Genomic DNA, 113617 nt, shown 5'->3' on the forward strand with positions numbered 1-113617 from the left:
CCGGCTCACCCGCTGCACCGCCCCGCCCACCAGCACCTGCCGTTGCATCGGGAACCACGGGAAGACCAGGCTCGCGTACGGGTTGCCGCCCAGCTCGCCGCCCTTGCGTGACGCATAGTTGGTGTAAAACACGAAACCACGCTCGTCGTACTCCTTGAGCAGGACCGTGCGCGCCGAGGGCCGCCCGTCCGGGGTCGCCGACGCCACGATCATCGCGTTCGGCTCGGGCAGCCCGAACGCGGCCGCGTCGGCGAACCAGGCCCCGAACTGGGTGTGCCAGTCCGCCGCGAGATCCGTCTCGAGCAGCGCGCCGCGCGCGGTGTAGTCGCGCCGCATGCTCGCGGGCGACGGTGGTTCGACTGTCACCAGGGCTCCTGCTTCCTTCGTCCGGCCGATCTTCGGCCGCAACGACCGTAAGTCGCTTCGGGCCACACGTCAGGTCGGTGAGGATGGGTGTCGCGGAGAGCACATCGCGGTGGGTCGACCGACGGTTACCCGGCGAGCAAGATGAAACACCTACAGCACGGGGTGGGAACACTCAGGGAGGATCGTGGCGGAATTGGATGACGTGGTCGCGTTCGAGACCGAGATCTCCGAGCCTGACGAGGCCGGTGGCGCGCTGCGATACCGCGGCGTCGACATCGAGGACCTGATCGGGCAGGTCTCGTTCGGCAACGTCTGGGGACTGCTCGTCGACGGCCTGTTCGGGCCGGGGCTACCGCCCGCCGAGCCGTTCCCGGTGCCGGTGCACTCCGGCGACATCCGGGTCGACGTGCAGTCGGCGGTCGCGATGCTGGCGCCCTACTGGGGACTCAACCAGCTCCTCGACATCGACGACGAGCAGGCCCGGCGCGACCTGGCCCGGGTTTCGGTCACCGCGCTCTCCTTCGTCGCCCAGGCCGCCCGTGGGCTGGGCCTGCCGGCCGTGCCCCAGAAAGACATCGACAAGGCCGAGACGGTCGTCGAGCGGTTCATGCGGCGCTGGCGGGGCGAGCCCGACCCGCGCCACGTCCGGGCCGTCGACGCCTACTTCATCTCCGCCGCCGAGCACGGCATGAGCGCCTCCACACTCACCACCCGCGTGGTCGCCTCGACCGGCGCCGACGTGGCCGCCTGCATCTCCTCGGGCATCGGCGCGCTCTCCGGCCCGCTCGACGGCGGCGCCCCCTCCCGCGTGCTGACCATGCTCGAAGACGTCGAGCGCAGCGGCGACGCCGAGGCGTACGTGAAGGGCGTCCTCGACCGCGGCGAGCGGCTCATGGGCTTCGGCCACCGGCTCTACCGCACCAGCGAAGACCCGCGCGCCCGGGTGCTGCGGCGCACGGCCCGCGAGCTGTCCGCCCCGCGCTACGAGGTGGCGGTGGCACTCGAGCGGGCCGCCCTGGCCGAGCTGGCCGCGCGCAAGCCCGACCGGCCACTGCCCACCAACGTGGAGTTCTGGTCGGCCGTGGTGCTCGACTTCGCCGAGGTGCCGGGCCACATGTTCAGCTCGATGTTCACCTGCGCGCGGGTGGCCGGCTGGAGCGCCCACGTGCTCGAACAGAAGCGTCTCGGCCGGGTCGTGCATCCGAGCGTCCGCTATGTGGGAGCCGCGCCCCGCAAGCCGCAGCAGGTCGAGGGCTGGGACGTGCTTCCGCATAATGTGTAGCCGTGACTGACATCCGCATCCCAGACGCACTCAAGCCCGTCGACGGACGCTTCGGGTCCGGCCCGAGCAAGGTTCGTCCCGAGGGTGTCGAGTCGCTGGCCGCGGTGTCCCGCACGTTCCTCGGCACGTCCCACCGGCAGAAGACGGTGAAAGACCAGGTCGCCCGTCTGCGGCGCGGCCTGGCCGAGTTCTTCGCCATGCCCGAGGGCTACGAGGTCGTCCTGGCCAACGGCGGCACCAGCGCGTTCTGGGAGGTCGCGACGTTCGGTCTCGTCCGCGAGAGGGCGCAGTTCGCCGAGTTCGGCGAGTTCGGGGCCAAGTTCGTCAAGGCCGTCACCGATGCGCCGTTCCTCGCCGGCCCGACCGTGCACCGCGCCCCCGGCGGTTCGGCGGCCTACCTCGCGGCCGAGGCCGGCGTCGACGTCTACGCCACCGTGCAGAACGAGACCTCGACCGGCGTCGCCGTCCCCGTCCGCCGGGTGGCGGGCGCCGACGAGGGTGCCCTGCTGCTCACCGACGCGACCTCCGGCGGCGGCAGCCTCGACGTCGACCTGCGCGAGACCGACGTCTACTACCTGGCCCCGCAGAAGGCGCTCGGCTCCGACGGCGGCATCTGGCTGGCCCTGATGTCCCCGGCCGCGATCGAGCGGGCCTTCGAGATCAAGCGGAGCGGCCGCTACATCCCGCAGTTCCTCGACCTGGTCACCGCGATCGAACAGTCCCGCCTGGAGCAGACCTACAACACTCCCGCGCTGGCCACGGTGTTCCTGGCCGCCGAGCAACTCGACTGGATGAATTCGCAGGGCGGCCTCCCCTGGGCCGTGAAGCGCAGCGCCGAGGGCGCCGCCGCGATCTACGGCTGGGCCGAGCGTTCCGAGTACGCGACCCCGTTCGTCACCGACCCCGCGCTGCGCTCGTCCGCGGTCGCCACCGTCGACTTCGTGGGGATCGACGCCACCGTCCTGGCCAAGGTGCTGCGGGCCAACGACATCGTGGACACCGAGCCCTATCGCAAGCTCGGCCGCAACCAGTTGCGCATCGCGCTCTATCCCACGATCGAGCCCTCCGACGTGACCGCGCTCACGGCGTGCATCGACTACGTCGCCGAGCGTCTCTGATCCAGCGCGCCCACCCACCACGGCCGCAGCTCGCCGGACGGCCTGAAGTTGCAGGTGGTCGCGGTGTAGGCCCGGTTGTGCCCTAATGCTTCTGGGTACTCGACGACCCGTACGTGTGCTGTTGATGGCTTTGAATTTTCAAGATCATCGCAGCTCAGCGAACTTCGACGGCGTGGCTTACCTCCATTAGGTGACCAAGGCGCGTACCGTGTTCCGAAACGCGCCCGGGTGGCTGACTCTCGGGAGCACGAGGCCAACGCGACGGGACGGAGGCAACGCATGCGGCCGGTACGCTTCGTCGCCCTCTCCGAGGACGGTCAGGCCATGGTGCTCGCCGACGAGGTCGGCCGGCTCCTGGCTCTCCCCATCGACGACCGGGTCACCGGCGCGGTCACCCACGACGGACAACCGGCATCGGGGGGTTCGGCGGTCGCCGTCATGTCACCCGACGCCCAGCCGTCGCTGTCCCCGCGCGACATCCAGGCCCGCATCCGCTCCGGCGAGTCCGCTGAAGACGTCGCCCGCATCGCCGGCGTGCCGGTCGACCGGGTGCTGCGCTACGCGGGCCCGGTGCTGCAGGAACGCGCCATGCTGGCCCAGCACGCGCGCCGCACCCGCCTCAAGACCTCCGACTCGGGCCAGCCGCTGGCCGAGGTCGTCGACAGCCGCCTGTCCCAGCACGGCATCGACAGCGAAAAAATCTCGTGGGACGCGTTCCGCCGCGAGGACGGCACCTGGCGCATCGTCGCCACCTGGCCGTCCGGCAAGGCGACCGCCCAGGCCATCTGGGACCTCGACAAGGGACGCCAGGTCGTCTCGCCGCACGACGACATGGCCCAATACCTGTGCGCCGAGCGTCCCACCCAGATCCTCGGGCAGGAACCGGCGCCGGAACGCGCCTCCTTCACCGAGCGGGGCGGCCACGGCCTGCCCGGCTCGTCCCGCGGGGGCTCCTCCGACCGCGGCCATGGCCTGCCGGCCGCCGAGACGCCGTCACGGTCCAACCGCGACCCGATCCGCGCCGGTCGTGACGCGCTGCTCGCCTCGCTCGACCGTCCGCTGAGCCCGTCCGGTGGCCGCAGCCTCGACGCGGGCCCGTCCGAGACGCCGCGCCGCCCGGTCGCCGGCGGTGCCGCCGCGCTGATGGGTGGCGGTTCCGGCTCGGCCTTCGACGAAGACGCCGACCTGCCCAAAGAGGTGCCGGCCGTGCCGTCGCTCGCGGTCCTGCGCCCCCGTCGCACGGTGGGCCAGGGCGGCCAGCAGCAGAACACCGAAACCGACGAGTCGAAGCCGCGCAAGCGCCTGCCGAGCTGGGATGACGTTCTGTTCGGCGGCGGTCCCGCGGCGCGCGAGTCGTCCTGAGCCGGCTGTTCGTCGCGGTCCTTCCGCCGCCTTCTTCGCTTGTCGCCCTGCGGGCTTCCCTGCCTTCGGGTTCCCGCCTCACCACCGCCGAGAAGTGGCACCTCACGCTTGTCTTCCTCGGTGAGGCGCCGCCCCAGCCTGTGGCCGCACTGCTCGCCGAGGTGCCTACGCCGGGGCCCTTCTCGCTGAGTCTGAGCGGTGGAGGACGGTTTGGAGCGGTGGCCTGGGCCGGAGTGGACGGAGACCTCGCGCGGCTCGGTGAGCTGCGCGACGGAGTGCGGGACGCGCTGACGCTGGGCGGCTTCCCCACCGACGACCGGCCGTTCCACCCGCATCTCACGGTCTCGTATCACCAGGACGCGGCTCTGCGTCAGGCGCTGGCGGGCTATGCCGGTGAAACTTTCGAGGTGACGTCCTTCGCGCTGATGGAGAGCGTGGACGGCCGATACGAGCAGATCGAGACGTGGCCGCTCTGACCCGGCCCGGCCTGGCACTGCGGCTCTGAGGCGCGGTTCGGCCCGGCTCTGCGGCCCGGCTTGGCTCTGCGGCCCGGCTTGGCACTGCGTCCCGGCTTGGCACTGCGTCCCGGCTTGGCACTGCGGGCCCGGCTTGGCATTGCGGCTCTGATCGCGCGCAGAGGCCGGCGAGTCGACCGCGCCGGTCAGCGCAGCTGCAGACCCGCGGCCTCCAGCGCCCCCTCGACCCGCACCCGCTCGATCTCGCGGTCGAAGCCGTCGAGGGGCCGCAGGTTCTCCGACACCCCCAGGCACTCGCAGGCCAGGCAGAGCCGTTCGTCGTAGGCGCGTAGCACCGAGGCCTGCCACTGCTCGGACTCGAGCGTCACCCCGCCCCGCCGCTGCCGGTGGAGGCGCCTCAGGTCGCGGGCGAGCCACTCGATCGGCGGCGGGGCCAGGCGGGCCAGGGCGACCGCCGGGTCGGTGTCGCAGATCGTCTGTTCGAGGCGCATCAGCGCACGAGCCTGAGCAGGGCACGCGCGTCTGCGGCGGAGCTCGTCTCTCCGCAGAACCACCGAAACCGCGTAGGGCACGGTCAGGGGAAGGACGAGCACCGCCGTAAGCACAGCCATGTGCGCGAGGGCCACGCTCTGAAGCTAATTCGAAACATGCCCGATCCGGAATACCTTTATCTGCCAAATACCCGTCAGGCGGCGGCATTCTCCCGTTCCGGGATCTTGGCGACAGATGCGACAGGCGGGACGAGAGTGAGGCGGGGCCGGGGCCGGAACGTCATGCTCAAGCGCTCTCCGCTGGTACGAAGTTGCCAGATGAGCGCGACCATCGAGGCGACGAAACAGACCACCCCGGCGCCCGAGATGCTGGACGCGATGCCGTAGTGCTGGCCCCACCAGCCGGCCAGCGAGGCGCCGATCGGCGTGGTACCGAGGAACACCAGCACGTAGAGCGCCATCACCCGGCCCCGGAAGGCGGGGTCGACGCCCATCTGCACGCGGTGGTTGGCCGCCTGGGCCAGGAAGATCGAGAAGAACCCGGTCGGCACCAGCACCAGCATCGCCACGATGAAGTTCGGGGCGAAGCCGACCGCGAACTCGAGCACGCTGAACGCGAGGGCGGCGCCGATCACCACGTAGACGCCGGGCCGGGCCCGCCGGGCGCTGCCGGCCAGGGCACCGCCGAGCGCGCCGACGGCCAGGGCCGTGGTGAGCAGGCCGAACGAGGACGGACCGGCACCGAAGTTGATCTTTGCCAGGGCGGCCAGCGTCACCGGGAAGTTGAAGCCGATCATGCCGACCACGAACATCAGGGCGATCGGCAGCGCCAGGTCGGACCGCTGGCCGACGTAGCGCAGGCCGTCGGCGATGCGGGCGTCCTTCTTGGCCTGCCGCTCGGCGGGCCGCAGGTCGGTGGCGCGCATCCGGCTGTAGCTGAAGATCGGGGCGATCGCCAGCACGGTCGCGATCAGGAAGACCGGGCCGGTGTCGAACAGGGCCAGGGCCACGCCGGCCAGGGCCGGGCCGCCGATGCGGGCCGTGTTGAAGGTGGCCGCCGACAGGGCCAGGGCGTTCGGCAGAAGTGGCAGTTCGACCAGTTCGGACACGAACGCCTGCCGGACCGGGGTCTCGACCGCGTTCGCGATGCCGAGCAGGCCGGCGAAGAGGAAGACGTGCCAGAGCTGCGCGTGGCCCGAGGCGACCAGGACGGCGAAGGCGATCGCGGTGATGGCGAAGGCCGCGTTGGAGAGCACCAGCAGGCGCCGCTTGTCGAAGCGGTCGGCGAGCTTGCCGGCATAGAGGGTGAGCAGCAGCACGGGGACGAACTGCAGCGACGCCACCGCGCCGAGAGCGGCCGGCGAATCGCCGGAGAGGTCGAGCACCAACCAGTCCTGCGCGGTGAACATCATCCACACGCCCACCAGCTTCACCAGCTGCCCGGTCGCGAAGAGCCGGTAGTTGCGAACCTGTAGGGACCGGAAAGTCGTGTTCAGCACTGACCGCACGCGGCTGCGCCTCCTGTTCGGTCGTACGCGTCATCGTCACGTGACGAAGCGCCGCGTAGCCGAACCCCTCAGGCGCGCGAGATCTTCTGCAAGATCTCCGAAGCTTGGGCCAGCGTCTCGCGTTCGCCCGGCGCCAGAGCGGCCAGCTGGGTGGCCAGCCACTCGTTGCGCGCCAGCTCGAACTGGGCGTAGACAGCCTGCCCCTGCTCGGTGGCCGACAGGATTACCTGCCGGCCGTCCGTCGGGTGCGGGGTCCGCGCGATCAGCCCGCGCTCCTCCAGCTTGCCGATGATCTTGGTCATCGTCGGCGGCTGGACGCGTTCCATGTCGGCGAGCTCGCGCGGGGTCAACGCCCCGGCCAACTGCAAGCTCGTGAGCACCGACAACTGGCTGAAGGTCAGATCACCGACCGGTCGGGCCTGGCGGACCCGCCGGTTAAGCCGCTGAATCGACTCGCGCAGGGTCTTGGCCAGCTCGTCCGCTGTGCCTCGATCCGCCATCACGGGCCACTCCATCACGATACTTAGCCTAACTAATGAGCCTGGCTAACGACATTGAATATGCGCATGACCTCAGTCACCGGTCACAGAATCCAAGCCTCCAGCGGACCGCGCAAGAAGTACACGATGAAGAGCGCCGCCACGCCGTACAGGATGGGATGAACTTCTTGCGCGCGGCCGGTGGCGAGCTTGAGAACGACGTACGAGATGACGCCCGCGCCGATGCCGTTGGAGATCGAATAGGTGAACGGCATCAGGGTGATCGCCAGGAAGGCGGGCACCGCGAGCGTGTAGTCGGACCAGTCGATCTGCCGCACCGCGGTCATCATCAGGAAGCCGACCACGACCAGAGCCGTCGACGCCGCCTCGAACGGCACCACCGAGACCAGCGGCGCGAGGAACGTCGCGAGCAGGAAGAGACCGCCGGTGACGAGGTTCGCGGCGCCCGTGCGAGCGCCCTCACCGACGCCGGCCGCGCTCTCGATGTAGGCCGTGTTGCTCGAGACGCTCGCCGCGCCACCCGCGGCCGCCGCCACCGAGTCGACCAGCAGAATCTCCCGCGTACGCGGCGGCATGCCCTTCTCGTCGAGCAGGCCACCCTCCTGCCCGACCGCGACCATCGTGCCCATCGTGTCGAAGAAGTCGGTGATCAGCAGCGTGAAGATGAACATCACCACGACCAGCCAACCGGCCCGCGACCACGAGTCGAGCACGTTGAAGTGGCCGAGCAGCGACAGGTCGGGCGTACTGACGATCTTCTCGGGCAGTTTCGGGACGTTGAGCGACCAGCCCTTGGGGTGCGCGATCGCCTCGACGATGATCGCCAGCACCGTGGTGCCGACGATGCCGATCAGGATCGCGCCGCGCACCTTGCGCACGAAAAGGATCAGCGTGAAGAGCAGCCCGATCGCGAAGACCGCGGTCGGCCAGGTCGCCAGCCTGCCGCCGATACCGAGCTCGAGCGGCACGGTGGTGCCCGCGGCGTCCGGGATCCGGCGCACGAATCCGGCGTCGACCAGCCCGATGATCATCAGGAACAGGCCGATGCCGACGCCGATCGCCGTCTTGAGCTGGGTCGGCACCGCGCGGAAGACCAGCTCCCGCAGGCCGGTGAGCACGAGGATCGCGATCAGAACGCCCTCGATCACGACCAGGCCCATCGCGTCGGCCCAGGTCATCTCAGGGGCGATCTCGTACGCGACCAGCGCGTTCACGCCCAGGCCGGCGGCGAGCGCCAGCGGGAAACGGGCCACGACGCCCATCAGGATCGTCATCACGCCGGCGACCAGGGCGGTGCCCGCAGCCAGCGCGGCCAGCGGGAGCTGAGCGCCGTCGCCGTCGACCCCGTTGCCGAGGATGAGCGGATTGAGCACCACGATGTAGGCCATCGTGAAGAAGGTGGCCAGGCCACCGCGAACCTCGCGGCCCACGGTCGAGCCCCGGGCCGAGATCTCGAAGAACCGATCAAAACCGTTCTTCGGCGTACGAGTATCGACAGCGGTGGACATGCGGGCCCTCCGGATCACGGGTTCGGCGTCGCCGAGATATTCTCAGTCATCGATGACCTGCGCAAAACCGTGATGTGTCGGGCCCGTCACAGGAGCCCACGCGTGATCTCTGCGGACCTATCCTGTGCAGGTGAGTGAGAAGCCCCGGGTCGAGCCGCTGGACCCGCCCATGGTCCCGTTCGCCGTGGGCGGCTTGGCCCTGTTCGCCGTCGCCGCTCTGATCGTGTGGCTGGCCGACGGGCCCGACCGCTGGCTCGAGATCTGCGTCGCGGGTTTCCTCGTCGGCATCCCCGGCCTGATCACGATGATCGTGCACGACCGGGGCCGCAAACGCCGCCGGCAGCTGACGCACCCGTCGTTCAAGGTGACGTCTCAGCTCTAGCGACTCCAGCCGCTCAGCTGTGGCCGAACTCCTCGGCCGGTTCGCTCTCTTCCACCGAGCCGTGGCCCCGGCTCACGGCGACCGATTCGACCTCGCTGTCGTCGAAGACGGTCGGCAGTTCCTCGACCGGCTGCTCGGAGCTGCCCAGCAGGGCCTCGGAGTGGGCGCCGCACCCGTGGTCGGCGCTGACCGCGCGGCCGTCGTCGGGGGCGTAGAGGTTGCCGCAGACGCCGAACATCGTGCGCAGGGAGCCGGCCAGGGCCAGATAGAAGCCGCAGGTGCCGCAGCGGGCGTTGCGCGGGGCGGCGACCGAGATGGGGGCCTCGGGGCCGGACTCGCCGTCATACCACCGCTGGGCGGTGTCGAGGCGGCCCTCGCGCGACATGACGCGGGAGCGGCCGAGGCCCAGCTCCCAGCTCACCTCTTCGACGGCCGGGTCGTCGCTGAGCACGTAGCCCTGGGCGAGACGATCGTCGTCGGGGGCGGTCGGCATGAGGTCGCCGACGCCGAGGTCGCCGGGCTGAACGCGCTCGTTCCACGGCACCCAGCCGGGGGCGAGCAGCGCGTCGGGGCCGGGCAGCAACACGGTCTCGCAGACCGTGACGTGCCGGCTACGCGGGACGCGGGTCACGGTGACGGCCCAGCGCCAGCCACGGTAGCCCGCGAGGTGGCTCTCGAAGAGATGGGTCACGAGACGATCGCCCTCGGCGATGGCCTCGAGATGGTCGCCGATGTCGGCCGGGTCCACATCGGTGATCGCGCCACGTGCGACCCCGACCGCATCGGCACAAACCTGGTCGAGGCGGGCTGCACGCGTGGTGGTCCGAGTCGTCACGTGGTCATTGTCCCCCACCGGGGCGAAGGTATTGCAACGACTCCCCCAGATCCGGCGGCGGCGGGACGGGACATCGCTCGCCCCGATCAGTCAGGATGGGATCCATGCCGCTGCTTCCCTCTCTCGGACGCACCGTCGGCACCGGCGTCAAGGCGGGCCGGGCGCTGGTGCGCGGTTCCGTGCGCGGCGGTGCCTGGGCGACTCGCCGGGTCGGTTCCGCGCGGGCCAGGGGGGCCGCCAACGAGCAGGGCATGATCCGGCTCTTCGACCTGCACGCCCTCTCCTGCGCCGGTGACGTCCTGATCGCGATCGGGCTCGCCGGAACGATCTTCTTCAACGTCCCGCTGGGCGAGGCGCGCAGCAAGGTCGCGCTCTACCTGCTCATCACGATGGTGCCGTTCGCCCTGCTGGCGCCCGTGGTGGGCCCGCTGCTCGACCACTTCCGGCACGGCCGTCGCTACGCGCTCGCGGTCACGATGCTCGGCCGGGCCTTCCTGGCCTATGTGATCTCCGAAGAGCTGTTCAACTGGGGCCTCTATCCAGCCGCGTTCGGCGTCCTGGCATTTTCCCGGGCGTACGGGGTGGCGCGCTCGGCCGCCGTGCCCAGGCTGCTGCCCGAGGGGGTTGGCCTGTCCCAGGTCGGCGCCCGGGCCAGCGTCTACGGCACGTTCGCCGGTGCCGTGGTCGCGCCGGTGGGCCTTCTCGCCTTCAAGTTCGGCCCGCAGTGGCCGCTGCGCGTCGCGGTGATCATCTTCATCGTCGGCATGGTCGTGGCGCTACGCCTGCCGCCACGGGCCGACTCCGACCCGCCCGAGGCCGTGCCGCGCCCCTGGCGCACGATGCTGCGCCTGCCCCGCGGCGACGACCGGCCGCTCGCCGGCAAGCTCGTGGTCTCGACCCTGGTCGGCGCGGCCGGCCTGCGGCTGCTGTACGGCTTCATGCTGCTCTTCCTGGCCTTCGTGATCATGGCCGACGGGCTCGGCACGACGATCCTGGGCAACGACATCGGCCGCAAGGGCGCGGTCGGACTGGTCGGCGGCGCGCTGGTCGTCGGCACGTTCCTGTCCACCGCCGTGGGCACCCGCCTGCGCATCCGCCGCCCGCTGGCCCTGCAGACGGCCGGGCTGACCGTCACGGCCGGCGTGGGGGTGCTCGCCACGCTCTTCTACAGCCTCGCGATGGTCACGATCATGGCGCTGCTGGTGGCCGTCTTCAGCGGCATCGCGAAGCTGGCGGTCGACGCCAGCATTCAGGAGAGGGTGCCCGAGCGTCTGCGCGCGAGCGCCTTCGCCCACTCCGAGACCGTCCTCATGATCGCCTGGGTGGTCGGCGGCGGCATCGGCATCATCCCGCTCCCCGGCCGTCTCGGTGTGGCCCTGGCCACCCTGCTGGCCGTGCTCGCCGCGGTGCGCGCGGGCTACGTCGCCACCCGCCTCCACAATGAACGCCTCAGCGGCCGGGCCGGCGACTCCGACGTCCCCGACCGCGAGCCCGCGGGAGCCACCGTCGGCGGCCCTGCACGAGGCGCCACCGGGAACGCAGCCGCCGCAGCCGACGGTCCGCACGCGGCAGCCGAGGCAGCCGGGCGTGGACGTCCTCGTCCGCCGGGCCCGCACGGCGCGCCGCCCGAGCACTGGGCAGCGGCCGGAAACACGCCGAGCGACCTCTGGGGCGCCGGCCGCGACGCACCGGGCAACGGCCGGCCCGGCCGCGGCGCACCGGCCAACGACTGGGGCCCCAGCTCCCACGAGCCGACCGACCCGTGGCCGGAGGCACCGACCGTGCCGACTCAAGCGCGGCCCAACAACGTCCCGCCACCGGCCCAGACCCGGGGCACCGGCGGGGGTGCCGATCCGGCCCGATCCGACCGGGCGCACGGCGCTGGAACCGACCCGACCCGGGTCGACCGAGCCGGCACAGACTCCACGCGGTCCGACCGGGCCAACGGCGAGCGCGCCGGGACTCCTCCCACCCGCGGTGATCATCTACGCAGCGATCCGCCCACCAAGATCGACCCGGGCGAGAAGCGGGGATGGCTCGGCCGCCGCAAGAACAAGCGGACCCCGGCCGAGTCCGGGCCGCGCGCCACAGAGCCACCGCGCGCCGCAGAGCCACCCCGCGCCACAGAGCCACCCCGCGCCGCAGAGCCGCCGCCCCCGCCCGCTCAGGCCGAGGCAGCGCCCTCCGAGCCCATGCCCGCCCCGCCCGGCTTCCACGTCTATCGGCCCTCCTCCGCTGGCCGCCCCGGCAACGGCAGCACCTCTGACGACGACGACCGCTGACCCCCCGGCCGGCCCGTCTCACCCGCGATTCAGGAAGATCTCCACCATGACGCTCCCTCTCCTGGTGGTCACGGCGGTAGCCGCTGAGGCGGAGGCTGTTCGGGCCGGGGCCGACCCTGACCACGTGGTGGTCGAGCCGGTCGGTGTCGGGCCCGCCGCGGCCGCCGCCGGCACCGCCCGCCTGTTGGCCACGGGCCGATACCGCGCCGTCATCTCAGCCGGCATCGCCGGAGGCTTCCCCGGCCGCGCCCCGGTCGGCGCCGTAGTGCTGGGCATCCGCAGCATCGCCGCCGACCTGGGCGCCGAGACCGCCGACGGCTTCCTCCCCGTCGAGGAGCTCGGTTTCGGCAGCAGCGTGCTCGACGCCGACCCCGGGCTTCTCGAATCGCTGCGCGCCGCGCTGCCCGGGGCGATCGCCGGCGACGTGCTCACCCTCACCACCGTGACCGGCACCGCCGCCACCGCCGAGCGCCTGTCCACCCGTTATCCACAGGCAGTCGCCGAGGCCATGGAGGGCTACGGCGTTGCCGTGGCGGCCGCCGGTCTTCCCTTCGCTGAGCTGCGCACAGTCTCGAATCCGATCGGTCCGAGAGACCGGGCGGCCTGGCGGCTGAAGGAGGCCTTCGCTGCGTTGTCCACAGCTTCGGCCGCATTGTGGAAAGCTTGTGGATAACTTCACCGTGTGGGACGAAAGACACCTGTCGTGACACCACCGGCCCGGCTGATCCGTCTAGCGTGGACGCCGTGGCGCTTTCTCTCGCGGTCTCCCCCTGCCCGAACGACACGTTCGTCTTCCACGCCCTCGTGCACGGGCTGATCCCCGGTGCTCCCGAGGTCAACCTGACCTTCGCCGACGTCGACGTGACCAACACGGCGGCCGAGCGGGGCGAGTTCGACCTGGTCAAGGTGAGCTACGCGGCGCTGCCCTGGCTGCTTGACGACTACGAGCTGCTGCCCACCGGGGGCGCGCTCGGGCGGGGCTGCGGCCCGCTGGTGCTGGCCCGCGAGCCCGGCCTCGACGTCACCGGCAAAACGGTCGCCGTCCCCGGCGACCGCACCACGGCGTACCTGCTGTTCCGCCTCTGGTCCGAGGGTCGCGCCCCGGGCCGCGTCGAGGTCGTGCCGTTCCACGAGATCATGCCCGGCGTCGCCGAGGGCAAGTTCGACGCGGGGCTGGTCATCCACGAGGCGCGCTTCACCTATCAGCGCTACGGGCTGACCGCCCTGGCCGATCTGGGCGAGTGGTGGGAGGCCGACACGGGCCTGCCGATCCCGCTCGGGGCGATCCTGGCCAGGAAGGGCGTCGTCGACCCGGCCGAGGCGACCGAGTGGATCCGTAACTCGGTGAGCATGGCCTGGGCCAACCCCGACGCGAGCCGCGAGTTCATCCTGGCCAACGCCCAGGAGATGGAGCCCGACGTGGTGAAGCAGCACATCGATCTCTACGTCAACGAGTTCACCCTGGATCTGGGCAAAGACGGACTCGCCGCCGCCGACGCCCTGTTGCAGCGTGCGGCGGCGGCGGGTATCACGCCGGCCGTCAAGCCATTGGCCTAGACCTCGAACTCTTTCGCGACGGCGTGCACGAGCTGCGCGATCTTCTGGGCGACGCGCTTGTCGGGGTAGCGGCCGTGGCTCAGCCCCGGCTGCACCTGCGACTCCAACACCTTGATCATGTCTTCGACCATGCTGTGCAGCTCTTCGGCCGGACGGCGCCGCAACTCCGCGAGCGAGGGCGGCGCGTCGATCAGCTTCACGCCCATCGCCTGGGCGCCCTTACGGCTGTCCACCACGCCGAACTCGACCCGCTGACCCGTCTTCAACTCGGCCACCCCGGCCGGCAGCGCGCCCTTGGGCAGGAACACGTCGCCGCCCTCATCGCTGGTGACGAACCCGAATCCCTTCGCCGCGTCGTACCACTTCACTCGACCCGTGGGCACCGCTGACCTCAGCTTCACTCAAAGAAAACAACCGCTTACCCCAAGGCTACTTAAGCGGCGGGCCCGGACCCAACTGCAATCTCACCCAGCAGCGCCGGCAGACCCAGAAGATCCCCCAAGACGTACGCCGCCCCGGCCGCCCGCAGTTCGTCGGCCGAGCACGGTCCGGTGGTCACACCGATGCCCGGGACGCCGGCCGTACGCGCCGCGATCATGTCGGCCACGTGATCTCCCACGTACCAGCGGACGCCGTGCTCGACCAGCGCGGTCGCCTTGCCCTCGGCGAAGAGGTCGCCGGCCACCTCGTCCGCGACGAGGCCGAGGTGGTCGAGATGCATCTCGGCCAACCGGCCCAGTTTCGATGTGACAACTACAACACGCAGGCCCATCTCGCGGACGGCCGCGAGCGCCTCGACGGCCCCGAGCAGGGGCACCGCCGGCGTGATCGCGTACTGCTCGTAGAGGGCGCGGTAGGTGGTCACGACCTCCTCGATCCGCTCGGCCGGGAACCAGTGCGCCAGTTCGGTGCGCAGCGGCGGTCCCAGCCGGCTGACCGCGAGGTCGGCGTCGACGTGGACACCCGTCTTCTCGGTCAATGCCCGATAGGCGGCGCGGATGCCCGGCCGGGAGTCGATCAAGGTCATATCCAGGTCGAACCCGACCGCATCGCTCACGCGGGGGTCGACGGGATGTAAACCAGTTGCTCCACCGGCAGCGGGAAGGTCTGGTCATCGCCGAACGGCGACGGGGCCGCCGCGCGGTCGGAGACGATCTCGGACACGTGCACGTGTCCCCTCATGTCGACCGGCTGCGTGTGGCGCTGGACGCCGCCCTCGACGTCGGTACCCGGCAACTTGTTCTCAGCGGCCACGGATGTTCCCTTCAGCGTCCCTACGGAAGATCTCCGCCCGGCCGAGCCGGGCTCTCCAATATCGTCCCACGGTCGCTAGCGTTGAACACGATGGCCACCACATTCGCCGATCAACTGCGGTCGCTCACCGACGAGGCGCTCAGCGCGCTCGTCCAGTTGCGTCCTGACCTCGTCGTGCCCGTTCCCGCCGACATCTCCGCCCTCGCCGTGCGAGCGCAGTCCCGCGGCTCGGTCGCGCGCTGCCTCGACGGCCTGGACGAGTTCACCCTCGCCATCCTCGACGCCGCCCGCCTGAGCCGCGCCCCCGAGACCGCCCAGACCTCGGTCACCGCGATCCTCGAGCTGGCCAGTGATGTCGAGCCCGAAGACGTCCGGATCGCAATCGACCGCCTCCGGGTGCGTTTCCTGCTGCACGGCAACGAGGACGCGCTCCACCTGGTCGGCGCGATCGACGAGGTCACCTCGCCCTACCCGGCCGGCCTGGGCCGGCCCGCCGACTTCCTCGACCCCCGGGCCGCGGCCCTCTGCGCCGACAAGGCCAAGCTCCGGCGTACGGTCCTGGCCGCCCCGCCCGGGGCCCGCGCGGTGCTCGACCGCCTGGCCGCGGGGCCGCCGATCGGCGCGCTGAGCCGCGAGTCGGTGGCCGAGCCGGTGCGCTGGCTCGTCGACAACCACGTGCTGGTACCGATCAGCGAGGCCGGCCGCGCTCCCCGGGCCGACGGCGAGCTGGTCGAGCTGCCGCGCGAGGTGGGCCTGCTGCTGCGCCGCGACACCGGCCCGCTCGGGGCGCTGCGCCCGTTCCCGCCCATCCCCGCCGGCGCCGCCCGCGACCCGAAATCCGTCGACTCGGCCGGCGCCGGCCAGGTGATGGAGGCCGTCCGCAGCACCGAGACGCTGCTGGAGGCGCTCGCGGCCGAGCCCGCGCCGATACTGAAGGCCGGCGGTCTCGGCGTACGAGATCTCAAACGCCTCGCCAAAGCGGCCGCCCTCGACGAAGCGGGTGCCGCCCTGCTGCTCGAGGTGGCCCACGCGGCCGGTCTGCTCGGCGAGTCCGACGTCGCCGGTTCCGGGCGGTCGGTGACCGTGAGCCGGGCCGGCGGCGCCCCCGACGAGATCTTCCTGCCCACCGGGGCGTACGACCTCTGGCGCGCCCTCAGCAGCGCCCACCGCTGGACGGCGCTGGCCCGCGCCTGGCTCGCCATGACCCGGCAGCCGGGCCTGGTCGGTCAGCGCGACGACCGCGACCGCCCGATCAACGCGCTCGCCCCCGACGCCGAACGCGCCGGTGCCCCGCAGGCCCGGCGCGAGGCGCTGCTCGTGCTGGCCGACCTCAAGCCGGGCACGGCACCGCAGCCCGACGAGGTGCTGGGCCTGCTCGCGTGGCAGACCCCGCGGCGTTCCCGCGGGCGGGAAGCCGCCCACCGCGACGCTCTCTCGGGCGGCGCCTTGCTCGGCGTGACCGCGCTCGGCGCCGTGACGTCGTACGGTCGCCTGTTGCTCGAAGATGTCGACGACGGTGACCTCGACCCGCTGGGCGTGCGGCCGGGCGCGACCGAGCCGCCGAGCGACGCCGTCCGCACGTTGGACGCCCTGCTGCCCGCCCCGGTCGACCATGTGCTCGTGCAGGCCGACCTGTCGGTGGTGGTGCCCGGTCCGCCCGAGCCCGAGCTGGCGGCCGAGCTCGACGTGGTCGCGGAGCCCGAGTCGGCCGGCGGGGCGAGCGTGTTCCGGGTGACCGCGGCCAGCGTGCGGCGTGCTCTCGACGTCGGCTACACCGCGTCCGACCTGCACGCGCTCTTCCGCCACCGCTCGCGCACCCCGGTACCCCAGACGCTGACCTACATGATCGACGACGCCGCCCGCAAGCACGGCGGTCTGCGCGCCGGCTCGGCCGGGTCCTACCTGCGCAGCGACGACGAGGCCCTGATCGCCGAGGTCATGGCCGACCGCCGGCTGGGGCCCCTGGGCCTGCGCCAGATCGCACCGACCGTTCTGGTCAGCCCGTTGCAGGTGGCCCGGCTGCTCGGCGGCCTGCGTGACGCGGGCTTCGCCCCGGTCGCCGAGGACGCCGGCGGCGCCGCCGTGCTCACCCGGCCCAGGGTGCGCCGCGCCCCGTCCCGCACGTCGGTGGCCTCTCGCCTCACCGAACAGGCCGGACCTCCCCTGCTGACCGGTCCTCGCCTCGCCGGGGTGGTCGAACAAATCCGCCGCGGCGACATCGCCACCCGCGCGGCCCGCCGCGCCCCGGTCAGCGTCCGCGCCGCGAACGGGCAGGGTGTCCAGGGCTTGACCTCGGTGCAGCAGCACGGGCAGGCGATGGCGGTGCTCCAGCAGGCCGTCCGCGAGAAGGCCCGCGTGTGGGTCGGCTACGTCGACTCCCACGGCGCGACCCTGTCCCGCCTGGTCCGTCCGGTGTCCCTGAGCGCCGGCTACCTGCGCGCCGAGGACGAACGCACCGAAACCCTGCACACGTTCGCCCTGCACCGCATCACCGCCGCCGTCCCCGACGAGGAGGCGTAGCTCTAGCCGCGTCATAGGTCGCGCGATCAACCCCATGAGAGGCACCAAGTGAAATAAGTCCAATCGACTTGCACATACTTCAGATAGGGCCGAAGCTTGGCAGGTACTGTCCGGACTGTCCGGACAGCTTCGCCGCATCGGGAGTCATCATGGGCAGCGCAACGACACTCGCGGCGACAGCGCTCCAACTCTCCGAGACAGCCCACCGCAAGGGCAGTCCGGAACATGACTCGCTGAAACTTGTGCACTCGCTCCTTTCGCAGGCTGACCGCGGCGAGGTGAGGCTTGTCGTGGGCAATGCCGGATCCGTCACCCTTCCCGATCTCATGATCGATCTTTTGAGCGAAGTGTGCGAGGTCCTGGAACGCGGCGATGGCGTGGTCGTCAGCGAACTTGCACGAGAACTCACCACCAGCGAGGCGGCACGGCTATTGGGCGTATCCCGGCCGACACTGACCAGCCTGCTCGATAAAGGCGAAATCAATTCGCATAAGGTTGGCACCCACCGACGAGTCGCCCTGACAGACGTCCTCATATACCGTCGGCGACGCATCTCGCAACAGCGTGCGGCCTACGAAGCCATGATGGCCGAGCAAGACGACCTTGGCATCTTTGAATAGATCCCCCACCAAGGCGTTGCTCAGACGGCCTCTGTAGCCTCACCCGGTGCCATCGGTGCCGATCGTTTTCACAGACGCCAACATTCTGTACTCAAGATGCCTTCGGGACTGGCTGGTACTGATGGCCCTCGACAGCCACTACACCGCCTACAAATTGCGATGGAGTGAGGCAGTTCTGGCCGAGACGTTTTACCACCTACGCCGCGATCACCCGAACGCCCCCGAGCGACAGATCGAACGTTGGCGCGATCTCATCGACGACAAATTTCCCGAAGCCAAGGTGACGGACTGGGATCCCGGCGCCGTCCCTTGCCCCCGAGATCCCAACGATCACCACGTTCTTGCCGCCGCCATCGCCGGTGACGTGGACATACTTGTCACGAACGACGGCGATGTCGACAATTTTCAGCACTGCTTGGATCAAGTCGGCGCCGAAATCGACGTGCAGAGTAGCGATGACTTTCTCTGCATGACGGCCACTCGTCATCCCAAGATTGTCCGTCGGCGCTACCTGTCGCAGATCACCTTTTGGCAACACCGCAAACGGTGCAGCGAAGAAGCAGCGGCGGACTCATGTATCGACAGCCTCGACAAAGCGGGTGCCAGGCGGTTCGCGTTTCTTCTCAGAACGGACGAACGGTTTCGAATCTGGTGACCGTGGTGCCGGGCACCTTCGACGAGCGGCCCATCGCCCGGGACGGCGTGTCACACTGGAGGGTCGGTTTGTAGTTACGAAGGGTGTTCAGGTGAGCGGCGGACCATTGATCGTCCAGTCCGACAAGACTCTTCTGCTGGAGGTGGACCACCCCGACGCGAAGGCGTGCCGGATGGCCATCGCGCCGTTCGCTGAGCTGGAACGGTCGCCGGAGCACGTGCATACGTACCGGTTGACCCCGCTCGGCCTGTGGAACGCCCGCGCGGCCGGGCACGACGCCGAGAGCGTCGTCGATTCGCTGATCAAGTACTCGCGCTATCCGGTGCCGCACGCTCTGCTGGTCGACGTGGCCGAGACGATGGATCGCTACGGCCGCCTCCAGTTGGTCAACGACCCCACGCACGGGCTCGTCCTGCGCGGCCTCGACAAGATCGTTCTCATCGAGGTGGCGAAGTCGAAGAAGCTGGCCGGCATGCTCGGCGCCAAGATCGATGACGAGATGATCGCCGTGCACCCGTCCGAGCGGGGCCGCCTGAAGCAGGCGCTGCTCAAGCTCGGCTGGCCGGCCGAAGACCTCGCCGGTTACGTCGACGGCGAGGCGCACGAGATCGACCTGGCCGAGGACGGCTGGCATCTTCGTTCCTACCAGCAGGAGGCGGTCGACGGCTTCTGGGCGGGCGGCTCGGGCGTCGTGGTGCTGCCCTGCGGCGCCGGCAAGACTCTTGTCGGCGCGGCCGCGATGGCCACGGCCAAGGCCACCACGCTGATCCTGGTCACCAACACGGTCGCCGGCCGGCAGTGGAAGCGCGAGCTGATCGCCCGCACGTCGCTCACCGAGGACGAGATCGGCGAATACAGCGGCGAGCGCAAAGAGATCCGCCCGGTCACCATCGCGACCTACCAGGTGCTCACCTCGCGCCGCGGCGGCGTCTACCCCCACCTCGACCTGTTCGGCGCCCGCGACTGGGGCCTGGTGATCTATGACGAGGTCCACCTGCTGCCCGCGCCGATCTTCCGGTTCACGGCCGACCTGCAGGCTCGTCGCCGGCTCGGCCTGACCGCCACCCTGGTCCGCGAGGACGGCCGCGAGGGCGACGTGTTCTCGCTGATCGGCCCGAAGCGCTACGACGCCCCGTGGAAGGACATCGAGGCGCAGGGCTGGATCGCGCCGGCCGAGTGCGTCGAGGTGCGGGTAACCCTCACCGACGCCGAGCGCATGGCCTACGCGGTGACCGAGGCCGAGGAGCGTTACCGGGTCGCCGCCACCGCGCGCACCAAGCTGCCGGTTGTCCGCGCCCTGGTCGAGAAGCACCGCGACGACCAGGTGCTCGTGATCGGCGCCTACATCGATCAGCTGCACCAGCTCGGCGAATATCTCGACGCCCCGATCGTGCAGGGCTCGACGACAAACAAGGAGCGCGAGCGCCTCTTCGACGCGTTCCGCTCGGGCGAGCTGCGTACGCTGGTTCTCTCGAAGGTCGGCAACTTCTCGATCGACCTGCCTGAGGCGGCGGTGGCCATCCAGGTCTCGGGCACGTTCGGCTCGCGTCAGGAAGAGGCTCAGCGGCTGGGACGGGTGCTGCGTCCGAAGGGCGACGGCCGCCAGGCGCACTTCTACACGGTCGTCTCCCGCGACACGATCGACACCGAATATGCGGCCCACCGTCAGCGGTTCCTGGCCGAGCAGGGGTACGCCTACACGATCGTCGACGCCGACGACATCCTCGGCCCGGCCCTGCCGCAGATCGACTGAATCCCGATCGCAACTACACTTGTAGTCGATCTCACTACAGGCGTAGTTTGTCGTCATGGCTACTCACCGTGACGAGCTTCTCGACGCAGCGATCACCGTGCTGGGTGAGCGTGGCACGCACGCGCTCACCCACCGCGCGGTCGACGCCGCCGCCGGGTTGCCCGCAGGGTCGGCCTCCAACCACTTCCGTACGCGGGATGCCCTGTTCGACGGCGTAGTGGTCCGATTCGCCGAGCGCGAGCGGGTCAACTTCGACCGCATCGTGGCCCGGCGCTCGCCCACCACCCCCGGCGAGCTCGCCGAGGTCATGGCCGCGCTCGCCCGCGAGGCGACCGGCCCGCAGCGCGCCCTGACCCTGGCCCGTTACACGATCCTCGTCGAGGCCGCGTTCCGTCCCGAGTTGCGAGCCCGCGTGCTGGCCACCGGCGCGGCGGTTGACGCGTGGTTCATGGCCTGGCTGCCGGTGGCCGGTTCGACCGATCCCGCGCGCGACGCCCCGCTGCTGATGAACCACTGGACCGGCCTCGTCCTGCACCAGCTGGCCGTGCCTGATCCCGCGTTCGATCCGTCCGTTCAGCTGGCCGCGATGGCGCAGGCCGTCCTCGGTCATCCCAGAGAGGCGCCGTGATGAACCGCGACCAGATATGGGACGTCATCGTGACCGAGCGGCGCGCGGTGGTGGCGCTGCTCGAATCGCTCTCGGCCGACGAGTGGCAGCAGCAATCGCTGTGCAGCCGCTGGACGATTCACGACGTCGGCGCGCATCTCACCATGCAACAGATGGGCCTCAGCGACGCGTTTCCCATGATGAGGCAGTGGCAGGGCAGCCTGGCCCGCACAATCGCCCACACCGCCCGGGTGCGCGCCGCCGCCCTGACACCCGAGCAAATCGTGACCGAGCTGCGTGACACGGCCGGGCGACGCCGTCGCAACATCGGCGTGACCCGGCTCGAGACCCTGACCGACGTGCTGGTGCACACCCAGGACATCGCGATCCCCCTCGGCCGGCAGCACACGATGCCGGCCGAAGCCGCCGCCGAGTGCGCCACCCGCACCCTGAGCATGCGCTGGCCGCCGCCGCTGCCGTCGGTGCGCGCGGTCGCCGGCCTGCGCCTGACCGCGACCGACGTCGACTGGTCAGCCGGTCAGGGCCCCGAGGTCCGCGGCCCGATGGAGGCTCTGCTGCTGACCATCACCGGCCGGCACGTGTGGCGCGACCGCCTCAGCGGGGAGGGCGTCGCCCGCCTATGACGGCACGACCGCGGGGGCGACCGCCGGCTCGGCCGGGTTCTGCACCGCGGGCGCGGACGTGCTGCCCTGCGCCAGGGCGAGAGCACCGACGCAGAAAGCGAGAACGAGCACCACGCCGGCGACGATCCCCGCGATCAGCCAGAACCGTTTCCGCGAGGGGGCGGCCGGCGGGGTGAACCGGGTGCCGGCCTCCTCGTGCGCGGCTGCGGCGACCACCTCGGGGCTGCCCAGCCGCTCGAGCACCTCGATCACCTCGCCCTCGCTGGTGAGGTTGCGTTCGGCCTGTTCGGCGGCGATGTGCGCGGCCAGGTCGGCCAGCAGTTCACGGCGCTGCAGCACCGGGATGCCGGCGAGCCGCTGGTCGACCTCGTGCAGGTATTCGGCGACGACGTCGGTCTGTTTGGTCTTCATGCGGCCTCACCGGTTCCCACAAGACGGTCGACGGTCAGTCGAAACGAAACCCACTCGGTGCGGAAGTGTTCGAGCGCGGAGCGCCCGGCGGGGGTCAGCCCGTAATAGCGCCGCGGCGGACCGCTCGGCGACTCGGCCCACTTGCTCTGCAGCCAGCCGGACCGGCGCAGGCGCGAGAGCAGTGGATAGATCGTGCCCTCGCCGGCGGCCAGGCCGGGCTCGTCGCCCAGCCGTCGCACGATCTCGTTGCCATACCTGTCCTCGGTCTCGACCATGGCCAGGACGCAGAACTCAAGCGTGCCGCGGCGCAGACTCGTCGACAACTGCGAGACATCTGCCATGCGCGACACAGTACCTTGCGCCGCAAGGTAGGTCTAGACAGGCAGGGCGGCGCCGGGTCGCAGCAGTTCGCCCATCAGGTCGCCGTGCTGCTCGACGCGATCCAACACCTCGCCGGCGCGATAGTGGCGGGGCTCCTCGGCGCCGGTCGCCACAGCCTCGACCTCGTCCCAGGTGAGCGGCGTCGACACGGTCGGCATTTCCAGGGCCCGCAGCGAATAGGGCGTGACGGTCGTCTTCGCCGCGTTGTTCTGACTCCAGTCGATGAAGACCTTGCCCGGCCGGATCGCCTTGGCCATCTTGGCCGTGATCGATCCCGGCACCATCGCGGCCAGCTCCTCGGCAACCCTTTTCGCGTACGCCGACACGAGCTCGGAGTCCTGCGAACCGGAGATCGGACAGCACAACTGCATGCCCTTCTTCCCCGACGTCTTCGGACAGGACGCGATTCCGTCCTCGGCCAGCCGATCGCGCATCAGCACGGCGACCGCGCTGCATTCCTTGAGCCCGGCCGGCGCCCCCGGATCGAGGTCGACGACGAGCAGGTCGGGGTCCGCGCCGATCCGCCACTGCGGGGTGTGCAGTTCGAGCGCGGCCAGGTTCGCGAGCCACACCAGGGTGGCCAGATCGTCGACGACCACGAAATCGATCGTCTCGCGGCTCTTGGTCGAACCGGGCACGGGCAGCGTCGCGAGTCGCACCCAATCGGGCGTACCCCCGGGCTTGTTCTTCTCGAAGAAATGCGTGCCGTCGACGCCGTTCGGGAAGCGGATGCGGGTCACCGCACGGTCGGCCAGATGCGGAAGCATGACCGGGGCGATACGCGTGTAGTAGTCGATGACCTCGCCCTTGGTGAATCCGGCGGCCGGATACATGAGTTTGTCGAGGTTGGACAGCTCTAGATCGCGCCCGTCGATCGAGACCGGGAACCGTTCACCGGCCATCGTCGTCCTCCTCCACGCATTCGTCGGGCGTCTTGTCGTCGCGCAGGCGCAGATAGCGGGGAAAGCGCAGCCGCCCGTCCGGTGTCCGATTGCCATAACGCACCTCGACGACCAGCTCAGGTCGTACCCAATGGGCCCCTCGGGAATCCTCGCGAGGCACCGCACCGGGCGCGAACGGCGAGTTTCGCTGGGCCAGCGGTTCAAGCTCGGCCAGCAGCTCCTTCTCGGCGACCGCGCCGATCCCGCCGCCGACCCGCCCGCGGAAGGCCAGCCCGTCCGGCGTCGGCACCCCGACCAGCAGACCGCCGAGCTTGCGCACCCCCGACCGCCAGCCGCCGACCACGTAGTCGCCGGTCCGGTCGAACTTGACCTTGACCCAGTCCGTCGAGCGCCGCCCGGGCAGATAGACCGAGTTGTTGCGCTTGGCGACCACGCCCTCCAGGCTGTTCTCGCGGGCCGCCTCCGCCGTCGCCGTACCGTCGGTGAAAACGGGCGGAACCATCCAGTGCGGTCCCGCCAGCCCGAGCTGCTCGAGCCGTTCCCGCCGCAGTTGATAGGGCAGGCCGGTGCAGTCGTGCCCGTCGAGAAAGAGCAGATCAAAGATCATGTACGTCACCGGCAGTGTCACCGCCAAGCGGGCAGCCCGGCCATGCTCGCGCACGTGCATGCGCTCGGCCAGCGCCGTGAACGACGGCCGGCCCGCCGCGTCGAGCACCACCATCTCGCCGTCGAGCAGCGTGCCCTCAGGCAGACGTAGGTCGGCGATCTCGGGGTATGCCGAGGTCACGACCGCCCCGGACCGCGCGAACAGGTCGGGAGCACCTCCGGCGAAGAGCGCGAGAACCCGGACCCCGTCCCACTTGAACTCGTAGCTCCACGCCGGCCCGGCCGGCAGCGCGCCGGCGGTCGCGAGCATGGGAGACAACGGCGCACCGGGCACCCGATCACCATAGGCAGGACCGAACACCTTACGCAGTCGTCTCAGTGATGCCATTCTGATCAGGACAGGTCACGCTGGGTACGCGTCGGCTACGGGAGAGTGGCATGCGAGCGATCTGGAAGGGCGCGGTCTCGTTCGGCCTGGTGTCGATCGCCGTCAAGCTCTACTCGGCCACCGAGGAAAAGGACATCCGCTTCCACCAGGTGCACCGCACCGACGGCGGACGCATCAAGTACCAGCGCACCTGCTCGATCGACGGCGAGGTGGTCAGCTACGACGACATCGCCAAGGGCTACGACATCGGCGGCGGCGAGATGGTCATCCTCACCGACGAAGACTTCGCCGACCTGCCCCTGACGACGTCGCGCGCGATCGACGTGCTCGAGTTCGTGCCCGCCGAGCAGATCGACCCCATCCTGTTCGCCAAGGCCTACTACCTCGAACCCGAGGGACAGGCAGCCAAGCCGTACGTGCTGCTCCGCGACGCGCTCCAGGACGCCGACCGGGTCGCCATCGTCAAGATCGCGATCCGCCAGCGGGAACAACTCGCCACGCTGCGGGTGCATGAGGGCGTGCTCGTGCTCAACACGATGCTCTGGCCCGACGAGGTACGCGCCCCCGAGTTCGGCTTCCTCGACGACGACATCGAGACCCGCCCGGCCGAGCTCGCGATGGCCAGCTCGCTGATCGATTCGATGGCCGGCAGCTTCAAGGCCGACGAGTTCACCGACAACTACCGGGCCGCCCTGCAAGAGGTCATCGACGCGAAGGTCGAGGGACGCGAAATCGTACAGCCGGAAGAGGCCGAGGAGGCGCCGGCGGCCGCCGTTGACCTGATGGCCGCGCTGAAGGCTTCGGTCGAGCGGGCCAAGAAGGCGCGCGGCGAGCAGCCCGAGAAGCGGGCGGCCGAGATCGAAGCGAAACCGGTCAAGAAGAGCGCGCCCGCCAAGAAGGCCACTGGTTCGGCGGCTAAGAAGACCGCTTCGGCGAAGAAGGCCACACCCGCTAAGAAGGCGGCGAAGAAGTCGGCGTGACTAGAGTTGTCGCGTGGGATTGACGTGGGCTGAGTCTTATCTGGGCAAGGTACGGGCGAGCGTCGGGGACACCGACACCATCCTCTTCGTCGGGGCACGCGGCGTGATCCTCGACGATCAGAACCGGTTGCTGCTGATCCAGCGGTCCGACAACCGCCGCTGGGCCATCCCGGCCGGGGCGATGGAGCTCGGCGAGAGCATGGAAGACTGCGCGATCCGCGAGGTGTGGGAAGAAACGGGTCTGCGGGCCACGTCGCTGACGCCGTTCGCGTTCTACAGCGCCTACACCTACACCAACGACTACGGCCACACCTACCAGCAGATCCTCATGTCGTTCCGCATTCACGCGTGGGAAGGCGAACTGCTGCGCGAAACCGAGGAATCAGTCGACGCGGGCTTCTTCCCGCTGGACGCGCTCCCCGGCCCCAAGTCGTTCATCATCGACGAGACCCTCGACGACCTAGCCCAGTTCGAAGCCACCGGCCGCCTGGTCGTGAAATAGCTGGACCTGGCATCAGTGACCTTCTCCCCGTACGCATCCACGCCGCGAGTTACTCCTCGACCCGGACCTGCCGCGTGAAGTCATGCCCGCACGGCAGGACGACAAAGACGACGGACCGGACCACCAACGTGCCGTCCTCCCGCTCGTCATAGTCGAGCGGCTCCGCATTGACGTCGACGACGACTTTTCCGCACGTCGGACAGCGCCCCTCGGCGGTGACCACGCCGAAAACCCGTGCCGGCATCGTCTCGGCCGTTTCCTGGACCTGCTCCCCCGCCTCTTTCTGCGCGGTCGTTCTAGGCGGCTGCATCTGAGGCTTGGGCACGGCAACTCCCGATCTGCGGACACCGGCACCCGTCGTCGAACGGCACGCCGGACACATGCCGCCGCGAGCGCGTACCCCTCACGCTACTTCGCCACTCGCCCCGGCCCGAACCCGCCGACCCCCGTTTCACCTGCCCGAGCACCGCCATTGCCCGCCGCTCGAGAACCCACACCCGGCCGAACCGCACCCGGCGCTCGCCAAACTCGGCGCTGCCTGATCGCGGGGCTTTCCAAGCCCGGCACCCCCAAAGCTCGGCACCCCCAAAGCCCGGCACCCCCAGCCCGGCACCCCTCCAGCCCGGCACCCCCAAAGCCCGCCCAAGTCGTGCATCCGCTCGGTACTGCGGGGGCACGGCGGCGCTCTGTTGGGCGGGATTCGGCGATGCGGGCGCCAGCCCGCGAGCCTGAAGCGCCACCGGGACCGGCCCGGCAGCCGGGTGATCGGCCGGTGTCGCAGGAAGCGGCCCGCAGAACCGAGAACAATTCCTACGCCGTACTAAATGGTTTTTTGTCCTGGAAGTGGCTTGACCGAACCGGCCAGGGCGATGGAAACGATCAAGAGGACCGCCACAGCGACCAGGGCGTTTTTGACCATGATGTGGTCACCTAGGAAGCCGATCAGCGGGGGGCCGCCCAGGAAGGCGCAGTAGCCGATCGAGGCGACCACGCTGACCCGGGAGGCGGCGTGGGCCGGGTCGTCGGCGGCGGCGCTCATGCCGACGGGGAAGCCCAGGGACGCGCCCAAGCCCCACAGCAGGGCGCCGGCGAAGGCGAACGGGGTCGACGGGCCGAGGATGTAGAGCGCGAGTCCGGCCAGGCTGACCACGGCCAGGGCTCGGACCACCGGCACGCGGCCGAAGCGGTCGAGCAGGGTGGGGCCGAACCAGCGGCCGGCGGTCATGGCGGCCAGGAATACGGCGAAGGCGAGGGCGCCGACCGTGGCGGAGGCGCCGTAACTGTCGATGACCGAGACGCTGATCCAGTCGATGCCGGCGCCCTCGGTGAAGGCGAAGGCCAGCACGAAGATGCCGACCAGGATCGTGCGGGGTTCCCGCCACGAGGAGAGGGCGTTGCCGATGCGGTCACGCTTGGTGACGGGCGAGGTCGAGCCGATCAGGGTGGGGTCGGAGGGGGTCACGATCGGTTCGGGCTCCGCGTCGTCGGGGATGAACGTTCGGACCGAGACGATGACGATGACCGCGACCAGGACGGCCGTCACGGCGAGGTGGATGGTGACCGAGATGCCGAGGGCGACCGCGGCTGCGCCGAACAGCGCGCCCGCGACCGTGCCGATGCTGAATCCGGCGTGGAAGCGGGGCATGATCGCCTTGCCCAGGCGGCGTTCGACGACCGCGCCCTGCACGTTCATGGCGACGTCCCAGGCGCCGTTCGCGAAGCCGAAGCCGAACAGCGCGATCACGACCGGCAGCACGCCGAACTCGTAGCCGATCGAGACCGCCAGCAGGGCGACGCCGAGCAGGCCGCCCATCGCGGCGACGGTGCGGCTGGAGCCGAAGCGGGCGACGATCTGGCCCGCCATCAGCAGCGACACGATCGAGCCGGCGGCCAGTGAAAGCAGCACGAGGCCGAGTCGCGACGGGGTCAGGCCGAGCTCGTCGCGGATCTGCGGGATGCGCGACGCCCAGCTCGCGGTGGCGACGCCGGCGAGGATGAAGGCCGCGTAGACGGCACGGGTCGCTGCCCGCACCTCGGGCGCGGTCTGGACGACGGAAGTCACTGAGGCACTCCGAGAAAACGGCCCACGATCGTACGGGTGTCCGCGCGGTCGAACGAGGCGGTGGACAGGGTGAGGTGGATGACGAGGCCCTCTATGAGTGCGTCGACCCCGCGCGCGGTCACCGGATCGAGGAACCGCTCGAGTACCACGCGTGACCGGCGCATCCATGCCTCGGTCACTCCGCGCAGCGCCGGGTTGCGCAGGGCCGCGAGATACAGCTCGTACGACACCGCCCAGTCTCGCGCGTCGCCACCGGCGCCCCCGTTGATCAGGTCGGTCAGGGCGTCGGCGAAGCCCGCCAGGTCGGTCACCCCGTCGAAGTGGGCCTCGTAGCGCGGCGACATCTGTTCGGCATGCCGCCGGAAGGCCTGTTCGAGCAGGTCGTCGATGCTGTCGAAGTGGTAGGTGATCGAGCCCAGCGGCACGTCGGCGGCGGCAGCGATGCGCCGGCTGGTCGTGCCCGCGACGCCGTGGTCGGCGATGACCTCAAGGGCCGCGTCGACGATCCGGCTTTTGCGGTCAGGGTCGTAGCGGCGCGCCGACCGGGCGGCGGGCAGGGCGGTCACGGTTCGACCTTGCGGATCACGCGGGCGGGATTGCCGACCGCGACCACGTTGGGTGGCAGGTCTCGCGTCACTACGGCACCCGCGCCGACCACCGTGTTGTCACCGATGGTCACGCCGGGCAGGACGATGGCCCCGCCGCCGAGCCAGACGTTGTCACCGATGACGATCGGCGAGGCCGCCTCCCACTTGTCGCGCCGCGGCCCCGCCTCGACCGGGTGCCACGCGGTCAGCAGCTGCACGTTCGGCCCGATCTGCACGTCGTCGCCGATGGTGACAGTCGCCACGTCAAGGCTGATCAACCCGAAATTCGCGAACGTGCGAGCCCCGACGAAGGTCTGGTAGCCGTAGTCGCAGCGGAACGGCGGGCGGATCTCGCTGTCCTCGCCGAACCGCCCGAGCAGCTCGGTCAGCAGCTCACGCCGCAGCCCGTGGTCGGTCGGGTCGGCCGCGTTGAGCCGGTGGGACAGAGCCGCGGCCCGCTCCAGATCGCGGGAAAGGGCAGGATCATCGGCCTGATACAACTCACCGGCCAGCATCCGCTCGCGCATCGTGGTCATAAGCCCCAAGCCTAGCCCCGATGTGTACGCCCGTACATAGAAGGCTGGATAGACTCCGCTCGTGATCGCGGAGCCGGCTTGGGACGTGGCAGTTGTCGGCGGGGGCCCGGCGGGGCTGTCCGCGGCGCGAGCGGCCGCCGCGTCCGGCGCGCGCACGATCGTCCTGGAACGAGCCGAGCACCCGCGTTACAAAACCTGCGGCGGCGGCCTCATCGGTACCTCCATGCGATACGCCTCGGAATACATCGACGTGCCCGCTCAAGACTCGATCTCGTCGCTCACGTTCACACTGAACGGACGGCGTACGCTCACCCGCCGCGGCGGCGATCGTCCGCTGTTGACGCTGGTCAGGCGCGACGACTTCGACCACGCGTGGTATTCGGCGGCCCTCGCGGCCGGCGCCGTCGTGCGGCAGAACGCCCAGGTCCGCGCGGTCGATGAGGGCGTCGTCCGGCTGGCCGACGGTGAGGAGATCACGGCCCGGGTCGTCATCGGCGCCGACGGGTCGGCCGGCATCACGTCGCGCCACGTCGGCGTGGTCTTCGAGCAGCAAGATCTCGGGCTCGAGGTGGAGCTGGCGGCCACGCCTGCCGACCGCCGCGACTGGCAGGGGCGGGTGCTGCTGGACTGGGGCCCGTTCCCGGGGTCGTACGGCTGGGTCTTTCCCAAGAACGACCAGCTCACGGTCGGCGTCATCATGTCCAAGGGCCACGGTGCCGAGACGAAGAGATACCTGACCGACTTCGTCTCCCGGATGGGTCTGTCCGAGCGCGAGGTGCTGCGCGACTCCGGACATCTGACGCGCTGCCGCCGCCCCGATTCGCCGCTGCGCCGCGGGTCGGTCGTAGTGGTCGGCGACGCGGCCGGCCTGCTCGAACCGTGGACGCGCGAGGGCATCAGCTACGCCCTGCGTTCCGGCACGTGGGCCGGCTCTTCCTGGAAAGACCTTGCCGAGTACGAACGTCGCGTCAACGCCGAACTCGGGCCCGAGATGTCCGCCGGCCGGCGGCTGCTGAACGCGTTCTGCCGCTATCCGGGCGTGATCCACTCGCTGATGAGCACGCCGCTGGGGTGGCGGGCCTTCGCGGCCTTCTGCCGGGGCAACGTGTCGATGGCCGAGGTGATCCAGCGCCGCAGCATCCGGGCGGCGCTCGCGATCTTCCGCGCTTAGCCCGTCCCGCCGCCTTTCTCGGTGCCTTTCTCAGCCGGGCGCGGCGGCCACGGCGCCCACTGGACGGCCGCGGCGAACCCGCTGCGCCTGGCCTCACGGGCGTCTGCCCTGGCCAGCGGGCCTTCACGGCGGGCGTTGATGCCGACGCCGATCAGCCGGCTCTCGAACCACGACCCGCCCACCCCACGCCGGACGCGCTCCCACAACCCGCCCTCAACCAGGGCGGAGGCTTGCGTACGCAGCACGTCGACGAGCTGAAGCGGATCTTCGCCGCAGACCTCGCAGCCGCAGCCGGGCAGGGTCTCGACCCACCATCGCCCGAGACGCACGGCAAGGCCCGGCGTCTCGGTGAATGCGATAGCGAGCGGGGCGGCCGCCGGAGTTCGCGGCATCAGCCGTTCCATGCGCACGAGCGCGTCATCGGGCCCGAGCGGTTCCTTGCTCTCCCGGCGGTCGACCATGTAGCGACCCGCCAGCTCGTCCAGCAGCGCCTCGGCCGCGTCATGCAGGACGGCGAAGCGGGCGGAGTGCGAGTCAGCCCTCACCAGCGCAGTATGCCGCCCTCGGCCGACGACTTACCAGCGCTTCAGCCCGAGTTCCCCTCATTCGAAGGAGAAGTCGCCCGTCTTGACGCCGTCGGTGAAGGCCAGCCACTCGGCCTCGGTGAAGGAGAGGACAACCCCTGCGGGGGCTTTCGAATCACGAACCAGATAGCGGCCGCCGACCTTGGCGACCTCGACGCAGTTTCCGCCGGTGCAGCGCTTGGCTCTACGCCATCGCGTTTCTGCCCAGTCGATCATTGTGCACCTCCGTGCCGGTTCCCGAAGTCCACGTTAAGCGACGACTTCAGAGTCCGGCAGGAATGAATGACGACAGTCCCAGCCTGGGCACACCTTATGCCGGTTAGATCCGGATTTATTGACCATCCTGGTCAAGAATGTCCGTTTTACAGACGTGCCGGAGATTCTCAAACCGCCCTGCGCAGCAAAAAACCCGCGCAGGGCGGGTAAAGCACGTTCGGGTCAGAAAACGAACTCGTCGGCCTTCACTCCCGCGACGAACGCGAGCCACTCGGCCTCGGTGAACGCATGAGCCGGCAGCTCGGGGTTCTTGCTGTCCCGAACCAGGTACTGTCCGTCAACCTTGGCGACCTCGACACACGTGCCGCTACTGCACCGGCTGCTCTTGCGCCACTTGGGCGCGTCGACCTCGATCATCTCGACTCTCCTGAACTCACAACATGCTGGAACTCTCAATAGGTATTAACTTTGGTTCTCTGAGAGGGTTGCTTCTAGAGTCTCGATGCGCTTACGAATGAAGGCGATCGTGTCGCCCTCGTTCGAGGCGACACGCCAAAGTTGCTCAAAACGCTTGCGGTGACGAGCCGTCTCGGCGCGGTTTTCGACCACCTCGTCGAGGAAGCCGTTCTCGCGGTACATGACTTCGTCATTGTTGCGATCGGTGGTGACCGTCACGAGGTCGAAGCTGCCGTTGTTGGCGATCGGTACCTCGAGGTCGAACGGCAGCATGCGCAGACCGAGCAGGCCGCGATCGGACAGGTCGATCAGCAACCGCAACTGGCCGGCGAAGATGGCCGAGCCTCCGATAGGTCGCATCAGCACCGACTGATCGACCACGACGAAGAACTTCACCGAACCGAGCCGGTCCAGGAGCGCGGCCTGGCGGTGGCTTCTGGCCTCGACCAGCACATCCACCTTGGTCTGGTCGAGCTCGCCTTCGCCGATCCACATCCCGGTCAGGGCGGCCGCGTATTCGCGTGACTGCAGCGGACCGGGCAGGTAATAGATGGCGAACGATCGAATCTCGGACGCCTCGGCCTCGTACTCGATGAAACGCAGCAGGTATTCCGACGTCAACTCGCGGAATCGGGGCTCTCGCCACCACACCGATTCGGCGCGCTGCCGCCGGCGGGCGATCCGGGCATCGGCCAGCAGCGCGGCGATCAGATTCTTGTCGCGGACGCCGAGTAGAGCGAGGAGACCTCGAAGATCGTTGATCGAGATGGTGTTGTCACCGTTCTCGATGCGGATGACCTTGCTCTGGGACCATTCCATCTCGTCGGCGACCTGAGCCTGCGTCAAGCCGGCGGACTCGCGTGCCTCGCGAATAGCGATGCGAACGCGCAGCCGCGCAATCGTAGGCGAGTCGCCCTCGGCCATCAGTCCTTCACCGTTGAAGTAGGTCCGTTACAGATCGAAGCTGCCACCTCGCTGATTGCATCATCGCAATCAGCGAGGTCGCGCAGATCCTAATACCGTCCTATCAGACGAGCGAGGTGGGGGTGGGGTTTCGGCCAACCCGGTCAGGCAACCGCCAGGTCCAGCCCCCTCCCGTGTGGCCGGGCATCCTCCATGGCCCTCCGCAGAGCCCGGCTGACCTGCCCGAACTGTCGCTCGTCGACACAGGCGTAGAGCACTACGTCGGATCCCCGATAGTTGGCGTGAAGTTCCCACCCACGGGTGCGGCGGACCATCGACGGCACAGTGAAAGCCAGGGGAACCGTCACGGCGAGTAGCCCGAACGCGTACAGGGGTGGCGGGCTCAACAGGGTCCATCCGGCACCGACGACTGCGACCATGATGGCCGCCACCGTCAGCACGACCGTCGCGTCGGCCGGCTTCGACCCGCCCCGCACCACTCCGACGTGGCGCAACTCGCGGACGGCGAAGCTCCTCAGCGGCGTGCCGTTCCAGATGAACAGTTCATCGGTGACCACAGCGTCCGGACCACGGTAGTAGGTACGTTTTCTCATAACGCACTCCTTCCCCTGCTGTTCGCGAGGAAGGGACGGCCGGGCCGCCTTACTAGAGAGATGAACCCCGCCTCGCTCGGTTCGGAAGGACAGTCGATGGCGACGGGAACGTCGGTGGGGAGCGGAGACGGAACCTGGTTGCCGCCAGGTGCCGAAGCTCGGACCGACGTCCCGTCAAGCTGTCCCGCTGGTCCTGGAATCAGTAGAGCATGCCATCAAGCCATCCGCCACCCATCAATCTGCCATGTTGCAGATTGCGAGACAGCACCCGAACGAGGGACCGAATACGTTTGCGCATGGCGCACGCCCGCCGACTGCTTCTTGCCAGGAAAAGGCGATAGGGCCATCATGGCGCTAGAGAGAGATGTTCCCCGCCTCGCTCGAGCGACGACGAAAGAACAGACTGTTCGGAGTCACGAGAACGTCTGAAGAGGCGAGAACGGCACCCGGTTGCCGCCGGGTGCCGTTGTTTTACCGTCTCCCCTCAAACTCCGCCCTTGTGTCTCTGCTTGTAGTAGAGCATGCCTCCAGGCTGTCCGCTACACATCAATCTGCCATGTTGCAGATTGCGTACAACCAGAGTGAGCCGTGAGTAGGACCGCGGCGGCGTTTCATCGACGAACCGACCGGGTAGCCCTCCGTCGGATGCCACTGTCGAACCTGTGACGACGCAGGGAGAAGGGCGATAACCCGCATGGAGAGCCGACTGAAGATCGCTGGCCAGGCGGTGCAACCCATCCTGGTGATGTTCCCGTTGGGGTTGTTCGCGATGGCCGTGATCTTCGACCTCGCCAACCTGCTCGGAGCCCCCGCCATCGTCGGGTCGCTGGCCTACTGGAACGTGGTCGCCGGCCTGGTCGGTGGGGTTGCCGCCGCCACCGCGAGCGCGATCGACCTGGGCTTCGTCCGCCGGGCCGACACCAAACGCATCGGCGTGCTGCGAGCCCTGCTCAACATGGGCGTACTGATCCTGTTCGCCGTCATCCTGATGGTTCGCGTCGGCGACCCGGACCGCGAGGCCGGCGTCGGCCTCTTCCTTCTCGAAGTCCTGGCGCTGGCCATCTCGGGCTTCGGGGCCTGGCTCAGCGGCGAACTCGCCAACGGACGCATGCCCGCGTTCGCCCGCGCCGCGGTGGACAATCGCGGCTACTGAACCCCGGAAAACCGAAAGCCCAGGTCGATGACCTGGGCTTTCGTTCTGAGCCGCCTGACGGAATCGAACCGTCGACCTACGCATTACGAGTGCGTCGCTCTAGCCGACTGAGCTAAGGCGGCAACGATAAATAAGTGTACGGTATGCGGCCCGCGCCCCTCGGCGGGGCCACCCAATGCCGGAATCGGACATCGTTCTTGTCGCCCGCCGCGACTAGTGTGCCTGGCGTGACCGTCGATCACCCCCCTTCCCCCACGGGTCAGGTCGTGCCGCGCCGGCCCATCAGCATGGATCCCCACGAGCTCGGCTTCACCCCCCAGCGCCCGGTCGGCTGGCTCGCCCCGCTCCTGCTGCTCAGCACGGGTCTGCGCACCCTGCTGGCGGTCCTCTTCGGGGCCTATCTCGACAAGCGCGAGCTGCAGAACGCGCTCGACGGCGAGTGGTTCGACCACTCGCACACCGAGACCGGCGAGCTCTGGCTCGACTACGTCGCCGACCTGGGCGACGGTTTCCACGCGACCTACTCCGTGGCCTACCTGCTGGCGCAGCCCAGCCTCGACGTGGGTGATGCCACGCTCCCCCGCGGTGAACTGCTGCTGATGGGTGGCGACCAGGTCTATCCGCTGGCGAGCGGCGACGGCTACGAGAGCCGCATGAAAGGGCCCTACCGCGCCGCGCTGCCCGAGCCGCCGATCGGCACGACCCAGCCCACACTCTTCGCGCTGCCCGGCAACCACGACTGGTACGACGGCCTGACCGCCTTCATCCGCCTCTTCGCCCGCCGCAAAGACGGTCACATCGGCGGCTGGCGCACCGAGCAGCGCCGGTCCTACTTCGCCGTCAAGCTGCCCGCCAACTGGTGGCTGTTCGCGATCGACGAGCAGTTCGGCGCCTACATCGACGACCCCCAGCTCCTCTACTTCGAACAGGCCGCCCAGCAACTCGGCCCGGAAGACCGCGTGATCCTCATGACGCCGTCGCCGAAGTGGGTCAAGTCCGTCGACAAACCCGAGGCGTACGACGCCATCGACTACTTCATCCGGAAAATCCTCGACCCGACGGGCGCCACCACACGCGTCCTCGTCTCGGGCGACCTGCACCACTACGCGCGCTACAGCGACCCCTCGCGCGAACTGATCACCTGCGGGGGCGGCGGCGCCTACCTGGTGGGCACGCAACAATTGCCCAAGCAACTCGTCGTTCCCCAGCCGGACACGCTCACTCGCAACCGCAGTGTCAGCCGGCCGTACGAGTTCCGGCAGTCCTATCCGGACGCTGCGACCTCACGACGACTGGGCTGGGGCGTCTTCCGCCGGGTCCCGACCCACAACCCCGGCTTCCTCACGATGCTCGGCATCATTCACGTGCTGACGATGCTCGCGATGACCGGCGCGGCCGCCGGAAACGCCGGCATCGTGCAGCGGCTCTTCAGCATCCCGCTCACCATCATGATCGTGCTCATCCTGGCCGGCTCGGTGGCGTTCGCCCAGCCGCCCAAGGCCGACCGGCGAAAACACACACGCCACTGGATAGCGGGCCTGCTGCACGGCTCCGCCCACATCGGACTCGCGGCCGGCGGCACGTGGCTCTGGCTGCAGCTGCCCTTCCACGACTGGACCTGGCCCGGCCCGCTGATCGTGGCCGTGGTCCTCTACGGCCCGGTGTTCGGCTTCGTCGCGACTCAGTTGACGGCGCTCTACCTGCTGATCGCTTCTTCCGTCGGCGTCAATGTGAACGAACTCTTCGCGGGCCAGGGCATCGAAGACGCGAAAAGCTTCCTGCGCCTGCACATCGCGGCCGACGGCACCCTGACCATCCACCCCATCGGCATCGACAAGATCAGCCACAACTGGACCGCCGACCCCGAGGGCGCGCCCGACATCTCATGGCTGCGCCCGCGCGACCCCCTGACCCCCCGACGCATCGAAAACCCGATCAAAGTCCGCTGACCCAGGCGGCCCCCGGCGACGCAGCCCCGCGTCACTGGGAGCCGGGCCACCTGACGGCGGTCGGGCGGCCTGCGGGACCAGGCGGGCCGGGCCGGGCCGGGCGGGCGGGCGCTGGACTGGGCTGGGCCGGAACGGCTCGGCAGGGCTCCGCGGGCGGCGAGCTGGGTTGGGCCGGGCCGGGCCGGGCTGGGTTGGGCCGGGCTAGGCGCGGCCTGGCTCGGCCGGGCCGGGCGGGCGCTGGGCTGGGCACCCAGGCGGGAGTGGGCCGGGCGGCCCGGCAAGGCTAGGCGTGGGCGGCTGGCAGGGCTGGGCGCACCTGTTGGGTTAACTGTTGGGCAAGTCGAGGCGGCCTCGCAAGGACCGGGCGGGGAGATGGCGGCCGGGCTTGAATGCGTGTTACAGCTGGCGCGGGCGGATGGCCGGGGCGGGGATCGTCAGCTGTAGCGCTCCTCGTGGGACTGGCGCGGGCCGCAGACCGAGGCGCGGCTGCAGGAGCAGCGGGAGCCGTCGGCGTCCATGCGCACGACCACCGCGTCTTTCGGCACGCTGTGGGCGACAACCCGCCCGTCGCCCTCGGCGGTGGTCACACGGGTGCCGACGGCGGGTGCCTCGGCCTGGAATTTCTGGTACAGCGGATGTTCTTACTGGGCCGTAGGCAGCACATCCAGCAGGATGACAGCGGCGGATGCACTGGGTGGCCTCGAGCTGTTCGCGACCAGCAAAGTTCGTACCGATCGTACGAACAACTAAAGGCCCGCCTGCGCTTCCGTCCCAATATTCGAGACGACGCCATGTGACCTACGCCATTCAACGCCAGAAATTAGCGAATAGAAGGCCTGGTAAAAAGACCTTACCATATGAGAGGGACATCGGCTCGCCGCTATTAGATAATGCGCGACCCATTCGCAGTGCTCTAACGTGGATCGCAGGGAAACCAAGGAAGAACGCCCAGGCGCAATCCGGGCGCCGCCTTCCAGCTGATCGCCTCAACAGCAGGGAGCAGCCAATGCACAGTATGCCAACACCGAACACCGAGCATGAGCTGAAGATTGCCTGGCTTCAGCTGGCAACCCAGATGATCGGCCTGATCACGGTAGTTATGACTCTGGCTCACTGACCAGAGGCCGGGCTGGCGCGCCCTCCACAAGCGGATGGCGCCTGCCCGGCTTCAAGTGACGTACGCCTAAGCGACTTCGGGCGAACGACAAATCATTGATTTAATGATACCTATCCTAAAGATTGATCGCTTGAAAGCAATTACTGGCCTTCGCTGTATTGCTCTTCATGGGCTTGCCTTGGTCCGCATACGGAAGCCCGCGAGCACGAGCATCGGGAGCCGTCGGAGTCCAGACGCACCGTCACTGAATCCTTAGGGACGCTGTGCCCTACCACCCGGCCGTCACCCTCGGGGGTCGTCACTCGGCTACCGACAGCCGGCGCAGACTCCGCGAAGCGGGCATATAGGGGATGTTCGTATTTGAGGCAGCACATGAGGCGGCCGCAGGCGCCCGAGATGCGGAGCGGGTTCAGGGGCAGGTCCTGGTCTTTGGCCATGCGGATCGTGACCGGCTCGAAGTCGGTCAGGAAGGTGGCGCAGCACAGGTCGCGGCCGCAGGAGCCGATGCCGCCCTGGACCCGGGCGGAGTCGCGGGCCGAGAGCTGGCGCAGCTCGACCCGGCAGTGCAGGGTAGCGCCGAGATCGCGGACGAGGGAACGGAAGTCGACCCGGTGGGGGGCGGTGAAATAGATCGTCGTGCGAGCGCCGCCGTTGCCGGTCGGGTCGAGCACGTGGTCGACGGCGACGACCTTCATCGGCAGCTCGTGGGCCTTGATCAGCTTCTTGGCGGCGACCTTGGCCTCGGCCTTGCGTTTGCGGAGCAGCTCGTCGCGCCGCAGATCGTCGTCGCCGGCAAGCCCGACGACCCGCGGGAAGCCCGAGGTGTCGTCACTCACCCACTGCGCCGCCCAGACGCACTCCGCCACCTCGGGGCCGTCGTCCGTGGGTACCAGCACACGGTCGCCGACCTGGGGCGAGAACTCGCCCGGATCGAGGTAGTAGAGGCGGCCGTACCGGTTGAAACTGACCGCGCACAGCATGCCCATGGTCACCACCCTACGACGCCCGACACGCCGCACCAAATGCCTGTTTTGGGCTACCCGTCGGGGTTGTCGTATAGACGCGACACAACCGGGCAGATCGACCCTCGTTGGGCAGACCCGTAGACGCCGCTGCCCGCGGCCGAACTCGGGAGGAACCCCATGACGCCCGCCAGGTCGCTGGCCGCCAGTGTCGTCGCGCTCGGTTTTGCCGGCGCGCTCACCGCACCTCAGCCGGCTCTCGCGGCCCCCGCAATCTGCGAGCGGCCCGAGAACTTCGCGGCACAGTCCGGTGCCGAGCTCTTTCGCATCAACAAGCTCGAGGTGCGGGCCAAGGTCACGGAACGGCCCCGTACGAAGAACGAGACCACGAAGAACGAGAACAGCCCGGTGCACGACGCCGCCAACCGGGTCCTGAGCGGTGAGCCCGACCCGGCGATCCCCGACCCGGCGGACAGCGACACCCCGAGCGAGGGCATCGGCATGATCGGGACGGGTGCGCTGGGCTACCTCGGCGTCCTCCCGAAGAGAGCGCCCGCCCCGACCGGCGACGCCGACGTGGTGCCGACCGGGAACGATGGCCTCGGCGGGGTCGCCGAGCGAGGCGGCGCGATCGTGAACGGCTTGACCGGCCGCTCCGATGCGACAGACACCGGATCACCGGGAGCCGGCGGCGGCGAGCCTGCGGACAACGGCTCCAGCAAGCAGACCGACGACGAGCGGACCGGCAACCGCGGCAAGCAGACCGACGACGAGCGGACCGGCAGCGGCGGCGATCGAACCGGAAGCGACGACCGGGACGGCGACGACCGCGATCGTGGCGACCGGACCGGCGGCGGCCAGCAGGACAGCGACGGCGACGGCGACGGCGACGGCGACGCCGTTGACGACGAAGCGCCTGCCGGGGGTGGCAAGGCCGATCGGCGGGTGAAGGACGACGCGCGGACCCTCAGCGCGGCGATCTCCGACGTCGGCGCGGGACAGGCGCGCACCGCGACGATCGGAACGGCCCGGCTGGCCTCGGCCGCCTATGCGCGGATGCTTGACGGATACCCCGGCGACAAAGGCTCGGCAACCCACGCCGCACTGGTGAAGCCGCTGATCCAGCAGGCCCCGCCGACCAACGCGAAGGCGTCGGGGCGCTCGACCCCGGCCGGGAAGGCCGGCCCGCTGCGCCTGGGCGACGGCCGGCTGACCACGCACGCCCAGTGGGATGCGGGCATGGCCTGCGGTCGCGTCGCCGGCGAGACCGGCCGCGCCCACGCCGAGCTGAGCGGCGCGAGCATCCTCACCGGCGGGCGGGGCCCGCTGGTGCGCGTTCCTGGCGTGATGACGAGTCAGGGCGTGACCGGGATCGAGAACCGGGACGGCGTACCTCGCACGGTCGCCCGCTCGACCGTCACGGCCGAGCGCATCGAGCTTTTCGGCGGCAAGGTGCGCCTGCGCGTGCTGCGGGCGCCGACTCTCGAGGCCACGATGTCGGCCACTTCGGGCGGCCAGGTGAGTTATCGCCCGGCGATCGTCGAGGTCTCGGGCGAGGGCATCGCGACCAAGCGCCTGGAGGCGGCCGGCGAGAACCTCGACGTCTCCCTGCCCCCCGGTCGCCACACGATGGAGTCGGCCCCGCTGCGGAACCTCACCGAGCTGGACGAATTGCAGAAGGCCGCGCCTCTGCCCGTGCCGCCTATCCCCGGCCTGCCGCCGCTGGCCGGCCACGAGCCCGAGTCGGTGCCCGTCCCGGGCGCGGGTGCGAAGCTGCGGGTCTCGCTGGGCGATGTGCGGCAGGCCGTCAAGGGCCACGCCATCGCGGCGCGGGCCTCGGCCGTGAAGATCTCGCTGACCCAGCCGGCCGGCTCGAAGCACCGGGGCAAGGGCGGTTACGCCGACAAGTCCGGCGTCTCGCTCAGCATGTCGCTGGGTCTGCTGGAGGCCGCCGCGGTCTCGCCTGAGAGCCCGGAGCTCACGCCGGCGGGCGCCGGTGGTGGCCTTCCGGTGACCGGCTCCGACGTGGTTCGTGTCGTTGTGGCCGGTGGCGCGCTGCTGCTGGCCGGAGTGGTGGCCGTCATGTTCGGCCTGCGACGTCGCCGTTCGCGGCTCTGACCGTGGGTTGAATGTCGGGGGGTGGCCGCGCCTTGGTGACGGCTGCCCCTCGACCCGTACCGGAACCCGCTCATCCGGATGGAGGCATGTCGATACCCCGATGGATGAGGCGACCCCGGACGGACGTCTTTTCCTGCTCCACCGAGCGTTCCGAAGGCACTCCCGGGCGAAGACAACGATCGATTCGTAGCGTTGAGTGATCCCTACACCTGCGGGGGGTGCAGGAGGTCGCGGCGTCGCATTCGGAGCTCTGGTTGTCCGAAAGCGGCGCCGCGCCCATGTGCGCACCACCGAGCGCATGCTCACAGCGGCACCGGTACAGCCAGGTCTTGCGAGCCCCGAAGCAGTTCCTCAGCCTCGCTGTAGTCAGCGGCGACAGCGCTCAGAACGTACGCCGCGAGGTCGGCCGCGGCGCGGATCTCGGCGGGCCGGGGCGGAAAACTCGCGGGCGCGCCGAGCGTCACGGCCTCGGCGGAGGTCAGAACCCCGGCCAGCACCGCGGCGAGGTTGTCTCGCGTGCTCACCATCCAGTCGTGGAGGGCCGCAGCCAGATCGGCGGTTGCCTCGAACCGCTCGTCGAGGCCGTCGCCGTCGCCCGACAGGTGGGTGACGGCACGTCGGCGAAGGTCGTCGTAGGCCTCGGCCGCCTCGCCCTCCCACTCGCCGGGCGGGGGCAGAGTGGAGGCGGCCCCGGCACAGACCCGGGCACCGGCCCGGAGATCGGGAACCGCCTCGGCGAGGGCCGACGGGCGCAGCCCGGCAACGGCATGGGCGGCGTCGGCGGGCAGGAGACGTACGCGTCGAAGCTCTTCCCAGACCGGGTGGCCGCTCGGCGCACCGGCCTCGTCGAGAACGCTCTCGGCACGACGCAGCAGGGGTATGGCCGCGTCGAGCACCTGGTCGAGACGATCCATCACAACTCCTGGATGAGGTGGCGCTCGACCGCCTCGTCGGTTTCGGCATAGTGTCGCCGGGTGGTGCGCACCGAGCGGGCCACTTCCGCCAGGCGGGCGGCGGCGGAGGACGTCTCACGGGCGCGAGCCTCGAGCACCGCGGCCCAGCGCTCATGCAGCGCCCGACCGACCTGACCGGGCAGACCCTGCGTGGCGAAGGCGTCTGGGGCGAGGGCCAGCGAGGGGACCTCGCGGGCGAGGGCGGTCAACGAGTCGGCTGCCTGATCGAGGCGATCGGCCAGGTGGTCCATGTCAGGCCTCCCCCAGCGAGCGGAGTTTTCCGAAGGTCTCGTCGTGGAGCTTCTCGCGGGCCCAGCGAGCCGCCTCGGCGGCCTGGGCGACGGTGGCCCGCAACTCGCGGGCGAACTCGACCGGATTGCGATGCTGCAGGCCGCCGTGAAGCTGGATGTCCGCTATGCGGCCGGCGGCGGTCACGACGACCTCGATCGAGTCGTCGGACGAGTGAACCGAGACCTGGTGCGACTCGACCAGGCGGTCGTAGTCGGCGCGAAGCTGCTCGAACCGTCGATGCCGCTCGATCGCCTCACTGATCCACGCCTCGTCGATCTCACGGGCCATGCCGAGGCTCCTCACCGTCTGTCATTGCAGCGTCGCGGACCGGGACCAGAACGTACCCGGAAGAGTGACGGCTTCGCTACGACTCGTTTTCCACTGTGGATAACTCGGCGGTGACGGACCGCGGGGCGGGCGTTCTGTCAGAGGTCCGCAATACCATCGGTGCCGTGACTGACGTCTTCGCCGATTTGGTGGGCCAGGAAGATCCGGTCGCCACGCTGCGGCAGGCAGCCGCGGCAGCCGCCCGGGTCGTGGCCGGTGAGCAGGTGGCCGCCGGCGCGATGACCCATGCCTGGATCTTCACGGGTCCGCCCGGCAGCGGCCGCTCGGTGGCGGCGCGCGCCTTCGCGGCGGCGCTCGAGTGCCAGCGTGACGGTGTCGGCTGTGGCGAGTGCCACGGCTGCCACACCACGCTCGGCAAGACCCACGCCGACGTCCGCTTCGTCGTGCCCGAGGGCCTGTCGATCGGCGTCAACGAGATGCGCGCCCTCGTGCTGCGGGCCGCCAGCGCGCCCTCCGGCGGCCGGTGGCAGATCGTCGTGATCGAAGATGCCGACCGGCTCACCGAGCAGGCGGGCAACGCCCTGCTCAAGGCGATCGAGGAGCCGCCACCGCGCACGGTCTTCCTGCTCTGCACCCCGTCGACGCACCCCGACGACATCTCCGTGACGATCCGCTCGCGCTGCCGGGTGGTGGCGCTGCGCCAGCCGCCGGCCGACGCGGTGGCCGAGGTCCTCGTGCGGCGTGACGGCATCGCGCCCGACGTGGCGGCCTGGGCGGCCGCCGCGGCGCAGGGCCACGTCGGGCGGGCGAAAAGGCTGGCCAACGACGTCGAGGCCCGGGGCCGGCGCGAGGCCGTGCTGTCGGTGCCGCGGCGGCTGACCGGGGTGGGTGCCTGCTTCGAGGCGGCGAGCGCCCTGATCAAGGCGGCCGAGGCCGAGGCGGCCGAGCAGCTCGTCGAGACCGACGCGTCCGAGAAGGCCGCCCTCGAGCAGGCCCTCGGCGCGGGCGGCACCGGCCGGGGCGCCGCCGGGGCGATGCGCGGGGCCGCCGGTCAGATCAAAGACCTGGAGCGCCGGCAGAAATCCCGGGCCACCCGCTCGAAACGTGACGCACTCGACCGGGCGTTGGTCGACCTCGCCGGTTTCTATCGCGACGTCCTGATCACCAACCTGCGCGCCCCGGTGGGCGTCGTGCACACCGACGTGGCGGCTCAGTCCGGGGCCGCGGCCGGCAAGTGGTCACCCGAAAGCGCGTTGCGCCGGCTGGAAGCGGTGCTGGCCTGCCGCCAGGCGATCGACGAGAACGTCAAGCCCGAAATCGCCGTTGAGGCCATGATGCTGAGTCTCTGGCGCGGCTGACCCCGCCGAGGCCGCGACTGCGGCGCCCAGCTCACCCCGGCCAAGGCCGCGACTGCGGCCCAGCTCACCCCGCCGGCCGCGACTATGTGGCCCGGCCGGCTCAGCGACGACTGACGTGGCTGGGGCCGTCCGGGGACTCGTCGTCGTTGACGCCGAGCAGCTCTGCCATCTCGTCGAGCGGAGGCTCCTGACTGTCGCCGTCAGGGGTGCGGTCGGCGCGCGCAGGGGTGGCCACCAGATCGGGGGCTTCGAAGTCAGGGCCGGGCGGAACCGAGGTCGACGCGGGCGCCGGATGGGTCGGCTCGCTCGTGGCCAGCAGGGTGGTGAGCCGGTCGCCCACGGCGGTCGCGATCTCGTCGACCGGCCGGGCCGCGTCGAGCACCAGGTAACGCTTCGGGTCGGCCGCGGCCAGGTCGAGGAAGGCGTAGCGCACCCGTTCGTGGAAGGCGCGCGATTCGCTCTCGAGCCGGTCGGCGCCCTCGCCGCGCGAGTCGACCCGGTTCAGGCCCACGCCGGGGTCGACGTCGAGCAGCACCACCAGGTCGGGCTTGAGGCCACCGGTGGCCCACGACGACAGCCAGGAGATCTCGGAGACCGGCAGTGTGCGCCCGGCGCCCTGGTAGGCCAGTGACGAGTCCACATATCTGTCGCTGATCACGACCGCACCGCGGGCCAGCGCCGGGCGGACCACCGTGGCGACGTGATGCGCGCGGTCGGCGGCGTACAGAAGGGCCTCGGCCCGGGCCGACGGCGTCTCGCTCTTGTCGAGGACGAGGCGTCGGATGCGGGCGCCGACATCGGTGGCGCCGGGCTCGCGGGTGACCACCACGTCGCGTCCCTGCGATTGCAGCACCGATGCGAGACGCTGCACCTGGGTCGACTTGCCCGCGCCCTCGCCGCCTTCGAAGACGACGAAGACGCCGCTGCGCACGAATTGCTCGACCGGCGACAGCGGCCGTCCCCGGATCGAGCCCCACAGGTCGGCCAGCACCGGCACGCCGCGCTTGTCGTCCATCTGGCGGAACGAACCGATGCCGACGAAGACGCCGATCGCGCCGGCGACCAGCAGCAGCACGCGGGTCGAGGAGACGTCGAAGCTGACCGCGCCGAGGTCGACGCGGCGAGAGCTGCCGAGGCCGACGAGGAAGCCGGAGATCGTGATGGCGAGCAGCAGCACCATCCGTACGCCGATCTGGACGACGGCGAAGACCCGGCCGCGTACGGCGTCGTCGACCTCGCCGTAGAGCAGCGTGGTGCCGGCCAGGAACGCCATGCCCGCGCCCGCACCGACCAGCAGCGCGCCGACCAGCGCCATCGAGAGGTGGAAGGCCACGCCCAGGAACATGACCGACCCGCTGGCCAGCACGATGCTCATGCCGAACCAGCGGCGCCGGGACAGATCGCGGATGATCATCGGGCCGAGTCCGATGCCGAGCGCCAGGCCCATGAAGATCGTGCCGAAGAGCAGGTAGAACGCGGCTTCACCGGCGCCGAGCGAGGTGGCGAACGTCTTGGCCGCGCCGATCACGACGCCGCCGGCCGCGAAGGCGCCGAAGATGCCCAGCACCAGGCCCCGTACGAGGGGGGTGGTGCCGATGTATTTCCAGCCGTCGAGGAACTGGCGGGTCATGCTCTGCTGGGCGGCCTGTTGCCGCTGCTCGCTCTTACCGCCGATCTCTTTGATGCCGAAGAAGACGGTGATCGCCGTGACCAGCCGGGCGACCGCGTTGAGATAGAGCGCGATCTGCACGGGCTGCGCCCAGTCGGGCAGGGACGCGCCTGACTGCTGGATGCCCGCGGTGAGGGCCGACAGCGCGAGCGCGGCGAGGATCGGCGTGATGCCGTAGGTGGTGACGAGCGTGAGCTGGTTGGAGACCTCGATCCGCGATTTCGGGATGAGGTTGGGGACCGCGGCTTCCTTGGCCGGGATCCAGATCAGCGTGATCGTCTCGCCGATGAACGTGGCGATCGTCGCCCAGGCCACGGTGACGGCCGGGGAACCGCCGAACAGCGGAACGAGCGGGATCGAGCCGTAGAAGACGAACCTGATCAGGTCGGTGATGACCATCGTGTAGCGACGGTCGAACCGGTCGGCGAACACCCCGGCGATCGGGCCGAGCAGCAGGGCGGGCAGCAGGCGGACGGCGATGGTGCCACCGAACGCGGCGCCCTGACCGGCGCTGCTCTGGAACTGGGCGGCGGCGAAGATGCCGGTGGCCAGCAGGCCGATCCAGTCGCCGAACGAGGCGAGCCCCAGGACGAGCCAGAGACGGCGGAACGGCCGGATGCGCAGCACGGAGCGCAGCGCCGCCGCGCCCGATAGGTCTACCGGGCCGGTTTCCCGCTTTTCGGTGTCGATGGTCGTCTTACCTTCCGTGATCCCCGCAGGGTGCACTCTATCGGGCGGCGCGCAGGCGCCCGTTTACCCACGTTCGGGTATCGAAGAAGTGAAGAGCTTTCGCATTCCTCGTAACGGCGTTACGGTGCTGGCGTGACCGACCGCACAGTGTTGAAGGAGCGGCTCGATCGGGCCACCGCCCACCTCGAGACGCCCGTCGCGGCCGTCGACCTCGCGGCCTTCGACGACAACGCCGATCAGCTCGCGGCCCGCTCCGGTGGCAAGCCCCTGCGGGTGGCCAGCAAGTCGGTGCGGTGCCGCACGCTGCTCGAACGCGTTCTCGCCCGCCCCGGTTGGCACGGCGTGATGGCGTACACGTTGCCCGAGGCGATCTGGCTCGTGCGCTCCGGCGTCACCGATGACGTGCTGGTGGCGTACCCCTCGGTTGATCGCGCCGCACTGCGCGAGCTGTCCACCGATCCCAAGCTCGCCGCAGCCATCTCGATCATGGTGGACCACTCGGCGCACCTCGATCTGGTCGATCAGGTGACCCCTCCGGGTGACCGTCCGGTCGTACGGCTCTGTCTGGATCTCGACTCGTCATGGCGTCCGGCGGGTGCCATGCATCTGGGCGTACGACGTTCGCCGGTGCACTCCGCGGGTCAGGCCGCCGCGCTGGCTCGCCGGATCGTCGCGCGGCCCGGCTTCCGGCTGGTGGGAATGATGTCCTACGAGGCGCAGATCGCCGGGCTCGGTGACCTGCCGCCCGGCCAGGCCTTGCGCGGCCGGGCGATCCGCTTCATGCAGGGCCGTTCGTTCCCCGAGATCGTGCGGCGGCGCGGCGCGGCGGTCGCGGCCGTCCGCGAGCTCGCCGACCTCGAATTCGTCAACGCCGGCGGCACCGGCAGCGTGGCCGCGACCGGCGCCGACCCGGTCGTCACCGAGGTCACCGCGGGCTCCGGCCTCTACGGACCGACGCTGTTCGACGCCTACTCCGCGTGGCGCCCGACCCCGTCCGCGTTCTTCGCGCTCAGCGTCGTGCGCCGCCCGGCGCCGCGGATCGCCACCGTGCTCGGCGGCGGCTGGATCGCCTCGGGACCGGCCGAGACGTCCCGGCAGCCGACCCCCTACCTGCCGTCCGGCCTGAAGTTCAAGCCGGACGAGGGGCCGGGGGAGGTGCAGACGCCGTTGCTCGGCGAGGTGGCCGACACGCTGCGTCCCGGCGACCGGGTCTGGTTCCGTCACGCCAAGGCCGGCGAGCTTTGCGAACACGTCAACGAGCTTCAACTGGTCGACGGCGAGTCAGCGACGCCGGCCCCGACCTACCGCGGTGAGGGCCATGCCTTCCTGGGGTGACTCAGGCGGTCACGTGGCGGTGCAGGTATTCGCGGATCAGGGCTTTCGCCTCGGTCAGCACGGCCTCGTCGCCACCCTGGTCGCGCCGGAACGCCAGCTTGATCAGCGCGTCGGCCGCCTCGACCGAGATCTCGAGCGAGAACCGCAGCCGCGCCCGGTCGATGAGCTGGAACTGGTCGACCAGCAGCCCCGCGAGGCGCTCGGCGATGACCGCGTTGTTGTCGCGCTCGACGTCGAGCAAGTGCACGTCGACGACGTCGCCGAAGTGCAGAGTGCGGAAGCCGGCGACCGTACGGTGCATCTGGATGAAGATGTCGATCGCGGCGTCGACGCCGTCCCACCAGTGGGCGAACGTCTCGCTGCCGAAGCGGTCGGACAGCCCTTGCAGGTAGGCGTCCATGTTGCGCATCGCGAGCGCCTGGACGATCGCCCGCTTGTCGGGGAAGAACTGGTAGACCGAGCCGATGGCCACCTCGGCCCGCTCGGCCAGAAGTGTCGTGGTCAGGCCCTCATAGCCGACCTCGTCGACAAGCTCGGCGCAGGCGTCGAGCATGCGCTGGACCCGGGCAACGCTTCTGCCCTGCACCGGAACACGGCGCAGTGGCCCGGTGGTGACGGTTGGTGTCGACACGCGTCGCCACTCCCTCTCAGCAGTGATAATCGGAACGTTACTCGGATCAACGAGCGAGACGCATCGACGGGACGCGCGAGGTGCTCGGCATTCCCGGTTTTGTGCGACTGTCCGCTCGTACGGAGGACAAGGGCCTAAATGACGACCCCGCGCAACGCCCGACGCTGGATCAACTGGGGCGGCAACCAGCAGTCACTCGCCCTCGACGTCCTGACTCCTGGCACTGTCGACGAGGTGGCGGCTCAGGTCAAGGAGGCGTCGGGAACCGGACGCCGGGTCAAGGTGGTGGGCAGCGGCCACTCCTTCACCGCGATCGCCGTCGCCGACGACCAGCGGATGCTGCTCGACCGGATGACCGACCTCATCGCGGTCGACGGCCCGCTGGTGACGGTGCAGGCCGGGATGCCGCTGTGGAAGCTCAACGAGACGTTGGTCCGGCACGGTCTGGCGATGCCCAACCTGGGCGACATCGACGCGCAGACGGTGGCCGGCGCGATTTCGACGGGTACGCATGGCACGGGCGCGACGCATACGACGTTGGCCTCCTGCGTCGAAGCCGTCAAGATCGTCACCGGGAACGGCGAGGTTCTGAGCCTGGCCAGCGGTGACGAGATCTTCCCGGCCGCGCAACTCGGCATCGGCGCGCTGGGCATCCTCGTCGAGGTGACGCTGCGTTGCGTGCCGGCGTTCACGCTGCTGGCCGACGAGCGGCCGATGGCGCTGGCCGACGTGCTGGCCGGTCTGGACGAGTGGATCCCGAGCAACGAGCACGTCGAGTTCTACTGGTACCCGTACACGGATCGGGCGCAGCTCAAGCGCAACAACAAGGTGGCCGAGAGCCACAGCCCGCTGTCGGCGTTCCGCGGCTGGATGGACGACGAGTTCCTGGCCAACACCGTCTGGCAGGGCGTCTGCCGGCTCGGCCGCCGGATGCCGGCCATCGTGCCGACGGTGCAGTCGATCGCGGCCCGGGCGCTCACGGCCCGCACCTACACTTCGCGCTCGGATCTGGTCTTCTGCACGCCGCGGCGAGTGCACTTCACCGAGATGGAGTACGAGATCCCGCGCGCGGCCCTGCCCGAGGTGCTCGACGCGCTGCCCCGGATCATCGACGCGCTGCCGTTCAAGGTCCAGTTCCCGGTCGAGGTGCGGTTCACCGGCCCGGACGACGTCTGGCTCTCGCACGGCTACGGCCGCGAGTCGGCGTACGTGGCGGTGCATCAGTTCACCGGCGCGCCTCACGAGCCCTACTTCCAGGCCTTCGAGGCGCTCTGCCAACCTCTCGGCGGGCGTCCTCACTGGGGCAAACTGCACTACCGTACGGCCGAGGACCTGCGCCCCGCCTATCCGAAGTTCGACGACTTCGTGGCCGTGCGCGACCGCCTCGACCCGGCCCGGGTCTTCACCAACGAATACCTGGACCGGGTGCTCGGCGTCTGATTACTCCGCGCTCGCCGCGGCCTTCGCCGGCGCGGCCTTCTTGGCGGGCGCCTTCTTGGCCGGCGTCGCCTTCTTGGCCGCGGTCTTCTTGGCGGGAGTCGCCTTCTTGGCGGCGGCCTTCTTCGCGGGCGCCTTGTCGGCGGCGGCCTTGGCCGGAGCCTTCTTGGCCGTCCGCTTCTTGGGCGCGGGGCCCTTGGCCCGCTTCTCGGCCAGCATCTCCGAGGCCTGCTCGATGGTGAGCTCCTCGGGCGTCTGGTCGCGGCGCAGCGAGGCGTTGAACTCGCCGTCGGTCACGTAGGGGCCGAAACGGCCGTCCTTGATGACCATCGGCTTCTCGGTCACCGGGTCGGGACCCATCTCGCGCAGCGGCGGCTTGGCCGCGGCCCGGCCCCGGGTCTTCGGCGCGGCCAGCAGGGCGAGCGCCTCGTCCAGGGTGACCGTGAAGAGCTGATCTTCACTCGCGAGAGAACGCGAGTCGGTGCCGCGCTGAACATACGGCCCGTACCGGCCGTTCTTCGCGATGATCTCGTTGCCCTCGGGGTCCTTGCCGACCAGCCGGGGCAGCGAGAGCAGCTTGATCGCCTGCTCGAGGGTGAGGGTGCTCGGCGACTGTGAGCTGAACAGTGACCCACGTCGTTCGCCGCTCTGCACGTACGGCCCGAAGCGGCCGGACTTGAGCAGCACGGGCTCGTTGGTCGCCGGGTCGTCGCCGAGGCTGCGTTCGCCACCGCCGCCGAGGAAGAGCTCCTCGACCTTCTCGGGGGTGAGCTCGTCGGGCGCGACCCCCTCGGGGATCGAGACCCGGTTGCTCGGGTCGTTCGTCTGTTCCTCGGTCGCTCCGGGATCCTGACGCTGCAGGTAGGGCCCGTAACGGCCGACCCGCACCACGATGTGGCGCCCCTGCTCGTCGTCGAAGAGCGGGATCGAGTTGATCAGGCGGGCGTCGATCGCGGTGAGGTTCTCGGTGACCATCTTGCGCAGGCCACCGGACCTGGCGATCACATCGTCGGCCCCGGCGGTCTGGCTGCCGAAGTAGAAGGAGGTGAGGAAGTCGAGCGAGGCGTGGTCGCCCCCGGCGATGCCGTCGAGGTCGTTCTCCATCGCGGCGGTGAAGCCGTAATCGACCAGGCGCGGGTAATGCGTCTCCATGAGGTTGACCACGGCGAACGCGATGAACGTCGGGATCAGCGCCTGTCCGCGCTTCTCGACGTAGCCACGGTCCTGGATCGTCTGCATGATCGACGCGTACGTCGAGGGGCGGCCGATGCCGAGCTCTTCCATCGCCTTGACCAGCGAGGCCTCGGTGTAGCGGGCCGGCGGGCTGGTGTGGTGACCCGCGGCGGCCAGCTCGTCGGCGGTCAGCGGCTGGTCCTTGACCAGGTTGGGCAGGCGCCGCTCGGCGTCCTCGGCCTCGGCGTTCTCGTCGTCGGACGACTCGACGTAGGCCCGCAGGAAGCCCGGGTCGGTGATCGTCTTACCGGTGGCGCCGAAGTCGGCCTCCTCCTGGGCGGAGGAGACGGCCCGGATGCGTACGGAGATCGAGTTGCCGACCGCGTCGGTCATCTGCGAGGCGACCGTACGCCGCCAGATGAGCTCGTAGAGGCGGAACTCGTCGCCGGACAGCTCGTTGGCCACCTCGGCGGGCGTGCGGAACGAGTCACCGGCGGGCCGGATCGCCTCGTGCGCCTCCTGCGCGTTCTTGACCTTGCCGGTGTAGCGGCGCGGCTCCGGCGGGACGCTGCGCTCGCCGTAGAGCTCGGCGATCTGCCGGCGGGCGGCCGCGATGGCCGTCTCCGACAGGTTGACCGAGTCGGTCCGCATATAGGTGATGTAGCCGTTCTCGTAGAGGCGCTGGGCCGTGCGCATCGCCTGGGCGGACGACATGCGCAGCTTGCGAGCCGCCTCCTGCTGCAGCGTCGAGGTGATGAAGGGCGCGTACGGCCGGCGGCGGTACGGCTTCTCCTCGACCCGCGTGACGGTGAAGTTCTGGCCTTCGAGGCGGGCGGCCAGTCCGCGCGCGCCGCCCTCGTCGAGCTGCACGACGGCGGCGCCCGGCTTGAGACGGCCGGTGGTGGGCTCGAAGTCCTTGCCGGTCGCGATGCGGTCGCCGTTCAGCGCGATCAGCGTGGCGTTGAACTGCCGCGGGCCTTCGATCTGGCCCTGAACGGCCAGCAGGGCGTTGATGTCCCAGTATTCGGCCGTGCGGAACGCCATGCGCTGGCGCTCACGCTCGACCACGATGCGGGTCGCCACGGACTGGACGCGGCCGGCCGAGAGCTTCGGCATGACCTTCTTCCAGAGCACCGGGCTGACCTCGTAGCCGTAGAGGCGGTCGAGGATGCGGCGGGCTTCCTGGGCGTCGACGAGGTTCTGGTCGATCTGGCGCGGGTTGGCCACGGCGGCCTGGATCGCGGGCCGGGTGATCTCGTGGAAGACCATGCGGTGGACCGGGACCTTGGGCTTGATCGTCTCGAGCAGGTGCCAGGCGATCGCCTCGCCCTCGCGGTCCTCATCGGTGGCGAGGAAGACCTCGTCGACCTCGCGGGCCAGCTTCTTGAGCTTGGCGATCTGTTGCTTGCGGTCAGCCGAGATCACATAGAGAGGGTGGAAGCCGTTGTCGACGTCGACACCCAGCCGCGCCCACGGCTCGCCCTTGTACTGCTCGGGCACCTCGTCGGCGTTCTTCGGCAGGTCGCGGACATGACCGATGGAGGCCTCGACCAGGTAGTCGGGGCCCAGATAACCGGCGATCGTCTTGGCCTTCGAGGGGGACTCGACGATGACCAGACGGGTCGTCCTGGCTTCACTCGGCACGGCACTCCCAAACTTCGCATTCTTAGCGTCTCGCCATCCGGCCCGGCGGGGCACAGACTTTCAACGTAACGCGCCGGACGTCGCCACATTCCCGGGGAGCCCCGGAGTCGGATGGTAACGGTCCGGCCACCGTATGCCTCCGACGGCGACACCGTACACCGCGAACATGCTGTCGTGTCGCACACAATCCAGGAAGATCACGCACTCGCGCCGCCCGGCCAGAGCTGGGCCGGGGCTGCGAGGGGACGCTCTCCGACCAGCTCAGCGAGGCGCGTCACCCGCCTTCTACCCATGATCGAATATCGGCGTCCGTCATCCGACAGGCGGCCCGCGAGACCGGCCCGGACCAGCGCCCCGTCGATCTCCGTCACATCTTTGGCCGGGTCGAGGCCGAGCGCGTAGCCGCCCGGGACGGGATCGCCGGCGGCCGCAACCCAGAGGCGCAGGCGGGGGCCGCTGAGGAAGAGTTGCGCGGCGGCCCGGGGCCAGGCCTCGGCGAGACCATTCAACCTCCGGGAGTACGCCGTGAGCACCTCGAATCGGGGTTCGGGCGTTCCGGGCCTTTCATCCTCGGGAGCGGACAATTCCGGCGTTTCGTCGCGGTCGTCACCCCGTACGCCCTCGGGGTCGGCCGGCCGCCAATGGGCCACCAGACCACGGGCGACCAGCTCGGCGACCAGGACATGAACCCGCCAGGCGCCGGAGACCAGGACCGAGACGCGGGCGGTCCCTCCCATGCGCCCGAGCCGGCCCGGACCGGCGAGCAGGCCGGCAAGATCGGCGGGAGATGGTTCGGTCGTCTCGGCACCGAAGAACGGGAGCTGACGACCGGCGTCGTGCGGGGGGACGGGCCGCGGAAGAACGGGCCTTTTGGCAGCCTCGACCGGCGCGGGCAGCACCTCGCGCGGGATCAGGGGCCACCCCGTCTCGGTCATCTCACCGGCACTCGGGCACTTCGTCGAAGGCGGCCTTGAGCTCGACCGAGTTGAGCTTGCTGGTGTCGAGGCTGCTCGCCTGATAGTCGGTCTGCAGACGCCCGACGACCTCGGTCACCTTCTGATAGAAAGTCTCGGCCGGGGCCGTCTGCAGAGCCTCGATGCCGGTCTTGGCCCGGGCGTATGCGTCGCGCGTGGCGGCCAGCGAGCCCGCGAAGCCGTCGGCGATCTCCTGACCGTTTTCCACGTCGGGCACGCCGGCCTTGGCCACCCCGGCCCGGGCACGCTCGCTCGCGGCCTCGGCGCCGCCGAAGAGGCGCATCAGATTCTCTTTGGCCTGACCCGGGGTCGTCGCCGATTCCATCTGCTGCTGGGTGCGGGTGGTGAGGGAGCCGATCTCGCTGCGCCAGGGCTCCAGAGTGGTGCAGACCGCCGTGGCCCAGGCTCGCGGGCTGTGCGAACCGGAACAGGCGGCGAGGAGTGCGGAGAGCGCGAGAAGAACGAGCAATGCGAGGGGACGGGCCGGGCGCATGGGAAGCAGCGTACGGGCCACATCTATGGTGCGGGGCACCCGAGGGGTGCTCGGGTGCCCCGTTTCAGCCCGGCGCCGGAGCGTCAGGCGGTGACCTTCGCGGTCGGGGTGGAGTTGCCGGCCGCGCCCGAGGGGGTGTCGTCGCCCATCGAGATCGGCTTGCGCTTGCTCCACACCACCGCACCGGCCACGATCGCCGCGGCGACGATCGCGATGGTGATGCGCAGTGCGTTGTTCTGCTCGTCGCCGATGCTCCAGGCCACGACGGCCGGGGCGATCAGCAGCGAGACCAGGTTCATCACCTTGAGCAGCGGGTTGATGGCCGGGCCCGCGGTGTCCTTGAACGGGTCACCGACGGTGTCGCCGATGATCGTGGCTTCGTGCGCCTCGGAGCCCTTGCCACCGAAGTTGCCGTCCTCGACCAGCTTCTTGGCGTTGTCCCAGGCCCCACCGGAGTTGGACAGGAAGACCGCCATCAGCGTGCCGGTGCCGATCGCACCGGCCAGGTAGGACGCGAGCGCGCCGGCGCCGAGACCGAAGCCGACCGCGATCGGCGCCAGGATGGCCAGCAGACCGGGGGTGAGCAACTCGCGCTGCGCGTCCCGGGTGCAGATGTCGACCACCCGGCCGTACTCGGGCCGCTGGGTGCGGTCCATGATGCCGGGGAACTCGCGGAACTGGCGGCGGACCTCCATGACGACCGCGCCCGCCGAACGGGAGACGGCGTTGATGGCCAGGCCGGAGAAGAGGAACACCACGGCCGAGCCGATCAGCAGACCGACCAGGTTGCGCGGGTTCGCGATGTTGAGCAGACCGAGAATCTCGTCGCCCACCTGGCCGGCATCGATGCCGGCGTCGGCGAGCGAGGTGGCCAGGCTGTTGGTGTACGAGCCGAACAGCGCGGTCGCGGCCAGCACGGCGGTCGCGATCGCGATGCCCTTGGTGATGGCCTTGGTGGTGTTGCCGACCGCGTCGAGCTCGGTGAGGATCTGCGCGCCCTTCTCGTCGACGTCACCGGACATCTCGGCGATGCCCTGCGCGTTGTCGGAGATCGGGCCGAAGGTGTCCATCGCGACGATGACGCCGACCGTGGTCAGCAGGCCGGTGCCGGCCAGCGCGACGGCGAACAACGACAGCGTGAGCGACGATCCACCCAGCAGGAACGCGCCGTAGACGCCCGCGCCGAGCAGCAGCGCCGAATAGACCGCCGACTCGAGGCCGACGCTGACGCCGGCCAGGACCACGGTGGCCGCGCCGGTCTGCGACGACTTGCCGATGTCCTGCACCGGGCGACGGTTGGTCTCGGTGAAGTAGCCGGTCAGCGCCTGGATGGCGGCGGCCAGCACGATGCCGATGACGACCGCGCCGACCGCGATCCAGCGCGGGTCACGGCCACTGGCGAGCACGTCGGCGGCGATGCCGTCGTCCTCGAAGCCGGCGAACGTGGACGGCAGGTAGAGGAAACTGACGATCGCGACGGCGATCGCGGCGATCGCGGCGGAAATGTAGAACGCCCGGTTGATGGCGGTGAGACCGTTGCGGTCGCTCGGACGCAGCCGGGTGATGAAGACGCCGAGGATGGCGATCACGACACCGACCGTCGAGACGATCAGCGGGAAGATCAGGCCGTCCTGGCCGAACGCGACCTGACCCAGGATCAGAGCGGCCACCAGGGTCACCGCGTACGACTCGAACAGGTCGGCCGCCATGCCGGCGCAGTCGCCGACGTTGTCGCCCACGTTGTCGGCGATGGTGGCGGCGTTGCGCGGGTCGTCCTCGGGGATGCCCTGCTCGACCTTGCCGACCAGGTCAGCACCGACGTCGGCGGCCTTGGTGAAGATGCCACCGCCGACCCGCATGAACATGGCGAGCAGCGCCGCGCCGAAGCCGAAGCCCTCGAGCACGGTCGGGGCGTCGCTACGGAAGATCAGCACGACCAGGGCGCCACCGAACAGGCCCAGGCCGACGGTGAGGAAACCGACCACACCACCGGTACGGAAGGCGATGCCCATGGCGGTCTCGCGGCCGCCGTTCTCCCCCGCCGCCGCGGCCACCCGCAGGTTGGCGCGGGTGGCGAGCGCCATGCCCGCGCCGCCGATGAACGAGCTGAACACCGCGCCGACGATGAAGAACAGTGACCGGCCGATCTTGACCCAGACCTCGTTGTCGGTGTCGTGCACCGGCAGGAGGAAGAGCAGGACGACGGCGATCACCACGAAGATGGCGAGGGTTTTGAACTGGCGGAACAGGTAGGCCGACGCGCCTTCTTGGACGGCTCCGGCGATCTCCTGCATGTTCTTGGTGCCCCGGCCGGCTTTCAAAACCGACTGGACGAACATCGCCGCGAAGCCCAGCGCGATGAGCGCGAAGACCAGGGCGACGATGACAAACGTGACGTTCGAACCACTTAACGAGGTCCCGGACATCAATGTCCTCCTACACCGACCGCGCCCGGTAACCGGCGGACGAGACCACCCGGGCGCATCCCCGTCCAAGGGGAGACGACACAGGTCCCGCGGCCGCGGGACCAGGAGCAGTAGCTGATAACTCGCGTACTGTAGCGGCCTGACGTGGTGCTGGTCACACCTCAAAACGGCCGTGTCGTCGTGATGTTCGCCGCTGTGTCAGCGGGCGGATGAGGGGGTATGGACGAAGGTTGATATCTTGGCGAATTTGTCCGCGTAACGGTCAGGTGGCGGTCAGCGACGCCGAACGGGCCACACCATGCGGACCTCGGTGCCCGGACCATCCTCAACCGGACGCACCTGAAGATCGTCGACAAAACCCGCGAGAAGGGCGAAACCCACCCCGGTCGTGAGGGCCTCGTCGGTCAATGACTCGTCGGCCAGCTCGTCGGGCGGCAACTTGGCCAGGCCCACGCTCGCCTCGATCGGGGCGTGGTCGATCACCCGCACCGAATACGAGTCCGAATCGGACATTTCGACCGTCACCAGGTCGGGCAGGTTGTATTGGTTGTGCAGAGCGACGGCCCGGGTGCACGCCTCACCGATCGCCAGCCGGACCTCGTCCAGCAGTTCCTCGGCGACCCCGGCTCGCCGGGCCACCGCCACGCCGACCAGTCGCGCCGTGCGGACATGGACAGGTGCGGGCGAGAAGGACAACCGAACCGTCGCCATCACGAAGTCGCGCTGCCGTCGCTGTCCCGGGTCGCCGCCTCGATCGTGGGATAGATCGGGAACACCTGGTCGAGCGCCGTGATCCGGAAAATCTTGAGAAGGGACTCCTTGGAGCAGACGAGACTGAAACGGCCGTTCGCCACCCGCAGGCGCTTCATCGCGCCGACCAGCACACCCAGGCCGGTGGAGTCGAGAAACTCGACACCGCCCAGGTCGACGACGACGCTGCGCACCCCTGAGTCGACCAGCTCCACGAGGCGCTCACGCAGCCTCGGGGCGGTGTAGACGTCGACCTCACCACCCACTTCGAGCACCGTGTGCTCGTCGACGGTCCGGGTCGCAAGGGACAGCTCCATCGCTCCTCCTCCCTGCGGGGCACGCACGCGCAGCGGCGCAGCCGACGGCCGATCTCCCCAGCGAATCTAACCACCGCCCGGTATTGGCCCGCCGTCCGGCTCCACCGCTGTACCCGTTTGAGGTTCGGCTCGAACCGGTGTCAGAGTGCTCTGCGTGACGTCGACCGCCTACAGCCCCGCCGAGCTCCTGCACCGGTTGCGGGCCCGCACCTCGGCGTCACCCGTCACTCACATCGAAGAGATTCCCGCCCGCACCGGCCGTACCGCGCCGTGGCCCTCGTGGGCGGCCCCGGACGTGATCGCCGCCCTGACCGCGCACGGCATCGCCCAACCGTGGGAACACCAGGCCGAGGCCGCCTCACTGGCTGCCCAGGGCACCCACGTCGTGATCGCCACCGGTACGGCCTCCGGCAAGTCGCTGGCCTACCAGTTGCCGGTGCTGTCCCGGCTGCACGACGACCCGCGAGCGACGGCGCTCTATCTGTCGCCGACGAAAGCGCTGGCAGCCGACCAGTTACGGGCCGTGGCGAAGCTGAGCCTCGACGGTGTGCGGCCGGCCACATACGACGGTGACACGTCGCGCGAGGAACGAGAGTGGATCCGGCAGCACTCCCGGCTGGTGCTCACCAACCCCGACATGCTCCACCACGGTCTGCTGCCGGGCCACTCACGTTGGGCGACCTTCCTGCGCCGGCTCTCGTACGTGGTGATCGACGAGTGTCACGCCTACCGCGGAGTGTTCGGCTCCCACGTCTCCCACGTGCTGCGCCGTCTGCGCCGGTTGGCCGCCCGTTACGGAGGCTCGCCGACCTTCGTGCTCGCCTCGGCCACGTCGGGCGATCCGGCCGACGCCGCCTCGCGCCTGACCGGCCTGCCGGTGACGGCCGTGACCACCGACACCTCCCCTCGCGGCGCGACGACGTTCGCCCTCTGGGAGCCCCCGCTGCTGCCGCCCGAGGACCCTTCGCTCGACCTGCCCCCGGTACGCCGGTCGGCCCTGAGCGAGACGGCCGACCTGCTCGCCGACTCGGTGGTGGCCGGCACCCGCACGCTGGCCTTCATCCGGTCGCGGCGCGGTGCCGAGGTGGTCGCCACGATGACCCGCCGGGCGCTGGACGCGGCGGTTCCGGGGCTGGGCGACCGAGTGGCGGCCTATCGCGCCGGCTACCTCAAGGAGGACCGCCGCAAGATCGAACGGGCGCTGCTGTCGGGCGAGCTGTTGGCGCTGGCCTCGACGAACGCGCTCGAACTGGGCGTCGACCTGGTCGGGCTGGACGCGGTGCTGATCTGCGGATATCCGGGCACGCGGGCATCGCTCTGGCAGCAGGCCGGGCGCGCGGGCCGGGCCGGGGGCGAGGCGCTGGCGGTGCTGATCGCCCGCGACGATCCGCTGGACACCTATCTGGTGCACCACCCGTCGGCGCTGTTCGGGCGCCCGGTCGAGGCGACGGTGCTCGACCCGGCCAATCCGTACGTGTTGGGGCCGCAGTTGTGTTGCGCGGCCTCGGAGGCGCCGTTGACGGCGGCCGACCTGGAGATGTTCGGCGGCGACGCGGCGCGGGCGGCGGTCGAGGGGTTGACGGCCTCGGGCGCGCTGCGACGGCGGCCGTCGGGGTGGTACTGGACACACCCCGGCCGGCCCGACGTCGACCTGCGCGGGGCCGGGGGCGCGCCGGTCTCGGTGGTCGAGTCGTCGACCGGGCGGCTGCTGGGCACGGTCGATCAGACGTCGTCGCACGTGATGCTGCACACCGGGGCGGTCTATCTGCACCAGGGCGTGACCTATCTGGTCGACGACCTCGACCTGGACGACGCGATCGCGCTGGTGCACCAGGAGGAGCCGGACTGGTCGACGCACGCCCGCGACGTCACCGACGTATCGGTGCTGGGTGTCCGCTCGTCGGTTCAGGCCGGGCCGGTCGGGCTGTTCCTCGGTGAGGTCGAGGTGACCGGCCAGGTCGTCTCCTACCAGCGGCGGCGCATCGGCTCGGGCGAGGTGATCGACACCAAGCCCCTCGACCTGCCGGTGCGCGAGCTGCGGACGGTCGCGGTGTGGTTCACGATCACGCCGCAGGCTCTGGACGCGGCCGGGGTGAAACCACCGGACGTGCCGGGCGCCCTGCACGCGGCCGAACACGCCGCGATCGGGCTGCTGCCGCTGATGGCGACCTGCGACCGGTGGGACATCGGCGGCCTGTCGACCGCGAACCACGTGGACACCGAGGCCCCGACGGTCTTCGTCTACGACGGCCACCCCGGCGGCGCGGGCTTCGCCGAGCGGGCCTACGCGACGGCGGCGGCCTGGCTCTCAGCCACCCGCGAGGCGATCGCGGCCTGCTCGTGCGAGTCGGGCTGCCCGGCCTGCGTCCAGTCCCCGAAGTGCGGGAACGGCAACAACCCGCTGCACAAGCTGGGCGCCGTCCAGGTGCTCGACACCGTCCTGACCGCCCTCAGCACGACCGACCCGAACGAGGCCGACGCACCGTAGAGACGCACCCGTGGAGACGCACCCGTGGAGACGCACCGCAGAGACGCACCGCAGAGACGCACCGTGGAGACGCGGAGACGCACCGCAGACCGGATCCGGCCGAGCCCAGACCGGACGGCGTGGACCGAACCCGGCCGCGCTCAGACCGGGACGGCGTAGACCGGACCCGCCCGCGCCGCCACAACGGCCCGCCGCTCCAGACCCGGCAAGGGCCGCACGACGACCTCGGCCCGCACCACGATCTCCAGGCCCTCGACGACGCACGACGTCATGCGCCCGCCGTTCGCCACGACCAGCCGCTCGGCCCACGCACAGGCGATCGGCGGCCCGTAGATCGTCCTCGCCGCCCCCGCCAGCGCCCCCAGGTCGGCCGCGTTGCGCGCCGCGTGCCGCCCCACCCACGCCGAGCACACCCCGGCCGCCACCGCCCCCGCCATCGCCAGGACCAACCCGAACGCCAGCACGAGCACCGTTGCCGCACCCCGATCCCGGACGGCGCCCCGATCCCCCGCCGTACCCCGGTCCCGGCGCCATGCCCCTCTCACAGCACCGGCTCCGGCTCGCGGGCCGCCGTCGCCGTGGCCTCCACGCTGATCACTGGCAGGTTCGCGTTCAGCACACGAAGCCGAACCCGCACCCGCGCCGTCACGACGTCGGCGTCCCCACCGAGCTCGACCACCGCGCCCGCCGGTGCGGCCCGCTCTCCCGCCGCCACCCCCGATCCACCACGCGCCTGTTCCAGCGCCGCCTCGCGCGCCGCGGTCAGGCACTGCCCCTTCGCCGTCACCGCGAGCACGATCGCCAGGCCCGCGAAGAACAGCACCATGAGCGCCAGCAGCCCGACCGCCAGCTCGGCGGTGAAAGCTCCCCGGTCGCGGCCGGGCCACCGGCGCCCGCTCACTTCAGCGCCCGATCGATGACCGCGGTCAGCGCCCCGGACACGCCGTCGCTGGTCACGACCTTGTAGAGGATCCCGGCGAACGCGACGGCTGCGAGCGTGCCGACGGCGTACTCGGCGGTGTTCATGCCGGCGTCGGCTGCCTCGGCGCGCAGCCGGGCGAGGTTCGCGATGAGTTTGCGCACGTGGTTCTCCTTCGGTTGTGGTGAGAACCGGCCCGCGGCCGGTCCGGTGGGCCCGGGTCAGAGCACGTCCCCGAGCACCGCGATCAACACCGGGACGAGCCCGGCCAGCAGGAAGGCCGGCAGGAAGCACAGCCCCAGCGGTAGGACGATCAGCACGCCCGCCCGCTGCGCGGCCGCCTCGACCGCGACGGCGCGATCGGCCCGCAGGTCGTCGGCGAGCCGCCCGAGGGCCCCGGCCAGCGCGCCGCCGCTCGCACTGGTGCGCACCGCCGCCGCGATCAGCCGGTCGGCGCCGGGAACGCCGGCGAGATGCGCCCACGCCTCGGCCGATGTGGCGCCCAGCGCGAGTGCCCGAGCGGTGCGACCCAGCCGGGTCCCGAGCGGCCCGCCGAGCGCCTCGGCGACCGCGGCCGCCGCCCCGTCGACCGGCGCGCCACCCCGCAGAGCTGCGGCGAGCAGGTCGGCCCCCAGAGGCAGATCGGCGGTGGCCGCTCGGCGCTCCTGCCGCACCGAGGCCGGCTCGCGTCGCCGCAGGTAACGCTCGGCCCCGACGCCCGCGACGACACCGAGAACCGCACCCCACCACGTGCCGAGGAACCCGGCCACGGCCAGCCCGGCCGCCACCGCCAGCAGGACCCGGGTGCGCCCCGGATGGCTCGCCGTCGCGGCTTTCACGGGTGCGTCCAGCCGTCGCCGCACCGCCCGCCGGCCGACCGGAAAGGACACCAGCGCCAGGGCCGCGGCCACCATGAGCAGCGAAGTCACGACGACCCGGCCCGATGAGCGACAACCGGCCGCGGGGGTTGCCGCGACAAACACCCACCCCGCCCCGCCAGCAGGACGGCGATGCAACAGGCCCGCAACGGCAGCTGGGCCGGCCGCCCGGCCCGCAGGAACTCGGCCAGAAGACACCGCGTGGTCATCGCGTCACCCCGCTCATCAGGCGTTCCGACCAGAGCAGGCCGACCGTCTGCAGGGCCACCGCGACGAGGGCGCAGGCCGCTCCCAGCGGGGTGTGCAGCAGCACGGCGAAGGGGTTCGCTCCCATCAGGAATCCCAGCCCGATCCCCGCGACCGGCAGCGCGGCCAGCAGCATCGACGTGGCCTGCGCCCCCGCGGCCTGGGCCGAGGCCGACGCCCCGGCCCGATCGACCGCCCGCGCGTCGGCCTCGATGCGCTCGACCAGATCGGCGGCCGGCGCCCCGGTCCGCTCGGCGAGGTGCGACACCGAGGCCGTCAGCCGTCCCAGCCGGTTTTCGGTCTCGGGCAGCGCCACCGCCGGCAGGCCGGCCCGCAGATCGGCCGCGAGGGACGCCAGACCGTCCAGCGCCGCGGCACGTTCCGCGGCCACCCGCTGCCGGAGGGAGCGCCGCATCAGCGCCCGGCCGCCTATCGCCGCGTAGGCGCCCGCGACGATGCCGGCGACCGGGCCCCCGCCGAGCAGGCCGAGCAACGCCGCACCCCCGACGGCGGCCCCGAGCGCCTGCCGCGGTGCTCGCTCCATCCGGGCGACGGCTCGCCCCGCCAGCGCCACGATCGGTACCTTCGGCAGCCGCCACAGTCGCCCGCCGGGCCAGGCGAGGGCCAGTGCCCCCAGGATCAGCAACAGTGGCCCCCAGATCACGACGCCTCCCGCGGCGGGTCGAGCACCGCCGGCACCGCCACCCCGCGCGCCGCGAGCAGGCGCGCCAGCGCCAACGCGCCCGGGCCGGCGCCCCGCAACCGTCGCCAGGCCGGGACGACGGTCGCGAGCCGGTCCTCGCCTGAGGGCAGCAGCACGCTGACCGACTCGAGGACCCGGCCGCGGTCGGTGCGCCGCACCTGCAGCACCACCTGCAGCGCCGCGATCACCTGGGCGTGCAGAGCGGCCCGGGGTAGGCCGCCGAGCAGGCCCAGCGCCTCGAGCCGGGCCGGCACGTCGGCGGGCGCGTTCGCGTGCAGCGTTCCCGCCCCGCCGTCGTGGCCGGTATTGAGCGCGCCGAGCAAATCGACGATCTCGGCGCCCCGGCACTCCCCCACGACCAGGCGATCGGGCCTCATCCGCAGCGCCTGACGCACCAGGTCGGTCAGCCCGATCGCGCCCGCCCCCTCGACGTTCGCGGTGCGGGCCTGCAGGGCCACCACGTGCGGATGCAGGGGCCGCAGCTCGGCCGCGTCCTCGACGAGCACGATCCGCTCGGTCGGCGGCACCAGGCCGAGCAACGTGGCCAGCAGCGTCGTCTTGCCGCTGCCCGTGCCGCCGGCGACCAGATAGGCCAGCCGCGCCGCCACGATCGCGGCCAGCACGGGGGCGACCGTGGGCGGGACGGTGCCGCGCTCGACGAGGTCGTCGAGGCGGAACGGCCGCTGCCGGAAGGTGCGTAGCGACAGATAGGGCCCGTCGGTCGCCACCGGCGGCAGCACGGCGTGCAGGCGGGTGCCGTCGGGCAGCCGGGCGTCCGCGTAGGGCTGGCCGTCGTCGAGCCGCCGCCCGCAGGCGGCCGCGAGGCGCTGGGCCAGGCGGCGCACCGCTTCGAGGTCACCCAGCACGATCGGCGCCCGGTGCAGGCCCGCGCCCCGGTCGACCCAGACGGCGAGACCGTTGACCAGTACATCGGTCACCTCGGGGTCGGCCAGCAGAGGTGCCAGCGGTCCGGCGCCGACGAGCTGGTCGTGCACCCGGTCGGCGAGACGCAGCACCGCCGTGTCGCCGAGCGCCGCGGCGTCGGACTCGCCGCGGACCGCGCGCACGACGGCGGCCGGGGTGGCCTGCTCGCCGTCGACCACGAACCGGTGCCGCACGCGGTCGGCCACCACCGGGGCGGAGGCGGCGAGCCGGCTGCCGAGACCCCCGTAGGCCGTCATGCCGCCACCGCCGCGGCGTCGCCCAGCAGGTCGTCGAGCAGCCGGCGGCACAGCAGGGCCAGCGGACCCTTGCCGTCGGCGCCGGGCGACAGACCGTGCTCGGCGGCGTGGGTGACCGCCTGCTCGGGGCGCAGCGTGCCGACCAGGGGCAGCTTTAGCGCCGAAGCGACGTCGCCTGCTCTCAGGTTGCCCGGCGAGGGCCCGCGGACGACCAGGGAGAGGTCGTGGCGATGCATACGCACCATCGCGACGACCCGGGCCGCGGCGGCCGACGCTCGCACCTCGGCCGGCACGATCAGCACCGCCTGGTCGGCACACTCGAGGGCGAGCACGGCAGCATCGTCGAGCCGGCGCGGCAGGTCGATCACGGTGACGTCCCGGGCTCGGCGGGCCGCGTCGATGGTCGACGCCATCGCCTCGGCGGGCAGCGACAGGCCGGCCGACCGGTCGAAGGAAAGCAGCACCAGATCGCCGTCGCCTGGCAACGCGCCGAGCAGGGCCGGTGGGTCGACCCGCCCGTCGGCGTCGGCCAGGGCCGACCAGCGCAACCCATCGCGGCGTTCCCAGCCGAACATGAGGTCGAGCCCGCCGCCGAGCGGGTCGGCGTCGATCAGCAGGGACCGGCGGCGGTCACCGGCCGCGGTCGCCGCGACCGCGGCCGCCAGGGTGCTCGCGCCGGCCCCACCGCGACCGCCGATCACCGCCAGCACGCGGCCCACCGGCTGGTCGAGCAGTTCGGCGAAGCGGTCGATCACCCAGCCCTCGGCGACGGGCAGCTCGGCGACGTGGTCGGCGCCGTGCGTGTGAGCGGCCTTCCACACCCGATCGGAGACTTCGCCCCGCGCCACCACGGCCACCCGGGAACGGCGGGGCAGCCGGGCCCGCAGACAAGCGTCGAGCTGGTCGGCGCCGATCATCACCAGTGGCGCGATGACGTAGCGAGGGCGGGCGGCGGCCGGATCGGGTGCCACGTCGACCTTGGTGCCGCCGGCGGCGGCGAGCCGCAGCAGGTCGTCGAGCAGGGCGGAGTCGGAGGTGACGACGAGGGGCAGGCGTGTGGCGGGCATCGGCGGTCTCCAGCGGGCGGAAGCGGGTGAGGCGCCCACCTTGGCGAGCCGCGGAGCCGCCGGCCACCGACGATCGCCGAGCCTGTGGACAACTCCGCGGGCTGTGGAAAACGTGTCCGCGGCGGGGCGATCTGCTAAGCCGATCGGGGGGCCTTCGAGGGGAGTGGAACGAGCAGGGGTTGGGTATGTTGGGCCGACACGGACCGATGGGGTTGGCATGGAAAGTTCGATCACCCGTTCGCTCGCCGGCGACGGTGCCGCCGTCGTGATCGTCGAGGGCGAGATCGATTTCTCGAACGCGGAGGAGCTGGCCGCCTGCGTGCGTGACGCCGTCGCCGAGTGGTCCCCGCCAGCCGTGCGGGTCGACCTGCGGTCCGCGACCTTCATCGACTCCACCGGGCTGGGCGCGCTGATCGAGGGCTACCGCGCCGCGACCGAGGTGGAGGCCCGTTTCCTGGTGGTCGACCCCACCCCCGCGTTCCGCCGCGTGCTCGACGTCACCGGCCTGTGCGGCTTCTTCGGCCTCGCTGACAATGGCCTCGCCGACAATGGCCTCGGCGACAATGGCCTCGGCGACACTGTGGAGGCCGGCCGCCAGGCACAGGCGTCGGGTGCCTGAGGCCGCCGAGCAAAGGGAACGACCCCCGTCGGGGGAGACGGGGGTCGTCCGAGGATTCGGCTCCGGGGGGGTCGAGCCGAATCGACTCGGTGATCGCGGGGGGCGCAATCACCGAGGGTTCTCTAAGTGATGGAGCGCGATCGATCACAACATGAATCCCGATCGCAACAGCACAAGCATGCCTCACAGAAGCAGCTCAGTCGAGTACCGATTGTGGCTCGCTGCGATAGTGCTGCCCGTCTGACCTATTTCACAGTCTGTCACGACCCGCTCGATCCGGCGCGCCGGGGACGACGGCGATGAACCACTTGCGACTACACTTGCCGCCCGTGGGCCTGAGCGCCGCGTTTTTCGACCTCGACAAGACCGTCATCGCCAAGTCCAGCGCACTGGCTTTTGGACGGCCGTTCTACCGTGACGGCCTGATCAACCGCCGTGACATGGTCAAATCCGCTTACGCACAGCTGATGTTCCGGCTGGGTGGCGGCTCCGACGAGCAGGCCATGGCCCGCACCCGCGACTACCTGGCCGCCCTCTGCAAGGGCTGGCGCGTCGAGCAGGTGCAGCAGATCGTCGCCGAGACCCTCGACGAGCTGATCAACCCCTATGTCTACGCCGAGGCCGCCACGCTGATCGCCGAGCACCAGGCGGCCGGGCGTGACGTCGTTCTGGTCTCCGCTTCGGGCGACGAGATGGTCCGCCCGATCGGTGCGCTGCTCGGCATCACCGACATCATCGCCACGCGCATGAGCATCGTCGACGGCCGCTACAGCGGCGAGGTCGAGTTCTACGCGGCCGGCCCCAGCAAGGTCGTCGGCATCCGTGAGCTGGCCGCCGAGCGAGGCTACGACCTGGACAATTGCTATGCCTACTCCGACTCCAGCAGCGACCTGCCGTTGCTCGAGGCGGTCGGCCGTCCCAGCGCCGTCAATCCCGACCGGGCCCTGCGACGGGCCGCGCTCGAGAACGAGTGGCCCATTCTCGAGTTCCGCCACCCCATCCCGCTGGGCCGTCGTCTGCGCGACCGCCCCGCCGTCCCGGTGGCCGCCGCAGCCCTGAGCGTGGGCGTCGGGGCTGCCATCGGCCTGGCCATCTATGCCCGCCTCCGCCGCACCCGCACACCAGCGGCGAAGATCTGATCGTACGGCGTAGCCAGAGTCCCCGTTTCACCGAATGCGCCAGGCGTTTCCGCACCCTCCTCGGCTCGCTTCCGGGCTGGCCCGTAACCGCACGCGAGGGCAGCTATGCGTATCCGTGCACGTAGCGCACAGTGATTGCACAGCCTCGCGCAACGGCAATGAGCAGCGCGAATGGCTTTGGTCTGACTAATGCAAAAAGCCAGGTTTGCCGGACCGAAGCCCTGGCGATCATGCGGCGACGGGCGTAGAAAGAACTGGCGAGGATCGCATCGGAAGCGCCGGGATTCCTGGGGCACCTTCGACGAGACTCGTGCACGGCCACCGGGAACCCACGCGCGATTAGCCACGGCAGGCACGTTGCTACGGGACCGCGGCCCCCTAGGCTCCATTTGAGGAGCCGTGAGGCCTGTGGACTGTCGACAACGAGACCCAGGCGCACGCCTGATAACCCGGTCTGGACGCGCAGCAGCCGGCGCCCCATTTGAGGGACGCCGGCTCTAATCTTTTCTGCCCCGTCCAGTCAGCCGTTCCGGGCGGCCAGATGCCGTGTGCGCAGTTCGTGATAGACCGCTCGGAAGAGCTTGGGTCGCGAGTGGAAGTCGACGCCCTGAGCCCACAGTTCCGTGTTGACGGTCGAGCCGTCGCGACGCTCGATCAGCACGGTCAGGCCGCTCGGAATGCGGAACGGCCCGAGACGGTGGCTCGCGTCATGCAGGTGGACCTGGGCGATCTCGGCCCAAGCCATCGTGCGCGACCGCAGCAGGCCGTGGATGCGCAGCCCGTCGACGCCGACGTAGGCGCCCATCAGCAGGATGCGGTGGGCGCCGAGCACCCAGAGGGCGGCGAGCACACAGGCGACCAGCCGTACGCCGTGCCCGGTCAACTCGAACGTCCCGATCGTCGCCCACGCCAGCAGGGCCAGGGCGAACGCCTCCCAGCCGATGATCAGCCAACGCCCGGAGCCCGGCGTGTACGGGCGCACCCATGTTTCCACGTACGGAGTCTAAAAAGACCTGGTCAACCCGGGTGCTGTAGGCACAGAGTGACGACGCGACAACACGTCATACTGATGCCAGCACATTGTCGCCGATCGCGGTTATCTCGTCGGCCGCGAGGGTCACCGCGGCAGCGTAGTGACGCAGCCAGGAGCGCACGCCGTCGGGGGTTCCGGTGGCGTAGGCACCCGCCGAACCGACGTATTCCGGCTCGCGCGCCTGGTGCCCCACCTCGATCGCGACCAGGCCGCGAGGGTCGAACCCGCGGCTGATCAGCGTCAGCCGCGCGGCGGCCCGGGCCACCACACCGGCCGGGCCCGCGAACGGGCGCAGGGTGAGCAGTTCGGCGTGCACGACGGCGGCGAGCAACAGAGGAGGCGTCCGGTCGTTGCCCGCGACCAGGGCGGCGAGCATGTCGACCCGCTCGGCGCCCGAGGTGAGCCGGCCCAGGTCGACCGCGGGAACGGCACCCCGGGCCGCGAGGACGTGCAGCTTGGCGAGCACCTGACGAGGAGCTCGCGGCCAGAGGTCGACCAGCCCGCCGACGCCCTCGGCGACTCGCAGCGCGCCCTGCACCACGGGATCAGTGACCGTTCCGGACCGTACGTCGTCAAGGTCGTGAACGCTGCCCTCGAGCGCGGCGCTGGCCACGGCCGCGCGCAGGCTGGCCTCGGCGGCGACCTGACCACCGTGCCTGCGCAGCGCGCGGTGTCGCATCGCGGCGTCGACACGATCACGCGCCTCGGTGAGCGCGGGCGCGACATCGGCAAGGTCGAGAAGAGGGGCCAGGGGATCCACGGGAACACCGTATCCGGTAATCCTTCAGAAACTCGGGATGCGCAAACGGGCTCACAACTGGCAAGATTCGCGCAGTACCAAGCAACTCTTGGTCACCCAGCGCGGCCACGACGCCATCCGGCGCGCAGAGCCGCGCAACCCGTCGCCGGCATTCACCGGCGCCACTAGTGTGCAACGAAGAAGCCCGGGTCAGCAGTGAAGAGGAGCCGCCCTCATGAGCGAGACATTGGCGAACCTGTCGTCGGAGAGCCGGCAGTTCCCACCGCCCGAAGCGCTTGCCGCGGCCGCCAACGTGAAGGCGGACGCGTACGAGGAGGCGGCCGCCGACCGCCTCGCCTTCTGGGCCACCCAGGCCGACCGGCTCGACTGGGCCAAGAAGTGGGACCAGACTCTCGACTGGTCGAACCCGCCGTTCGCGAAGTGGTTCGTCAACGGTGAGCTGAACGTCGCCTACAACTGCGTCGACCGGCACGTCGAGGCCGGCCGCGGTGACCGGGTCGCCATCCACTGGGAGGGCGAGCCCGGCGACACCCGCACCATCACCTACGCCGAGCTGCTCAAGCTGGTCAGCCAGGCCGCCAACACGCTCACCGACCTGGGCGTCGGCGCCGGCGACCGGGTCGCCATCTACCTGCCGATGATCCCCGAGGCGGCGGTCGCGATGCTGGCCTGCGCCCGCGTCGGTGCGACGCACAGCGTCGTCTTCGGCGGCTTCTCGGTGCAGGCGCTGTCGACCCGCATCCAGGACGCCGACGCCAAGCTGGTCATCACGGCCGACGGCGGCTATCGGCGCGGCAAGCCGTCGGCGCTCAAGCCCACGGTCGACGAGGCCGTCGCGCAGTGCCCGAGCATCGAGAACGTGCTCGTCGTACGCCGCACCGGGCAGGACGTCGCGTGGAACGACAAGGACAAGTGGTGGCACGAGACGGTCGAGCAGGCCGGCACCGAGCACAAGGCGCAGCCATTCGACGCCGAGCACCCGCTGTTCATCCTCTACACCTCGGGCACCACCGGTAAGCCGAAGGGCATCCTGCACACCACCGGTGGCTATCTGACCCAGGTGTCGTACACGCACAACGCGGTCTTCGACCTCAAGCCCGAGTCCGATGTGTACTGGTGCACGGCCGACATCGGCTGGGTGACCGGACACTCCTACATCGTCTACGGCCCGCTTTCCAACGGCGCCACCCAGGTGATGTACGAGGGCACGCCGGACACCCCCGGCCGCGACCGGTTCTGGCAGATCGTCGACAAGTACAAGGTCTCGATCCTCTACACCGCGCCCACCCTCATCCGCACGATGATGAAATGGGGCGACGACATCCCCGCCGGCTACGACCTGTCGTCGCTGCGCATCCTCGGCAGCGTCGGTGAGCCGATCAACCCCGAGGCGTGGATGTGGTACCGCGAGAACATCGGCCGTGAGCGCTGTCCCGTCGTGGACACCTGGTGGCAGACCGAGACCGGCGGCATCATGATCTCGCCGCTGCCCGGCGTGACGGCCACCAAGCCCGGCTCGGCGATGACCCCGCTGCCCGGCATCACCGCCGACGTGGTCGACGACCAGGCCCAGTCCGTGCCGAACGGCGGCGGTGGCTTCCTGGTGCTGCGCGACCCGTGGCCGTCGATGCTCCGCACGATCTGGGGCGACGACCAGCGGTTCCTCGACACCTACTGGTCACGCTTCGGTGCGGGCGCCGGCTCGGGCGACGACTGGATCTACTTCGCCGGCGACGGCTCCAAGAAGGACGAGGACGGCGCTCTCTGGCTGCTCGGCCGCGTCGACGACGTCATGCTGGTCTCGGGCCACAACATCTCGACCACCGAGGTCGAGTCGGCGCTGGTCTCGCACCCTTCGGTGGCCGAGGCGGCGGTGGTCGGCGCGACCGACCCGACGACCGGTCAGGCGATTGTGGCGTTCGTGATCCCGCGCGGCAACGTGGAGACCGAGGGTGACATCGGCGAGCAGCTCAACGTCGACCTGCGCAACCACGTGGCCAAGACGCTCGGCCCGATCGCCAAGCCCCGGCAGATCATGCTCGTGCCCGAGCTGCCGAAGACCCGCTCCGGCAAGATCATGCGCCGGCTGCTCAAGGACGTAGCCGAGAACCGCTCCCTGGGCGACGTCACCACCCTGCAGGACTCGGCGGTGATGGACCTCATCTCGGCCGGCATGCAGACGGGCAAGTCCGAGGACTGACCAGACTCGGCGCGGCGTCCGGGAATGCCTCCGGACGCCGCCCCCCGAGCCGGAGCTGAAACCGTTACGCTTTGCCGCCGCGGTCCCGCACGACCGCGAGGTTCGGTCACGGGGGTCTCATGGTCAAGCTCAAATACATCGCGGGCACGGCGGGCGCGCTGTCGCTGGCTCTGCTGCTGGTCGGCGGTTGTGCCCGCGACCGGGGCGACGAGCGGTCCGGCTCGGCGAGCCTGCCCACCGCGTCCGCTCCGGTCCCCATCGACGGTTCGACCGTCAACCCGGGCACCGATCCGGGCACGCCGGGAATCCCTCCGCCCGCTTCGACCACCGGCCCGGACTCCGGCGGCGGCTACCAGGACCCAGGCGCGCCTCAGCCGACGCCGAGCCGCCCGGCGAACATAACGGCTCCGAAGGTCCCGCCGCGCATCGGCTGGACCACCGCGACTGTCACGTCCGGCGGCTCCGGGCCCTGCTACAAGCTCAAGAGCTCCGACGGCGAGACGTGGGCGGTCTACTCCAAGAAGTCGATTCCGATGGGCGAAGGCGACAAGGTGCGGGCTCGCATCACCCCCGGCAAGACGGCTGTGAGCTGCGGCACCGGCAAGCCGGGAACCCTGGTACGCGTCTTGATCGACCCCCGCTGACCCGTCGACCGCGGCCCGATGGCAGCCGCCGGGCGCACCGCGTCGACCCGAACGCCTAGTCTTGAGGACATGGGCGGTCGGGTTGACGAGTCGTGTGTGCTGGTGGACGGGCCGTGGACCCATCGCTTCGTCGGCGCGAACGGCAGCCGTTTCCACGTGGTCGAGGCCGGCACCGGCCCCCTGGTGCTCTTCCTGCACGGCTTCCCCGAGTTCTGGTGGGCGTGGCACGAGATGCTGCCGCGCATCGCCGACGCCGGTTTCCGGGCCGTCGCGATCGACCTGCGCGGCTACGGGGCCAGCGACAAGCCGCCGCGCGGCTACGACGGCTACACGATGGCGGCCGACGTCACCGGCCTGATCCGGGCGCTCGGCGAGCGCAACGCGACGATCGTCGGGGCGGGCGCGGGCGGCATGATCGGCTGGGCCGCCGCGTCGTTCCACCCCAAGCTGGTCAACCGGCTGGTCGTGCTCGGCGCGGCCCACCCGCTGCGGTTGCGCGCGGCCCTCTTCGCCGACCCCCGTGGTCAGTTCACCGCCTCGGCCAACGCACTGCGCTTCCAGGTGCCGCGTTACGAACACGTGCTCACCCGCGACGACGCGGCACTCGTGGGCGAGCTGATGACCCGCTGGACCAGCCCACGCTGGCGGGAGACGCCCGACTTCGACGACTACGTGGCTCGCTGCCGTGCGGCGATCCAGATCCCGCAGGCGGCGTTCTGCGCGCTGGAGGCATACCGCTGGGCGTTTCGCAGCACGATAAGGCTGCAGGGCTATCGGTTCGTCAAGCTGATGCAGAAGCCGCTCGTCACGCCCACCCTGCAACTGCACGGCGAGCTCGACACCGCCACGCTGCCGCGCACGGCCCAGGGTTCCGGTCGTTACGTGCTCGCGCCGTACGAATGGCGGCTGATCCCGGACACCGGGCACTTCTTGCACCAGGAAGCCGGCGACGTGGTCACCGGCGAAGTGCTGCGGTGGCTCAAGACCAACTGATCAGATGCGCTGTTCCTGCAGGTCGCTGACCTCGTGCAGCGGCGCCCAGCCCTGGTAGACCCCGAAGTCGAATTCCTCGAGGCCGAGCTGGCGGGCGATCGGGGCACGGCCGCCGGTGTATTCGACGCGCAGCCAGGCGTTGGCCTCGCCGAGCACGATGAACGGCGCGCCCCGCCACGTGCAGGTGGTGCGCACGTAGATGAGCTCGTCGTACTCCTGCGGGGTCAGCACCCGCGCGTAACGACCGGGCCGGATCTCGTCGAAGCCGTCCGCCGGATCCATGCGGTAGATCCGGACGTTGTCGCCGTCGGGCGCGGCGTCGTACTCCCGGCCCTGCCAGGCGACCACGTAACCGTCACGCATCACTGCTCACCCACCCGGCGCCAGAGCGGTCCGTCGTTGTCGAAGATGGCGACCATGCGCTCGTGGCCGTCGGCGTCGATGCGCCACAGCTGAGCACCGTGCGGCAGCCGCACACTGTCCACCTTGAACTCCGCGATCACGTCACGACCCTCGCCGGGCGCGAAACCGTTGCCACGGAACGGCGGACGCTCGATCACCCAGCCGTCCATCGCCTTCAGCGCCTGCTCGTTCTGGCCGCCGTAAGGGATGCGGTAGAGGCTCGGACGATAGGCCGGCCACCTCAGAACGTACGCCTCCTTGGCGTCGACCTGGTGCAACGAGCCGTCGTAACTCAGGCCCAGAGCACCCAGGAGCTCGGTCGGCGTACGAAGGTGCTCGACCTCGGTCGCGCGGTGCACGAAACCGGCCACCCGGTCGTAGCCCCGCTCGAGGTAGTAGTCGACCTGCTCGGGCGGGATCGTCTTCTGCATGACCGTCGCGTGCTGCGCGTCGTCGCTGGCGGGCTCGGGTGCGGGCACCGGGGCGACGTCGTCGAGCGGGCCGTCCGGGTCGAGGCCCAGACCGGACTCGGCAGCCCAGCTCGCCAGCGCGATCACCTGCGGGCCGGGGTATTTCGCGCCGATCGGTCCACCCGGGTTCACCGCGAACGACCAGGCCGGGTCGGGCCAGTTGCGGATCAGCTCATAGAACCGGACACCCACCGTGCGAGTCGGCTCGGAGTAGTGCTCGGCCAGCCTGTCCTTGCTGGTGAAGACGATGAGGAAGTTCTCGCCGTCCATGTGTTCGGTGCGGAAGGCGAACCCCGACTCGCCGGGCGAGCTGCCCGGGCGGGAGTGGTTGGCCACGGGGACGAGAACGGTCGCGAGCAGCAACGTCGACAGGAACGCGTCGGTGCTGTGACCGCCGGCGGCGTCGAACAGGTCGCGCTCGACCTCGTTGGCCGGGGAGAACGCCACCGCGGGCGGGGCCGGCGGCTGAGGAGGTGCCGGCGGCGGAACCACGCCGCCTCCGCGCGCCTCGAACGACGGCTGCGCGCCGAGACGGGCCGGACGGTCACTGCCGGGCGAGCCCGGGATTACCGGCGGAGCCATCGGCGGCTGCGCGGCGGCGGCCTCGGACCTCGCCTGGTCGGACTTCGTCTGGAACGCCGGGAACGACGTCATGCCGGGCCGCTCGGCCGGCGACGCGGCCTGACGACGCGGGAGCGGGGTGCCGAAGCCGGGGACAGGCTCGGACGCCCGGGACGGCAGAGGCGGGACCGGCGGGGCCGGAGGCGCCGAGATGGGCGGCAGCGCCGCCGGAATCGCGCGCTGTGCCGCGGCCGCCTGCGGCGAGGCCGGACCCTGCGGGAAGCCGGCCGGACGCTGCAGCTCGTCGGCGGGCCGGCGGCGGGGCAACTCGTTGAGCAGGTTGGGGTTCGACCCGGACGGGCTGGCCCAGTTCGGGTTGAACGGGGTCTCTTCCGGGTCCTGCGGCGTGATGTGCTCGGGCACCGGCGGGGTCTGCGCCATGGGGGTGCGGATCGGCAACGGGCCGGTCGGGTCCTGCAGGGGGCCGCGCGGGTCGTCGTCGCGACCCGCGTGCGGGCGGGAAGCCGCGGCGCTGGGCGTGCGCACCGGAAGGCCGTTGGGCAGCCCGGAGCCGGCCGACCGGACGGGGAGACCGCCTGGGCCGGGCGGCTGGGAACCCGGAGCCGGCGACTGAGGAGCCGCCGGCTGGCCGAAACCGCCGGGGCGCGCCGGAGGATAGGCAGGAGCGGCGGGCGGGCTGGCCGGCTGACCGTAGGCGGGTGGCTGGCCATAAGCGGCCGGCTGGCCGTACGCCGGGGGTGCGCTCGCGGGCCTGCCGTACGGCGCGGGTGGTGCGCTCGCCGGGCGGGCGGCGGCCGGAGGAGCACTCGCCGGGCGGGCGGCCAGAGGCGGGGCACTCACCGGCGGAGCCTTTTCGAGTGCGGGCGCCGGTGTGCGAGTCGGCAGGGTGTCAGTCGGAGGCTGCCCGGGTTGATGGGCGTAGGCGCCGCCATAGGTGTTCGCGGCGGCCTGCCCGTAGGCGGCTGGCGCTCCGGACGCCACAGCGCCCGTTTGACCATAGGAAGCGGCACTCTGCTGACCATAGGCAGCCGGAGCGGCCGGGCTCTGCTGCCCATAAGCCGCCGGAGCAGCCGGGGCGGCCGGGCTCTGCTGGCCATAAGCCGCCGGAGCAGCCGGGGCGGCCGGGCTCTGCTGGCCGAAGGAGGCCGGACTCTGCTGCCCGTAGCCCGCCGGCGCAGCCTGGCTGTAGGCGCTGGGAGCACCTTGGCCGTAGCCGCTGGGAGCGCCGCTCGTCTGCTGCCCGAACGTGCCGGACGGATATTGCGGGTAGGCCCCCGTCGCCGAGGTGAGCGGGCCGTCCTCGTGGGTCGGGCCGCCGGGGCGGGCCCCCTGCGAGGCGGCGGCCGCCATCGCGGCGGCCTGGAGGTCTTGCATCTTGCCGGGGCCCGTCTTGGCCTCGGCACGACCGGGTCCACGCGTCGGCAGCCTCAGGTCACCGCGCGAGAGCTGCGCGACGAACCAGGCCGGCAGATAGCCCTCGATCGGCAGGCCGGGGTTGACCGCCAGCCACCACTCGAGGTTGGGCCAGGTGTTGGCAAGTTCCGCATAGGGCACTCGCCGAGCCGAGCCGGTGTAATCGGCCAGACACGACTGCAGCGCCGCCGTCGACGTAAAGGCCAGCACATGCGTGCGGCCACCTGTGCTCCACGTCCCCCAGCCGAGCGGGGCAAGCCCCGCCAAGGCATCGGCGGAGACAGGCAGCAGCAGGTCAACGCCAGAGAGAATACGGAAATAGGACTCCTGGTCGTCGGTGCGCAACGCATCGCGCATCGCAACCTCGGCGTCCGTAGCCGGCTCCCACTCGGACACGTCCACCTCTCCCCACCGCGCGACGAGGCCATCTCAACGCGTACAACCTACAAGGTCAGGCTGCGATCACAATGGGCGGCAGTCGACAGACGTGCTAGCGGGATGTACGAAGCCCTACGTAGGCGCCCGAAAGCTCTCCGAAGCGCCGTTTCGGTTGCGTGAAGCGATCAATCAACAACCGATCGTAGCGGTATTGGCCGTACGAACCAGTGCGCATTCGAGGGACAGTAAGTTTCGCAAGAACGGACTAAACGGACGTCCGGGAACACAGCGAGACGGCCGGCGACAGTCACCAGACTGCCCCGACCGCCTCGGACGATGCGGCGCCCTATTGGAATCGCTGCGTGGCCTGCTTCTCGGTGCTGATGTAGTCGGCCACCGAGTGGTCGACGGCGCCCTTGATGTTCTGCAGGATGCTCTGCAGATCTTGTGAGGCGGCGCGCCACGTCGCCTGGCGCTGCTGATAGGCCTGTTGCGCTTCGCCGTCCCACGTCGTCACCAGCGGGGCGGCATCGCGCTCGAGCTGGTCGAGCTGCGACTGCAGCGCGCTGACCGCTTTCTGGATATCGGCACTCGCCTGCTGGAGGGCGCCGAAGTTGACGAGAAGCACTCCGTCGTTGGGCATGTCTTCGTCCTCCCCCGTCAGAGCGGCAGCTGGAAGTTGCCACCGGTGCCGGACACCCGGCTGGCAGCGTCGATGTCGGTCGTGTCGTAGCTCTTGCCGGACTGCCGGATCGACTCGGAAGTCTGGCCGAGAGCCGAGTTGAGCTTCTTGAGGTCGGCCGCGTATTGAACCTTGACCTGCTCGAAGGCGTTCGCGCCGAGGCCCTTCCACGTGGTGCTCAAGGTGGACAGCTCGGACATGAGCGTGCTCAACATCGTCTGCAGCGACTCGTTGGCCTGGTCGAACTTCGCGGCGGTACTCGCCATCACCGCGGATTCAGCCTGCGTCTGGGCCACCCCGGACGTCACCCCGCTCTCTCGTTCGGTTCGCCGACCCTGCCTTGATCCTCGAGTGGACGGGCGTTGAACTCATGCCCTCGACAAATCGACGACGGTCACCCTGACCAGCAGGCCGTGAGCAACCGATTACTCTTTCAGGACGTAGCCGACCGTAGCGAAGACCGTCAAGTTTCGATACCTCGGCATCGGGGCCTGTGGATAACTCCGGTTGTCCACAGGGCACCCCGAGGGGTGTCCCCGGCCCATACGATGGGCCTCGCACGAGGAAAGACGCGGGCGAGAGGTGGTGTGCCGTGACAGTCGGAGTGGCAGACAGCCGGGCCCGACGCGATCTCACCGGCCCGGCGAAACCATCACCCAAGGTCATCAACGGCCCCCTCCGACGTGGACGGTTGTTCGGCCTCCGGGTCGGCCAGCTTGTCGCCACCCAGGTCGCGGTGGTGGCGCTCGCGGTCGGCGCGGTCAACGGTCCGGTCGGCTTTCTCGCGGGCGCCGTCGTGGCCCTGGCCGTTCTCGCGCTCACCTGGCTGCGCGTGCGCCGGCGCTGGGCCTTCGAGTGGCTCGGGGTCGGCCTGCGCTTCGGCGGCCGCCGCCACTCCGCCGGGGCCGATGCGGGTCCGGCCGCGCTGCTCCGGTTCCTCGCCCCCGGCGCCCGCGTCGAGCAGATCGACCTGGCCGGCGATCCGGCCGCCGTCCTCGTCGACGGCTATGGCGTCACCGCCGTGCTCGAGCTGGGCGACCCGGCCGGCCTGCTCGCCGAGGACGCTCCGGCCGTCCCCTCACCGGCGAGCCTGCTGCCCTCCGCTGAGGCCGAGGTGCCACCGGTCCTGATCCAGCTCCTGCTGACGGGTGCGCCCGCCCCCTCGCTGCGGGCGGGCGCCGGCACGCCGGCCAACTCCTACCGTCAGCTCACCGAGGGCCGCCTGCTCGGCCACAGCCGGGCCCTGCTGGCCGTGCGCGTGCTGCGCGCCGAGGGCTGGTCCGAGCCTGAGCTTCGCCGCGCGTTGGCCGGCCTGACACGCAAACTGGTGAGACGCCTGTCCGCGGTCGGGGCCCACCCGCTCGGCGAGGCGGCCGCGCTGCGGGTCGTCGCCGAGCTCGCGCACGACGGGGGCGTCGGCTCGGCTCAGGAATCGTGGTCCAGCCTGCGGGTCGGGGGCCTCGCCCAGTCGACGTTCCGGCTGCGGCGCTGGCCCGACCTGCGGGTCGAGACCTCCCGGCGCCTGCTGTCGCGCCTGCTCACGCTGCCCGCCGCCGCGACGACAGTGTCGCTCACGGCCGGTCCGCAAGCCGCGCACGGGCCCACCCCGCTCGACGTGACGATCCGCCTGGCCGCACCCGAGCCGGCCACCCTGGCGACCGCCGCCCAGGCGCTGCGCAAGCTGCTGTCGGCCGAGCGGGCCGCCGCTCAGCGCCTCGACGGCGAACACCTGCACGGCCTCTTCGCCACCCTTCCCCTCGGCGGCCGCCCGAGCGCTCTCCCGGGCGTCGCCGCCGACGGCGTGCAGCCCGCCGAGCGACTGGAGGGCCTGCATCTTCAGATCGGCGCGTCGGGCCTGATGCTGGGCCGCAACCGGCAGGGCAACCCCGTGGTCATTCGATTGTTCCGCCCCGAGCAGACGCGGGCCCTGGTGATCGGTGGCGTCCGCTGCGCCCAGCTCGTCTGCCTGCGAGCGATGGCGCTCGGCGCCCGCGTGGTCGTCCAGACCGCACGGCCCCGGGCGTGGGAGCCGTTCGTTCGTGGCGCGGCCGTCCCCGGCGAGTCGATCGCGGTCGTCCCGCCCGGTCGCGCCATCGAGATCGTCCCCGGGTCGGCCCTGCACCCGATCCTGCTCGTGGTCGACATCGGCCCGGTCGGCGCTGACAGCCGCGCCGGCGACGGCTGGCAGACCACCTTGATCGTCCGCGACGAGTTCGCGGCCGCCGACGTCGACGTGGCATCCCGCGCCGACCTGCTGATCCTGCAGCCCCTGCGCCCTGAGGAGGCCACCCTGATCGGCGGCGCCCTGGGCCTGGGTGAGGTCGCCCAGTGGATGACCAGGATCCGTCCCGACATGGTCGGCGTCGTCAACCGGCGCGCGGTCCGGTGGGCCGCCCTGGCCCACACCCCCATCGAGACCCAGTTGATCGGCCCGCCCGGCCGCTAACTGCGCGATATGTCCGGCTTTCCGGCAACGACATCGACAAAGCCTGCGTGTGTCGCGACCGGCATTCGCATGATCGTGGCACCATTCGGGGCCATGGGCCTCATCATCCGGCTTCTGATCACCGCGTTCTCGTTGTGGCTGGCCACCGTACTGATCGACGGGATCGAGCTCACCACCGACTCCGTGTCGGAGCAGATCATCACGTTGCTGATCGTCGCGGTCATCTTCGGCGTCATCAACGCGGTGCTACGGCCGATCATCAAGGTCGTGGGCTGCGGGCTTTACGTGCTCACGCTCGGGCTGATCGCGCTGATCGTGAACGGCGCGCTCTTCCTGCTGACCAGCTGGGTCGCCGACCAGTTCGACCTCCCGTTCCACGTCGACAACTTCTGGCCGAGCGCCGTCCTGGGCGCCCTGCTCGTCGGCGTCGTGAGCTGGCTGCTCAACATGCTCGTCCCCGACAGCAACGACTGACCCGATCGGGCGCGGTACCGAACGCGCCACCGAACCCGCTACGCAGCGCCCGCCGTCCCGTACGGCGGGCGCCTTCGCGTGCCGTGCCATCGTGAGCTGAGACTGTCGTCGTGAGCTGAGACTGTCGTCGTGAGCTGAGACATAGGCAAGGACCGAAGCGTCGCCGAGCCCTTACGGTGTCGGTATGAGCGACGAGCGGCGTGGATATCTTTACGGCCTCGCCGCGTACGTGATGTGGGGCTTTTTCCCGATTTACTTCAAACACCTGCAGCCCGCGTCCCCGCCCGAGATCCTCGCCCACCGAGTGATCTGGTCGGTCGTCTTCGTCAGCCTGCTGCTCGCGGCCGTGCGCAACTGGAGCTTCCTAAAACGCCTCGCGCGCAGCCCGAAGCTCCTCGCCGGCATCTCGCTGGCCGCGCTGCTGATCGCCGTGAACTGGGGAACCTACATCTACGGCGTCAACTCGTCGCGGGTCGTCGAGACGGCGCTCGGTTACTTCATCACGCCGTTGGTCCTCGTGCTGCTCGGCGTCACCGTGCAGCGCGAGCGGCTGCGCGGGCTTCAGTGGGCCGCCGTCGCGGTCGGGACGATCGCCGTCGCCGTGCTGACCATCGATTACGGCCACCTGCCGTACATCGCCCTGATCCTCGCGGCCAGCTTCGGCACCTACAGCCTCCTCAAGAAGCGCATGTCGTTGCCGCCCGCCGAGGGGCTCTTCGTCGAGTCCTCCGTGCTGGCGCTGCCCGCCCTGGCCTACGTCGGGTGGCTCACCGCTTCCGGCGGCGCCGAGTTCGGCCACGTGTCGGCCCGGCACACCGTGCTCATGATTCTTTCCGGGCTGGCCACCGCGCTGCCGCTGCTGCTCTTCGCGGGCGCGGCCAACCGGGTGCCGATGGTCGGCATCGGGATCCTGCAGTACGTCGCGCCGATCCTGCAGCTCGCGGTCGGGCTGCTGATCTATCACGAGCCGATGCCGCCGGCCCGGCTCGCCGGTTTCGGGCTCGTCTGGGTCGCGCTGATCATCTTCACGGTCGACGCCCTGCGCCGCCGCCCCGGAAAGAACAGGACGATGGCCGACCCGACGGCCGCCACCGTCGAGCCGGCCACCATGCCACCCCGCTGACCCGGAATCAGAGGATCAGGGGACGTCGTAGGCGAGCAGCACCTTTCCGTCGTACCGCACCAGTTCGAGGCGGGACAGGCTGCCCGGGCCGAAGTGGGTGACGCCGGGCATCGCGAACTCCGCACCGGGCGCCGCCTGCCACGAGCCGAGTTGTTCCTTCTGCTCGTCGGGGCCGTAGGCGATCAGGCGGAACGTGTAGGGGCTCGACGCCGCACGGCTGAACGAGCAGAGCAGGTCGACCTTGGTGCCGCCGGCCGCGCTGGTCAGCCGAACCGAAGCCGACACCGGCGACGAACTCTGCACCGCGGTCATCGCCACGGCGGGCCCGGCCGGCGGGGCGGCGGGAGCGCTGTCGCGGGTCCAGGCGAAGACGCCCACCCCGAGAAGCGCCACGAGCACCGCCGCGGCCGCGGTGCTCACGACCCGTACGCGAAAGGTCTTTGTCTTCTTGCGCCTCTTGGCCTCGGGCGCGAGCGTCGCCCACTCGCTGGTCGCCCAGTCACGCAGCGAGGCGCCGGGATGACCCTCGCCGCTCGTCAACGTCGGGTCGAGCAGCTTCGCGAATTCCTTGGCGTCGAGGCGGGACAGCACGTCGGGCAGGGCCGAGAGGTCGGCGACCGCCTCGCGGCAGAAGGAGCAGGTCGCCAGATGACTCTCGTAAGCCGCCCGCTCCGCCGGCGACAAGGCGCCCAGCACATAAGCCCCGTCGTCGTGCTCGTGCTCGCAGTGCACCCCGTCACCACCCTCCGCTGATCTCCCGTTGCACCCTGTCTTACGGGCGAGGAGAACGAGAGGTTCAACGGAGTCTTAGGCGCCCTCGTCAGGCCGTGGCCGACTCGCCCGCGGACAGCGCTTCGGCCACATTGCGGGCAGCCGCGGTCAGCTTGGCCCGCACGACGCGCGCTGACGTGAGCATCTCGGCGGCGGGCAACGCGCACGCCAGCACCAGTCGTCGTTCGATGTCGCGGTCGGCGATGACCAGCACCGAGGCACAGGCCAGGCCCTGCCGGAACTGGCCCATCTCGAGCTGCATGCCGCGTCGTTCACCGGCGGCCAGGTCGGCCTCGAGCGCCTCGGGGGTGATCAGAGTGGCCTGGGTGAATGCCCGCATGCCGTAGTCGCGCAGGTAGCGGGCGCGCTGATCGGGGGTGAGCGTGGCGAGCAGGGCCTTGCCGAGCGCGGTGGCGTGCCCGCCCTCGTCGAAGCCGGGCGACATGTCGTCGATGAACGGCGAGCGGGCGCCCTCGGCCGACGCGGTCACCGCTATGCGTCCGCCGACGAAACGGCCTAGGTAGTGGCTGTAGCCGCTGTCGAGCGCGGCACGGCGCAGCGCCTCACCGACCGCCGGCGGACCGCGGAAGGCGGAGACCAGCTCCCGATAGCGGTCCGCGATCTCCAGACCCACGATGTACGTGCCGTCCTCGCGGCGGATCACGTAACCCTCGTAAGCCAGGGTGCGCACCAGGTGATACGTCGTCGCGACGGTCAGCTCACATCGCCGCGCGATCTGTTTCACGGTCAGTCCGCGGGGTGCCCGGCCGACCGATTCGAGCACGCGTAGGGCGCGTGACACGCTCCGAATCAGGTCGGACGGCTCCGCCAGGGGGTCGCGCACAGCTACCTCCGACGCCAGGGACTTACACCATATGAATAATCTTCCTCCGAGGGAATGCCAAAAGCATGTGGATCACGATCGATTTACACGAGCCGTGTGGTCATTAGCACTCAGCGCGCTCGGATGCATTCTGGGCGGCTTAGTCTGCGGGGGATGATCTCCCCCTCGTCGAACGCGCCCACCACGCCCTTACGGGCATCGATCGGTGCCCTGACGACGACGATCGCGGTCAGCGTCCCCGTCTTCCTCGTCGGCGGCCTCGCCGTGCAGATCGGCGACGAACTCGGCTTCTCCCCCGCCGGGCTCGGTCTCGCGGTGTCGGCCTACTTCGGGGTCAGCGCCCTCGCGTCCGTCCCGGCCGGTTTCCTCGTCGAACGCTACGGCGCGACCCTGATCTCCCGCGCCGGCATCGGCCTCGCATCCCTGTCGTTGCTCGGCGTAGCGGCCTTCGCCAATACACTGTGGAGTCTCATCGCGATCCTGGCGCTCGGTGCCGGCGCCAACTCGATGGGGCAACTGGCGAGCAACACCTCGCTCTCGCGGCACGTGCCACCGCGCCGGCAGGGCCTCTCCTTCGGCATCAAGCAGGCCGCGATCCCGGTGGCCACCCTGCTGTCCGGCATCGCGGTGCCGACCGTCGCGCTGACTCTGGGCTGGCGGTGGGCCTTCGTCTTCGTCTCGGTGCTCGCCGCGGCCGCCCTCCTGCTCGTCCCGAACGAACCGGAGAGGCCCCCGAAGAAAACGTCGAACGGCGCGAAACAGGCCACCGGTGCCCTGATCGTCGTCGGTGTCGGCGCGACCCTCGCGGCCGGCTCGGCCAACGCCCTCGGCACGTTCCTCGTCGACGCGTCGGTAGCTCGCGGTATCTCCCCGGGCCCGGCCGGCCTGGCGCTCACGCTCGGTGGCGCTGTCTGCGTGGCCTCCCGCGTCCTCGGCGGCTGGCTCGCCGACCGCCGGCCCGACCGCTCGATCACGATGATCTCGGGCCTGCTCCTGGCCGGCGCGGCCGGCTTGGCCCTGCTGGCCGTGCCCGGCGGGCTGCCGCTGATCACCGGCGTCGTCCTCGGCTTCGGGTTCGGCTGGGCCTGGCCCGGCCTGATGAACTTCGCCGTGGTGCGCCTGCACCCCCAGGCGCCGGCCGCCGCCACCTCCATCACCCAGACCGGCGTCTATGCGGGCGGCTGCCTCGGCCCGCTGACCCTGGGCACCCTGGCCTCGGCCACCAGTTATCCGACGATGTGGGTGGTCGCCGCCGTCGCGATGCTCGCCTCGGCCGCCGCGATGCTCCTCGGCAGCCACCTGCTGCGCGCCCACGCCACCGCCTAGCCACTTCCGCAGGGCCGAATGACGGCGTTCGGAGAGCGTAAGAGAACAGGCCCGCCCGGAACGGGTGCAGGGAGAGTGAGGGAACGCCTGGCGGGACTGCTGGGCGAGAACAAGTCACGACGCGTACGTCTGGGGTTTCGGGGTTGGGCTTCGGGTGTGCCAGATGTCGCCGGATCTTGAAAATGATCTTGTGGGCGTGACCCCTGGGGCCGTGCTTGTCGGACCCATGTGGCATCGTGAAAGCGTGGTGAGCACCGGTGACTTGACGCTGTCGTCGCTCGGCCTCGACATCGATCCCTCGGTCGATGCGTCGGTGTCGGCGACGCTGGCCGCCGTGGAGGAGGCGCTGCGTGCCAACGTGGCCAGCGCCGACCCGCTGGTGGCCGAGGCTGCCCGGCATCTCGCCGATGCGGGCGGCAAGAGATTCCGTCCGATGCTCGTGGCGCTCGGCGCCCAGTTCGGCGACCCACGCTCGCCCGAGATCATCGCGGCCGCCAACGTGGTCGAGCTGACCCACCTGGCGACTCTCTATCACGACGACGTCATGGACGAGGCGCCCGTGCGGCGCGGCGCGCCCAGTGCGAACTCGCGCTGGGGCAACTCGGTGGCGATCCTCGTGGGCGACTACCTCTTCGCCCAGGCGGCCGACCTGGCCGCCTCGCTCGGTCCCGAGGCTGTGCGGCTGCAGGCCCGCACCTTCGCGCGGCTGGTGCACGGCCAGATCGCCGAGACGGTCGGCCCGCGCGGCGACGACCCGATCGAGCACCACCTTCAGGTCATCACCGAGAAGACGGCCTCGCTGATCGCCACCTCAGCGCGTTTCGGCGGGCTCTTCTCCGGCGCCCCGGCCGAGATCGTCGAGGCCCTGGCCAACTACGGCGAGACGATCGGCATCGCGTTCCAGCTCTCCGACGACCTGCTCGACATCGCCTCCGAGTCGGTGCAGTCGGGCAAGACGCCCGGCACCGACCTGCGCGAGGGTGTGCCGACGCTGCCGGTGCTCTACGCACTGGCCGGCGACGACACCGACCCCCGGCTGCGTGAGCTGCTCACCCTCGGTCCGCTGGTCGACGACGACCTGCACGCCGAGGCGCTCACCCTGCTGCGCGAGTCGGCCGCGATGAAGCGGGCCCGCGAGACCGTGCGCAGCTATGCCGAGGAGTCCCGCAGCGCCCTGGCGCCACTGCCCGACGGCGACGCCAAGCGTGCGCTCGAGGCACTCTGCGACTTCATCGCCGACCGCACAGGCTGAGCCGACCGCACAGGCTGATCAGCGAACGAGAAAGGGCCCCGGGAAACCAGGGCCCTTTCGCTGTGGAAATCAGCGGACGAACTGCGCCGCATCCCTGGTCAGATCGATCAGAGGCGCGGGCACGACGCCCAGCGCGAACGTGGCGGCCACCCCGATCACCAGCGCGGCCGAGGTCATGAACCCCGGGATCGACACCGTCGGCGTCGACTCGCCCGGCTCGGAGAGCCATAGCAGCACGACCACCCGCAGGTAGGGGAAGGCCAGCAGCATGCTGGTGATCACGCCGAACACCACGAGCCAGGTCTGCCCGCCCTCGATCGCCGCCCCGAAGACCGCGAACTTGCTGGTGAAGCCGCTGGTCAGTGGGATGCCGGCGAAGGCCAGCAGGATGAACGTGAACGCCGCGGCGAACAACGGGCTCTTGCGGCCCAGACCGGCCCACCGGGCGAGGTGGGTCGCCTCCCCGTCGGCGTCGCGCACCAGGGTCACGATGCCGAAGGCGGCGAGGACCGAGAAGCCGTACGCCACCAGGTAGAACATCGTGCTGCTGAGGCCCTCCTCGTTCAGCGCGAGGACGCCGACCAGCAGGTAGCCCGCGTTCGCGACCGACGAGTAGGCCAGCAGGCGCTTCATATCGGTCTGCGTGATCGCGAGGACCGCGCCGACGAGCATGGTCAGCACCGCGATCGTGCCGAGCACCGGCTGGAAGTCCCAGCGCACCCCGTCGAAGGCCACGTAGAGGATACGCAGCAGCGCCCCGAACGCGGCAACCTTGGTGCAGGCGGCCATGAGTGCGGTGATCGGCGTCGGTGCACCCTGGTAGACGTCCGGCGTCCACACGTGGAACGGGGCGAGCGCCGCCTTGAAGAGCAGGCCGATCGCGATCAGGGCCAGACCGCCGTAGAGCAGCACCTGGCTGCGCTGCGGGTTGGCCACCGCCTCGTGCACGTCGCTCAGCTTGATCCCGCCCGCGAAGCCGTAGAGCAGGGCCACGCCGAAGAGGAAGAAGGCCGAGGCGTACGAGCCCAGCAGGAAGTACTTGAGAGCGGCCTCCTGGCTGAGCAGGCGACGCCGCCGGGCGAGCGCACACAGCAGGTAGAGCGGCAGCGAGAAGACCTCGAGCGCGACGAACATGGTCAGCAGGTCGTTCGCGGCGACGAAGAGCAGCATGCCGCCGAGCGCGAAGATGGTCAGCGGGTAGACCTCGGTCGCGCCGGACTGGTCGCCGGCCTGCTTGAGGTCCTTCTGTGAACCGACCGTGATCGCGGCCTGCGAGACGAACGGGCCGCCCCGCTCGATCGAGCGCTCGGCGATCAGCATCAGCGAGACCGCGCCGAGCACCAGCAGAGCGCCCTGCAGGAAGACCGTCGGGCCGTCGATGGCGACCGCGCCGCCGATCGTGATCTTGCGGGTGTTGTGCTGCACGATCACCGCGACGAACGCCGCCGCGATCGCCCCGAACGCGAGCGTCACCTGGACCACGTTGCGCGACCGGCGAGGCGTGAACACCTCGACCAGGATGCCGACGCAGGCCGCCCCGAAGAGGATCAGCATCGGCAACAGCGCGCCGTAGTCGATGCTGGGCAGTTGAAGGTCTCCCATGGCTAGCGCGCCACCCTTTCGTTAGCGACGACCGCCGTCGGGCCCGGATCCTGCACGCCGACGTCCTGCATGGTCGCCTGCACCGCCGGGTTGATCACGTCGGTGACCGGCTTGGGATAGAAGCCGAGCAGGATGATCAGCAGGATCAGCGGAGCCACCACGACCTTCTCGCGAAGCGTGATGTCCTTGCGCATCTCCGGCACCTCGGTGAGGGCCGGGTTGAGAGTGCCCTGCGTGGTGCGCTGCACCATCCAGAGCACGTAGGCGGCGGCCAGGATGATGCCGCCCGTCGCCACCACGGCGTAGGCCGGGTGCACGGTGAAGGTGCCGATCAGCACGAGGAACTCGCTGATGAACGGCGCCGTGCCGGGCAGCGCCAGCGACGCCAGACCGGCGAAGAAGAACACCCCGGCCAGGACCGGGACGAGCTTGCCGGCCCCGCCGAAGTCGCTGATCAGGTTGGAGCCGCGCCGGGCGACGAACATGCCGACCACGATGAACAGCAGGCCGGTTGCGAGCCCGTGGTTCACCATGTAGAGCACCGAGCCAGTGCCGGCCTGGCTGGTGAAGGCGAAGATGCCGATGCCGATGAAGCCGAAGTGCGCAATCGACGTGTACGACACCAGGCGCTTGAGGTCGTTCTGGCCGACCGCGAGCAGTGCCGCGTAGATGATGCCGATCACGCCGAGCACCAGCGCCGCCGGGGCGAACCAGCGCGACGCCTCCGGGAACAGCGGGAGGCAGTAGCGCAGGATCCCGAACGTGCCGACCTTGTCCATCACGCCGACGAGCAGGGCGGCCGCGCCCGCGGGGGCCGCGCCACCGGCGTCCGGCAGCCAGGTGTGGAACGGGAAGAACGGCGCCTTGATCGCGAACGCGACGAAGAACCCGAGGAACAGCCAGCGGGCGGTGTTCTGGTCGATCGAGCCGGCGATCTCGGTGAGCTTGCCGAAGTCGAACGTGTTGCCGCCGACCACCCACAGCCCGATCACGGCGGCCAGCATGAACAGACCGCCGACCAGGCTGTAGAGGAAGAACTTCACCGCCGCGTACTGACGGCGCTGACCGCCGAACGACCCGATGATGAAGTACATCGGGATCAGCATGACCTCGAAGAACACGTAGAACAGGAAGACGTCGGCCGCCGCGAAGACGCCGATCATCGTGAACTCGAAGACCAGCAGCAGCGCGAAGTAGGCCGGGGCGGAGCGCTTGCTCTGCTCGACGTCGTGCCAGGACGCCAGGATCACGACCGGGAACAGGATCGCGATCAGCATGAGCATGACGAGCGCGATGCCGTCGGCGGCGAACGTGAACCGCGCGTCCCAGGACGGGATCCAGGCGTACGACTCGTGGAACTGGAAGCGGTCGCCGCCGGTCTTGAAGGCGATCCACATGACGACGCTGAGGACCAGCACCACCAGCGACCAGCCAAGGGCGACGGTCTTGGCCAGCTCGGACTTCTGCCGCGGGATGAGCGCCACAACGATGGCGCCGACCAACGGCAGAAGCGTCAGGATGGACAGAAACGGGAAATCAGCGAACATTTTTCGGCCTCCCGCCACTGTTCAGTTGCCGAGAAGCGTCACTTCCGGACCGAAAAATATTCGTCACGCCAACCACCCAAGCTGGATCGCGAGGAAGGCACCGACCACGAGGACGGCACCGGTGAGCATGGAGAGGGCGTACGACCGTACGAAGCCGGTCTGCAGCCGCCGGAGACGCCCGGACGTGCCGCCGACGCCGGCCGCGATGCCATTGACCAGCCCGTCGATGCCCTTGTTGTCGAGGTAGACCAGCGCCCGCGTGAGATAGATGCCGGGCCGCTCGAACACCGCCTCGTTGAAGGAGTCGGTGTACAGGTTCTTCCGGGCCGCGGTGACCACCACACCGGCCGGCCGCGGCTCGAGCGCGGTGCCCTTGCGGAACAGCGCCCAGGCCAAGCCCGCGCCGAGGACGGTGAGCACGATGCCGAGAATGTTGATCACCGCGTGCGGCATGACCGCGTGGTGCTCCTCGTGCTCACCGAAGACCGGCGTCAGCCAGTCGGGAATCGTCGTGGCCAGCAGCCAGCCGGCCCCGATCGAGCCGAGGGCGAGCAACATCAAAGGCACAGTCATGATGTACGGCGACTCGTGCGGATGCTTGTTGTCCTCGGTGTACCGCTCCGGCCCGTGGAAGGTCAGCACGAACAGCCGCGTCATGTAGAACGCGGTGAGGCCCGCACCCAGCAGCGCCGCCCAGCCGAAGAGCCAGGCCGTCCAGTCGCCCCGCTCGAACGCGGCCGCGATGATCGGCTCCTTCGAGAAGTAGCCGGACAGCGGTGGGATACCGATGATCGCGAGCCACCCGGCGGCGAACGTCAGCCAGGTCCACTTCATGTATTTGCGCAGGCCCCCGAAGCGCCGGATGTCGACCTGGTCGTGCATGCCGTGCATGACCGAACCGGCGCCGAGGAACATGTTGGCCTTGAAGAAGCCGTGCGCCAGCAGGTGGATGATCGCCAGGGCGTACGCCCCGCCGCCGAGCCCGACGCCCAGGAACATGTAACCGATCTGGCTGACCGTCGACCAGGCCAGAACACGCTTGATGTCGTCCTTGGCCGCGCCGATGATGCAGCCCATCAGCAGCGTGAGCGCGCCGACGCAGACCACGATTGTCTGCAGCGTGGTGTTGGCGGTGAAGATCGCGTTGGAGCGGGCGATCAGGTAGACGCCCGCGGTGACCATCGTCGCCGCGTGGATGAGGGCCGAGACCGGGGTCGGGCCCTCCATCGCGTCGGGCAACCAGGCCTGCAGCGGGAACTGACCCGACTTGCCGGCCGCGCCGAGCAGCAGCAGAAGACCCAGGATCAGTACGGTCGTCGAGCTGAGCGCGCTGACGTTGCCGAAGACCTCGTCGTACTGGGTGGTGCCGAGCGTGGCGAACATCAGGAAGATGCCGATGGCCAGGCCGGCGTCGCCGACCCGGTTCATCAGGAACGCCTTCTTGCCCGCGGTCGCCGCCGACGGCCGGGTGGTCCAGAACGAGATCAGCAGGTAGGAGGCGAGACCGACGCCTTCCCATCCGAAGTAGAGCATCACGTAGTTGTTGCCGAGTACCAGCAGCAACATCGCCGCGACGAAGAGGTTGAAGTAGCCGAAGAACTTCCGCCGGCCCGGGTCGTGCTCCATGTAGCCGACCGCGTAGAGGTGGATCAGCGAGCCGACACCGGTGATCAGCAGGACGAAGACGCCGGCCAGCGGGTCGAACAGCAGCCCGAAATCGACGTGCAGGTTACCGACCGCGATGAAGTCCCACAGGCTCTGCTGCGCCGACCGCGCGCCTTCCTCGAGCCCGCTCAGGCTGATGAAGAAGACCAGCCCGAGTACGAAGGTGGCCGCCACCGAGAGGACGCCGAGCCAGTGCCCCCACTTGTCGGCGCGCTTGCCGAGCAGCAGCAGGATCGCGGCGCTGACCAGCGGAATGGCTACCAAAAGCCAGATTCCGCTCAGCACCCCCGACGCGGGGGCGTACTCCACTGTCTGTTCCACGTGAAGGCCCCTTTAGTACTTGAGGAGGTTCGCGTCGTCGACGCTCGCCGAGCGCCGCGTACGGAAGATCGACATGATGATCGCGAGCCCCACCACGACCTCGGCCGCCGCGACGACCATCACGAAGAACGAGATGATCTGGCCGTCGAGGCTGCCGTTGATGCGGCTGAAGGTGATCAGCGCGAGGTTCGCGGCGTTGAGCATGAGCTCGATGCACATGAACAGCACGATCGCGTTGCGTCGTACGAGCACCCCGGCGGCGCCGATGGTGAACAGGATCGCGGCGAGCACCAGGTAGTAGTCCGGTGTCATTTCTCGGTCCCCTTCGGAGCAGCCTCGTCAGCTGTCAGCTCCCGGATCGGCAGGATCGGGGAGATGCTGCGCTCGGCGCCGTTGCCGTCCGGCAGCTTCGCGGGCGCGGCGACCGACATCGTGTTGGCGTAGACACCGGGGCCGGCCTTGGGTCCGGGGTAGTTGCCCGGCCGGAACCGCTCCTTCATCCGGGTCAGCTGATCGGCGACGTCGGCCTTGTCCCGCACGACGTGCGCCATGATCATCGCGCCGACGGCCGCGGTGATGAGTAGCGCCGAGGTGATCTCGAAGGCGAACACGTACCGGGTGAACAGCAGCGACGCGAGGCCCTGCACGTTCCCGCCCGCGACCGTGTTGGCCTGCTCCAGCCCGACCACCGTGGTCTCACCGAGCGACCGGGCGAGGCCCGTGCCGATCAGCGCGGCGAAGCCCGCCCCGAGCAGGATCGCGGCGACCCGCTGACCGCGCAACGTCTCGATCAGCGAGTCCGAGGCGTCCCGGCCGACCAGCATGAGTACGAAGAGGAACAGCATCATGATCGCGCCGGTGTAGACGATGATCTGCACCGCGCCCAGGAACGGCGCGGAGTTGACCACGTAGAGGAAGCCCAGGCAGAGCATCGTGACCACGAGCCACAGCGCGGAGTGGACCGCGTTGCGGGCCAGCACCATGCCGAGCGCGCCGATCACGGCGATCGAGCCGAGGATCCAGAAGGCGACGGCTTCGCCGGTGGAGACGTGGTCCATCAGACTGCCTCCTTCGCAGCCTGGCCGGTGCCGTCCTCGGCCTCGTTGGTCGCCCACGGCGCCCGCTCGGCGCCGACCGACGTGCCCGGGTTGGTGAGCGCGCCGAGGTAGTAGTCCTTGTCGGTCTCACCGAGGCGCATCGGGTGCGGCGGCTGCTCCATGCCGGGCAGCAGCGGGGCCAGCAGCTCCTTCTTGGTGAAGATGAGGTCCTGGCGGTTGTCGCGGGCCAGCTCGTACTCGTTGCTCATGGTCAGCGAACGGGTCGGACAGGCCTCGATGCAGAGCCCGCAGAAGATGCAGCGGGCGTAGTTGATCTGGTAGATGCCGGCATAGCGTTCACCGGGCGAGAAGCGCTGCTCGTCGGTGTTGTCGGCGCCCTCGACGTAGATCGCGTCGGCCGGGCAGGCCCAGGCGCACAGCTCGCAGCCGATGCACTTCTCCAGGCCGTCCGGGTGCCGGTTGAGGATGTGCCGACCGTGATAACGCGGCGCCGGCGTCGGCGGCGAGAACGGGTAGTCGGTGGTGATGACCTTGCGGAACATGTGCGCGAAGGTCACCCCGAAGCCCTTGAACGAGCCCGTGAACGTCCCCACGTCACACCTCCTTGTCTTCGGGAGCGGCCCGGTCTTCGGGAGCGCGCGAGGGGTCGCCGCCGACCGTCGCGGGGGCCCGTTCGGCCACCGCGCGGCGGGCCCGCGGACTGGGGGGTACCTGGAGATCCATCGGTGGCACCGGGAAACTGCCCGGCGGTCTCGCGGCCAGCTCCTCCTCGATGGAGATCTGACGTGGCTTGCGCGCGGCCGGCCAGAGCATGGCGATCAGCAGGATCACGACGACGATGCCGACGATCGAGAACCACTTGGCCTGCTGCGAGAGCTCGTTGTTGGCGATCTTCACGTAGCTCAGGAAGAGGATCCACACCAGGTTGACCGGGATGAGGACCTTCCAGCCGAAGCGCATGAACTGGTCGTAGCGCATGCGGGGCAGCGTGGCCCGCAGCCAGATGAAGCCGAAGAGCAGCAGGAACACCTTCAGGAAGAACCAGATCAGCCCGAAGTAGCCGGCGTTCGCGCCTTCCCAGATCGTCGTGATCGGCCACGGGGCCCGCCAGCCGCCGAGGAACAGCGTGGTGGCGAAGGCCGAGACGGTGATCATGTTGATGTACTCGGCCAGGAAGAACAGCGCGAACTTGAACGACGAGTATTCGGTGTGGAAGCCGCCGACCAGCTCGGACTCGGCCTCGGGCAGGTCGAACGGGGCGCGGTTGGTCTCGCCGACGGCCGCGATGCAGTAGATGACGAAGCTGGGCAGCAGCAGAACGGCGTACCAGCTCGGGGTCGTCACCTCCCAGCCGAAGATGTTGACCGGGTTGCCGTGCGCCTGCGCGGCCACGATCTGCGAGGTGCTCATCGAGCCGGCCGTCATGAAGACCGCCACGATCGACAGACCCATCGCGACCTCGTACGAGATCATCTGCGCACTGGAACGCAGGCCCCCCAGCAGCGGATAGGTCGAACCGGACGCCCAGCCGGCGAGCACGACGCCGTAGACGGCCATCGACGAGCAGGCCAGCAGCACCAGCACCGAGACCGGCACGTCGGTGAGCTGCAGGGCCGTCTGGTGGCCGAACATGTTCACCACGCCGCCGAACGGGATCACCGAGAAGGCGGTGAACGCCACCGTCGCCGAGATCACCGGGGCGATGAAATAGACCACCTTGTCGGCGGTCTTCGGGATGATCTCTTCCTTGAACGGCAGCTTCACGCCGTCGGTGAGGCTTTGCAGCCAGCCCCAGGGCCCGACCTGGTTGGGGCCGGGCCGCACCGCCATCCGGGCGACGACCTTGCGCTCGTAGACGATCGTGAAGAGCGTCAGCAGAAGCAGCAGGATGAAGACGCCGAACAGCTTGATCAGCGAGATCCACCAGATGTCGTTCTCGAACGTCTCCAAGGTCGGATCCACGGCGTGGGCCGCGAGAATCAGGTCGTTCATGAGGTCGCTCCCGAAGAGGCGGACGCGGAGAGCCGGACGACAGCACCCGCGGTGACGCCGAGGCTGCGACGAATGGTCGAGCCGGGCGAGTTGGTGGGCAGCCACACCACGCGTGGCGGCAAGTCGGTGACGGCGGCCGGCAACGTGATCGCGCCGCGGTCGGTGCCGACCGTGACCGCGTCGCCGTCGGCCACGCCGAGTGCCTCGGCCAGGTCCTTACCGATCCGCGCGACCGGCGGACGGGCCGTCCCGGCCAGCACCTTGTCGCCCTCGAGCATCGAGCCCAGGTCGATCAGGTGGTGCCAGGTGGCCAGCACAGCCTCGTGCTGGCCGGCTTCGGGAAGCGCCGATGCCGCAACCGCGGGCGCCGCCGGGCGGGGCGCCTTGCTGGGCGGCATCGCGCCCAGCTCGCGGCGGATGGCCATGACGTCGCCCGTACCGAGGGAGATGCCTTTAGTCCTGTTCTGGGTGGTGGCGGGGTGGCTGGATGGGACGTCCATGAGCGCGGCGATCGCCTCGAGCACTCGGCCGTCGGTCATCGCCGTGCTCGGCAGCACCGTGCCGAAGGAGCGCAGCCGGCCCTCCCAGTCGAGGTAGGTGCCGGACTTCTCGGCCGCCGGGGCGACCGGGAGCACCACGTCGGCGCGGCGGGTGACCGCGCTGTGCCGGATCTCGAGGCTGACCACGAACCCGGCACTGTCGAGCGCCTGGTCGGCCAGCCGCGGGTCGGCCAGGTCGCCCGGGTCGACGCCGGCGACCAGCAGGCCGCCGAGCTGACCGGCGGCGGCCGCCGCGACGATCGCGTCGGTGTCGCGGCCCGGACGGCTGGGCAGCGCGCCCGCCTCGACGTTCCAGGCCAGCGAGATCTCGGCACGGGCCGCCGGGTCGCCGACCGGACGGCCGCCGGGCAGCAGGTTCGGCAGGCAACCGGCGTCGATCGCGCCGCGGTCGCCGGCCCGGCGAGGCACCCACGCGAGGCGGGCGCCCGTGCGGGCCGCGAGCTCGGCCGCCGCCGACAGGCCGCCCGGCACGGTGGCCAGACGCTCGCCGACGATCAGCAGGGCGCCGGGTGTGGACAGCGTGGCGGCGATGGCCGGGTCACCGGCGAGCAGCCGGGCCTCGTCGCCGGGAACCGCCGCGACCAGGGCCGCACCGAGCTTCTCGAAGCCGCGCGACAGGAACGGGGCGACCGCCGTGACCTGAATTTTCCGGCCGACGTGCGCCTTGCGCAGCCGCAGGAACAGGATCGGGCACTCCTCCTCGGGCTCCAGCCCGACGATCACCGCGGCCGGCGCGTTCTCGACGTCGTCGTACGTGACGTCGGCGACCCCGGCGACCGAGGAGGCGAGGAAGTCGGCCTCCTCGGCGCTGAGCGGACGGGCCCGGAAGTCGACGTCGTTGGTGTCGAGGGCGACGCGGGCGAACTTCGCGTACGCGTACGCGTCCTCGACCGTGAGGCGTCCACCGGCCAGCACCCCGACGCCCGCGCTCTTCGCCGCGGTGAGCCCTTCGGCCGCCGCCAGCAGGGCCTCGCTCCAGGACGCCTCACGGAACTCACCGGTCGCGGCGTCGCGCAGCAGCGGCGTCATGATGCGGTCGTCGGCCACCTGGTACTGGAAGCCCCAGCGGCCCTTGTCACAGTTCCACTCCTCGTTCACCGCCGGGTCGTCACCGGCCAGCCGGCGCAGCACCTTGCCGCGGCGGTGGTCGGCGCGCATCGAGCAGCCGGCCGCGCAGTGCTCGCAGGCGGTCGGCGTCGACACCAGGTCGAACGGGCGGGCGCGGAACCGGTACTGCTCGCCGGTCAGCGCGCCCACGGGGCAGATCTGGATGGTGTTGCCGGAGAAGTACGAGTTGAAGGCGATGTCGCCCTCGCCCTCGCCGACCTGGCCGTCGCCGGTGCCGCGGCCGCCGAAGAAGTCGTCGCGGTAGACGTTGATCTGCTCGCCGGACGAGCGGTCCATCAGGTCGATGAACTTGTCGCCGGCGATCTCCTCGGAGAACCGGGTGCAGCGCTGGCACAGGATGCACCGCTCACGGTCGAGCAGCACCTGGCTGGAGATGTGGATCGGCTTCTCGTACTCGCGCTTCTTCTCGTGGAACCGCGAGTCGGCCCGCCCGTTGGTCATCGCCTGGTTCTGCAGGGGGCATTCGCCGCCCTTGTCGCAGGTCGGGCAGTCGAGCGGGTGGTTGGCGAGCAGCAGCTCCATCACGCCGCCCTGCGCCTTCGCGGCCACCTCGGAGGTGAGCTGCGTGCGCACGACCATGCCCTCGGCCACCGTCTGGGTGCACGAGGCGACCGGCTTGCGCTGGCCCTCCACGTCGACCAGGCACTGACGGCAGGCGCCGGCCGGGGCCAGCAGCGGGTGGTCGCAGAACCGCGGGATCGCGATACCCATCCGCTCGGCGACCCGGATGACCAGCTCACCCTTCTCGGCGGTGACCGGGATGCCGTCGATCGTGAGAGAGACGGTGTTGGTTTGCTTGGCGACGTCCGTCATCAGTGAGCTCCAACCAGGGCCTTGGCCGACAGACGCGGCGCGGTGCGGCCCTCGATGTAGTCCAGGTAGTCCTGGCGGAAGAACTTGAGCGTGGACATCACCGGGGTCGCGGCGCCGTCGCCGAGACCGCAGAACGACCGGCCGAAGATGTTGTCGGCGGTGTCCTGCAGCGTGTCCAGATCGGCGTACGTCCCCTCGCCGCTGAGAATGCGGCGATAGGTGCGCACCATCCAGTAGTTGCCCTCGCGGCACGGCGTGCATTTGCCGCACGACTCGTGGTGGTAGAACTCCAGCCACCGCCACGTCGCGTAGACCGGGCAGTCCTGGTCGCTGAAGATCTGCATCGCCGTGGTGCCCAGGATCGAGCCGGCCGCGGCCACGCCCTCGAAGTCCATCGCCGTGTCGATGTGCTCGGCCGTGAGCAGCGGCGTCGACGACCCACCGGGCGTCCAGAACTTCAGGTTGTGGCCGGGCTTCATGCCGCCGGCGAGCTCGATCAGCTCCCGCAGCGTGATGCCGAGGCCACATTCGTACTGACCGGGGTTGGCGATGCGACCCGAGAGCGAATAGATCATCGGGCCGGACGACTTCTCCGTACCCATGCTCTTCCACCAGTCGGCGCCGCCGAGCACGATGTAGGGCACGCTGGCGATGGTGCCGACGTTGTTGACCACCGTCGGGCTGGCGTAGAGGCCCGCGATCGCCGGGAAGGGCGGGCGCAGCCTTGGCTGGCCGCGGAACCCTTCGAGCGAGTCGAGCAGCGCTGTCTCCTCGCCGCAGATGTAGGCGCCGGCGCCACTGTGCACGACCAGTTCGAGGTTGAAGCCCGAACCCAGGATGTTGCGGCCGAGGTAGCCCTTGGCCCGCGCCTCGTCGACGGCGTTGCGCAGCCGGCGAGCGGCGTGCACGGCCTCGCCGCGGATGTAGATGAAGGCCCGGTCCGCCCGGATCGCGTAGGCCGCGATGATCGCCCCTTCGACCAGCGAGTGCGGGTCGTAGGTCATCAGGGGCAGGTCCTTGCAGGTGCCGGGCTCGCCCTCGTCCGCGTTGATCACGAGGTAGTGCGGCTTGCCGTCGCCCTGCGGGATGAAGCCCCACTTGAGACCGGTCGGGAAGCCCGCGCCGCCGCGGCCGCGCAGACCCGAGTCCTTGATGAGCTGGATCAGGTCGTCCGGGTGCACGTCGAGGGCCTTGCGGAGAGCGGCGTAGCCGTCGAGCCGCTCGTAGACACCGATCTTCCAGGCGTCCGGCGACAGCCAGCGCTTGGTGAGCACCGGGGTCAGCTTCTGGAGAACCTCACGCCCTGGCTGGGTCACTTCTTCACCTCGTTACCGACGCTGTCCCCGGCTGGCTTACCGTCGGCGGCAGGCTTGTTGGACGCGACGCCGGCGACCTCGGCGGCGCTCACCGGCTTCGTCTTCTCCTCGCGCGCCGGTTTGGTCTTCGTGATCGGCGCGTCCGGGTTGAAGTTCGGCACCGCGATGCCGTGCTGCTGGGCCAGGTTCACGCCGCGCAGCGTGGGCGCCCCGGCCTGACCGTCGGCCACCGCACCGGCGCGCGGGTCGGAGAAGCCGGCCAGCTGCACCTGCATCTCCTTGAGCGAGCAGATGCGCGCACCGCGGCTGAGCGTCGGCCGCTGCCCGTCGCGCAGCTGGTCGACCAGCTCGCGGGCCGACGAGGGGGTGGCCTCGTCGATGGCGAAGTCGTAGTTGACCGTCACCACCGGCGCGTAGTCGCAGGCGGCCAGGCACTCGGCGTGCTCCAGCGTGATGCGGCCGTCGGCCGTGGTCTCGTCGTGCCCGACGCCGAGGTGCTCGACGAGTTCGTCGTAGACCTCTTGGCCGCCGAGCACGTTGCACAGCGTGTTGGTGCAGACGCTGACCAGGTATTCGCCGGTCGGGCGGCGCTTGTACATCGTGTAGAAGGTGGCGACCGCGCCGACCTGGGCCTTGTTGATGCCCAGCACCTCGGCGCAGAAGGCCACGCCGTTCGGGCTGACGTGCCCCTCCTCGGTCTGCACGAGGTGCAGCAGAGGCAGCAGCGCGGAACGGCTGCGACCCTCCGGGTAGCGGGCGATGATCTCGAGGGCCGCGGGCAGAAGCCGTTCGGCCAAGGGGGAAGCGGACGGGGAAAAGTCCACGGTCATCAGCGGTCACACCCACCCATCACGGGGTCCAGACTTGCGCCGCCGGCGATCACGTCGGCCAGCAGGGCGCCCTCGGCCATCGCGGGGATGGCCTGTAGGTTCACGAAGCTCGGGTCCCGCATGTGGACCCGGTAGGGATGCGTGCCGCCGTCCGAGACGGCGTGCACACCCAGCTCACCGCGCGGGTGCTCGATCGAGACGTACACCTGGCCCGGCGGCACCCGGAAGCCCTCGGTGACGAGCTTGAAGTGGTGGATCAGGGACTCCATCGACTGGCCCATGATCTTGGCCACGTGTTCGAGGGAGTTGCCCATGCCGTCGAGGCCGACGGCCAATTGCGCAGGCCAGGCGATCTTTTTGTCGGCCACGAAGATCGGTCCCGGCCGGAGACGGTCGAGCGCCTGCTCTACGATCTTGAGTGACTCGCGGATCTCGGCGAGCCGCACCTGGTAACGACCCCAGACGTCGGCCGTCGTCGCGGTCGGGACGTCGAACTCGTACGTCTCGTACCCGCAGTAGGGCATCGTCTTGCGCAGGTCCCAGGCCAGCCCGGCCGAGCGCAGCACCGGACCGGTGATGCCCAGCGCGAGGCAGCCGGTGACGTCGAGGACCGCGACACCCTGCGTGCGCTCCTGCCAGATGACCTGGCCGGAGAGCATGTCCTCGTATTCCTTGAGCTTCTTGGGAAGGTAGACCAGAAAATCGCGGATCTTCTTGATCGCCGACTCGGGGATGTCCTGCGCGACCCCGCCGGGGCGGAAGTACGCATGGTTCATTCGCAGGCCGGTGGTCTCCTCGAAGATGTCCAGGATGTACTCGCGCTCGCGGAAGCCGTACAGCATCATCGAGATGGCGCCGAGTTCCATGCCGGTGGTGGCGAGCCACACCAGGTGCGACGAGATCCGGTTCAGCTCCATGAAGAGCACGCGGATCGTGTTCGCCCGCTCGGTGATCTGGTCGGTGATGCCGAGCAGCTTCTCGACCGCGAGGCAGTAACCGGCCTCGTTGAACAGCGGGGCCAGATAGTCGGCGCGGGTCACGAAGGTCGTGCCCTGGGTCCAGTTGCGGTATTCGAGGTTCTTCTCGATGCCGGTGTGCAGGTAGCCGACGACGGGACGTACGTCGGTGACCGTCTCACCCTCGAGCTCGAGCACCAGCCGCAGCACGCCGTGCGTCGACGGGTGCTGCGGACCCATGTTGACGACGATCTTCTCGTTGCTCAGCGGGTCGACACTGCCCGTGACGGTGTCCCAGTCGCCGCCGGTGACCGTGAAGACGCGGCCCTCGGTGGTCTCTCGCTCGCTGGCATATCCGGACTGTGTCATTGGTAGACCCTCCGCTGGTCAGGAGGCGGAATCTCGGCGCCCTTGTACTCGACGGGCACGCCGCCGAGCGGGTAGTCCTTGCGCTGCGGGTGACCCTCCCAGTCGTCCGGCATGAGCACCCGCGTGAGGTTCGGGTGGCCCGCGAAGACCACCCCGAACATGTCGTACGTCTCCCGCTCCTGCCAGTCAGCGGTCGGGTAGACGCTGGTCACGCTGGGGACGAAGCCACCGACCGGGACGGCCACCTCGAGCCGGACGCGGCGACGGTAGGTCATCGAGGTCAGGTGGTAGGCCACGTGCAGGCGGCGCGCGTCGCTGTTCAGGTAGTCCACACCGGACACCGACGAGCACAGCTCGAAGCGCAGCGATTCGTCGTCCCGCATGATCTGCGCGACCTCGGCGATCCGCTCGGCCTTGATGTGCAGGGTGAGCTCACCCCGGTCGACGACCACCTTCTCGATGGCGTCGGCGAAGCCGGGGTACGCCTCCTCGAGCGCGTCGGTGACCTCGTCGAAGTACCCGCCGTACGGCTTGGGCGTGCCGACGACCTCGGGGTGGCGGCGCACCAGGCCGCCGAAGCCGGAGACGTCGCCGCTGCCGGTGATGCCGAACATGCCCTTCCGTGGGCTGGACGGCGTCTGGGCGGGTGCGTCGATGTCGGCCCCGACCGGGTCGGCGCTGACCGGCACACCGCCGGTGGGGTTGTTCGGTTCGATCGTCACTTAGCCGCTCCCTGTCCAGAGATGCGTGAACGATTAGGCAGGCTCCCTGAGCCTGATGGTGAGGTCGCAAGCTCCCTCACTGGCCCTCCCGGAGGTGCGGCTGGAGCTTCATCCAGTTCTCGATGCGGAGCTGCTCCTCGCGGCCTTCCTTGACCGCCTGGGTCCACTCCGCACGCCGGGTCTTGTCGGCCCGGTACGACGAGGGCATCGCGCCCGGCGCGACGATCGGCAGCTTGCCCTCGGCCCGGCGGGCCTCGAGCATCTTCTTGCCGTTCGGGCCGAGCGGGGCGGCCATGACCTTCTCGCGCATCTTGAGGATCGCGTCGATCAGCATCTCGGGCCGCGGCGGGCAGCCGGGCAGGTAGATGTCGACCGGGACGATGTGGTCCACGCCCTGCACGATGGCGTAGTTGTTGAACATGCCGCCGGACGAGGCGCACACGCCCATCGAGATCACCGAGCGCGGCTCGGGCATCTGATCGTAGATCTGGCGCACGACCGGTGCCATCTTCTGGCTGACCCGGCCGGCGACGATCATCAGGTCGGCCTGGCGAGGCGAGGCCCGGAAGACCTCCATGCCCCAGCGGCCGAGGTCGTAGTGCGGGCCGCCGGCGGCCATCATCTCGATGGCGCAGCAGGCCAGGCCGAACGTGGCACCCCAGAACGAGGACTTACGCGCCCAGTTCGACACTTTCTCGACCGAGGTGAGCAGGATCCCGGCCGGCAGCTTCTCTTCGATACCCATGGAGCTGTGTCCCTTTGATTGAAGACCAATGGAACGGGGTTAGTCCCAGTTCAATCCGCCGCGGCGCCACACGTAGGTGTAGGCGATGAAGACAGTGACGATGAAAAGGACCATCTCGACGAACCCGAAGATGCCCAGCGCTCCGAAGGAGACGGCCCACGGGTAAAGGAAGATGGTCTCGATGTCGAAGATGATGAAGAGCATCGCGGTCAGGTAGAACTTCACCGGGAAGCGCCCGCCGCCGACCGGCTGCGGCGCCGGCTCGATGCCACATTCGTACGCCTCGAGTTTGGCACGGTTGTAGCGATGCGGGCCGACGATGGGCGCGATCGACACCGAGAACAACGCGAAGAGCGCGCCGAGGATCAATAACCCGACGATGGGGACGTATGGGTTGATCGTCATGTTCTCTCCTGCTCAGCTAATACCCGTTTCACACTATTCGTCCGATTTGGCTAAGCCGCGCGCGGGGTGCTCAGACGGCGGGGGCGACCTTGGTCAGGCCGTTGATGACACGGTCCATGGCGTCACCGCCACGCGGGTCGGTGAGGTTGGCCAGCATTTTCAGAACGAACCGCATCAGCGTCGGATGCGGCATGCCATGTTTGGTGGCCATCCGCATGATCTGCGGATTGCCGATCAGCTTTACGAAAACACCGCCGAGGCGGTAGTAACCGCCGAATCGAAGACTTAGCTCCGCCGGGTAGGCCCGGAGAGCGCGTTCACGATCGGCCCCGGCGGGCCGCGCGAGCGCCTGAACGGCGACCTCGGCCGCCAGCTCACCGCTCTCCATCGCGTAGGCGATGCCCTCGCCGTTCATCGGGTTGACCATGCCGCCCGAGTCGCCGACCAGCATCAGACCGCGCGTGTAGTGCGGTACCCGGTTGAAGCCCATCGGCAGGGCGGCGCCGAGGATCGGGCCGACCGCGTTGGACTCGTCGCGCATGCCCCAGTCGGCGGGCGTGCCGGCCAGCCAGTCGGTGAGCATCGAGCGGTAGTTGGTCTTGCCGAAGGCGCTCGACGAGTTGAGGATGCCGAGGCCCACGTTCACCCGGCCGTCGCCCATGCCGAAGATCCAGCCGTAGCCGGGGAGCAGGCGGTTGCGGTCTTGCGCGCTGCGCAGCTCGAGCCACGACTCGAGGTAGTCGTCGTCGGCGCGGACCGGCGAGTGGTAGTAGCGCCGGACGGCCACGCCCAGGGGGCGGTCGTCGCGCTTCGTCAGGCCCATCGCGATCGGGAGCTTGCCCGAGACGCCGTCGGCCGCGATCACCAGCGGGGCGCGGAACTCGACCGGCTCCTTACCCGGGCCGACCTTGGCCTGCACGCCGATCGCGTGACCGCCCTCATCGAGCACCGGACCGGTCACGTTGACGCTGGTGCGCAGGATCGCGCCGGCCTCGACGGCCCGCTTGGCGAGCATGTCGTCGAAGTCGAGGCGGGTGCGCACGAGGCCGTAGTTGGGGAAACTGGCGAGGTCGGGCCAGTCGAGCTCGAGACGGACGCCGCCGCCGATCACTCGCAGGCCCTTGTTCTGCAGCCAGCCGGCCTTCTCGGACGTGTCGACGCCCATGCGCACGAGCTGGCGCACGGCACGCGGGGTCAACCCGTCGCCACAGACCTTCTCGCGCGGGAACTCGGTCTTTTCCAGCAGCAGGACCCGCACGCCGTGCCGAGCCAGGTGATAGGCAGCCGCTGAGCCGCCCGGGCCGGCCCCGACAACGATGACATCAGCCTCGTCGGCGACAGGCCCGGATGGTACTTGGTTGCGCACACCACACCTCCGTCTCGCAGCGGCTCGTGAAACAGTTCACAAGCGCGCCAAGTCGGAGTCTAAGACGGCCATCGAAGGTCGTTCCGGTAAGGCAACCCTAACTGTTTCCGATGGGTGACGCAGTGTCCGCAAGTACCCGGCCGCCTTCCGGCTCCAGGTAATCCCGCAGGTTTCCGCCGAGCGCCTTCTCCAGCGCGACGATCAACCCGTCGACCAGGTCCTGTGCCAGGTCAGGGTCTTGCGCGGCCACCATCCGCAGGCGGGCGGCCAACTCCATGCCACGACGTTCGCCGGCTTCGCTCTCGTCGATCGCGATGTCGATGTCGGTGTCCTCGAGATGCCCGAAGGTCGTCATCAACCGAGCACAGCAGGAAATATCCGGGCAGGGGCTTAAAGGCGTTTTTATCCCACCTTGGGAAACGAGGAGCGGGTGGTGCTACGCCTTGGTCGCGCGGTGCAGCGCCACGACGCCGCCGGTCAGATTCCGCCAGCCGACCCGGCTCCACGGGCCCGCCCCGGCGATCAGCGCGGCCAGCCCCTCCTGGTCGGGCCAGGCCCGGATGGATTCCGCGAGATAGACGTACGCGTCGGGGTTGCTCGACACGTTGCGCGCCACCACCGGCAGCGAGCGCATCAGGTATTGCATGTAGACAGTGCGGAAGGGCGCGTACGTCGGGTGGCTGAACTCGCAGACCACCAGTCGTCCGCCGGGCCGGGTGACCCGGGCGAGCTCACGCAGCGCACCCTCGACGTCGACGACGTTACGCAGCGCGAAGGAGATCGTGACCGCGTCGAAGGTCTCGTCGGCGAACGGCAGCTTCAGCGCGTCGCCGGCGACCAGCGGCACCCGGGGACGAGCCCGGCGCCCGGCCAGCAGCATGCCGGTCGACAGGTCGGCGCCCACCGCGAACGCGCCCGACCGGCCCAGTTCGTCGGTCGAGACGCCCGTGCCGGCGCCCACGTCGAGAACCCGCTCGCCCGGCCGCAGGCCCAGCGCCGCCCGCGTGGCCCGCCGCCAGCCCCGGTCCTGCCCGAAGGAGAGGACCGTGTTGGTCAGGTCGTACCGCTCGGCCACGCCGTCGAACATCTCGGCGACCTCGTGCGGCTGCTTGTCCAGGTCTGCGCGCGTCACCGAACAACCTTCTCCCATCCAACCGCCCCGCCCACCACCCAACACCCGACTGAAGGCGATATCTCACACAGAACGGGCGGGATGGTCACCCATCCCGCCCGTTCCTTGTGCGTTATATATACGACCGCCATCGGTCGGGTCCGCGACCATCACCGGAGCCGGGGCCCCGGTGCGAGTCAAAGGGAAGTTCTCAGGCCTTACGCAGGCAACGTAACCAGCCACGCAACACCTGCAACAGAGGTACACGTCCCTCGTTACGAAGGAGCAACCCGGCCTCCCCGATTCGGGGAGGGGCACCTGACCGAACGGTCAACCACGACCCGCCGAAGGGCTCGGACCGGACGCCGGGGACCGCCCAGCGCCCTCCTCGTCCGTATTGCTGGCCTGCCACGCGACCAGCACGATCAGCAGGAAGACGACGAGCGCGCCGAGCTTGATCACGCCACCGACCGTCGACCAGACGGCCTTACGCGCGGGGGCGACCGCCGCCTTCGCCGTCCGCAGGTTGGAGCGCGCCGACTTGCTGGCGACCCACGCCGCGGTGAAGAAGAAAACGACGATCGCGGTCACCACCGCGGTCATAAGTGACACGCTGCTGTTCGACATGCATGACAGATTGCATTGACAGACGTTGTCTGTCTGTCAAACTTTCAGCCGCAATTTACGAAGCCTCGACCAGCGGGAGCTCCTTGCGGCCCGCGCCCCCGCCCGGTATCGCGATCGACGAGAAGTGCGACACGACCCGGTCGTCGGTGGGATCGTCGGCCGGCGTGTGGTGCACGGACAGGTGGCGGTAGAGGGTGTCGCGCTGGGCCGGGATGCGGTCGGCCGTGCGGATCATCCAGATCAGCTCGTGCAGGTTGGACCGGTGCCGGGCGCCGGCCGAGGAGATGACGTTCTCCTCCAGCATGATCGAGCCGAGGTCGTCGACGCCCAGATGCAGCGAGAGCTGGCCGACGTCCTTGCCGGTGGTCAGCCACGACGCCTGCAGGTGCGACACGTTGTCGAAGAACAGCCGCGACATCGCCAGGAACCGCAGGTATTCCATCGTCGTGGCCTGGGTGCGGCCCTTCAGGTGGTTGTTCTCGGGCTGATAAGTCCACGGGATGAAGGCCCGGAAGCCCCCGACCCCATGCGACGTCTCGACGGCCGCGTCGTCGTAGCCGTTGGCGACGGCCAGGTCCTGCACATCGCGGATCATGCGGATGTGCTCGATGCGCTCGGCGTGGGTCTCGCCGGTGCCCATCATCATCGTGGCGGTCGACGAGAGGCCGTTGCGGTGGGCCACGGCCATCACCTCGAGCCAGCGGGCGCCGCTCTCTTTCAGCGGGGCGATCGCCTTGCGCGGCCGGTCGGGCAGCATCTCGGCGCCGGCCCCGGCGATCGAGTCGAGCCCGGCGGCCTTGATGCGCAGAACCGCGTCCTCGATCGAGACGTTCGAGACCTTGGCCATGTGCAGGATCTCGCTCGGGCCGATCGAGTGGATCGCGAGCTGCGGATAGGCCTGCTTGACCGAGGCGAAGAGATTTTCGTAGTACTCCACGCCGAAGTCGGGGTGGTGGCCGCCCTGCAGCATCACCTGGGTGGCGCCGAGATCGACCGCCTCGCCGCAGCGGTGCAGGATCTCTTCCATCGGGTGGGACCAGCCCTCGGCGTGCTTGGGCGCGCGGAAGAAGGCGCAGAACTTGCACGCGGTGACGCACACGTTCGTGTAGTTGATGTTGCGATCGATCAGGTAGGTGACGACGCCGTCGGGGTGGCGACGGCGGCGAACGGCGTCGGCGGCCTCGCCCAGCGCGTGGAACGGGGCCTCGGTGTAGAGGAGCAGCGCCTCCTCGGGCGTGATCCGCCCGCCGTCGGCGGCTCGCTGCAGGACGCTGTCGATCTCCGGGTTCGCCGTCACGCTGTCGAGATTACGTCCCCGCCGCCGTGGGCGTCAGTCGGCGGGACGGTGCAGTGAGCCACCCGACCGAGTGGCGGCTCGTTCCCGCGCCCACGGCTGGCTACGCTCGATACCTCATTCCAGGGGGTGGATGTGCTCGTCGTGCATGGCGGCTGGGTGCCGGGCGCTGACCGACCGGGTCAGCTCGCGCTCTGGGCGGAGGATCCGTCCCTGCCCCTGACCACCGCCTCACGGGCCCGGCAGCGGCCACACCCCTTCGCCGTCCGGGCCGAGGCGCTGCTCGCGACGCTCAGCGAGTCGTCCGACGAGGTCCGCGACGCGCTCGGCAAGGCCACCGCGGGCTCGCTGTCGCTCCATCTGCCCAGCATGGCCCGTGGTCCGCTCCCCTCGCCCGACACGGGCGCCGAGTCGTCGGGCCGCGGCGTGCGGCTGGCCGAGTGGCCCGTCCCGGCCCTCCTCCTGCCGGGCGACGCGGCGCTCGAGGCGCTGGGCGCGCTGGCCGACCCCGACCCTTCCGGCCCCTGGCTTCCCGCGTCGTCGCTGCGCTACCTGAGCGTGCTGGCCGGTCACGCCTGCGACCTGGCCCGACGCGGCCGCATGCTGCCGCAACTCGTCACCGAGGCCGGCCTGCCCGCGGCCCGCTGGCGCCCGGTGATCACCGGCGCCGACGCGGCCACCTACCGCGACTTCGCCACCGCGATGCCGCCGATCGTCCGCGCGGCCGGCGACAGCGGGGTGGCGCAGACCCTGCGCGGCGCGCTCGACTCGCTGGTCGACGGCGCGGCGCGAGCTCTCATGCCCGAACGCATCCTGCTCGGCCACCGCGCCGGGCCGAAGGGACCGCTGCCCGACCGGTGGATCGCCGCCCTCACAGCGGCCGACCCCGCCCTGCCCGGCGCCCGGCCCGACGAGGAGCGCGACCTGCGGAAGGCCCTCGACGACTGGCTGCGGGCGGCCTACGAGGCCAACGGCCCGATCCGGGTCAGCTTCCGCCTGCTCGAGCCCGAGGTGGGCTCCGACATGTGGGGGCTCGACTTCGCGCTGCAGTCATCCGAGGATCCGAGCCTCTACCTCGCCGCGGCCGACGTCTGGGAGGGCGGCAGCTTCCCCGGCCTGCCGCCGCGCCCCGACGAGACCCTGCTGGCCGGGCTCGGCCGCGCGGTGCGGCTCTTCCCGCTGCTCCACCTGGCGCTGCAAGAGCCGCAACCGGCCGCGATGGAGATCGACACCGCCGAGGCGCACGAGTTCCTGCAGCAGGCGGCGCCGCTGCTGCAGGCGGCCGGCTTCGGGGTGCAGTTGCCGGCCTGGGCCGGCCGCAAGGGCGTGGGCCTCAAGCTCACCACCCGGTCCAAGACGCGCGGCACGGCGTCGCGCGCGGTCGCCGACTCGGGCTTCGGCCTCGACGAGCTGGTCGACTTCCGGCTCGACCTGGTCATCGGCGACAGCACGGTGACCGCCGAGGAACTGGCCGAGCTCGCCCGGCTCAAGGTGCCGCTGGTGCGGGTGCGCGGCCAGTGGGTCGAGCTCGACGACCGCCAGCTGAAGGCGGCGCTCAAGGCGGTCGGCCAGCGCCGCGAGGGCGAACTGACCGCGGGCGAGGCGCTTCAGCAGGTTGTCGACGGCGGCGAGGAAGACCTGCCGCTGGTCGAGGTCGACGCCGACGGCCTGCTCGGCGATCTGCTCTCGGGGCAGAGCGCGGAACGACTCACCCCGGTCCCGACACCGCCCACCTTCCAGGGCAGCCTCCGGCCGTACCAGGAACGTGGTCTCTCCTGGCTGCACTTCCTGTCGCGCCTGGGGCTGGGCGGCATCCTCGCCGACGACATGGGTCTGGGCAAGACGGCTCAGACGCTGTCGCTGCTGCTGGCCGAGCGAGCCGCAGCCGACGGCCCCGTCGCGCCGACCCTGCTCGTCTGTCCGATGTCACTGGTCAGCAACTGGCACAAGGAGGCCGCACGGTTCGCGCCCAGCCTGCGGGTCTACGTCCATCACGGCGGCACCCGCCAGCGCGGCGAAGACTTCGACGCCGCTGTTCAGCAGGCTGATCTCGTGGTGACGACCTACGGCACGGCCACGCGCGACCTCGAAACGCTGAAGAGTGTCCAGTGGGGACGCATCGCGTGCGACGAAGCGCAGGCGATCAAGAACAGCAGCACTCGCCAGGCCCAGGCGGTACGCGCGGTCCCCGCCCGTACGCGTCTCGCTCTGACCGGCACCCCGGTCGAGAATCACCTGGCCGAACTGTGGTCCATCATGGACTTCTGCAACCCCGGCATGCTCGGGCCGATGAAGCGGTTCCGCCGCCGCTTCCAGGAACCGATCGAGGTGCGGCAGGACGAGGACGCCGCCGCTGCCCTGAAGCGGGCCACCGGGCCGTTCGTGCTGCGGCGCCTCAAGACGGATAAAACGATCATCTCGGACCTGCCCGAGAAGAACGAGATGAAGGTCTGGTGCACGCTCACGCCCGAGCAGGCGACGCTCTATCAGGCCGTGGTCGAAGACATGATCGAGGCGATCTCGGGCAGCGAGGGCATCCAGCGGCGGGGCAACGTGCTGGCCGCGATGACCAAGCTCAAGCAGGTCTGCAACCACCCAGCTCACCTGCTCAAGGACGGTTCACGACTACCCGCCCGCTCGGGCAAGCTGGCCCGCCTCGAGGAGCTCGCCGAAGAGATCATCGAGGACGGCGACAAGGCCCTGATCTTCACCCAGTACGCAGAATGGGGCTCGCTGCTTCAGCCATACCTCGCCGCCCACCTCGACCGTCCCGTCCTCTGGCTCCACGGTGGACTCTCGAAGGCCAAGCGGGACGAACTGGTCGACCGCTTCCAGACCGACGACGAGCCGATGCTCTTCCTCCTCTCGCTGAAGGCGGCCGGCACCGGTCTCAACCTGACCGCGGCCAACCACGTCGTCCACTTTGACCGGTGGTGGAACCCGGCGGTCGAGAATCAGGCAACCGACCGCGCGTTCCGCATCGGACAGTCGCGCAACGTGCAGGTGCGCAAGTTCATCTGCACCGGAACACTCGAAGAGAAGATCGACGCGATGATCGAGCGGAAGAAGGCGCTCGCCTCCTCGGTCGTCGGCACCGGCGAAGACTGGATCACCGACCTGAACACCGACCAGTTGCGCGAGCTGTTCGCGCTCGACCCCGCGGCGGTGCGCTGACATGCCGATCGATCCCGAGGGCCGATTCTTCGAGGCCAGCCGCCCGATCGAGGTCGAGGGCGGCATCGCCGTACGGGCCAAGCGCGGCAAGATCGGCGAGCAGTGGTGGTCGCGCCGGTTCGTCGACGTGCTCGAGCAGGTGTGCGACCCGGGCCGCCTGACCCGCGGCCGCACCTATGCGCGCAAGGGCCAGGTGATGGACTTCGCCCTCGCCGCCGGCCAGGTCACTGCCCGGGTCCAGGGTTCACGCCCCCAGCCCTACCAGGTCACCATCGAGATCAAGGCCTTCGACGAGGCACAGTGGACCGAACTGACCGACGCCCTCGGTGCGCAGGCCCTCTATCGCGCAGCCCTGCTGGCGGGCGAGATGCCGCACGAGATCGTCGACCTGTTCACGGCCCACGACGCGCCGCTGTTCCCCGAACAGCTCGACATCCGGTGCAACTGTCCGGATTGGAGTGTGCCCTGCAAGCACGGTTCCGCCGTCCTCTACGTACTGGCCGAAGCCTTCGACGACGACCCGTTCCTGGTGCTCGCCTGGCGCGGCCGACCGCGCGAGGACTTGCTGAACGCCCTGCGCGGCACGCCTGACCCGGCGCCGGTGGCTGACCCACTGACTGTCGAGGAATCGTCCTTGGCGGATCGGCTCGCCGACTTCTATTCGCCGGCCATCAGCCTCAGTCGCCTGCGCGAACGCCCAGCCCGCGTCTCGGCCCCGCCCGAGCTTCTCCTGCGGGCCTTGGACGCGCCGCCGGTGCGCGTACGGCACATCCCGCTGGTCGACCTGCTGCGCCCAGCCTACCGCGACCTGGCCCACCCGACGGACGGCTAGGGCGCCGGCGGGCTGTAGGGCTGCGCGCCGGTCTCGCTGGACCAGCGAGCGGAGAGCGGCATCAGGTCCTCGACAACGACGCTGCAGACTCCCCGGTCCGTCGGCAGCAGCACGCGGATGCCCGGGTGATAGTCGAACAGGATCTGCCGGTCGCGCCCGCACGGGTCGATCGGGCCCCGATCGCGATCGCCGACCGCCACGATGGTCGACAACTCTCGGGCGCCGGAGGCCCGGGCGTGGCCCAGCGCCACCAGTTCGGCGCACGGGCCGCCGGTGAAGTGGTAGAGGTTGATCCCTCCGTAGATCTCCCCGTCGGCGGCGCGAACGGCGGCACCCATGGTGTGCACACCGTCATCGCCGTCGTTGTTCTCGTCGACGATCCGCCGGGCGTGCGCGATCAGTTCGAGGTCGTCCGCGGTGAGCTCACGGGAAGGAATCTGCACCGGCCGAGCCTAGTGTCGCAGCGGCCACGTCGCGCCCCGGTCGTATCGCTCGACGCTGGTCGGGGTGATGACGTGGCAGAGCCCTGGCCGGGGCGATCGCGAACTCGCCCCGGGATGCCAGGGCCTCGGTCAGCCACTGCTCGACGGCGGCCCAGCGGGAACGAGGCATCGCGTGCGGCCAGACCGTGATTCTCTGACCGCTCGCGAAAACCTCGTCCCACAGCCGGGCTTCATCGTGCTCGCTGCCACCGCCGCCGAGATAGATCACGTACTGAAGATGCCAGTGAGGTCAGCCCTTGCGCCACTTCTGGTTGGCGGCGCCGAGGCAGTCCCAGAGGTGCAGGCGGGCGCCGTCGGCCGGGTTGACGTCCTTGATGTCGACGCAGCGGTTGGCCTGGGGGTTGACCAGGTCGCCGGCCGCGTTCAGCACGAACTGCTGGGCGGCGGTGCCGTTGCACGTGTAGAGCTGGATCGGCGATCCGTTGGCCGTGCCCGCGGCCTGCACGTCCATGCACTTGTTGTTCTGGCTGCGCAGCGTGCCGCCGGTGAAGGTCCACTTCTGGGCGTTGGTGTTGTTGCAGGTCCACATCTGCAGCGGCGCGCTGTCGACGAAGTTCGAGTTCGGCACGTCGATGCACTTGTTGTTGAGCGAGCTGATCACCGGAACCCCGGTCGGCTGCGGGTTCGTGCCGCCGCCGGTGAACGGGGTCAGGTGCAGGCCGGCCGAGCGCGGATCCCCGTCGTGCACCAGCGATTCGAACGCCCCGACGTCGTCGAAGGCGAACGCGTACGCCTTCCCGTCCTGCATGTTCGCGTGGATCACCTTGGCGTACACGTTGGTCGGGTTGTTCTTGTAGAAGTCGGCTGCGTTGAGGCTCGGCTGCGTGTCGATCGTGCCCAGCGTGCCGCGGTTCAGGGCCGCGCAGAGGGTGCGCGAGATCGGCCCCACCACCTGGTCGTTCGGCGCGGGAAGGTCGCCGTCGCAGCCCCAAACCGAGGATGACGACGGGCGGTTGAACTGCGCGACCTGCGCGCCCGAGCTGTTGGTGAAGCGCATGACGTTGCCCGACGTACGCCCGAAGTAACGGGTGTTGGGTTGATCGCCGAACGGCACCACCGTCAAGTTCTTCCCGGTGTACGCGTTCCAGGCCGAGGCGATGTACGGGTCGAGGTACGTGTTGCTCATCAGCCCGGCCCCGGCCGCCTTGCCCGGCGCGAGCGCCCGCAGCACCGTCCCGTCCGAGCGGGCGTACACGGTGTTGGCCAGCCCTGATGTGCCGCGGAGGGTGTTGATGACATTGTCGCGGCCGTTCGCGACCAGGTCGCCGGTGCGTTTGGTAGCGCCCGAGGCCCCGGTCACCGACACCGCGTGCGGCACCGCGAACATGTCGACCTGCGAGCTGTTCAGCCACAGCCCGGCGTCGTTGTAGGTGAACTCGCTCCAGTCGAACAGGATGTCGCGGTTCGGATCGCCGCCCGCCCACGGCGCCGGCTGCACCAGGCCGTCGGGGGTCAGGAAGAACTTGAGCTTCTCGCCGAAAGAGAAGTAGACCCGGCCGGAGAAGCCGCGAGGGAACTGGATTGTCGTCGAGCCGCCGTTGCCCGCGCCGGGGATGGAGACGTCGGGTGCCGGGGCCGGGGGAAGTGCCCCGCCGGTCCAGGGCGTGAACGTGCCGCCCTGGTTGACGTAGCCGAGCCGGCCGGACGAGAGCTGGATGCCGATGACGTAGAGGTGGACCGCCTCGCCGCGACCGGTGTTGTTGGAGACCGTGACGGGCAGCAGGGCGGGTCCGATGGCTTGGGCGGCCGGTGGGGATACGGCCACGGCGATGAAGACGGCCAGAACGGCCAGGAGGGCACGGGTTCGCACGGGGAGACACCTTCCGCTACAGGGGGATGGAGAGCGCTCTCACCGAGAGTCGGTTTTGTTTCCGACCTGTGTCAATAGATAACCACCGATGCAATGCCACCCCGGGCAAACGTCGGCCCGAACGGGCATAGGGTCGGATGCATGAGTGACATGAACTATCGACGGCTGGGCAGTTCGGGCCTGGTCGTCTCCGTCGTCGGCATCGGGTGCAACAACTTCGGCCGCAAGCTCGACGCGGAGGGCACCCGTGAGGTCGTCGACGCCGCCTTCGACGCGGGAATCACGCTGTTCGACACGGCCGACATCTACGGCACCCCGCACGGCGCCTCCGAGCAGTGCCTGGGCGCGGCGCTGAAGGGCCGGCGCGACGAGGTCGTGCTGGCGACCAAGTTCGGCATGAACATGGAGGGCCTGAACGGCAACGACTTCGACGCCCGGGGCTCGCGCCGCTACATCGTGCGGGCGGTCGAGTCGTCGCTGCGCCGGCTGGAGACCGACTACATCGATCTCTACCAGATCCACGACCCCGACCCGGGCACGCCGATCGACGAGACCCTGGCCGCCCTCGACGACCTGGTTCGCGGAGGCAAGGTCCGCTACCTGGGCAACTCGAACTTCGCCGGGTGGCAGATCGCCGACGCCGACTGGACCGCGCGGGCCGGCGGCCTGACCCCGTTCGTCAGCGCGCAGAACCAATACAGCCTGCTCCACCGCGAGGTCGAGACCGAGGTCGTGCCGGCCTGCGAGCAGTTCGGGCTGGGCCTGCTGCCGTTCTTCCCGCTCGACTCGGGCCTGCTCAGCGGCAAATACCAGCGGGGCGTCAAGCCCGCCGCGGGCACCCGGCTGTCGCTCGACCGCTACCAGCGCTGGCTCGACGGCGCCGACTGGGACACGATCGACGCCCTCACCGCGTTCGGCGCCGAGCGCGGCCACAGCCTGCTCGACGTGGCGATCGCCGGCCTGGCCGCCCGGCCCGCGGTGGCCAGCGTGATCGCCGGGGCCACCACGGCCGAGCAGGTGCAGGCGAACGCGGCCGCGGGCGCCTGGCACCTGTCGGCCGACGACGTGGCCGCCCTCGACAAGCTGCTGACGACGAGGCGCTGAACGGTCAGAGCTCGTAACCACCCGAGACGTCGACGTTCTGGGCGGTGATCCAGCGCCCCTCGTCACCGAGCAGGCTGACGATGCTCGCGGCGACGTCGTCCGGCTCGCCGAGACGGCCCAGCGCCGTCTTGGCGGCCAGGATCGGGATCACCTCGGGATAGGCGTCGAAGCCCACCACGCCCGACGCGTCGGCCAGCCGGGTGCGCGTCGGGCCGGGCGAGACAGCGTTGACCCGAATCCCACGTGGAGCGAGTTCCTTGGCCAGGTAGCGGGTCATCGTGTTCAGCCCGCCCTTCATCGTGGCGTAAGCGGAGTAGCCCGCCTCGACCCGCGCCGAGGGCAGGGCCGAGCCGCTGCTGACGTTGACGATCGCGCCGCCGTCGGCGAGCAGCGGCAGCAGCGCCTGGGTCAGGAAGTACGGCCCCTTGAGCAGCACCCGCATGAACCGGTCGAACAATTCCTCGGTCACGTCGGGGAACATCGCCGCCCCACCGAACCCCGCGTTGTTGACCAGATAGTCGAAGGTGTCCCGCTGCCAGGTGTCACGCAGCGCGGCGGCGACCTGGTCACGGAAGGCGACGAAATCTTCCGTGCGGCCGACGTCGAGACGCAGCGCGAGCGCCGTTCCGCCCTCCTTCTCGATCAGGGCCACGGTGTCCCGCGCCCCGTCCGGGTTGCCGTTGTAGGTGAGCACGACACCGATCCCCCGCTGCGCGAGCTGGACGGCCGTCGCCCGCCCGATGCCCGAACTGCCGCCACACACGATCGCGACCCGCATGATTCAACCCCTCATTTCGTACGCTGTGACTTGCTTGTCTCAATGTCACCAGCTCACGGTCGTGTGGCGTAGAACGGGGCTCGCTCTTACTTGCCTATTTCTCTCACGGCGCGGTGTAATGGGAAGCGTGTCGCTCGACGAACTACGCACCCTCCTGGACCGCCACGCCCGCCCCGCGATGACGACGGCGATCGACGGCGTCCTGATCGGCAAGGCCACCCGGGCGTACGAGTCGTCGACCTCGATGTCGGGCACGGTGCTCGCACTCATCGCGCAGGGGGCCAAGACGCTCGCGCTCGGTGACCGCGTCTACGAATACCGCGCCGGCCAATACCTCGTCGCCTCGGTCGACCTGCCCGTGACGGGCCACTACACCGAGGCACCGGCGCTGGGCTTCGGGCTGGTGCTCGACCCGGCCGAGATCGCCGAGGTGTTGCTCCAGGCCCCGGCGGGCTCGCTGCCACCGGCCGGCAGTCCCCCGTCGGCGATCGCGGTGAGTGACGCCTCGGCCGAACTGATCGACGCCGCCGTACGCCTGTTGCGGCTGCTCGAGACGCCGCGCGACATCCCGGTCGTCGCGCCCCTGATCCGCCGCGAGATGCTGTGGCGCCTGGTCACGGGCGAGCAGGGGGCCACCGTACGCCATCTCGGCCTGGCCGACAGCAGCCTCGCCCACGTGGCCCGGGCGGTGCAGTGGATCCGGGGCAATTACCGGGAGTCGTTCAAGGTCGATGACGTGGCGCGACGGGCGGGCATGAGCGTGTCGGCCTTCTACCGGCACTTCCAGGCAGTCACCGCGATGAGCCCGATCCAGTTCCAGAAGCAGATCCGGCTCCAGGAGGCCCGGCTGATGCTGGCTACCCGGCCGAACGACGTCACCGGGGTCGGTCATCGCGTCGGCTACGACAGCGCGTCGCAGTTCAGCCGCGAATACCGTCGTCAGTTCGGTGAACCGCCGAGTCGTGACGCGGCCCGTCTGCGAGCCGCGGCGCCCGCGATGTCAGTGCCTTAGCCCCGAGGCCAGCAGGGCCGTTGTGGGCAGGGCGAGCAGACCCGTGCCGGTGAGGTAGGCGGCGGTGATCTCCTCGAAGGCGCCCCGGATCTCGGGAATCACCGACCGCGGCTGGTGGTCGAAGACCATTCCGGCCGTGCTCAGCCCCGCGGCAGGGCCGGCCCAGAAATCGTCCGGGTCGATGTGCAGCGTCCACG

109 protein-coding genes, 1 tRNA gene and 2 pseudogenes (2 of these 112 only partly in view) are annotated in these 113617 nt (G+C 70.0%); 38 read left to right on the top strand and 74 right to left on the bottom strand.

The window, feature by feature from the left end:
- Positions 1-336: the 5' portion of a pyridoxamine 5'-phosphate oxidase gene (gene pdxH / locus EER30_RS10120; protein WP_205650177.1), read on the bottom strand. 291 nt of this gene lie to the left of the window's left edge; the window shows 336 of its 627 coding nt (coding positions 1-336); its start codon is at positions 334-336; the stop codon falls past the left edge of the window.
- A 214-nt stretch (positions 337-550) separates the two neighbouring features.
- On the opposite strand from pdxH, the gene EER30_RS10125 reads away from it, so the two are divergent.
- The 4 genes from EER30_RS10125 to thpR all read left to right on the top strand — a co-directional run bounded on the left by EER30_RS10125 (position 551) and on the right by thpR (position 4604).
- Entirely contained in the window at positions 551-1648 is a 1098-nt protein-coding gene (locus EER30_RS10125; RefSeq protein ID WP_432417524.1) for a citrate synthase 2, read from the top strand.
- Positions 1649-1659: 11 nt separating this feature from the next.
- Positions 1660-2766 (top strand): phosphoserine transaminase, encoded by a 1107-nt coding sequence (gene serC / locus EER30_RS10130; protein WP_432417527.1) that lies wholly within the window; start codon positions 1660-1662, stop codon positions 2764-2766.
- 279 nt (positions 2767-3045) lie between these two features.
- Positions 3046-4128, top strand: a complete 1083-nt coding sequence (gene sepH / locus EER30_RS10135; protein ID WP_127500061.1) for a septation protein SepH — start codon at positions 3046-3048, stop codon at positions 4126-4128.
- 5 nt (positions 4129-4133) lie between these two features.
- Complete coding sequence (gene thpR, locus EER30_RS10140) at positions 4134-4604, top strand: RNA 2',3'-cyclic phosphodiesterase (protein ID WP_255436559.1); 471 nt, start codon at positions 4134-4136, stop codon at positions 4602-4604.
- A gap of 185 nt (positions 4605-4789) precedes the next feature.
- Here thpR and EER30_RS10145 read toward each other — a convergent pair whose 3' ends face one another.
- The 4 genes from EER30_RS10145 to EER30_RS10160 form a co-directional block, all read right to left on the bottom strand.
- Positions 4790-5215 (bottom strand): hypothetical protein, encoded by a 426-nt coding sequence (locus tag EER30_RS10145; protein WP_127500063.1) that lies wholly within the window; start codon positions 5213-5215, stop codon positions 4790-4792.
- A 74-nt stretch (positions 5216-5289) separates the two neighbouring features.
- Positions 5290-6603, bottom strand: a complete 1314-nt coding sequence (locus tag EER30_RS10150; RefSeq protein WP_127500064.1) for an MFS transporter — start codon at positions 6601-6603, stop codon at positions 5290-5292.
- A gap of 68 nt (positions 6604-6671) precedes the next feature.
- Complete coding sequence (locus EER30_RS10155; RefSeq protein WP_127500273.1) at positions 6672-7118, bottom strand: MarR family winged helix-turn-helix transcriptional regulator; 447 nt, start codon at positions 7116-7118, stop codon at positions 6672-6674.
- A 68-nt stretch (positions 7119-7186) separates the two neighbouring features.
- Entirely contained in the window at positions 7187-8611 is a 1425-nt protein-coding gene (locus EER30_RS10160) for an NCS2 family permease (protein WP_127500065.1), read from the bottom strand.
- Between the two features lie 169 nt (positions 8612-8780).
- On the opposite strand from EER30_RS10160, the gene EER30_RS10165 reads away from it, so the two are divergent.
- Complete coding sequence (locus tag EER30_RS10165) at positions 8781-8993, top strand: DUF2530 domain-containing protein (protein WP_432417528.1); 213 nt, start codon at positions 8781-8783, stop codon at positions 8991-8993.
- 13 nt (positions 8994-9006) lie between these two features.
- Here EER30_RS10165 and EER30_RS10170 read toward each other — a convergent pair whose 3' ends face one another.
- A complete protein-coding gene (locus tag EER30_RS10170) occupies positions 9007-9846 on the bottom strand; it encodes a DUF3027 domain-containing protein (protein ID WP_127500067.1) in 840 nt (279 codons plus the stop codon).
- A 77-nt stretch (positions 9847-9923) separates the two neighbouring features.
- Here EER30_RS10170 and EER30_RS49675 point away from each other — a divergent pair.
- The 3 genes and pseudogenes from EER30_RS49675 to EER30_RS10185 form a co-directional block, all read left to right on the top strand.
- Positions 9924-11444 (top strand): annotated as a pseudogene (locus tag EER30_RS49675) (MFS transporter); the annotation flags it as partial.
- Between the two features lie 712 nt (positions 11445-12156).
- Positions 12157-12783, top strand: a complete 627-nt coding sequence (locus tag EER30_RS10180; protein WP_127500069.1) for a futalosine hydrolase — start codon at positions 12157-12159, stop codon at positions 12781-12783.
- 71 nt (positions 12784-12854) lie between these two features.
- Positions 12855-13667 (top strand): 1,4-dihydroxy-6-naphtoate synthase, encoded by an 813-nt coding sequence (locus EER30_RS10185; RefSeq protein WP_127500070.1) that lies wholly within the window; start codon positions 12855-12857, stop codon positions 13665-13667.
- On the opposite strand, the gene EER30_RS10190 is transcribed toward EER30_RS10185, so the two are convergent.
- From EER30_RS10190 to EER30_RS10200, 3 genes are read right to left on the bottom strand one after another with little or no spacing between them, the layout of a single operon-like run.
- Positions 13664-14050 (bottom strand): cold-shock protein, encoded by a 387-nt coding sequence (locus EER30_RS10190; RefSeq protein WP_127500071.1) that lies wholly within the window; start codon positions 14048-14050, stop codon positions 13664-13666. The two genes, EER30_RS10185 and EER30_RS10190, sit on opposite strands and share 4 nt — an antisense overlap.
- A gap of 50 nt (positions 14051-14100) precedes the next feature.
- A complete protein-coding gene (locus EER30_RS10195; RefSeq protein WP_432417525.1) occupies positions 14101-14724 on the bottom strand; it encodes an HAD family hydrolase in 624 nt (207 codons plus the stop codon).
- Positions 14721-14921, bottom strand: a complete 201-nt coding sequence (locus EER30_RS10200; RefSeq protein ID WP_127500072.1) for a hypothetical protein — start codon at positions 14919-14921, stop codon at positions 14721-14723. The genes EER30_RS10195 and EER30_RS10200 overlap by 4 nt, the downstream gene beginning before the upstream one ends.
- A 90-nt stretch (positions 14922-15011) precedes the next feature.
- Between EER30_RS10200 and EER30_RS10205 the strand changes: the two genes are divergently transcribed.
- From EER30_RS10205 to EER30_RS10230, 6 genes are all read left to right on the top strand, one after another.
- Positions 15012-17441, top strand: coding sequence for a helicase-associated domain-containing protein (locus EER30_RS10205; RefSeq protein ID WP_127500073.1), 2430 nt, complete (start codon positions 15012-15014; stop codon positions 17439-17441).
- 149 nt (positions 17442-17590) lie between these two features.
- Complete coding sequence (locus tag EER30_RS10210; protein WP_127500074.1) at positions 17591-18061, top strand: helix-turn-helix domain-containing protein; 471 nt, start codon at positions 17591-17593, stop codon at positions 18059-18061.
- A gap of 46 nt (positions 18062-18107) precedes the next feature.
- Entirely contained in the window at positions 18108-18716 is a 609-nt protein-coding gene (locus EER30_RS10215; protein ID WP_127500075.1) for a PIN domain-containing protein, read from the top strand.
- A 91-nt stretch (positions 18717-18807) separates the two neighbouring features.
- A complete protein-coding gene (locus EER30_RS10220; protein WP_127500076.1) occupies positions 18808-20469 on the top strand; it encodes a DNA repair helicase XPB in 1662 nt (553 codons plus the stop codon).
- 55 nt (positions 20470-20524) lie between these two features.
- Positions 20525-21097, top strand: a complete 573-nt coding sequence (locus EER30_RS10225; protein ID WP_127500077.1) for a TetR/AcrR family transcriptional regulator — start codon at positions 20525-20527, stop codon at positions 21095-21097.
- Complete coding sequence (locus EER30_RS10230) at positions 21097-21720, top strand: maleylpyruvate isomerase family mycothiol-dependent enzyme (RefSeq protein WP_127500078.1); 624 nt, start codon at positions 21097-21099, stop codon at positions 21718-21720. The genes EER30_RS10225 and EER30_RS10230 overlap by 1 nt, the downstream gene beginning before the upstream one ends.
- Here the strand turns inward: EER30_RS10230 and EER30_RS10235 are convergent.
- From EER30_RS10235 to ligD (EER30_RS10250), 4 genes are read right to left on the bottom strand one after another with little or no spacing between them, the layout of a single operon-like run.
- Positions 21715-22131 carry an HAAS signaling domain-containing protein gene (locus EER30_RS10235; RefSeq protein WP_127500079.1) on the bottom strand — a complete coding sequence of 139 codons (417 nt, stop codon included), beginning with the start codon at positions 22129-22131 and terminating at the stop codon, positions 21715-21717. The two genes, EER30_RS10230 and EER30_RS10235, sit on opposite strands and share 6 nt — an antisense overlap.
- Positions 22128-22472 (bottom strand): PadR family transcriptional regulator, encoded by a 345-nt coding sequence (locus EER30_RS10240; RefSeq protein WP_127500080.1) that lies wholly within the window; start codon positions 22470-22472, stop codon positions 22128-22130. The genes EER30_RS10235 and EER30_RS10240 overlap by 4 nt, the downstream gene beginning before the upstream one ends.
- 33 nt (positions 22473-22505) lie before the next feature.
- Entirely contained in the window at positions 22506-23414 is a 909-nt protein-coding gene (gene ligD / locus EER30_RS10245; protein ID WP_127500081.1) for a non-homologous end-joining DNA ligase, read from the bottom strand.
- Positions 23404-24354, bottom strand: coding sequence for a non-homologous end-joining DNA ligase (gene ligD, locus EER30_RS10250; protein WP_127500082.1), 951 nt, complete (start codon positions 24352-24354; stop codon positions 23404-23406). Before ligD (EER30_RS10250) ends, ligD (EER30_RS10245) begins: the two co-directional genes overlap by 11 nt.
- Positions 24355-24458: 104 nt before the next feature.
- Here ligD (EER30_RS10250) and ku point away from each other — a divergent pair, with 104 nt between their 5' ends.
- Positions 24459-25388, top strand: a complete 930-nt coding sequence (gene ku / locus EER30_RS10255) for a non-homologous end joining protein Ku (protein WP_127500083.1) — start codon at positions 24459-24461, stop codon at positions 25386-25388.
- A gap of 13 nt (positions 25389-25401) precedes the next feature.
- Positions 25402-25890, top strand: a complete 489-nt coding sequence (locus tag EER30_RS10260) for an NUDIX domain-containing protein (protein ID WP_127500084.1) — start codon at positions 25402-25404, stop codon at positions 25888-25890.
- Positions 25891-25939: 49 nt separating this feature from the next.
- On the opposite strand, the gene EER30_RS10265 is transcribed toward EER30_RS10260, so the two are convergent.
- The 4 genes from EER30_RS10265 to EER30_RS10280 form a co-directional block, all read right to left on the bottom strand.
- Positions 25940-26215, bottom strand: a complete 276-nt coding sequence (locus EER30_RS10265; RefSeq protein WP_127500085.1) for a hypothetical protein — start codon at positions 26213-26215, stop codon at positions 25940-25942.
- Positions 26216-26710: 495 nt separating this feature from the next.
- Positions 26711-27952, bottom strand: a complete 1242-nt coding sequence (locus tag EER30_RS10270) for an MFS transporter (RefSeq protein WP_127500086.1) — start codon at positions 27950-27952, stop codon at positions 26711-26713.
- Positions 27949-28518 carry a TetR/AcrR family transcriptional regulator gene (locus EER30_RS10275; RefSeq protein WP_127500087.1) on the bottom strand — a complete coding sequence of 190 codons (570 nt, stop codon included), beginning with the start codon at positions 28516-28518 and terminating at the stop codon, positions 27949-27951. The genes EER30_RS10270 and EER30_RS10275 overlap by 4 nt, the downstream gene beginning before the upstream one ends.
- Complete coding sequence (locus EER30_RS10280) at positions 28515-29075, bottom strand: sugar O-acetyltransferase (RefSeq protein ID WP_127500088.1); 561 nt, start codon at positions 29073-29075, stop codon at positions 28515-28517. Before EER30_RS10280 ends, EER30_RS10275 begins: the two co-directional genes overlap by 4 nt.
- Before the next feature lie 61 nt (positions 29076-29136).
- On the opposite strand from EER30_RS10280, the gene EER30_RS10285 reads away from it, so the two are divergent.
- Entirely contained in the window at positions 29137-30246 is a 1110-nt protein-coding gene (locus EER30_RS10285; protein ID WP_205650155.1) for a geranylgeranyl reductase family protein, read from the top strand.
- Here the strand turns inward: EER30_RS10285 and EER30_RS10290 are convergent.
- The 5 genes from EER30_RS10290 to EER30_RS10310 all read right to left on the bottom strand — a co-directional run bounded on the left by EER30_RS10290 (position 30243) and on the right by EER30_RS10310 (position 33019).
- Positions 30243-30791 (bottom strand): DUF6226 family protein, encoded by a 549-nt coding sequence (locus EER30_RS10290; RefSeq protein WP_240669925.1) that lies wholly within the window; start codon positions 30789-30791, stop codon positions 30243-30245. The two genes, EER30_RS10285 and EER30_RS10290, sit on opposite strands and share 4 nt — an antisense overlap.
- A gap of 57 nt (positions 30792-30848) precedes the next feature.
- A complete protein-coding gene (locus tag EER30_RS10295) occupies positions 30849-31046 on the bottom strand; it encodes a DUF397 domain-containing protein (RefSeq protein ID WP_127500090.1) in 198 nt (65 codons plus the stop codon).
- A 222-nt stretch (positions 31047-31268) separates the two neighbouring features.
- Positions 31269-31463, bottom strand: coding sequence for a DUF397 domain-containing protein (locus EER30_RS10300; protein ID WP_127500091.1), 195 nt, complete (start codon positions 31461-31463; stop codon positions 31269-31271).
- 45 nt (positions 31464-31508) lie between these two features.
- The gene (locus tag EER30_RS10305) at positions 31509-32426 is read right to left on the bottom strand and encodes a helix-turn-helix domain-containing protein (protein WP_127500092.1); all 918 of its coding nucleotides are present in this window, start codon (positions 32424-32426) and stop codon (positions 31509-31511) included.
- A 143-nt stretch (positions 32427-32569) separates the two neighbouring features.
- Positions 32570-33019 (bottom strand): DUF6232 family protein, encoded by a 450-nt coding sequence (locus EER30_RS10310; RefSeq protein WP_127500093.1) that lies wholly within the window; start codon positions 33017-33019, stop codon positions 32570-32572.
- Positions 33020-33713: 694 nt separating this feature from the next.
- Between EER30_RS10310 and EER30_RS10315 the strand changes: the two genes are divergently transcribed.
- The gene (locus tag EER30_RS10315; RefSeq protein WP_127500094.1) at positions 33714-34172 is read left to right on the top strand and encodes a DUF2231 domain-containing protein; all 459 of its coding nucleotides are present in this window, start codon (positions 33714-33716) and stop codon (positions 34170-34172) included.
- Positions 34173-34220: 48 nt separating this feature from the next.
- Here the strand turns inward: EER30_RS10315 and EER30_RS10320 are convergent.
- Positions 34221-34294: transfer RNA gene (locus EER30_RS10320), tRNA-Thr, on the bottom strand.
- Positions 34295-34459: 165 nt separating this feature from the next.
- Here EER30_RS10320 and EER30_RS10325 point away from each other — a divergent pair.
- Positions 34460-36121: a metallophosphoesterase gene (locus tag EER30_RS10325; protein WP_240669946.1), complete on the top strand. Its 1662-nt coding sequence runs from the start codon at positions 34460-34462 to the stop codon at positions 36119-36121.
- Positions 36122-36555: 434 nt separating this feature from the next.
- Here EER30_RS10325 and EER30_RS10330 read toward each other — a convergent pair.
- Positions 36556-36762 (bottom strand): annotated as a pseudogene (locus EER30_RS10330) (regulatory iron-sulfur-containing complex subunit RicT); the annotation flags it as partial.
- A 616-nt stretch (positions 36763-37378) separates the two neighbouring features.
- Positions 37379-38224, bottom strand: a complete 846-nt coding sequence (locus EER30_RS10335; RefSeq protein ID WP_127500096.1) for a PSP1 domain-containing protein — start codon at positions 38222-38224, stop codon at positions 37379-37381.
- Between the two features lie 156 nt (positions 38225-38380).
- On the opposite strand from EER30_RS10335, the gene EER30_RS10340 reads away from it, so the two are divergent.
- Positions 38381-40318 (top strand): hypothetical protein, encoded by a 1938-nt coding sequence (locus EER30_RS10340; protein WP_127500097.1) that lies wholly within the window; start codon positions 38381-38383, stop codon positions 40316-40318.
- Between the two features lie 302 nt (positions 40319-40620).
- Here the strand turns inward: EER30_RS10340 and EER30_RS10345 are convergent, their stop codons facing one another.
- Genes EER30_RS10345 through EER30_RS10355 form a run of 3 tightly spaced genes read right to left on the bottom strand, consistent with a single transcriptional unit; the run spans position 40621 to position 41850 of the window.
- A complete protein-coding gene (locus tag EER30_RS10345) occupies positions 40621-41232 on the bottom strand; it encodes a hypothetical protein (RefSeq protein WP_127500098.1) in 612 nt (203 codons plus the stop codon).
- Entirely contained in the window at positions 41232-41522 is a 291-nt protein-coding gene (locus EER30_RS10350; RefSeq protein WP_127500099.1) for a hypothetical protein, read from the bottom strand. The genes EER30_RS10345 and EER30_RS10350 overlap by 1 nt, the downstream gene beginning before the upstream one ends.
- Before the next feature lies 1 nt (position 41523).
- Entirely contained in the window at positions 41524-41850 is a 327-nt protein-coding gene (locus EER30_RS10355) for a YbaB/EbfC family DNA-binding protein (protein ID WP_127500100.1), read from the bottom strand.
- A 164-nt stretch (positions 41851-42014) separates the two neighbouring features.
- Here EER30_RS10355 and EER30_RS10360 point away from each other — a divergent pair, with 164 nt between their 5' ends.
- Complete coding sequence (locus tag EER30_RS10360) at positions 42015-43208, top strand: DNA polymerase III subunit delta' (protein WP_127500101.1); 1194 nt, start codon at positions 42015-42017, stop codon at positions 43206-43208.
- Positions 43209-43308: 100 nt separating this feature from the next.
- Here EER30_RS10360 and tmk read toward each other — a convergent pair whose 3' ends face one another.
- Entirely contained in the window at positions 43309-45495 is a 2187-nt protein-coding gene (gene tmk / locus EER30_RS10365) for a dTMP kinase (protein ID WP_164842278.1), read from the bottom strand.
- 204 nt (positions 45496-45699) lie between these two features.
- On the opposite strand from tmk, the gene EER30_RS10370 reads away from it, so the two are divergent.
- The gene (locus EER30_RS10370; RefSeq protein WP_127500102.1) at positions 45700-46902 is read left to right on the top strand and encodes an amino acid deaminase/aldolase; all 1203 of its coding nucleotides are present in this window, start codon (positions 45700-45702) and stop codon (positions 46900-46902) included.
- A gap of 1 nt (position 46903) precedes the next feature.
- Here the strand turns inward: EER30_RS10370 and EER30_RS10375 are convergent, their stop codons facing one another.
- The gene (locus tag EER30_RS10375; RefSeq protein WP_127500103.1) at positions 46904-47533 is read right to left on the bottom strand and encodes a TetR/AcrR family transcriptional regulator; all 630 of its coding nucleotides are present in this window, start codon (positions 47531-47533) and stop codon (positions 46904-46906) included.
- A 138-nt stretch (positions 47534-47671) separates the two neighbouring features.
- On the opposite strand from EER30_RS10375, the gene EER30_RS10380 reads away from it, so the two are divergent.
- Positions 47672-48973: a D-arabinono-1,4-lactone oxidase gene (locus tag EER30_RS10380; RefSeq protein ID WP_127500104.1), complete on the top strand. Its 1302-nt coding sequence runs from the start codon at positions 47672-47674 to the stop codon at positions 48971-48973.
- Here EER30_RS10380 and topA read toward each other — a convergent pair whose 3' ends face one another.
- From topA to EER30_RS10410, 6 genes are all read right to left on the bottom strand, one after another.
- Positions 48974-51787, bottom strand: coding sequence for a type I DNA topoisomerase (topA, locus tag EER30_RS10385; RefSeq protein WP_127500105.1), 2814 nt, complete (start codon positions 51785-51787; stop codon positions 48974-48976). It lies immediately after the preceding gene.
- A gap of 197 nt (positions 51788-51984) precedes the next feature.
- Entirely contained in the window at positions 51985-52722 is a 738-nt protein-coding gene (locus tag EER30_RS10390) for a hypothetical protein (RefSeq protein ID WP_127500106.1), read from the bottom strand.
- Position 52723: 1 nt separating this feature from the next.
- Entirely contained in the window at positions 52724-53254 is a 531-nt protein-coding gene (locus EER30_RS10395) for a hypothetical protein (protein ID WP_127500107.1), read from the bottom strand.
- Positions 53255-53337: 83 nt separating this feature from the next.
- Positions 53338-55680, bottom strand: a complete 2343-nt coding sequence (locus EER30_RS10400) for a sodium-translocating pyrophosphatase (RefSeq protein ID WP_127500108.1) — start codon at positions 55678-55680, stop codon at positions 53338-53340.
- 273 nt (positions 55681-55953) lie between these two features.
- A complete protein-coding gene (locus EER30_RS10405; RefSeq protein WP_127500109.1) occupies positions 55954-56394 on the bottom strand; it encodes an ATP-binding protein in 441 nt (146 codons plus the stop codon).
- Positions 56391-56747 (bottom strand): STAS domain-containing protein, encoded by a 357-nt coding sequence (locus tag EER30_RS10410; RefSeq protein ID WP_127500110.1) that lies wholly within the window; start codon positions 56745-56747, stop codon positions 56391-56393. The genes EER30_RS10405 and EER30_RS10410 overlap by 4 nt, the downstream gene beginning before the upstream one ends.
- 145 nt (positions 56748-56892) lie before the next feature.
- Between EER30_RS10410 and EER30_RS10415 the strand changes: the two genes are divergently transcribed.
- Positions 56893-59235 carry a DEAD/DEAH box helicase gene (locus tag EER30_RS10415; protein ID WP_127500111.1) on the top strand — a complete coding sequence of 781 codons (2343 nt, stop codon included), beginning with the start codon at positions 56893-56895 and terminating at the stop codon, positions 59233-59235.
- Positions 59236-59375: 140 nt separating this feature from the next.
- On the opposite strand, the gene EER30_RS10420 is transcribed toward EER30_RS10415, so the two are convergent.
- The 7 genes from EER30_RS10420 to ssd all read right to left on the bottom strand — a co-directional run bounded on the left by EER30_RS10420 (position 59376) and on the right by ssd (position 64229).
- Complete coding sequence (locus tag EER30_RS10420) at positions 59376-59780, bottom strand: Rv3654c family TadE-like protein (RefSeq protein ID WP_127500112.1); 405 nt, start codon at positions 59778-59780, stop codon at positions 59376-59378.
- Entirely contained in the window at positions 59777-60136 is a 360-nt protein-coding gene (locus tag EER30_RS10425) for a TadE family type IV pilus minor pilin (protein WP_127500113.1), read from the bottom strand. The genes EER30_RS10420 and EER30_RS10425 overlap by 4 nt, the downstream gene beginning before the upstream one ends.
- Positions 60133-60261 carry a DUF4244 domain-containing protein gene (locus EER30_RS10430; RefSeq protein WP_432417529.1) on the bottom strand — a complete coding sequence of 43 codons (129 nt, stop codon included), beginning with the start codon at positions 60259-60261 and terminating at the stop codon, positions 60133-60135. Before EER30_RS10430 ends, EER30_RS10425 begins: the two co-directional genes overlap by 4 nt.
- Before the next feature lie 114 nt (positions 60262-60375).
- Positions 60376-61068 carry a type II secretion system F family protein gene (locus tag EER30_RS10435; protein WP_127500277.1) on the bottom strand — a complete coding sequence of 231 codons (693 nt, stop codon included), beginning with the start codon at positions 61066-61068 and terminating at the stop codon, positions 60376-60378.
- 169 nt (positions 61069-61237) lie between these two features.
- A complete protein-coding gene (locus EER30_RS10440; protein WP_240669927.1) occupies positions 61238-61942 on the bottom strand; it encodes a type II secretion system F family protein in 705 nt (234 codons plus the stop codon).
- Positions 61939-63162, bottom strand: coding sequence for a TadA family conjugal transfer-associated ATPase (locus tag EER30_RS10445; RefSeq protein ID WP_127500115.1), 1224 nt, complete (start codon positions 63160-63162; stop codon positions 61939-61941). Before EER30_RS10445 ends, EER30_RS10440 begins: the two co-directional genes overlap by 4 nt.
- Positions 63159-64229 (bottom strand): septum site-determining protein Ssd, encoded by a 1071-nt coding sequence (ssd, locus tag EER30_RS10450; RefSeq protein WP_127500116.1) that lies wholly within the window; start codon positions 64227-64229, stop codon positions 63159-63161. The genes EER30_RS10445 and ssd overlap by 4 nt, the downstream gene beginning before the upstream one ends.
- A gap of 217 nt (positions 64230-64446) precedes the next feature.
- Here ssd and EER30_RS10455 point away from each other — a divergent pair, with 217 nt between their 5' ends.
- Positions 64447-64848, top strand: coding sequence for an STAS domain-containing protein (locus EER30_RS10455; protein WP_127500117.1), 402 nt, complete (start codon positions 64447-64449; stop codon positions 64846-64848).
- Positions 64849-65177: 329 nt separating this feature from the next.
- On the top strand, positions 65178-65987 hold the full coding sequence (locus tag EER30_RS10460; RefSeq protein WP_127500118.1) for an HAD family hydrolase: 810 nt from the start codon (positions 65178-65180) through the stop codon (positions 65985-65987).
- A gap of 520 nt (positions 65988-66507) precedes the next feature.
- Here the strand turns inward: EER30_RS10460 and EER30_RS10465 are convergent.
- Positions 66508-66981, bottom strand: coding sequence for a PH domain-containing protein (locus tag EER30_RS10465; protein WP_127500119.1), 474 nt, complete (start codon positions 66979-66981; stop codon positions 66508-66510).
- Between the two features lie 67 nt (positions 66982-67048).
- On the bottom strand, positions 67049-67780 hold the full coding sequence (locus EER30_RS10470) for a Fic family protein (protein WP_240669928.1): 732 nt from the start codon (positions 67778-67780) through the stop codon (positions 67049-67051).
- Positions 67781-67994: 214 nt separating this feature from the next.
- Here EER30_RS10470 and acs point away from each other — a divergent pair, with 214 nt between their 5' ends.
- From acs to EER30_RS10485, 3 genes are all read left to right on the top strand, one after another.
- Positions 67995-69980 (top strand): acetate--CoA ligase, encoded by a 1986-nt coding sequence (gene acs, locus EER30_RS10475; protein ID WP_127500121.1) that lies wholly within the window; start codon positions 67995-67997, stop codon positions 69978-69980.
- Positions 69981-70099: 119 nt separating this feature from the next.
- Entirely contained in the window at positions 70100-70624 is a 525-nt protein-coding gene (locus EER30_RS10480) for a hypothetical protein (RefSeq protein WP_127500122.1), read from the top strand.
- A 69-nt stretch (positions 70625-70693) separates the two neighbouring features.
- Positions 70694-71617 (top strand): alpha/beta fold hydrolase, encoded by a 924-nt coding sequence (locus EER30_RS10485; protein ID WP_127500123.1) that lies wholly within the window; start codon positions 70694-70696, stop codon positions 71615-71617.
- On the opposite strand, the gene EER30_RS10490 is transcribed toward EER30_RS10485, so the two are convergent.
- From EER30_RS10490 to EER30_RS10510, 4 genes are all read right to left on the bottom strand, one after another.
- Positions 71618-71983, bottom strand: coding sequence for a hypothetical protein (locus EER30_RS10490; protein ID WP_127500124.1), 366 nt, complete (start codon positions 71981-71983; stop codon positions 71618-71620). It lies immediately after the preceding gene.
- Complete coding sequence (locus EER30_RS48535; RefSeq protein ID WP_240669929.1) at positions 71980-74880, bottom strand: SseB family protein; 2901 nt, start codon at positions 74878-74880, stop codon at positions 71980-71982. The genes EER30_RS10490 and EER30_RS48535 overlap by 4 nt, the downstream gene beginning before the upstream one ends.
- 328 nt (positions 74881-75208) lie before the next feature.
- A complete protein-coding gene (locus EER30_RS10505) occupies positions 75209-75505 on the bottom strand; it encodes a WXG100 family type VII secretion target (RefSeq protein WP_127500125.1) in 297 nt (98 codons plus the stop codon).
- A 17-nt stretch (positions 75506-75522) separates the two neighbouring features.
- Entirely contained in the window at positions 75523-75852 is a 330-nt protein-coding gene (locus EER30_RS10510) for a WXG100 family type VII secretion target (RefSeq protein WP_349290859.1), read from the bottom strand.
- A 284-nt stretch (positions 75853-76136) separates the two neighbouring features.
- Between EER30_RS10510 and eccE the strand changes: the two genes are divergently transcribed.
- The 3 genes from eccE to rarD all read left to right on the top strand — a co-directional run bounded on the left by eccE (position 76137) and on the right by rarD (position 79587).
- Positions 76137-77990 carry a type VII secretion protein EccE gene (gene eccE, locus EER30_RS10515; protein WP_127500126.1) on the top strand — a complete coding sequence of 618 codons (1854 nt, stop codon included), beginning with the start codon at positions 76137-76139 and terminating at the stop codon, positions 77988-77990.
- Positions 77991-78083: 93 nt separating this feature from the next.
- On the top strand, positions 78084-78464 hold the full coding sequence (locus EER30_RS10520) for a phage holin family protein (RefSeq protein WP_127500127.1): 381 nt from the start codon (positions 78084-78086) through the stop codon (positions 78462-78464).
- 184 nt (positions 78465-78648) lie between these two features.
- Positions 78649-79587, top strand: a complete 939-nt coding sequence (rarD, locus tag EER30_RS10525; RefSeq protein ID WP_127500128.1) for an EamA family transporter RarD — start codon at positions 78649-78651, stop codon at positions 79585-79587.
- Between the two features lie 15 nt (positions 79588-79602).
- On the opposite strand, the gene EER30_RS10530 is transcribed toward rarD, so the two are convergent.
- Both EER30_RS10530 and EER30_RS10535 read right to left on the bottom strand, forming a co-directional pair.
- A complete protein-coding gene (locus EER30_RS10530; protein ID WP_127500129.1) occupies positions 79603-80319 on the bottom strand; it encodes an anti-sigma factor family protein in 717 nt (238 codons plus the stop codon).
- 88 nt (positions 80320-80407) lie between these two features.
- Positions 80408-81202 (bottom strand): IclR family transcriptional regulator, encoded by a 795-nt coding sequence (locus EER30_RS10535; RefSeq protein WP_127500130.1) that lies wholly within the window; start codon positions 81200-81202, stop codon positions 80408-80410.
- Between the two features lie 153 nt (positions 81203-81355).
- On the opposite strand from EER30_RS10535, the gene EER30_RS10540 reads away from it, so the two are divergent.
- Entirely contained in the window at positions 81356-82528 is a 1173-nt protein-coding gene (locus EER30_RS10540; protein ID WP_127500131.1) for an MFS transporter, read from the top strand.
- Positions 82529-82796: 268 nt separating this feature from the next.
- A complete protein-coding gene (locus tag EER30_RS10545) occupies positions 82797-83780 on the top strand; it encodes a polyprenyl synthetase family protein (protein ID WP_432417530.1) in 984 nt (327 codons plus the stop codon).
- A 69-nt stretch (positions 83781-83849) separates the two neighbouring features.
- On the opposite strand, the gene nuoN is transcribed toward EER30_RS10545, so the two are convergent.
- The 19 genes from nuoN to mqnC all read right to left on the bottom strand — a co-directional run bounded on the left by nuoN (position 83850) and on the right by mqnC (position 104210).
- Positions 83850-85382, bottom strand: coding sequence for an NADH-quinone oxidoreductase subunit NuoN (nuoN, locus tag EER30_RS10550; protein ID WP_127500133.1), 1533 nt, complete (start codon positions 85380-85382; stop codon positions 83850-83852).
- A gap of 2 nt (positions 85383-85384) precedes the next feature.
- Positions 85385-86929 carry an NADH-quinone oxidoreductase subunit M gene (locus EER30_RS10555; RefSeq protein ID WP_127500134.1) on the bottom strand — a complete coding sequence of 515 codons (1545 nt, stop codon included), beginning with the start codon at positions 86927-86929 and terminating at the stop codon, positions 85385-85387.
- Between the two features lie 63 nt (positions 86930-86992).
- Entirely contained in the window at positions 86993-88915 is a 1923-nt protein-coding gene (nuoL, locus tag EER30_RS10560; protein ID WP_127500135.1) for an NADH-quinone oxidoreductase subunit L, read from the bottom strand.
- Positions 88916-88927: 12 nt separating this feature from the next.
- Positions 88928-89227: an NADH-quinone oxidoreductase subunit NuoK gene (gene nuoK, locus EER30_RS10565; RefSeq protein WP_127500136.1), complete on the bottom strand. Its 300-nt coding sequence runs from the start codon at positions 89225-89227 to the stop codon at positions 88928-88930.
- Entirely contained in the window at positions 89224-89973 is a 750-nt protein-coding gene (locus EER30_RS10570; RefSeq protein ID WP_127500137.1) for an NADH-quinone oxidoreductase subunit J, read from the bottom strand. The genes nuoK and EER30_RS10570 overlap by 4 nt, the downstream gene beginning before the upstream one ends.
- Positions 89973-90566 carry an NADH-quinone oxidoreductase subunit NuoI gene (gene nuoI / locus EER30_RS10575; RefSeq protein ID WP_127500138.1) on the bottom strand — a complete coding sequence of 198 codons (594 nt, stop codon included), beginning with the start codon at positions 90564-90566 and terminating at the stop codon, positions 89973-89975. The genes EER30_RS10570 and nuoI overlap by 1 nt, the downstream gene beginning before the upstream one ends.
- Position 90567: 1 nt before the next feature.
- Positions 90568-91965, bottom strand: a complete 1398-nt coding sequence (gene nuoH, locus EER30_RS10580) for an NADH-quinone oxidoreductase subunit NuoH (RefSeq protein ID WP_127500139.1) — start codon at positions 91963-91965, stop codon at positions 90568-90570.
- Positions 91962-94466, bottom strand: a complete 2505-nt coding sequence (locus tag EER30_RS10585) for an NADH-quinone oxidoreductase subunit G (RefSeq protein ID WP_127500140.1) — start codon at positions 94464-94466, stop codon at positions 91962-91964. The genes nuoH and EER30_RS10585 overlap by 4 nt, the downstream gene beginning before the upstream one ends.
- Positions 94466-95782, bottom strand: a complete 1317-nt coding sequence (gene nuoF / locus EER30_RS10590) for an NADH-quinone oxidoreductase subunit NuoF (RefSeq protein WP_127500141.1) — start codon at positions 95780-95782, stop codon at positions 94466-94468. Before nuoF ends, EER30_RS10585 begins: the two co-directional genes overlap by 1 nt.
- Positions 95779-96612 carry an NADH-quinone oxidoreductase subunit NuoE gene (nuoE, locus tag EER30_RS10595; protein ID WP_127500142.1) on the bottom strand — a complete coding sequence of 278 codons (834 nt, stop codon included), beginning with the start codon at positions 96610-96612 and terminating at the stop codon, positions 95779-95781. Before nuoE ends, nuoF begins: the two co-directional genes overlap by 4 nt.
- Positions 96612-97937, bottom strand: a complete 1326-nt coding sequence (locus EER30_RS10600; protein ID WP_127500143.1) for an NADH-quinone oxidoreductase subunit D — start codon at positions 97935-97937, stop codon at positions 96612-96614. The genes nuoE and EER30_RS10600 overlap by 1 nt, the downstream gene beginning before the upstream one ends.
- Positions 97934-98659 (bottom strand): NADH-quinone oxidoreductase subunit C, encoded by a 726-nt coding sequence (locus tag EER30_RS10605; protein ID WP_127500144.1) that lies wholly within the window; start codon positions 98657-98659, stop codon positions 97934-97936. The genes EER30_RS10600 and EER30_RS10605 overlap by 4 nt, the downstream gene beginning before the upstream one ends.
- A gap of 76 nt (positions 98660-98735) precedes the next feature.
- The gene (locus tag EER30_RS10610) at positions 98736-99404 is read right to left on the bottom strand and encodes a NuoB/complex I 20 kDa subunit family protein (RefSeq protein ID WP_127500145.1); all 669 of its coding nucleotides are present in this window, start codon (positions 99402-99404) and stop codon (positions 98736-98738) included.
- A gap of 39 nt (positions 99405-99443) precedes the next feature.
- Positions 99444-99809: an NADH-quinone oxidoreductase subunit A gene (locus tag EER30_RS10615; protein ID WP_205650157.1), complete on the bottom strand. Its 366-nt coding sequence runs from the start codon at positions 99807-99809 to the stop codon at positions 99444-99446.
- A 70-nt stretch (positions 99810-99879) separates the two neighbouring features.
- Positions 99880-101175: a geranylgeranyl reductase family protein gene (locus EER30_RS10620; protein ID WP_127500146.1), complete on the bottom strand. Its 1296-nt coding sequence runs from the start codon at positions 101173-101175 to the stop codon at positions 99880-99882.
- Positions 101176-101272: 97 nt separating this feature from the next.
- On the bottom strand, positions 101273-101530 hold the full coding sequence (locus EER30_RS10625; protein ID WP_127500147.1) for a hypothetical protein: 258 nt from the start codon (positions 101528-101530) through the stop codon (positions 101273-101275).
- 81 nt (positions 101531-101611) lie between these two features.
- Complete coding sequence (locus tag EER30_RS10630) at positions 101612-102307, bottom strand: demethylmenaquinone methyltransferase (protein ID WP_255436558.1); 696 nt, start codon at positions 102305-102307, stop codon at positions 101612-101614.
- A gap of 309 nt (positions 102308-102616) precedes the next feature.
- A complete protein-coding gene (locus EER30_RS10635; protein ID WP_127500149.1) occupies positions 102617-102913 on the bottom strand; it encodes a hypothetical protein in 297 nt (98 codons plus the stop codon).
- A gap of 55 nt (positions 102914-102968) precedes the next feature.
- A complete protein-coding gene (mqnC, locus tag EER30_RS10640) occupies positions 102969-104210 on the bottom strand; it encodes a cyclic dehypoxanthinyl futalosine synthase (protein ID WP_127500150.1) in 1242 nt (413 codons plus the stop codon).
- A 132-nt stretch (positions 104211-104342) separates the two neighbouring features.
- Here mqnC and EER30_RS10645 point away from each other — a divergent pair, with 132 nt between their 5' ends.
- Both EER30_RS10645 and EER30_RS10650 read left to right on the top strand, forming a co-directional pair.
- Complete coding sequence (locus EER30_RS10645; protein WP_127500151.1) at positions 104343-107381, top strand: DEAD/DEAH box helicase; 3039 nt, start codon at positions 104343-104345, stop codon at positions 107379-107381.
- Position 107382: 1 nt separating this feature from the next.
- Complete coding sequence (locus tag EER30_RS10650) at positions 107383-108213, top strand: SWIM zinc finger family protein (protein WP_127500152.1); 831 nt, start codon at positions 107383-107385, stop codon at positions 108211-108213.
- Here the strand turns inward: EER30_RS10650 and EER30_RS10655 are convergent.
- Both EER30_RS10655 and EER30_RS10660 read right to left on the bottom strand, forming a co-directional pair.
- Positions 108210-108656 (bottom strand): cytidine deaminase family protein, encoded by a 447-nt coding sequence (locus EER30_RS10655; protein ID WP_127500153.1) that lies wholly within the window; start codon positions 108654-108656, stop codon positions 108210-108212. The genes EER30_RS10650 and EER30_RS10655 overlap by 4 nt on opposite strands.
- Before the next feature lie 289 nt (positions 108657-108945).
- Positions 108946-110526, bottom strand: a complete 1581-nt coding sequence (locus tag EER30_RS10660) for a beta-1,3-glucanase family protein (protein ID WP_127500154.1) — start codon at positions 110524-110526, stop codon at positions 108946-108948.
- Positions 110527-110667: 141 nt separating this feature from the next.
- Between EER30_RS10660 and EER30_RS10665 the strand changes: the two genes are divergently transcribed.
- A complete protein-coding gene (locus EER30_RS10665; RefSeq protein ID WP_205650158.1) occupies positions 110668-111630 on the top strand; it encodes an aldo/keto reductase in 963 nt (320 codons plus the stop codon).
- A gap of 4 nt (positions 111631-111634) precedes the next feature.
- Here the strand turns inward: EER30_RS10665 and EER30_RS10670 are convergent, their stop codons facing one another.
- Positions 111635-112408, bottom strand: coding sequence for an SDR family NAD(P)-dependent oxidoreductase (locus EER30_RS10670; protein WP_127500155.1), 774 nt, complete (start codon positions 112406-112408; stop codon positions 111635-111637).
- A gap of 127 nt (positions 112409-112535) precedes the next feature.
- Here EER30_RS10670 and EER30_RS10675 point away from each other — a divergent pair, with 127 nt between their 5' ends.
- A complete protein-coding gene (locus tag EER30_RS10675) occupies positions 112536-113420 on the top strand; it encodes an AraC family transcriptional regulator (protein ID WP_127500156.1) in 885 nt (294 codons plus the stop codon).
- Here the strand turns inward: EER30_RS10675 and EER30_RS10680 are convergent.
- Positions 113409-113617 carry the 3' end of a class I SAM-dependent methyltransferase gene (locus EER30_RS10680; RefSeq protein ID WP_127500157.1) on the bottom strand. The gene runs 607 nt beyond the window's last position, so only the last 209 of its 816 coding nucleotides appear in the window; its start codon lies beyond the right edge, outside the window; it ends in the stop codon at positions 113409-113411. The two genes, EER30_RS10675 and EER30_RS10680, sit on opposite strands and share 12 nt — an antisense overlap.

The organism is Actinoplanes solisilvae (assembly GCF_003999975.1).
Lineage (GTDB): Bacteria > Actinomycetota > Actinomycetes > Mycobacteriales > Micromonosporaceae > Actinoplanes > Actinoplanes solisilvae.

What these genes read in the sequence shown, in the direction of transcription:
- sepH (WP_127500061.1), top strand. Translation starts at nt 3,046, where the DNA reads ATGCGGCCGGTACGCTTCGTCGCCCTCTCCGAGGACGGTCAGGCCATG.
- EER30_RS10145 (WP_127500063.1), bottom strand. Translation starts at nt 5,215, where the DNA reads ATGGCTGTGCTTACGGCGGTGCTCGTCCTTCCCCTGACCGTGCCCTAC.
- EER30_RS10155 (WP_127500273.1), bottom strand. Translation starts at nt 7,118, where the DNA reads ATGGAGTGGCCCGTGATGGCGGATCGAGGCACAGCGGACGAGCTGGCC.
- EER30_RS10160 (WP_127500065.1), bottom strand. Translation starts at nt 8,611, where the DNA reads ATGTCCACCGCTGTCGATACTCGTACGCCGAAGAACGGTTTTGATCGG.
- EER30_RS10165 (WP_432417528.1), top strand. Translation starts at nt 8,781, where the DNA reads ATGGTCCCGTTCGCCGTGGGCGGCTTGGCCCTGTTCGCCGTCGCCGCT.
- EER30_RS10180 (WP_127500069.1), top strand. Translation starts at nt 12,157, where the DNA reads ATGACGCTCCCTCTCCTGGTGGTCACGGCGGTAGCCGCTGAGGCGGAG.
- EER30_RS10205 (WP_127500073.1), top strand. Translation starts at nt 15,012, where the DNA reads ATGGCCACCACATTCGCCGATCAACTGCGGTCGCTCACCGACGAGGCG.
- EER30_RS10210 (WP_127500074.1), top strand. Translation starts at nt 17,591, where the DNA reads ATGGGCAGCGCAACGACACTCGCGGCGACAGCGCTCCAACTCTCCGAG.
- EER30_RS10225 (WP_127500077.1), top strand. Translation starts at nt 20,525, where the DNA reads ATGGCTACTCACCGTGACGAGCTTCTCGACGCAGCGATCACCGTGCTG.
- EER30_RS10230 (WP_127500078.1), top strand. Translation starts at nt 21,097, where the DNA reads ATGAACCGCGACCAGATATGGGACGTCATCGTGACCGAGCGGCGCGCG.
- EER30_RS10235 (WP_127500079.1), bottom strand. Translation starts at nt 22,131, where the DNA reads ATGAAGACCAAACAGACCGACGTCGTCGCCGAATACCTGCACGAGGTC.
- EER30_RS10240 (WP_127500080.1), bottom strand. Translation starts at nt 22,472, where the DNA reads ATGGCAGATGTCTCGCAGTTGTCGACGAGTCTGCGCCGCGGCACGCTT.
- ligD (WP_127500081.1), bottom strand. Translation starts at nt 23,414, where the DNA reads ATGGCCGGTGAACGGTTCCCGGTCTCGATCGACGGGCGCGATCTAGAG.
- ku (WP_127500083.1), top strand. Translation starts at nt 24,459, where the DNA reads ATGCGAGCGATCTGGAAGGGCGCGGTCTCGTTCGGCCTGGTGTCGATC.
- EER30_RS10280 (WP_127500088.1), bottom strand. Translation starts at nt 29,075, where the DNA reads ATGACCACGATGCGCGAGCGGATGCTGGCCGGTGAGTTGTATCAGGCC.
- EER30_RS10295 (WP_127500090.1), bottom strand. Translation starts at nt 31,046, where the DNA reads ATGATCGACTGGGCAGAAACGCGATGGCGTAGAGCCAAGCGCTGCACC.
- EER30_RS10300 (WP_127500091.1), bottom strand. Translation starts at nt 31,463, where the DNA reads ATGATCGAGGTCGACGCGCCCAAGTGGCGCAAGAGCAGCCGGTGCAGT.
- EER30_RS10305 (WP_127500092.1), bottom strand. Translation starts at nt 32,426, where the DNA reads ATGGCCGAGGGCGACTCGCCTACGATTGCGCGGCTGCGCGTTCGCATC.
- EER30_RS10310 (WP_127500093.1), bottom strand. Translation starts at nt 33,019, where the DNA reads ATGAGAAAACGTACCTACTACCGTGGTCCGGACGCTGTGGTCACCGAT.
- EER30_RS10315 (WP_127500094.1), top strand. Translation starts at nt 33,714, where the DNA reads ATGGAGAGCCGACTGAAGATCGCTGGCCAGGCGGTGCAACCCATCCTG.
- EER30_RS10325 (WP_240669946.1), top strand. Translation starts at nt 34,460, where the DNA reads ATGGATCCCCACGAGCTCGGCTTCACCCCCCAGCGCCCGGTCGGCTGG.
- EER30_RS10335 (WP_127500096.1), bottom strand. Translation starts at nt 38,224, where the DNA reads ATGGGCATGCTGTGCGCGGTCAGTTTCAACCGGTACGGCCGCCTCTAC.
- EER30_RS10340 (WP_127500097.1), top strand. Translation starts at nt 38,381, where the DNA reads ATGACGCCCGCCAGGTCGCTGGCCGCCAGTGTCGTCGCGCTCGGTTTT.
- EER30_RS10345 (WP_127500098.1), bottom strand. Translation starts at nt 41,232, where the DNA reads ATGGATCGTCTCGACCAGGTGCTCGACGCGGCCATACCCCTGCTGCGT.
- EER30_RS10350 (WP_127500099.1), bottom strand. Translation starts at nt 41,522, where the DNA reads ATGGACCACCTGGCCGATCGCCTCGATCAGGCAGCCGACTCGTTGACC.
- EER30_RS10355 (WP_127500100.1), bottom strand. Translation starts at nt 41,850, where the DNA reads ATGGCCCGTGAGATCGACGAGGCGTGGATCAGTGAGGCGATCGAGCGG.
- EER30_RS10380 (WP_127500104.1), top strand. Translation starts at nt 47,672, where the DNA reads ATGACGACCCCGCGCAACGCCCGACGCTGGATCAACTGGGGCGGCAAC.
- EER30_RS10390 (WP_127500106.1), bottom strand. Translation starts at nt 52,722, where the DNA reads ATGACCGAGACGGGGTGGCCCCTGATCCCGCGCGAGGTGCTGCCCGCG.
- EER30_RS10395 (WP_127500107.1), bottom strand. Translation starts at nt 53,254, where the DNA reads ATGCGCCCGGCCCGTCCCCTCGCATTGCTCGTTCTTCTCGCGCTCTCC.
- EER30_RS10400 (WP_127500108.1), bottom strand. Translation starts at nt 55,680, where the DNA reads ATGTCCGGGACCTCGTTAAGTGGTTCGAACGTCACGTTTGTCATCGTC.
- EER30_RS10410 (WP_127500110.1), bottom strand. Translation starts at nt 56,747, where the DNA reads ATGGAGCTGTCCCTTGCGACCCGGACCGTCGACGAGCACACGGTGCTC.
- EER30_RS10430 (WP_432417529.1), bottom strand. Translation starts at nt 60,261, where the DNA reads ATGAACACCGCCGAGTACGCCGTCGGCACGCTCGCAGCCGTCGCGTTC.
- EER30_RS10435 (WP_127500277.1), bottom strand. Translation starts at nt 61,068, where the DNA reads ATGGTGGCCGCGGCCCTGGCGCTGGTGTCCTTTCCGGTCGGCCGGCGG.
- EER30_RS10445 (WP_127500115.1), bottom strand. Translation starts at nt 63,162, where the DNA reads ATGACGGCCTACGGGGGTCTCGGCAGCCGGCTCGCCGCCTCCGCCCCG.
- ssd (WP_127500116.1), bottom strand. Translation starts at nt 64,229, where the DNA reads ATGCCCGCCACACGCCTGCCCCTCGTCGTCACCTCCGACTCCGCCCTG.
- EER30_RS10455 (WP_127500117.1), top strand. Translation starts at nt 64,447, where the DNA reads ATGGAAAGTTCGATCACCCGTTCGCTCGCCGGCGACGGTGCCGCCGTC.
- acs (WP_127500121.1), top strand. Translation starts at nt 67,995, where the DNA reads ATGAGCGAGACATTGGCGAACCTGTCGTCGGAGAGCCGGCAGTTCCCA.
- EER30_RS10480 (WP_127500122.1), top strand. Translation starts at nt 70,100, where the DNA reads ATGGTCAAGCTCAAATACATCGCGGGCACGGCGGGCGCGCTGTCGCTG.
- EER30_RS10485 (WP_127500123.1), top strand. Translation starts at nt 70,694, where the DNA reads ATGGGCGGTCGGGTTGACGAGTCGTGTGTGCTGGTGGACGGGCCGTGG.
- EER30_RS10505 (WP_127500125.1), bottom strand. Translation starts at nt 75,505, where the DNA reads ATGCCCAACGACGGAGTGCTTCTCGTCAACTTCGGCGCCCTCCAGCAG.
- EER30_RS10520 (WP_127500127.1), top strand. Translation starts at nt 78,084, where the DNA reads ATGGGCCTCATCATCCGGCTTCTGATCACCGCGTTCTCGTTGTGGCTG.
- rarD (WP_127500128.1), top strand. Translation starts at nt 78,649, where the DNA reads ATGAGCGACGAGCGGCGTGGATATCTTTACGGCCTCGCCGCGTACGTG.
- EER30_RS10540 (WP_127500131.1), top strand. Translation starts at nt 81,356, where the DNA reads ATGATCTCCCCCTCGTCGAACGCGCCCACCACGCCCTTACGGGCATCG.
- nuoN (WP_127500133.1), bottom strand. Translation starts at nt 85,382, where the DNA reads ATGGGAGACCTTCAACTGCCCAGCATCGACTACGGCGCGCTGTTGCCG.
- EER30_RS10555 (WP_127500134.1), bottom strand. Translation starts at nt 86,929, where the DNA reads ATGTTCGCTGATTTCCCGTTTCTGTCCATCCTGACGCTTCTGCCGTTG.
- nuoK (WP_127500136.1), bottom strand. Translation starts at nt 89,227, where the DNA reads ATGACACCGGACTACTACCTGGTGCTCGCCGCGATCCTGTTCACCATC.
- EER30_RS10570 (WP_127500137.1), bottom strand. Translation starts at nt 89,973, where the DNA reads ATGGACCACGTCTCCACCGGCGAAGCCGTCGCCTTCTGGATCCTCGGC.
- nuoH (WP_127500139.1), bottom strand. Translation starts at nt 91,965, where the DNA reads ATGAACGACCTGATTCTCGCGGCCCACGCCGTGGATCCGACCTTGGAG.
- EER30_RS10585 (WP_127500140.1), bottom strand. Translation starts at nt 94,466, where the DNA reads ATGACGGACGTCGCCAAGCAAACCAACACCGTCTCTCTCACGATCGAC.
- nuoE (WP_127500142.1), bottom strand. Translation starts at nt 96,612, where the DNA reads ATGACCGTGGACTTTTCCCCGTCCGCTTCCCCCTTGGCCGAACGGCTT.
- EER30_RS10600 (WP_127500143.1), bottom strand. Translation starts at nt 97,937, where the DNA reads ATGACACAGTCCGGATATGCCAGCGAGCGAGAGACCACCGAGGGCCGC.
- EER30_RS10610 (WP_127500145.1), bottom strand. Translation starts at nt 99,404, where the DNA reads ATGGGTATCGAAGAGAAGCTGCCGGCCGGGATCCTGCTCACCTCGGTC.
- EER30_RS10615 (WP_205650157.1), bottom strand. Translation starts at nt 99,809, where the DNA reads ATGACGATCAACCCATACGTCCCCATCGTCGGGTTATTGATCCTCGGC.
- EER30_RS10625 (WP_127500147.1), bottom strand. Translation starts at nt 101,530, where the DNA reads ATGACGACCTTCGGGCATCTCGAGGACACCGACATCGACATCGCGATC.
- EER30_RS10635 (WP_127500149.1), bottom strand. Translation starts at nt 102,913, where the DNA reads ATGTCGAACAGCAGCGTGTCACTTATGACCGCGGTGGTGACCGCGATC.
- EER30_RS10650 (WP_127500152.1), top strand. Translation starts at nt 107,383, where the DNA reads ATGCCGATCGATCCCGAGGGCCGATTCTTCGAGGCCAGCCGCCCGATC.
- EER30_RS10665 (WP_205650158.1), top strand. Translation starts at nt 110,668, where the DNA reads ATGAGTGACATGAACTATCGACGGCTGGGCAGTTCGGGCCTGGTCGTC.
- EER30_RS10670 (WP_127500155.1), bottom strand. Translation starts at nt 112,408, where the DNA reads ATGCGGGTCGCGATCGTGTGTGGCGGCAGTTCGGGCATCGGGCGGGCG.